We start from the raw sequence: 113809 nt of genomic DNA, 5'->3' as shown, positions 1-113809 counted from the left end.
CAGACGATCGTCTCCGACATCAAGAAGTTCGGCTCGGCTGGCAAGAAGACCGCCGTGGTTTCCACCATCAACGGTGACGCCAACGTCCCGTTCTACAAGGAACTCGGCAACCAGGGCATCAAGGCTGAAGACATCCCGGTCGTCGCCTTCTCCGTCGGTGAAGAAGAACTGGCCGGTCTCGACACCGCGCCGCTGGTCGGCCATCTGGCTGCCTGGAACTACTTCCAGTCCGTCGATGCTCCGGTCAACGCCGAGTTCATCGAGCAGTGGCATGCGTTCACCAAGAACGACAAGCGCGTGACGAACGACCCGATGGAAGCTGCCTATATCGGCTTCAACGCCTGGGTTAAGGCCGTCGAAGCTGCCGGCACCACCGACACGGACGCCGTTCTTGACAGCATCATCGGCGTTTCCGTCCCGAACCTGTCTGGCGGTACCTCGACCGTCATGCCGAACCACCACATCACCAAGCCGGTGTTGATCGGTGAAATCCAGGCCGACGGCCAGTTCGACATCGTCCAGCAGACGCCAGCCGTTGTCGGCGACGAATGGTCGGATTACCTGGCAGACTCGAAGGACCTGATCTCCGATTGGCGCAAGCCGATGGAATGCGGCAACTTCAACGTCGCCACCGGCAAGTGCGGCGGCAAGGGTAGCTGATCTCTTCCTCTATGAAACAGGAGGGGGTGTAACCGCCCCCAAACCTTCTCCCGCCGGGATGTATCTCTTCGAGGCGGGGGAAGGATTTACAGCATTGTCGTGCGTATCCTTCGTCCCGTGTGGCGGGAGAAGGTGCCGGCAGGCGGATGAGGGGGCGATCTCATGAATTTTAGAACTTTTCTCCAGGTCTTTATCGCGTGTTGCAGTCTGGCTTTCGCCGCGCCCTCCTTTGCGCAGAGCGATCCGAGAGAACTGATCAATGGCCTGGCCAAGGCCAATTTCAAGCAGGCCGAAGAATTGCTCGGCAAGATCGCTGCAACCGGCGATGCACGGGTCGTGCCGATGCTGGAAGCGTTTGCCGAAGGTGATCTCTACGTCCGCAAATCCGACGGCGCGGTCTTTATCGCCAAGGTCGCCGGCAGCAATTTCGCCGCCATCGATCCACTGACCGGCGAGGCCGCCGGCGAGGAGCCGAAGGGCGCCTTCACCAAGATCAAGGTCAACAACACGCTGCGCCGCGCGATCCGTTCCGCGCTTGGCGGCTTGACGCTTTTGAGCCCGGACCGCTCCGTACGCCTGCAGGCGGCACAGCAGGTTTTGCAATCCCCAAGCGCCGAGAATCTCGATCTCGTCGAGACAGCCCTGGCCAAGGAAACCGACACGGAAGTCAAATCCCGCATGGAAGAGGCGCGGGCGGTGTCGCTGCTGGCCTCCGACAGGTCGGCAGAGGAAAAGCGCGCCGCGATCGACACTGTGGCTTCGCTCGGCGGCCGCGAGGCAATCGGTATCCTGATGACTGTATCATCATCGATCGGTGATGACCTCAGGCCGGACCTCGATAAGGCAATCAAGAAACTCGAAGGTGGCCTGCTGTTCTGGGACATGGGCCAGAATGTCTGGTACGGCATTTCACTCGGCTCGGTGCTGCTTCTCGCCGCCATTGGCCTTGCCATCACCTTCGGCGTGATGGGCATCATCAACATGGCGCATGGCGAGATGGTGATGATCGGCGCCTATTCGACCTTCATGGTGCAGGAGGTCATCCGCTCCAATTATCCGGCGCTGTTCGACTGGTCGCTGGCGATCGCCCTGCCGGTCGCGTTCCTGGTCACCGGCGCGATCGGTCTGGTGATCGAGCGCGGCGTCATCCGCTTCCTCTATGGTCGGCCGCTGGAAACGCTGCTTGCCACCTGGGGCATTTCGCTGATCCTGCAACAGTCGATCCGCACGATCTTCGGACCGACCAACCAGGAAGTCGGCAATCCGTCGTGGATGTCCGGCTCGTTTGCGCTCGGCGGCCTGACGATTACCTGGAACCGGTTGTGGATCGTGCTGTTCTCGCTGACGATCTTCTTTGCCCTGCTCGCCCTGATGAAGCGGTCCGCCTTTGGCCTGCAGATGCGCGCGGTGACGCAGAACCGCCGGATGGCATCGTCGATGGGCATCCGTACGCCCTGGGTCGATGCGTTCACTTTTGCCCTGGGATCGGGCATTGCCGGCATTGCCGGCGTGGCGCTCAGCCAGATCGACAACGTCTCTCCGAACCTCGGCCAGTCCTATATCATCGACAGTTTCATGGTCGTGGTGTTCGGCGGGGTCGGCAATCTCTGGGGTACGTTTGTCGGCGCGCTGTCGCTCGGCATTCTCAACAAGTTCCTCGAGCCATCCGTCGGCGCCGTCCTGGGCAAGATCCTCGTGCTGGTGCTGATCATTCTCTTCATTCAGAAACGACCGCGCGGCCTGTTCGCGCTCAAGGGAAGGGCGGTGGAAGCATGATTACCGGCTTCATCCTGCGCGCACTCGAAGGCAAGATCATCATTGCCATCGCCATTCTGCTCGGCATTGCCGTGCTGGTTCCGGCGCTCAATCTGCTGACCTCGCCGGACAGTTTCTTCCACATCCCGACCTATGCCATGGCACTGATGGGCAAGTATCTTTGCTATGCGCTGCTGGCGCTGGCACTTGACCTGGTCTGGGGCTATTGCGGCATCCTCTCGCTCGGCCACGGCGCCTTCTTTGCGCTCGGCGGTTATGCGATGGGCATGTATCTGATGCGCCAGATCGGCTCGCGCGGCGTCTACGGCAATCCGCTGCTGCCGGACTTTATGGTCTTCCTCAACTGGAAGGAACTGCCGTGGTTCTGGCACGGGATGAATTATTTCCCGTTCGCCATGCTGATGGTGCTGGTCGTGCCCGGCCTGCTTGCCTTCGTCTTCGGCTGGTTCGCCTTCCGCTCCCGCGTCAACGGCGTTTATCTATCGATCATCACCCAGGCGATGACCTATGCGCTGTTGCTTGCCTTCTTCCGCAACGACATGGGCTTCGGCGGCAATAACGGCCTGACGGACTACAAGGAAATCCTCGGCTTCAACGTGCAGGCCGATGGCACCCGCGCGGTGCTGTTTGCCCTGTCTGCGATCATGCTGTCGCTGTGCCTGCTGTTTGCCTCGGCGATCACCCGGTCGAAATTCGGCAAGGTGCTGGTCGGTGTGCGCGATGCGGAAAGCCGGGTGCGCTTCCTTGGCTACCGGGTGGAGAATATAAAGCTGTTCACCTTCGTCGTCTCGGCGATGATGGCGGGCATCGCCGGCGCCCTATTCGTGCCGCAGGTCGGCATCATCAATCCCGGCGAGTTTGCGCCGGCCAACTCGATCGAAGTCGTGGTGTGGACGGCCGTTGGTGGTCGCGGCACGCTGATCGGCCCGATCATCGGCGCCATCCTCGTCAACGTCGGCAAGAGCTATTTCACCGGTGCCTTCCCCGAACTCTGGCTGTTTGCGCTGGGTGGCCTGTTCATCGGCGTGACGCTGTTCATGCCCAAGGGCATTGTCGGCTCGGTCCAGGCCTATCTGGCGCGGCGCAAGGACTTCCGTCAGGCGGCAGACCGGGACGCGGCGGCCAACGATACCAAACCCCAGGCAACCCCAGTGGCGGCGGAGTGAGGCCATGAGCGATCAGACGACAAACCAGACGCTGGGCCAGACGCTGGGCCAGACGCCGGGCCAGACGCCGGGCCAGACGCCGGGCAGGACAACCAGCAGCCTGCTCTATCTCAACGGTGTTTCCGTCTCCTTCGATGGCTTCAAGGCGCTGAACTCGCTGTCTTTCATCATAGAGCCGGGCGAACTGAGGGCAATCATCGGCCCGAACGGCGCCGGCAAGACGACGATGATGGATATCATCACCGGCAAGACGCGGCCCGATAGCGGCGATGTGTTTTTCGACGGTGGCAAGGTCGACCTGACCAAGAAGGACGAGGCGGAAATCGCCCAGCTCGGCATCGGCCGCAAGTTCCAGAAACCGACGGTCTTTGAAAGCCATACGGTCTGGGACAATCTGGAGCTGGCGCTGAACCGCAAGCGCGGCGTGTTTGCGACGCTGTTCTATACTCTGACGACAGCCGACAGGGCGCGCATCGAGGAGATCCTCGAAACGGTGCGCCTGACCGGTCGGCGCGACGATCTGGCGGCCAATCTTTCGCATGGGCAGAAGCAGTGGCTGGAGATCGGCATGCTGCTGGCGCAGGAGCCGAAGCTGTTGTTGGTCGACGAGCCGGTGGCCGGCATGACCGATGCGGAAACGGTGGAGACCGCGATCCTGCTGAAGGAAATAGCCAAGACCCGTTCCGTCGTCGTGGTCGAACACGACATGGGCTTCATCCGCGACCTCGGCGTCAAGGTGACCTGCCTTGCCGAAGGTTCTGTGCTGGCCGAAGGCTCTATCGATTTCGTCTCGAGTGACCAGAAGGTCATCGAAAACTATCTGGGGCGCTGATCATGCTGACAGTCGAAAACGTCAATCTCCATTACGGTGCGGCTCAGGCGCTGCGGGGCGTGTCGATCAATGCCGAGATGGGCAAGATCACCTGTGTGCTCGGACGCAATGGCGTCGGCAAGTCGTCGCTGCTCAGAGCCGTGACCGGCCAGCACGCCGTGTCAGCCGGTACGATCACCTTCAACGGCACCAAGCTGAACGGCATGGCGCCGTTCAACCGGGCGCGGACCGGGGTCGGTTATGTGCCGCAGGGCCGCGAAGTGTTTCCGCTGCTGACGGTGAAGGAAAACCTCGAGACCGGCTATGCGCCGCTCGACCGCAAGGAACGCTATATTCCCGACGAAATCTTCAGCCTGTTTCCGGTGCTCAATACGATGCTATCGCGTCGTGGCGGCGACCTATCGGGCGGCCAGCAGCAGCAGCTGGCCATCGGCCGGGCAATGGTGACGCGGCCGAAGATCCTGGTGTTGGATGAGCCGACCGAAGGCATCCAGCCGTCGATCATCAAGGATATCGGCCGGGCGATCCGCTATCTGCGGGATTCGACCGGCATGGCGATCCTGCTGGTCGAACAGTATCTCGACTTCTGCCGCGAGCTCGCCGACCATGTCTATATCATGGACCGTGGCGAGATCGTGCATCAGGGGGCGGCCGAAACGCTCGATACCCCCGAGGCACGCCGGCACCTGACGGTGTAGTGAAGATCGAAAAGCGATTGTGCGTTCGTGCATGGCTGTGTTGAGGTTTTGTTAAGGCTGATGGGTTGATGCTGAGGTCAGGCGTGGTAGGTTTCCCGCATCTGCGAACAGAAGGTATAGCCATGACAACCAGCACGGTTCATCACCGCGCGCGGGCGGGCAAGATTGTTGCCCGGGTCGCATCGGGGTTCTTTCTCCTTGGTCTGACTGCTGTCGGTGCAGAAGCTGCCGGTTGCGGGGCAACGTTCGAGCCCGGTCGTCATGATTTGACGATCCAGTCGGGCGGGATGGAACGCTCGGCGGTCTATGTCATCCCGTCCAATTACAGCGGCAAGCGCAAGGTTCCGCTGGTCTTTGATTTTCACGGCAGCAACAGCAATCCGCAGGTGCAACTGACCCGCAGCCATTGGGACGAAGTTGCCGAGCGCGAAGGTTTCATCGTCATGGCGCTGGCCGGCAGCGTTGATGGCGAATTGCCCCGCACCCATGCCTGGAACGTGCCGGGCGTGACCAAGGCCGAGGGCGCCGATGACATCGGTTTCATCCGTGATGCGGTGAAGCTTGCCAAGGAAACCTTTTGCGTCGACACGGCCAAGATCTATGCCTCCGGCTATTCGGGCGGCGGCCGCATGCTGTCGCAATATATCTGCGATGGCCTGGGCGATTTTTCCGCGGCGGGCTTCGTCATGGGCCTTCGTGCCGGCACGCCAGAGCAGGACAACGGCGTCTGGCGCCCGCGCCGCGAGAGCTGTCAGCCATCGCGGCCGGTGTCGATCATCGCCTTTTCCGGCATGAAGGATCACGTCAATCCGTTTGACGGCGGCGGCAAGGCCTATTGGCGCTATGGTGGCGAAGTCGCGCTGAACCGCTGGGCGGAACTCAATGGCTGCAACGGCCGTCCACGCGTCGATGACGGCGAAGCTGCCAAGGTTTCGACCTATCTCGGCTGCCGCGCCGGAACCAGCGTCATGTCCTACATGATCACCAATGCCGACCATGCGTGGCCAGCGCGCACGGTTCGCTTCAGGCTTGCCTCCAACAACGGGGAAGAGAAGATCCGGGAGGTTGATGCGACCGACAGAATGTGGGAGTTCTTCCGAGGTTCGGGTGGTGAACTTGTCGCGGGTGCCGCGTTGAAGCCAGCTTGCCCGGACGAACAAAACACCGCCTCGCTCAAGGAAGGCGGCCAGGGGACAAAGTGCAGCCAGCCACTCAAAGCAGACAGCAACGCGCCGTCGGCGTCGGGAGACTTGTAACCAAGTCGCTGGATGGCCGGACAAGGATCGCCGAGCTTTATCAGGAGGGCGCGGCGAAGATCCGCTTGCCGCGCACGTTCACCGATGAGCTTGAGGCGGTGACGATCAATACCGCCGGAGGCGTCACGGGCGGCGACCAGTTCGACTGGAATTTTACCGCCGGGCCGGGCTGTTTCGTGACGGCGACGACGCAGGCCTGCGAGAAGATCTACAAGGCTTCTGCCGGCACGGGCCGGATCACCACACGGATCGAGGTTGCGAGCGGCGCCCGTTTTCACTGGCTGCCGCAGGAAAGCATCCTGTTCGACAATGCGTCGCTGACCCGAACGCTCGAGGTCGATCTTGCCGCCGATGCCGAATTTGTCGCGGTCGAGGCGATCCTGCTTGGGCGCCGCGCCATGGGCGAGGCGATGAACGCAGGCCTGGTGCGTGACCGCTGGCGGATCCGCCGTGGCGGGCAGTTGCTGCATGCCGAAGATCTGAAACTCGAGGGCGATGTCGCCGGTCTGGTCGCTCAGGCGCCAGTGCTTGCAGGGCGGGTTGCTTTTGCTACGCTGATCTATGTCGGACCGATGGCGGAGACCTATCTTTGCCGCTTGCGTGACCTGATTGGTGATAAAATGGGCGGCGCAAGTCATTGGCAAGGCAAGCTTGTTGCCCGTGTGGCGGCCGAAGACGGATTCACCTTGAGAAAAACCCTGATCCCGATGATTTCGGCCTTGCGCGGTGGCGCGTCTGTGCCGAAAGTCTGGAATCTCTGACGATAGGCATAGTGGAGCGGTCATGAATCTGACGCCAAGGGAAAAAGACAAATTGCTGATTGCCATGGCGGCCATCGTCGCGCGTCGGCGGCTGGAGCGGGGCGTGAAGCTCAACTATCCGGAGGCGATCGCGTTGATCACCGATTTCGTCGTCGAGGGTGCACGCGACGGACGTCCTGTCGCCGAACTGATGGAATCGGGTGCGCATGTCATCACTCGTGACCAGGTGATGAGCGGTATCGCCGAGATGATTCACGACGTACAGGTCGAGGCGACCTTCCCGGACGGTACCAAGCTGGTGACCGTTCACGAACCGATACGATAGGATCCAACATGGCGCTGGAACTTCGGCCCAATTGCGAATGCTGCGACAAGGATCTGCCGCCGGAAAGCCTGAATGCTGTCATGTGCAGTTTCGAGTGCACGTTCTGCACCGATTGCGCGACGGGTACGCTCGGCGGATTCTGCCCCAATTGCGGCGGCGAACTGGTGCGGCGTCCGGTTCGTCCGGCGGCGAAGCTGGTGAACAATCCTGCATCGACGAAACGCGTTTTGAAGGCCGAGGGCTGTAAGTCCCTGTCGGCTGCCTGAGGACAAAGGGAGAGAGCTGATGATCCCCGGTGAAGTCATTGCCGCCAGCGGCGAGATCGAACTCAATGTGGGCCTTCCGACGCTGACGATCGAGGTGGCCAATAGCGGCGACCGGCCCGTTCAGGTCGGCAGCCACTATCATTTCTACGAAAGCAATGCCGGGCTGGTTTTCGACCGGGAGCCGACCCGCGGCATGCGGCTGGATATTCCGGCCGGCACTGCCGTGCGCTTCGAACCGGGCCAGAAACGTCAGGTGACGCTGATCCCTTACGGCGGCAATCGCGAAGTCTATGGCTTCCGCCAGCTTGTGATGGGGAAACTCTGAGATGGCTGTGGCGCACTATCATGGCAGCTGCCAGTGCGGCGCCGTTTCCTTCGAGGTCGATGCCGACCTCGACAAAACTGTGACCTGCAACTGCTCGCGCTGTCAGCGTCTGGGTATCGTGCTAGCCTTTGCTGCACGCGAAGTGTTTACGCTGAAATCGGGCGCGGACAATCTCACCGAATACCTGTTCAACAAGAAGACGATCGAGCATCAGTTCTGCAAGACCTGCGGCATCGAGAGCTTTGCCTATAGCGCCATGCCGGACGGTACGAAGATGGTGGCGGTCAATGTCAATTGCCTCGACGGTGTCGATCCGCGCGCACTGACCTCGCAACATTATGACGGAGCGTCGCATTAGGGCGACGCAGGGGAGGAAGTCGTGGTGAAGTCCCTGGCGGTGGCGATGTTGTGTGGTTGCGTGCTGCTGGTCGATGGACCGGCGGTCAGCGAAGATGCGCCCGACGTCGACTGCAGCAAGGCCGAAACCCAGATGGACATGAATTTTTGCGCCGCCAAGGATTACGAGGCCGCGGACAAGGCGCTGAATGCCCAGTGGCTGCTGACCAAGGCGATGATGGACAGTGTGGACACCGAGCGCGGGCAAAAAGACGGGGCCAAGAAGCTTGTCACCAGCCAGCGTGCCTGGTTCGCATACCGCGATGCGCAATGCGAACTGGACGGCCACGCGATGGATGGCGGCAGCGCGCAGCCGTTGCTGGTTTCTTCGTGCCTCGCGGATCTGACGCGTAAACGTACGGACGAATTGAAGAGCCTGAACGAAGTCTTCGGGAACTGAAGGGCGGATATGGCAGGGGCACGGAAGGTGATGATCGTCGGCAACGGGCCGGTCGCAGACAATGCGGCCGCGCTGATTGATGCCGCCGATCTTGTCATCCGCTTCAATGGCAGTCGCAATTTTGGCGTTGCCGGACAGCGCACGGATGTGGTGGCGTTGTGCAATACCGGGCGTCCGGCCGCCGCTATGCTGGCAGATCCGGTCTGGCGTGACAGCGAAGCGGTGCGGGCCGCATCTGAAATCTGGTCGGTGCGACATCCGCAAAAGTTTGCCGAATTGCAGGCGGCACTTGCCGTCAGCCATCCTGAACTGGATGACTTTTGTGATGACTATACGCAGGAGTTTGCGGCTTTCGCTGCAGCGCGCGGCAAAGGCTACCGGGTGATTTCGCCGGCGGTGCATGAAGCGGTCGATGCGGCGCTCGCCGAGCATCAGGCCGAAGCCTATGTCGTTCCATCCAGCGGCATGGTGGTGGTCGCTGCTGTCCTGTCCGACACGGCACATGCCAATGACAATGTCGTGCTTGCCGGTTTCAGCCATGTCGGGTGGGACGGCCATCCCTTCGAGGCCGAGAAGCGCTTGATCGAAAGTTATATTGCGGCCGGCCGCCTGACGCGGCTTCAGCCTGTTTCTGCATCCTCCCTCTCCCAAGGAGCCTAGTGCCATGTCCTTTAAAATGTCTCGCGCCGCCTATGCCTCGATGTTCGGACCGACGATCGGCGACAAGGTGCGGCTGGCCGATACCGAGCTCTTCATCGAGGTGGAGAAGGACTTCACCATCTATGGCGAGGAAGTGAAATTCGGCGGTGGCAAGGTGATCCGTGACGGCATGGGCCAGAGCCAGGCGACACGGGCAGAAGGGGCTGTCGACACTGTGATCACCAACGCCCTGATCGTCGACCATTCCGGCATCTACAAGGCCGATGTGGGCCTGAAGGACGGGCGGATCCATGCGATCGGCAAGGCCGGTAACCCGGATACCCAGCCGGGCGTCACCATCATCGTCGGTCCGTCGACCGAGGCGATTGCCGGCGAGGGCCGTATTCTAACGGCTGGCGGCATGGATGCGCATATCCACTTCATCTGCCCGCAGCAGATCGAAGAGGCCCTGATGAGCGGCATTACGACCATGCTCGGCGGCGGTTCGGGTCCTGCCCATGGGACGCTTGCCACGACATGTACCGGTGCCTGGCATATCGAGCGGATGATCGAGAGCTTCGACGCCTTTCCGATGAACCTGGCGCTGGCCGGCAAGGGCAATGCTTCGCTGCCGGCACCGCTGGAGGAGATGATCCTCGCTGGAGCCTCGTCGCTCAAGCTGCATGAGGACTGGGGCACGACGCCGGCCGCGATCGACAACTGCCTGACCGTTGCCGACCAGTATGACGTGCAGGTGATGATCCACACCGATACGCTCAACGAAAGCGGCTTCGTCGAAGACACAATCGGCGCCATCAAGGGCCGCACGATCCACGCCTTCCACACGGAAGGGGCGGGCGGTGGCCATGCACCCGATATCATCAAGATCTGCGGCCAGCAGAATGTCATCCCGTCATCGACCAATCCGACCCGACCCTATACGGTCAATACTGTCGCCGAGCATCTCGACATGCTGATGGTTTGCCACCACCTGTCGTCGTCGATCCCGGAAGACATCGCCTTTGCCGAAAGCCGTATCCGCAAGGAAACGATCGCGGCGGAAGACATTCTCCATGATATCGGCGCGTTTTCGATCATCTCGTCGGACAGCCAGGCGATGGGTCGGGTCGGCGAGGTCGCTATCCGCACCTGGCAGACGGCCGACAAGATGAAGCGCCAGCGTGGCCAGCTGTCACAGGAAACCGGCGACAATGACAATTTTCGGGTCAAGCGCTATATCGCAAAATATACGATCAACCCGGCAATCGCCCATGGTCTCAGCCATGAGATCGGTTCGGTCGAGGTCGGCAAACGCGCCGACCTGGTGCTGTGGTCGCCGGCCTTCTTTGGCGTGAAGCCGGAAATGGTCCTGCTCGGCGGCTCGATTGCAGCCGCGCCAATGGGCGATCCGAATGCCTCGATCCCGACACCGCAGCCGATGCATTACCGGCCGATGTTTGCCGCCTATGGCAAGCTCCGGACAAATTCCTCCGTCACCTTCGTCAGCCAGGCGTCGATTGATGCCGGCCTCGCGCGTCGTCTCGGAGTGGCGAAGAAACTGCTTGCCGTCAAGAACGTTCGTGGCGGGATTTCCAAGGCGTCGATGATCCACAATGACCTGACACCGCATATCGAGGTCGATCCGGAAACCTATGAGGTGCGCGCCGATGGTGAGTTGCTCACCTGCGAGCCGGCGACAGAGTTGCCGATGACGCAGCGCTATTTCCTGTTCTGATCGCCGGGATCTTGCACCGCATATTGAAATGGTTCGGTGGCGGGATTGTTGTGATCCTGATGCTGCTTGTTCTTGGGGTGTTCGTGCCGCGTCCTTTGCTGGGTCGGTCGGAAGCCGCCGGCGAGGCCGGTTCGCGGCAGTTCCTGCTGTTGGCCAATGCCATTCACACCGATATCGCACTTCCGCTCGATGACGATCTCCGGGCGGAGTTTGCCGAGCTTGCCGACCACGGTTTTGACATCGGCAATCCGCATGCGGCCTATCTGGTCGTCGGCTGGGGCGGCCGCGCCTTCTATATCGAAACTCCGACCTGGGGCGAACTGAAGCCGCTGCCGGTGCTGAAGGCGTTGACGGTCGATCGGTCCGTTCTGCATCTCGATCTGGCCGGGGCGATTGCGGACGACGCGCCCTTTGCCAGACGGCTGTCGATCACCGAGACCGGCTATCGGCGACTGCTCGATCATGTTCGGGCGAGCTTTGCCCGCAAGGATGGGCGGATGCGGGTGATCGATGGTGTGGGCTATGGAACCACGGATGCTTTCTTCGAGGCCAATGGTGCCTTCAATGCGTTGCTCGGCTGCAATACCTGGACAGCATCCAGCTTGCGTGCGGCGGGCATTCGCACAGGCTGGTGGACGCCGCTGCCGCAGATGCTGGGCTGGTCACTGAGCCTGCTGCAGTGAGGTTGAATTAGCGCATTCGCCCAACGCATGGCTGCTATGCGGGCATGTTGAAATCGCGATTGCATGCTGCATTGCACTGGTTCCTGGGCTAGGTCTGACCTGCTATTTCAATGGTGCGCCACTTGCTCCCAACACGTGCGCGCGCCGGCTCAGACAGGAGATCCGAACCATGCTTATTGGCCGCAAAGTGCCCGACGTAACTTTCCGTACCCGCGTTCGCGACGAAGCCGTCGGTGGCGCCAACCCGTTCCGTTGGCAGGACGTCAATTCCGCCGACTATTTTACCGGCAAACGCGTCATCCTGTTTTCGCTGCCGGGGGCGTTTACGCCGACATGCTCGACTTTCCAGCTGCCGGACTTCGAAAAGATGCATGCCGATTTCCAGGCTGAAGGCATCGACGAGATCTATTGCATCTCGGTCAACGACGCTTTCGTGATGAATGCCTGGGGCAAGAGCCAGGGTCTGGAAAACGTCAAGCTGATCCCGGATGGTTCCGGCGAGTTTACCCGCAAGATGGGCATGCTGGTGCGCAAGGACAATGTCGGCTTCGGTCTGCGCTCATGGCGCTATGCCGCGATCATCGCCAATGGCGTGGTCGAGCAGTGGTTTGAAGAGGAGGGCTACTGCGACAATTGCGATAGCGATCCCTATGGTGTTTCTTCGCCCCAGAACATCATGGAGAAGCTGAAGGCGAAGCAGGCTGCTTAACGGCGACAATTTCGCAGGTTGGAAAATCCAATGGCCCGGCATCGCCGGGCCTTTTTTTGTTGAAGTGCATACAACCTCTGGGTGGTTGTTTGGCCATGCCATGGGTTAATGAATTAGACACTTTCTGATTGTGCCCATCTGCAAATCTTCGTGTGCATGCATGCTGTGTGCCGGGTCGAGGCAAAACGCCACAGTGCCTGAAAAAACGCATTAAATCTCGGGTAAATCCAAAAAAAGTCACTGCTGTCGGTTGCGCCGCGCGCCGATAAAGCGCCCCTATAAGTTGGGTTCCGGACCATTTTCGGGTGTCTTGATTTCATTTGCGCGACTGGTTGTATTTTAACGATTTGGTTAGCGATTGGGGAAGATTAGCCCCCTATTCGATTATTGCAGAGCGGACGAGGAGCGACTCGTGAATTTCATCGGCAAATGGCTATCCCTACAGATCGATCTCGGCAGTTTCGACAGCCGGGCCGCGATTTGGAGTTTCGCCGCAAAGATGAGCTTCAGGGCAGTGATCCTGGCCTGCATCTTCAGTCTGGCGGGATTGCCGCTGCTTTATGCGTTCGGCATTCTGACGCTTTCCGTCGCGGAGGCGGTCAAGCTGTCGGTGACGTTTTCGTGGCTGTTTGGCGGCGCCGTTTCCGGTGCGCTTGCACTGGTCACCGGAGGCGTCATTCGCGATCTGGCTGTGTCGCGCGCCGAGTTCGAACGTCTGAGTCAGACGGATGCTTTGTCCGGCCTTGCGAACCGCCGCGCCTTCAACGATGCCGTTGATTCGGTGCAGGGCGAGGCATCGCTGGCGATCATCGATATCGATCGGTTCAAGGCGATCAATGACCGCTTCGGCCACCATGCCGGCGACATGGTCATTCGCGGTGTCTCCGACATTCTGCGTGAGGTTTTTCACGATTGCCACGTCGTGGCGCGGCTCGGTGGTGAGGAATTCGGTGTGATCATCTGCGGCGGCGGTCTTGCCCAGCGACTGGCTCTGGTCGAGCGTGCGCGCATGCTGGTCGGGTCGCGCGGCATTGATTGCGAGGGCCATATCGTCTCGGTGACCATTTCGGCCGGTATTGCCGAGTTTGTCGTCGATCGGCGTTCCGAATGCGTCTATGCGCGAGCCGACAATGCGCTTTATCTCGCCAAGGGCGAGGGCCGTGATCGCGTGTTGCACGAGCAGTCGATGCCCCTCGACGATCCGCGCGAAACGGCGGAAGAAACCGGCTACGCCCGCGCTGTTTTCGGTGCGGTTCCGATGCGTAGCTGAAGATCAATCTTGCCGACTGCCTTCGTCTTGTGCATGGTTCAAAAAACAGCCAATTCGGAGATTTCATGCAGCGAGCCACTTCCATCATACCAGCCGGATCGATGGCGGCCCAGCCGGAGGGAACGGTCGTGCTTGCCCATGACGAACGTCATCTCCGGCGCAAGCTTCTGCATCTCGACGATGGCGAAATGGTCATGCTCGACCTCAAGGAGCCGGTGTCTCTCGCCGACGGCGACCGGCTGATGCTTGAGGACGGCACGTCGATCGAGGTGAAGGCAGCCGAGGAGAGGCTTTTCGACATTCGGCCGCGTGATAGCCAGCATCTCATCGAACTTGCCTGGCATCTCGGCAATCGTCACCTGGCCGCCCAGATCGAGCGTGAGCGCATCCTGATCCAGCGCGACCATGTCATCCGGGACATGCTGATCGGCCTTGGCGCGACGGTCACCGAAGTGATCGAGCCATTCCAGCCGGTGCGCGGCGCCTATCATTCGCATGGTGGCCATAGTCAAGGCCATGGCTGAGCAGTCTCGCTCCGACGCATCGCCGAGGCGGGGATTGCTTCGGCTTCTGGCGTGGTTGTCGCCGGCCTTTCCGGTCGGCGGTTTTGCCTATTCCGGCGGACTGGAGAGCGCTATCGTCGAGGGACACATCGCCAACAGGGATGATCTGTCGCGCTGGCTGCGTCTGCTGCTTGCCGATGGCGGCTTGCGCAACGATGCGATCCTGCTGGTCGAAGGGCATCGGCACTCTGCCGACGACGCGGCGCTGCGTGAGGTGCTGGCGCTGGCGTCGGCATTGGCTGGGTCGGCCGAGCGCCATGCCGAAATCGTTCGCCAGGGCGAAGCATTCGTGATGGCCGCCCGCGCATGGCCGCATCCGGTTCTGGAAACGCTGACGGGTTCCGCGGTCTACAGTGTTGCGGTTGGCGCCGTGGCTGCGGCGCATGGAGTTTCTGCCGGAGACGCAGTTGCCGCTTTCCTGCAGGCGCAGGTCAGCCAGTTGATTTCCGTTGCGATCCGCCTGAGCGTGATCGGCCAAACGCAGGGCGTGGCGCTGATTGCCGAGATCGAGGCCGATATTCTTGGCAGCATCGATGCGATCGAGCGCATGGGGATCGATGATCTCGGCAGTGCTTCGATCATTGCCGAGACACTCAGCATGCGGCACGAGACACAATATTCGAGACTTTTCCAATCCTAGATAATCACTGCCCCGGGGAGCATCGCCCGGAAAGCAAAGCCCGATGAGGGCGGAATGACAGGAATGACATGATGAAATCGAACAATGGTCCTCTTCGGGTTGGTATCGGCGGACCGGTCGGCTCCGGCAAGACGGCGCTGACGGAGAAGCTGTGCAAGGCGATGCGCGACCAGTATTCCGTCGCGGTCGTCACCAATGACATCTATACGCGCGAAGATGCCGATGCGCTGATCCGCATGCAGGCACTTTCGTCGGATCGTGTCGTGGGCGTGGAAACGGGTGGCTGTCCGCATACGGCGATCCGCGAGGATGCCTCGATCAATCTGCGCGCGATTGCCGACCTGAACGCGCGGATCCCGGATCTGGACATCGTCTTCATCGAATCGGGCGGCGACAATCTTGCCGCAACTTTCTCGCCGGATCTCGCCGACATCACGCTCTATGTGATTTCCGTCTGTCAGGGCGAAGAAATCCCGCGCAAGGGCGGTCCGGGCATCACGCGGTCCGATCTGCTGATCATCAACAAGACCGACCTCGCGCCGCATGTCGGCGTCGATCTAGAGGTAATGGAGCGCGATGCCGACCGGATGCGTTCGCAGCGCCCATTCGTGTTCACCGACCTCAAGCGCGGCGCCGGTGTGGAGCGTGTCGTCCGGTTTCTGCAGGAGAGCGGCGGGCTCTGAGCGCCGTTGCTCTAACCCCGATCAGATCTGCTTCAATGCGGTCACGTCGGTAATCTGGATGGTACGGCCGCGGACGGTGACGCCAGCGCGCCGCAAGGTCGAGAAGGCGCGCGACAGGGCTTCGGGCGCAAGGCCGAGCTTTCCGGCCAGAAGGCTTTTCTGGAAAGGCAGGCGGATCGAGACCGGGCCACCCTCCTTTTCGCAGGTCGACAACAGATAGTGGGCAACCCGTTGCGGGGCTGTCTGCAGCCGGTCATTGGCGATGCAATCCATCGTGGTGCGCAGATGGTCGGACAGGCTGCGGATGATGGATTTGGCCACGTCCTTTTCCACCTCGGCCAGTTGGCGAACCTTTTGCAGGTCGAAACGACCCAATGTCGCAGTGTCGGCAGCCTGGGCGTTGTAAAGATAGCGATCGCCCATGGGCAGAAGGCATTCGGAGAAAACGTCGCCGGGGCCGCAGATGCGGATATCCGCCTCTCGGCCATCCTTGTTCAGCCGATACAGCCGGACATAGCCGCTGAGTACGCAGTAGAAGAACTCGGCCGGCTCACCCTCGCGGAACAGCACATCACGCGCTTCAACATTCGTGACATTGATGATCTCCAGCATGCCGGCCAAAGCAGAAGGGCCAAGCGTCGCCAGAAAAGACGTTCGCAGCAGTGTGTTCTTGTCTCTCGCGTTCAATCTCAGCATCTTGTTCACAGTCCCGCACTCCCATGGCTTCTGCCAGGCAAAACCTACCCCCGATCCGGCGGGTCGAAATGGCCCGGTTCCGGTTCAATGGCCAGCTTCGTCAATCCTCTCGTCCTTATCCACGGCATGCGTCCGACGGGCAAGTGACGAGAAACAAGCAGATCATTCTCTCAGCGCGTGCAATCTATGACACTTGGGTGGAACTCGATTTGATTTCGATCAAGCGACGTTCAAGGTTCTGCTAAAATTCAGCGGGACATGCATGAAAAAAGCCGGGCGGCGCCGGCTTCTCTCTCTCGTTTCTTTCCCGTTCGCTTATTCGGCGGCCAAAGGCGGCAGGGTGACGATATTGTTGCTCTCGCTGCGCCGGTTGGCAGGCGTGCTGCTGCGCTCCACCGCAGAAACCCGGTCATACAGTTCGGCAACGGCGATCGTCAGGTTCTCCGAGCTCAGCGGTTCGACCTCCTGTTCCTTCTTGCCGACAAGGCGGCTGAAGATCCGGCTCAGCAGACGCGACAGGTCGTCGAGGATCAGGAAGAAGGCCGGCACGACCACGAGGCTCAGCACCGTCGAAACGATGATGCCGCCGATGACGGCAATCGCCATCGGGGCACGGAAGGATCCGCCTTCACCGACGCCGAGCGCCGACGGCAGCATGCCCGCTGACATGGCGATGGAGGTCATGATGATCGGCCGGGCGCGCTTGCGGCCGGCTTCCACCATGGCTTCCAGGCGATCCATGCCGCGGTGGCGCATTTCGATGGCGAAATCGACCAGCAGGATGGCGTTCTTGGTCACGATCCCCATCAGCATCAGGATGCCGATCAAGACCGGCATGGACAGCGCATTGTTGGTGACGATCAGGCCGACCGCCACGCCGCCGATGGCCAGCGGCAGCGAGAAGAGGATGGTGAACGGCTGGATCACATCCTTGAACAGCAGGATGAGAACGGTCAGCACCAGCAGCACGCCGAGCAGCATGGCATTGAGGAAGCTCTGCTGCATCTCCGCCTGGATCTTGGCGTCGCCGCTCTCGGCGAGACGCACAGAGGCGGGCAGGTTGGCATTGTCCACCGCGTTGCGGAAGGCTGCTGTCGCCGTATCGAGGGCAACACCCTGCGGCAGACCGGCACCGATCGTGACGAACCGGTTGCGGTCATTGCGTTTGATCGAACTGACGCCTTCCGAATAATCGATATCGGCGACACTCGAAAGCGGTACGGCCTGGCCGGTCGACGTGCGGATTTTCAGTGCACGGATGGCGGCGAGATCTGTCCGGAGGTCGAGTGAGGCCTGGACCCGAATCGGGATCAGGCGGTTGTCGAGGGCGATTTTTGGCAGGGCCGCGTCGATGTCGCCGATGGTTGCGACCCGGACAGTCTGGGCAATCTGCTCGGCGGTGATGCCAAGCCGTGCCGCTTCATCCGAACGCGGTCGGATCTGCAGTTCAGGCCGGGGCAGGGCACCTTCGGCGCTGGCATTGGCCAGTTCCGGCAGGGTGCGCAGCTTGGCTTCGAGAATGGCGACGGCCTCGTTCAGTTCTTCCTCGTTCTTCGAGAGGAAGTTGAAGGCAATGTCGCGCTCGCCGCGGTCATTGAGCTTGAGGACCCGGATATCGGCGATCGGCGCAAGTCTTGCGAAAACCTCTTCCTCGATCTCCCACTGCGGACGGATACGGCCATGGACTTCCATCTTCGGCATGAATTGGCCGATCAGCGGCAAGCCGCCCAGGCCCTTGTTGACCAGCGTCTTGACGAGTGAGTGCTCGATGCGGTCGAGGTTCAAGGTAATGCTGGCGCGGCGGAGTTCCATATCGCCCTTGGGCGAGGCGCCGCCGAGGACGAAGATGCTGGAGATGTCGTCGATATCCGCCAGTGCTGCATGGATCTGGTCGGTCTTGCGCTCGGTTTCGGCGAGCGTCGCATTCGGCGGCAGTTCGACGGAGATGACGATACGGCCCGCGTCTTCCGGCGGCAGGAAACTCCCCGGAACCTGGGAGAGAAGTGCAAGCGAGCCGATCAGGAAGGCGATGGCTGCGGCCAGCGTGGCATAGCGGCTGTACCAATGGCTGGTGGTCAGGCGGACGACGCGCGTATAGCCCTTCAGGAAGGTGCTGTCGTTGTCGTGATGGTCGTCCATCGCGTCTTCGGCACGCATCAGATAGGCGGCCATCAGCGGGGTGATGAGGCGCGCAACCATCAGCGAGAAGAAGACCGAGAAGGCAACCGTCAGGCCGAACTGGATGAAATACTGGCCTGGAATGCCGGGCATGAAGGAGACCGGCACGAAGACGGCGATGATGGTGAATGTGGTGGCGATGACAGCGAGGCCGATTTCGTCCGCAGCCTCGATCGCCGCCCGGTAGGGTGTCTTGCCCATCTTGATATGCCGGGCGATGTTTTCCACCTCGACGATCGCGTCATCGACCAGAATGCCGGTTGCCAGCGTCAGGGCGAGGAAGCTGACGAGGTTCAGCGAGAAGCCCATCATGCCCATGATCCAGAAGGTCGGGATCGCGGATAGTGGCAGCGCGACAGCGGAAATCAGGGTGGCACGCCAGTTGCGCAGGAAGATGAACACGACGATGACGGCGAGGATCGCGCCTTCGATCAACGTGTGCATGGCGGCTTCGTAGTTGCCATAGGTGAAGTAGACGGAATCATCGATCATCTCGATCGCTACGTCGGGATTTTCTGCCCGAACCTTGGCGAGGCTTTCGGCGACGGTTTCCGCGACGGTCACTTCGCTGGCACCCTTTGCACGGAAAACGGCGAAGGTGACGACGGGTTTGCCGTCGAAGCGGGCGAAGGATTTCTGTTCCTCGTAGGTGTCCTTGATCGTACCCAGGTCGGACAGCTTGACGAAGCGGCCATTGCTGAGCGCGATCGTGGTGTTCTTCAGGCTTGCAACATCACGGCTGTCGCCAAGCGTGCGGATCGACTGTTCGGCGCCGGCGACCTGACCGCGGCCGGAGCCGAGATCGACATTGGTGCCGCGCAGCTGGCTGCTGATATCGGCGGCGGTCACGCCAAGCGCGTTGAGGCGGTTTGGATCGAGTTCGATACGGATTTCACGGTCGGCGCCACCATAGCGGTCGACGCGACCGATGCCGGGTTGGCCCTGAAGCGCGCGCTTGATCGTATCATCGACAAACCAGGAGATTTCCTCGATGTTCATGTTCGGGGCGGAGACCGCGAAGCTCTGGATCGCCTGGCCCTCGACATCGATCTTGGTGACGATCGGCTCGTCCACCGTTGCCGGAAGGTCGCCGCGGATCTGGTCGATCGCGTCCTTGACGTCCTGCACTGCCTGTTCGGTCGGTACTTCCATGCGGAACATGACAAGCGTCTGCGACTGGCCGTCGGTGACGGTCGAGGTGATTTCGTCGACGCCTGTGATCGATGCCACCGCGTCTTCGACTTCCTTGGTGACCTGTGTTTCCAGCTCGGACGGGGACGCGCCACTCTGGGTGACGGTGATAGCCACCAGCGGCACGTCGATATTGGGGAAGCGCGTGATCGGCAAGGCGATGAAGGACTGGATGCCCACCACCATCAGCAGGAAGAAGGCCAGAATCGGCGCGATCGGATTTCGTATGGACCAGGCGGAAAAATTCATAGCCTGCGTGCCTCTCAGTTGGAAACGGTGCTGTCATCGACCGGCTTGATGCGGTCACCGTCGCGCACGAACGCGCCGGCCTTGGCAACGACGCGGTCGCCTTCCTTCAATCCCTTGACCACCTGGATATAGGCGCCGTCCTGAATGCCGGTCTCGATCGTGACCAGTTTGACGACGCCATCCTCGACGATGCGTGTGGTGGTTTCACCCTTGGCGGTGGTGATTGCCGAGAGCGGAAGGGCGATGCCTGCGGCCTCGTTGATGACGATGTCGGCGGTGCCGTACATGCCGGCACGGGCTGCGCCGTCATTGTCGATGGCAATATGCACGGCGCCAAGGCGGGTCTGTGCATCGATGACAGGCGAAACGAGGCGGACCGAGCCGGTCAGCTTCTCAGCGCTGCCGCTGACAGTGATCAGGGCCTTCTGGCCCAGCTTCAGGCGGAGGATCTCGTTTTCGGACACGTCGGCGATCAGTTCGATCTGGCCGTCGCGGATCACGGTGAAGAGCGGCTCGCCTGCGCCGCTGGCAATGGCGCCGATGCGGGCATTACGGGCGGCAATGGTGCCGGCGACCGGTGACTTGACGTCCGTTCTCGCCAGTTTCAGATCGATATCGTTGATCTGACTTTCGACCACGGTGACGTCGGCCTGTGCGACAGTGATCGCCTGACGGGCCGTTTCAGCCTTTGCATTCGCACTCGCGAGCGTCGTTTCGGCCTGTTCGAGTTGTGACGTCGATACCGTGCCGGTCTTGCTCAGGCGGGTGGCGCGCTCGAACTGGCGCTGCGCATCCTTGGCACTGGCCTCGGCCTCGATCAACTGGGCGCGGTATTGCGCAAGCCCGGCTTCGGCCTTCGCCTTGTTGGCAATCAGCTGGCTTTTTTCGAGGAGTAGGCTGTCATCATTCAGCCGTGCAACCACGGCATCCTGGGCAACCGTGTCACCAACATCGGCTTCGAGCGTCTTGGTCAGCAGGCCTTCGACCTGGGGCTGGACATAGACTTCCTCTTCTGCCTTGACCGTACCTGTCGCGACAATCCGGTCCGTTAGGTCGCGACTTTTGGCTGTCGTCACCACGATGGCGGGCAAATTCGGCGTCGCTGCAGGCGCTGCCGGTTCTTGCGCAAAAGCAATCGTGCCGGACAAGGAGAGTGTGGCGGCCAACAGAATTGATGTGGCGCTCGTATTTCGCAGCATGGGTACCTTCCAAAAAATATGTCGCAGATCTAGCTCATAGTACGCAGCGCGATCACAATCGGCTCACTGCCGGTGCGATATGGCCATTTGGCGGCGCCGCGGCTCTGCTGAACTTTATCATGCCTCAAAATGCTGCGTGGCAACAGGTGGTGATGGAAAAACCACCTGCAAGGCTTGTCCAGCGATATTCGTCGCCGAATATGGACAAATGTTTGAGGAGGCGGCCTGGTGTTGCCGATTTGCCAGCTTTTGCAGCTGTGAAATGTATGTAATGCTTATGTTTTTTGGGTTGCACGGGGCCGAGGCCCCGTGCTTTGTCTATAAACTAGGCCCTACTTGAGAGCGGCATCGGTGATCTCGGTGGTGAAGGCGCCAGTCGGCTCCTTGGTGATCACCGGGTCCGAGCCGCCGCCGAGAAGGGTCTTGACTGTGCGTTCATAGGCGGCCTTGTCGAGCGCGCCATTCGAACCAGCCGTCAACTTGGCGATCTCACCCATCATGCGCTTCTGGTGGACTTCGGTCTGGGCGCCCGAGGCATCGTTTTCGAGCACGATTTCAGCCGCTTCATCCGGGTTGCTTTCGGCATATTTCCAGCCCTTCATCGAAGCGCGGACGAACTTGATCATCTTTTCCTTGAAGGCCGGGTCGGCGAGCTTGTCTTCGAGCACGTAGAGACCGTCTTCCAGCGTGGCCACGCCTTCGTCTTCGTACTTGAAGGTGACGAGGTCTTCCGCCTTGATACCGGCATCGATGACCTGCCAGTATTCGTTGTAGGTCATGGTGGAGATGCAGGCGGCCTGCTTCTGCAGCAGCGGATCAACGTTGAAGCCCTGCTTGAGGACGGTCACGCCGCCTTCGGAGCCATCGGTCTTGATGCCGAGCGTGCCCATCCAGGACAGGAACGGATATTCGTTGCCGAAGAACCAGACGCCGAGCGTCTTGCCCTTGAAGTCTTCCGGCTTGGTGATGCCGGTTTCCTTGAGGCAGGTCAGCATCATACCCGAGGACTTGAACGGCTGGGCGATGTTGACGAGCGGAACGCCTTTTTCGCGGGTGGCCAGAGCAGATGGCATCCAGTCGACGATGACGTCGGCGCCGCCACCGGCGAGAACCTGCGGCGGCGCGATGTCCGGACCACCCGGCTTGATTTCGACATCGAGGCCTTCCTCTTCGAAAAAGCCCTTGTCCTTGGCGACGTAGTAGCCGGCAAACTGGGCCTGGGTGACCCATTTCAGCTGCAGCGTGACCTTGTCGGCGGCGGCTGCCTGCATGGCCGTCAGCGAGACGGCTGCAGCCAGCAGCATGGATGCGAGTTTGATAGTCATTTCAGTTCCCTCTTTTTTTGTTAGGTCTTGTTTTACGCCCGGCCACCACGGACGGACGGATGCCAGAAGGTGACCGCGCGTTCTGCGAGTGCCACCAAGCCGTAGAAGATCGAGCCGGCGAGTGCTGCAACAGCAATCTCGGCCCAGACCATGTCGACATTGCTACGCCCCACTTCCGTGGAAATCCGGAACCCCATGCCGACGATCGGGGTGCCGAAAAACTCTGCCACGATGGCGCCGATCAGCGCCAGCGTCGAATTGATCTTCAAGGCGTTGAAGATGAAAGGCCATGCCGCGGGCAGGCGCAACCGGATCAGCGTCTGCCACCAGCTTGCGGCATAGGTGCGCATCAGGTCGCGCTCCATATGGCTGGCTGCCGCCAGTCCCTGCACGGTGTTCACCAGCATCGGGAAGAAGGTCATGATGACGACGACGGCGACCTTGGACGGCCAGTCGAAGCCGAACCACATGACCATGATCGGGGCGATGCCGACGACGGGCAGGGCGGAGACGAAATTGCCGATCGGCAGCAGCCCCTTCTGCAGGAAGGGCGAGCGATCGATCAAAAGGGCCACGACAAAGCCCAGGCCGCAGCCGGCAATGTAGCCGGTGATGACGGATTTGAGGAAGGTCTGACGGAAATCGGCCCAGAGGATCGGGGTCGAACTGATGATGCGGGCCCAGATCACCGAGGGGGCCGGCAGCAGGATCGAGGGAATGTTGAAGCCGCGGACGACGCATTCCCAGATGACCAGCAGCGTGATGCCAAAGATGACCGGCACGGCGATGCCGATTGCGCGGCGCGTTGCCAGTCTTTTCGGGTGCTGGCGGACCAGCCATTCGTTGAGCGCCCAGGCACCGAGCCAGAACAGGACGGCGAAGACGAGATAACCGGTCATGGTCATGGCTTGACCCCCATGCGCTTCAAGACCCGTGTATGGGCAAGTCCGACGATCGAGACCAGCAGCGCGGCAAGCCCCGCCGCCATGAACAGAGCCGCCCAGATCTGGATCGTCTGGCCATAGTAGGAGCCAGACAGCAGGCGGGCGCCGAGACCGGCCACTGCGCCGGTCGGCAATTCGCCGACGATGGCGCCGACCAGCGAGATGGCGATCGCGACCTTCAGCGAGGTGAAGAGATAGGGCATGGAGGCAGGCCAGCGCAGCTTCCAGAATGTCTGGCCCGGGCTGGCATGATAGGTGTGCATCAGGTCGAGCAGTTGGGTCTCCGGGCTGCGCAGGCCTTTCACCATGCCGACGACGATCGGGAAGAAGGACAGATAGGTCGAGATCAGTGCCTTCGGCATCAGGCCGGAAACGCCGATCGAATTGAGCACGACGATGATCATCGGCGCCACTGCGAGGATCGGGATGGTCTGGGAGGCAATCACCCACGGCATCAGAGAGCGGTCCATGGCGCGGTTGTGCACGATGGCGATGGCAAGCACGATGCCGAGCACAGTGCCCATGCCGAAGCCTGCCAGCGTCGCCGATAGCGTTATCCAGGCATGGTAGACGAGGCTACGCTTGGAGGTCACGGCCTTGTTGATGGTCGTGTCCCAAAGCTCGGCGATGATCTGGTGCGGTGCCGGGAGGACCGGGCGGTCCTGGGCAAACGTGCGCTCGACGATCTGGCCGAAGGTGATCGTCTCGCCGGCGCGGGCGGCCTGGTCGCGGACGAAGGGCGCATTGAGATAGATGACCATGACATGCCAGATCACCAGGATGACCAGCAGCACGGTGAGCACGGGCAGGATGCGGTCGCGGAAAAAGGAAGGCGCCTGCATGATCACACGCCTCCCTTGGCCGGATAGAGCATCAGCGCCATGGAGACGACGCCAAGGGCGACGCCGGCCATCTGGATGGTGCTGAGGCGTTCGCCGAACAGGAAGAAGGCAATGACGTTGATCAGTACCAGTTGTGCGATAGCCGAGGCCGAGATCGCCATGCCCAGGCCGCCTTCGCGCATCAGTTTCACCATCATCAGATTGCCGAGGCAATAGAGGACGAGAGAGGCGGCAAGCACCCAGAGATTGTTGTTCGAGACATAGGCGCGCGACACGGTGGCGGCTGCGAGGAATGTTGCCATGGCTGCGCCTAGCCAGATGAGGAAGGCAGGGTTCATGGGGAGGGTGCCTCCTTCAGTAGATGTGCGATGGAGGCTTCGATTGTCAGAAAAACATGATCTGGATTGTCGATCACCAAATCGTTGTCGAAGCGAAGAACCTTGAAACCTTGTGATGTCATGAACGCGTCCCGACGCAGATCATGTTTACGGCCCGCATCGGTTTCATGGCTGTCACCGTCGACCTCGACGACTATGCGCGCTGCAAGCCATGCGAAGTCTGCGATATAAGGGCCAATCGGCGTTTCCCGGCGGAAGCGTGCGCCGCGCGGGCGGAAGTCGCGCAGAATGTCCCACATTTCGCGCTCGGCTTTAGTCAATTCTGTGCGTAGCGTGCGTGCGCGTTTGCGGGTCTTTGGGTCGATGTTGGAATGCGGCATTGGATTGTGCCTTCCATCGATATGGGAGCAAGCGGTTTCCCCTCCCCAACCCCTCCCCACAAGGGGGAGGGGCTTTACCGCCGCCCTCGTGCTGAAGGAGAACCTCCGCTGCCGTTGCATCTGGTGCGTCAACAGGAAGGTTGAGGTAGTTTCCACGAGTGAAGCTGTATGAGCTACCAACTGTGGCATGGTTAGTGGCTGGGGAAACGAAATGCCGCGGGCGCCAAAGTCCCTCCCCCTTGTGGGGAGGGGTTGGGGAGGGGTCTTCTCCCTAGTCCGCACACTATTCTTCATAGCTATGCCCCGCCTTCAGGCCTTCGCGGACGCGCTGGGCTATTTCCAGAAACTCCGGGGTTTCGCGGATCTCGAGCGGGCGCTCCTTCGGCAGGGTCGACTCGATGATATCGGTGACGCGGCCCGGCCTCGGGCTCATGACGACGATCTTGGTCGAGAGATAGACGGCTTCCGGGATCGAATGGGTGACGAAGCAGATCGTCTTGTTGGTGCGCTCCCAGAGTTTCAGCAGTTCGGAATTCAGATGGTCGCGGACGATTTCGTCGAGTGCGCCGAAGGGTTCATCCATCAGCAGCAGGTCTGCATCGAAGGCGAGCGCGCGGGCGATCGAGGCGCGTTGCTGCATGCCGCCGGAGAGCTGCCAGGGGTATTTCTTGGCGAAGCCGCCAAGGTTGACGAGATCCAGCGTCTGCGCGATGCGCTTCTTCTTCTCCCCGGCGCTGTAGCCCATGATTTCGAGCGGCAGGGCGATGTTCTTCTCGATCGTGCGCCAGGGATAGAGGGCTGCGGCCTGGAAGACATAGCCGTAAGAACGCGCCTTGCGGGCCTCTTCCGGCGTCATGCCGTTGACGGTGATCGCGCCGCTCGTGTGTTTCTCGAGGTCGGCGATGACGCGCAGGAAAGTCGTCTTGCCGCAGCCGGACGGGCCGATGAAGGAGACGAAATCGCCCTTCTTCACCTCGAGATCGACATTCGACAGGGCGTGCACGGGTCCGTCATTGGTCTCGAAGGTGAGACTGAGGTCCCTGGCTGACACGACGGAGATGGGAGCATTCATGCGTTGGGACCATTCGGGTTTGTTGCAAAGCCTGGAAGGCTCTTGCATGCTGTCATGATGATGCCGCCCGGAGACGGCGAAAACGGGATCGCGACCCTGTCGCGCGATGGATGAGGAGCAGACCATGGACACGTCATCAAAGCCCACCTGTCGCCTTGTGAAGCCCGGCCATACCTATGAAGGCAAGCAGGGCTTGAGCTATTTCGAAGGCATTGCGGCCGAGACGGTCGGGGCCAAGGGGATCTGCATGCATATCCTCACCATGCCACCCGGCGCGCGCGCCAAGGCGCATCTGCACGAGAGCCACGAGACGGCGATCTACATGCTCTCCGGCCAGGCCCATACCTGGTATGGCGAGCGGCTGGAAAATCATGTCGTCGTGCATGCCGGCGAGCTGTTCTACATTCCCGCCGGCGTGCCGCATCTGCCGGCCAACCTGTCGAACGCACCGTGCACGGCGATCATCGCGCGTACCGATCCGAACGAGCAGGAGAGTGTTGTGCTTTTGCCGGAGCTGGAGGGATTGGTGGAGGTGTGAGTGTCGCCTTCTCCGCAGCGGGGAGACGGTGGAGCGTGGGTACTGATGAGGGTGCTGTTTTTCTGATTTTACGACAGTGCCCGAGGCACCCCCCTCTGTCCTGCCGGACATCTCCCCCACACGGGGGGAGATCGGACCCCGCAAATGTTCTGCCGCTTGGATAAGCTGCCTGACGCAGCATGATCCTCCGGTCTGTCGGTTGGAGCGACTGCCCAGCCGCACCCGATCTCCCCCCTTGTGGGGGAGATGCCCGGCAGGGCAGAGGGGGGGAACACCGCGCGCCAGCGACATCGGTTCTATCACACCCCCGTCGCCGGAATGCCTGATCGCTCGACCTTGCGCGGTGCCACAAGTTCCTTCCAGGTCGAAAGCGCCTTGTTGACCGCTGTGAACGGTTCGCGCCGGACGAACTGGCCGTGGCCTTCTTGCGTTTTCACCGTTCCTTCCTCGATCGCGACATGACCGCGGGTGAGCGTGTAGCGCGGTAGACCAGTGACCTGCTTTCCTTCGAAGACGTTGTAGTCGATCGACGACTGCTGGGTCTTGGCCGAAATCGTCTTCGAGCGCTTCGGATCCCAGACGACGAGGTCGGCATCGGCACCGACAAGAACGGCACCCTTTTTCGGGTAGATGTTGAGGATCTTGGCGATGTTGGTCGAGGTGACCGCGACGAATTCGTTCATCGTCAGGCGGCCGGTCGCGACACCGTAGGTCCACAGCATCGGCATGCGGTCTTCCAGGCCGCCGGTGCCGTTCGGGATCTTGGCGAAGCTTTCGAGGCCGAAGCGTTTCTGCTCGGTGGTGAAGGCGCAGTGGTCGGTGGCGACGACCGAGAGCGAGCCGGACTGCAGGCCGGCCCAGAGACTGTCCTGATGCTGCTTGTTGCGGAAGGGCGGCGACATGACACGGCGGGCGGCGTGGTCCCAGTCCTTGTCGAAATATTCGCTTTCGTCGAGCGTCAGGTGCTGGATCAGCGGCTCGCCATAGACGCGCATACCCTTCTGGCGCGCGCGGCGGATCGCTTCATGCGCCTGTTCGCAGGAGGTGTGCACAACATAGAGCGGTACGCCGGCCATGTCGGCCAGCATGATGGCGCGGTTGGTCGCTTCGCCCTCGACTTCTGGCGTGCGGGAATAGGCATGCGCCTCGGGGCCGGTATTGCCCTCGGCCATCAGCTTGGCGGTCATGGCGGCAACGACGTCGCCGTTTTCTGCGTGGACGAGCGGCAGGGCGCCAAGCTCTGCGCAGCGCGAAAACGAGGCGAACATCTCGTCGTCGTTGACCATCAGTGCACCCTTGTAGGCCATGAAGTGCTTGAAGGTGTTGATGCCTTTGTCCTGAACGACCGTTTTCATCTCGTCGAAGACGCGCTCGTTCCAGCCGGTGATCGCCATGTGGAAGGAATAGTCAGCATTGGCGCGCGACGTCTTGTTGTCCCACATCTGCAAGGCTTCCAGCAGAGACTGGTCCGGTGCCGGAAGACAGAAATCGACGACCATGGTGGTGCCGCCGGCAAGACCGGCACGGGTGCCGCTTTCGAAATCATCCGCCGAATAGGTGCCCATGAACGGCATTTCGAGATGCACATGCGGGTCGATGCCGCCCGGCATGACGTAACAGCCGGTGGCGTCGAGCACGGTGTCGCCAGTGAGGTTTGGGCCTATCTCGACGATCACGCCAGCGTCGATCTTGACGTCGGCCTTGTAGGTGAGATCGGCGGTGACGATGGTGCCGTTCTTGATGACTGTGGTCATTGCCTGCTCTCCCTCTCGTTTTTCAAGACGGCGGCACCGTTCACGGTGCTGTTGCGCCGCGTCGTGCCATCTAGTGGATGTTCAGCATGTGCTCGGGAGAAGCCCCGTGCGACGTCGATTTATACCTCGACCAGATCGAGCCGCTGTTCAATGCGGGAAAGGCGATCGTCCAACCGATCGAGCCGATTGGAGAAACCGGCATTCTGGGCTGTGAGGCCACCGACCTGGTATTCGAGGACGCCGAGGCGCGCTTTGACCTCCGACATGTCGTCGGAGAGGCGATCCATCTTGCCGCGGATTGCGCGCAGGTGTTCGAGGACCAGATTGTCGGCAGACGAGGACATGATCGATGCTCCATCGGACCTTGCACAACCCAATATAACGCCGAAGTGTTCACCCGACAATCTCCGCAGTCTCCAGCACCGCGCGCAGCAGCACGTCGGCTCCTGCCGTGGCCCAGTCCTTGGAGATCTCCTCGGCTTCGTTGTGCGACAAACCGCCGACGCAGGGGCACATGATCATGGTTGATGGTGCGACCTTGGCGGCCCAGCAGGCGTCGTGGCCGGCGCCGGAAATGATGTCCATGTGGCTGTAGCCGAGATCTTCCGCCGCCTTGCGGACGGAGGCGACGAGCTTCGGGTCGAAGGTGACGGGATCGAAATGGCCGACGGCCTCGACCGAACAGCCGACACCGAGCGTTTCGCAGATTGTCGCTGCCTCTGCCTCGATCTTGGCACGCATGCGATCGAGCTTTTCCTGGGAGGGCGTGCGGATGTCGACGGTGAAGACGACGGTGCCGGGCAGAACATTGCGCGAATTGGGCGAGAACTTCACCTGGCCAACGCCGCCGACGGCGCCGGGTTGTTCGCTCATGGCAACCGTCTGGACCATTTCCATGATGCGGGCCATGGCAAGACCGGCATTGACGCGCAGGTTCATCGGGGTCGAGCCGGTATGCGCCTCTCGGCCGGTCAGGGTGAATTCCAACCACCACAGCCCCTGGCAATGGGTGACGACGCCGATCTGCCTGTCTTCAGCCTCAAGGATCGGGCCCTGTTCGATATGATATTCGAAATAGGCATGCATCCGCCGCGCGCCGACTTCCTCCTCGCCCAGCCAGCCGATGCGCTTCAGCTCGTCGCCGTAAGTTTTGCCATCCGGATCCTTGCGGCCATAGGCATAGTCGAGTGTGTGCACGCCGGCAAAGACGCCGGAAGCCAGCATGGCCGGGGCAAAACGCGCGCCTTCTTCATTGGCCCAGTTGGTGACGACGATCGGGTGCTTTGTCTGGATGCCCAGATCGTTCATCGAGCGGACGACTTCAAGCGCTGCCAGCACGCCCAGTACGCCGTCATACTTGCCGCCAGTCGGCTGGGTGTCGAGATGGCTGCCGACATAAACAGGCAGGGCGTCGGGATCGGTACCCGCGCGCGTGGCGAACATGGTGCCCATCTTGTCGACGGCCATGGTCATGCCGGCCGCTTCGCACCACGTCTGAAACAATGACCGTCCGACAGCATCCTCATCCGTCAGCGTCTGGCGATTGTTGCCGCCGGCAATGCCCGGGCCGATCTTCGCCATGTCCATCAGCATGTCCCACAGCCGGTCGCCGTTTACGCGCAGGTTTACGCCGGGTTGAGCCGTCATGATCTAGATCCTCACCTGTTTATCGGAAGCCGGATCTTGCGTCTGGCCTCTTCTTTCCCCCGGTCAACGGCTGCGATTGTTATTTGTTTTTTACCGCTGTCGTATCGGTAGTTGCCTTTGTCCGGCATCTGTCCAATAATTTGACCGACTGGTAAAACATTACAGCTTCCATCGCGGCACTCAAGACGAAAATCGGAAAAATTTGCGACAAAAAACCGGGCAGTTGCACAGAAAATGTGCGCCAATATTGTCGAGTGACTTCAAGATGTTAGGCGGGAACACCTAAAAGATGGCGATACCGAGAGCGGCACAGACCCAGAGGCGAACGCGCATTCAGGAAGAGAAAGAGGAGCTTATCCTCGAGGCGGCGCTCGAAGTCTTTTCGCAGCGTGGCTTTCATGGCTCGACGATCGATCAGATCGCCGAGGTGGCAGGTATGTCGAAACCGAACCTGCTCTACTATTTCCGGACCAAGGACACGATGCACCGGGCGTTGATCGATCGGGTGCTGGAAAACTGGCTGGAGCCATTGCAGGCGTTCGATGCCGAGGGAGACCCCGAGGAGGAAATCCGCTCCTATATCCGCCGCAAGCTGGAAATGGCGCGCGACTTTCCGCGCGAGAGCCGGCTGTTCGCCAATGAGATCTTGCAGGGGGCGCCACATATTGAAGGCCTTCTCGAAGGGCAGCTGAAGGAGCTGGTCGACGAAAAGGCCGAGGTGATCCGGGCCTGGATCGCGGCCGGCAAGGTGCGCGACTGCGACCCCTATCACATGATTTTCTCGATCTGGTCGACCACGCAGCACTACGCCGATTTCGACGTTCAGGTGAGGGCGGTGCTTGGCAGCGGCCGTGACGGCGTCGATCGTTTCGAGGCCGCCGCGCAATTTCTGGAAAAGCTGTTCGTCAGTGGCCTGATCCTCGGCGACAGGAACGCCTGATCAGTCCTTCAGCAGTCCCATGACGAGCAGGCCGCCGGCCGTTACAAGTGCGCCGGCAAAGACGGCCGGGCTCGCCCAGCCGTGGCCGATCAACCCCTCAAGAATAATCACCGAGGTTGGTGTGAGATAGCCGTAGCCGAGCACTTTGGCAGCCGGAAGCCGTGTTGATGCATATTGCAGCAACATGAAGGTGATCGCAGTCGTGACGACCGCGAGATAGGCGACCGTCGCCCAGACGCTCAGCGGCAGCGTGGAAAAGTCTGTTTCGATCAGCGGTAGCGCGCCGGTCGGCAGGAGCCACGGCACGGTGAACACCGTCACCCAGAAGCCAAAGGCGACCGGATGTTCGCCGCGGCCGAACTTGCGGATCAGCGGCACATAGGCGGCATGCCCGATGACACCGACGAAATAGATCAGCTCGCCGCGACCGACGTCAAAGGCCAGCATGGCACCGACATCGGCGCGGAAAATGACCCAGATCGCACCCAGGGCCGCGATGATAAGCGCCGCCAGAACGCCCGGACGTGTCGGCTGGCGCAACAGGAAGAAAGCAAAGCCGGCGCTGATCAGCGGCATCAGCGTGAAGACGGCGCCGGTCTGGACAGGGCTGGTGAATTCCAGGGCGGTGAACATGGTCAGCATGTAGATAGCGATCAGGCCGCCGAGGATGACGAAGCGCCAGGGCTCTTTCGGAAACTGGAAAGGCGCCTTGAAGATGCCGAATGCCATGATGCCCATGACGATCACGGTGAGAAGGTAGCGCCAGAGGGTCAGGGGTCCGGCATCCATGGATTGAGCCGCTATGCCACCGAAGGAGAAGGAGCCGGCAATCAACGCCGCAAAGAGCATCATTCCGGCGTGGGCAAGCAGCTTTTCGCGACCTTTGGCATGAATGGAATGTTTGTTCGGGGAGGCGTTTTCGACTGTGTTTTCAGACATTTCCATTCCTGCGGGCATGCTCGGCGAAAGCGTGTTCGCCCTTTTCCGGCTGTTCTCCTCCACTGGGCGAAGGCTTGACCAGGCCGTCTTTCTCATTCATTTGCGACGGAGCGCCAATTGAAGCGTCGATTGGATCGACGCATTCCGCCCCATCCCGACACACACCTGCCAGTTAATCGAAAGTGGATGCCATGACAACGACGATCGGCTTCAGCGATACCACCCGCAAGACCAGCGACGTTCTGCAAGGCGTGATCAATTCCATTCGCGGCGAGCATGTGACCCTGCGCGAGATCCTTGCCGAAATGGGCGAGAGCGGTCTGTTGCTGCTGTGTGGCCTGCTGTCGCTGCCATTCCTGTTTCCTGTTTCGATTCCAGGTGTCTCGACGGTGTTCGGGGCCGGGATCGTGCTGATTGGTATCGCCATCACATTCAATCGCCTGCCGTGGCTGCCGGAAAAGCTGGTCGACCGCCGGCTGGAGAGCCGCAAGCTGGTGCCGGTGCTGGAGCGCGGCGTCAACGTTTTGCGACGGCTGGACCGTTTCATCCGACCACGCGTCTCGCTGTTGACAACCGGCGTCGTGATGAACCGTCTGAACGGCCTGACGCTAACGGGGGCCGGCGCGCTGCTGATGATGCCGCTTAGCTTCATTCCGTTTTCCAACACCCTGCCGGGTGTCGCGATCTTGCTGCTGTCGGCCGGTATTTCCCAGCGTGACGGTCTGGTGGTTGCCGGTGGTTATCTGCTGACGCTGCTGACGCTGGTTTATTTCGGCGGGCTCGCCTATGCGGCCTATGCTGCGGGCCAGAGCCTCAACCTGCTCGGCGGCTGATCAGGCGCGGCTGAGCAACAGGTCTTTGCGCTCCTGCGCGTGCTTGCGGGCAAAATCGATGAAAGCGTCGCCACTCATTGGTCGTGCGAGGGCGTAGCCTTGAAGCGTATGGCAACCGAGATCGCGCAAGATCGCGGCATGCTCCATGGTCTCGACGCCTTCGGCCACGATACCGATGCCCAGGGACCGGCCAATATCGACAATCGAGCTGATCAGGCGGCGCTGGGCCACATTGGTGACGATCGGCGCGGTCAGCTGCCGGTCTATCTTCAGTCGGCTCGGGGAAAGCTTGACCAGGCTGAGGATCGATGCGTAGCCGGTGCCGAAATCATCGATTTCGATATCGATGCCATAGGCTCGGATACGGTCGATGCTCTGGGCGATCGCATCGCCCTTGTCGTCGAATGAGATCGATTCCAGCAGTTCGAACGACAGGCTGCCGGGCTCGAGCGTGAGCGCGTCGAGCCGTTCGAGCAATGTTTCCTCAAACAGGCGCTGTGCCGAGATGTTGACGGAGACCCGTTCAACGCCAAGCTCGTTGGCGCGCCAGCGGGTGAGTTGGAATAAAGCCTGATCGAGGATGGTTGCGTCGATCTGCGAGACGACGTTGAGACTTTCGGCGATATCGAGGAAGGCGTGCGGTGCCAGGATGCCGCGTTGCGGATGCTGCCAGCGAGCCAACGCCTCGACACCGTTGATTTCCAGGGTGTGGGCATCGAACTGGGGCTGGAAGTAGGGAATGAATTCTTCTGCCGCCAGCGAGCGCAGGATGGCATCGGCGGTTTTCTTGGTGTTCACGGTGTGAGCGCGAAGCTGATCGCTGAAGCGTTCCACGCGATTGCGGCCGCGGCGCTTGGCCTCATACAGGGCGATGTCCGCATTGACCAGCAGTTGCGCGACCGCCGAGTGCCTGTCGGTCTTGGTGGCCACACCGATTGATGCTCCGACCCGGCACTCATGGCCCTCATAGGTGATCGGCGTATTGATCGCGCTGATCAGACGGCGCCCCATCTCCAGATACTGCTCCTCGCCAAGCCGGCTGAAGCAGACGATGACAAATTCGTCGCCGCCGATGCGTGCGACGAAATCGCCGTCGCGCACGTTGAGGCGCAAGCTTTCGGCGACATGGCGCAGCATGGCGTCGCCGGCCCCGTGACCCAGCGTATCGTTGATATCCTTGAAGCGATCGAGGTCCATGTGCAAGACGGTCAACCTGTTCTCGGCGTGTTCAAGCTTGTCGATTGCGGCAATATGCTGATCGAGATAGCGGCGGTTGGGCAATCCGGTCAGGGCATCATGAAGGGAGTTGTGCTCCATGTGCCGGCGGGCGCTCTCCAGCGCCTCGTTCTGCTGTTCGGTCTGGCGCTGTGCGTCGCGGAGATCCTGCTGCAGAAGGATGTCAGCGGTGACGTCCCAATTCACGCCCACCATCTTCCTGCGGTTTTCACTGTCTCGGTAATGCGTGCCGAAGGTGCGGATGTGGCGAATTTCGCCGTCCGGACGGATAATCCTGAATTCGGCAACATAATCTCGGTCGCGGAGCACGGCCTTCTTGAAGTTTCGCTCGGAAACTTCGAGATCGTCAGGATGGAGAAGGGTATGCCAGGTTTCCAGCGAACTGTCCGGCCCTTCGCCCAGCCCGTAGAGTTGGCGTACTCGATTGTCCCATGTCAGTTCGCCGGTATCCAGATCCACGTTCCAGATGCCGATGCCGGAGGCGGTCAGGGCGAGGTCGAGCCGGTGGGAGATTGCGTTCAGTTCGCTCTCGCGCTGGCGCAGGGCCGCGATATTGGCCTGCCGCTCCCGTAGCAGACGGACAACCCAGACGACGGGTCCGACAATCATCGCGCCGACAAGCGCCATGAGCGTACGGAAAGTCCATTCGTCTGAGGCTCGCTGTTGCCATCCACCCTTTGGGCGCGCCGCGATTTCCCAGCTCTCGTCACCGAAGTTGATGGGCATGAGAACGGGGGAATCCCGGAACACGTTGGCGCCACCGAAGAACGGCTTGTTGCTGGTGCCACCGCGCGTGCTGACGATCGAAACTTCGATGCCGAGGCTTTCCGAGTTCAAGCCGCCATACTCATAAAGCTTGTCGATATCGATGACAGCTGCCATCAGCCCCCAGAAACTGCGCGCACCTTTGCCATTCTGGACAACGACGGGATAGCGGACCATGAGGCCACGTCCGCCTTGAATAAGGTCAATCGGGCCTGTGACGGCCATACGTCCAGTGTCGCGCACCCTTAGGGCGACTTCCCTTTGCGCGTCACTTTGGCGGTAGTCGAAGCCGATGGCTTTTTCATTGCCGCTCAAGGGATAGGCAAATCGAACGACAAGATCGGGTGCCAGGGCAACGTGGCGCAATTGGTGCTCGGTGTCGAAGAGGCGGACAGCCAGCGCTGAGAAGCGTGCCTGGTCGATCTTCGGCTCCGTTTCCACAACTGCGATAAGCCCCTGAACCAGCTGTATATTTGCGTTAATTCCGCCTTCCAGCCGAGCCCTGATCAATCCCAGTTCCTCGGCCACGCGGCTGCGCATGTTTTCCTGATGCAGATGGTTCTTCTGATCGTCTGCGTAGACCATCGCGATTGCCACGGCGACAGTCAAAATGATGGCGGGGACATAGTATTGAAGAGCGGCATTGAGCGCCCCCCAACCTTTATCCCTGATTTTTTCCGCCATATGTGAGTGCCCCATTGTGACGCGGAAGTGCCACTTCAGCCTGTGGTGAAGCTTCCGCTAAATGAGCACATTTTCACGAAACCCTTGAAATTTGCTGAATCGATCGACCTTAAATATCCTAGGTCGCGCGTCGCATGAAATGCCCGTTTTGGGTGTGTTGTGCAATGACGGGGCAGGGACGGAGCGTTCCTTGCGACACGCTCCGTCAAGACTGTCCAGGTCTATTCTGCGGCCTGGACCGACATCGGGTTGTTCGGATGGGTCGTCCAGTTGGCGTAGTTCGGATCGACTGGTTTTCCGGTGCGCTGATCAAGGGCGCCTGCGTCAAGCCCGACCAGGGTGATGCAGTTCTCGACCGGACAGACGTTGACGCAGAGATTGCAGCCGACGCATTCGTCTTCCATGACCTCGAACTTGCGAACGCCATCGACGAACTGAGTGATCGCCTGGTGCGAGGTGTCCTCGCAGGCGATGTGACAGCGGCCGCATTTGATGCAGGCATCCTGGTCGATATGGGCTTTGGCGACGTAGTTGAGGTTCAGATACTGCCAGTCGGTGACATTCGGCACGGCGCGGCCGGTGATGTCGTCGAGGTTGCGGTGGCCCTTGGCATCCATCCAGTCCGAAAGGCCGGTGATCATCTCCTCGACGATCTTGAAGCCATAGGTCATGGCGGCGGTGCAGACCTGCACATTGCCGGCGCCCAATACCATGAACTCGGCGGCATCGCGCCAGGTAGTGACGCCACCGATGCCGGAAATCGGCAGGCCGTAGGTCTCGGGATCGCGGGCGATCTCGGCCACCATGTTCAGCGCGATCGGCTTGACGGCCGGGCCGCAATAGCCGCCATGGGTGCCCTTGCCGCCGACGGTCGGGTTGGGGGCGAAGTTGTCAAGATCGACCGAGACGATCGAGTTGATCGTGTTGATCAGCGACACGGCATCGGTGCCGCCGGATTTTGCGGCGCGGGCCGGCTTGCGGATATCGGCGATGTTGGGGGTCAGCTTGGTGATAACCGGCATGCGGCTATACTGCTTGCACCAGCGCACGACCATTTCGATATATTCTGGCACCTGGCCGACGGCCGCACCCATGCCGCGTTCGGACATGCCGTGCGGACAGCCGAAATTGAGCTCGATGCCGTCTGCGCCGGTTTCCTCGACCAGCGGCAGGATCGCCTTCCAGCTTGCCTCCTCGCAAGGCACCATGATCGAGGCGACCAGGGCGCGGTCCGGCCATTTCATCTTGACCTGTTTCATCTCCTGCAGGTTGATCTGCAGGGGACGGTCGGTGATCAGCTCGATATTGTTGAGGCCGAGAAGCCTTCGGTCGGCGCCCCAGATCGCGCCGTAGCGCGGACCATTGACGTTGACAACCGGGGGGCCTTCTTCACCCAGCGTCTTCCAGACGACGCCGCCCCAGCCGGCGCGAAAGGCACGCTCGACATTGTAGGCCTTGTCGGTGGGCGGCGCCGAGGCGAGCCAGAACGGGTTCGGTGATTTGATGCCGACGAAATTGTTGCGAAGATCAGCCATGGTTTTGTCCTCTCAAAACGGGATCAAGCGACAGCACTGGCCCCCGCCATCTGCATGGCGAGAGAACGGTTGATGCTTTCGGCCGCGTCGCGGCCCATGGCGACGGCTGAGACCGTCAGGTCCTGGCCACCGGTGGCGCAGTCGCCGCCAGCCCAGATACCGGCAATCGAGGTGCGGCCCTCTGCGTCGATGGCGATCTTGCCGCCGTCGACCCTGAGATCGTCGAGGCCGTAGCCGTCCAGCTTCTGGCCGATCGCGACCAGGATCTGGTCGGACTTGATCTCGGTCTTGTGACCGGTCCCTTTCATGATGCCATCTTCGATATGGGTATATTCGAAAGTGATGGCGGAGACGTGGCCATGGTGATGGGCGACTTCCTTCGGCTGCAGCCAGTGGCGGATATGGACGCCCTTCGAGGCTGCCAGATCCTGCTCGAATGTCGAGGCGTTCATATGCTCCTTGCCGCGGCGATAGCAGATCGTCACGTTTTCAGCGCCAAGCAGCTTGGCCTGGACCGCTGCGTCGATGGCGGTCATGCCGCCGCCGATGACGACAACGTCGCGACCGACCGGGACATCAGCCTTGCTGTCAGCCTGGCGAAGGTGGGAGATGAATTCGACCGCATCCATGACGCCGTTGATCTGCGCGCCGGGGATGTTGAGCATGTTGACATTGCCAAGACCTGCGCCAATGAAAACCGCGTCATGCTTCACTTGGAGTTCGGCCAGGGTGAAGTCGCGGCCGAGCATCTGGCCGTCGAGCACATCGATATTGCCGAGCGAGAGGATGTAGTCGACTTCCCGCTGGGCAAAATCATTCGGCGTCTTATAGGCGGCGATGCCGTATTCGTTAAGGCCGCCGGCCTTTTCGCGCGCTTCGTAGATGGTGACCAGATGGCCGTGCAGGGCGAGGCGGTGGGCGGCGGAGAGACCTGCCGGTCCGGCGCCGACGACAGCAACCGATCTGCCGGTAGATGGGGCAGGCGTGTAGAACTGGCGGCCCTGGTCAATGGCGATATCGGTTGCATAACGCTGCAGGCGGCCGATCTCGACGGGGCGCTCCTCGGCCGTGTTGCGCACGCAGGATTCTTCGCAGAGCTGCTCGGTCGGACAGACGCGGGCGCACATGCCGCCGAGGATGTTCTGATCGAAAATGGTCTTGGCCGAACCAATCGCATTGCCAGTCGATATCTGCCGGATGAACATCGGGATATCGATGGCGGTGGGACAGGCCGTCATGCACGGCGCGTCATGACAGAAGTAGCATCTGTCTGACGCAACCAGGGCTTCATGTTCGCCGAGGCGTGGATGCAGGTCGGTAAAATTTCTCTGATAATCGGCAGCGTCAAGCCGCCCGGCCTTCAGGCCCGGTTCCAGTCTTCGCATCGCAGTTCCCTCATTTTTTGTTCGAAGCGATGCAGGGAAGCGTAACTCAGGATTAAAGTTTTATCAAACGGTAAAAATTTGAAAAATCTGCTAAAATAGCCGGGAAAATATGGGGTATTTGACCATCGTCAAACGGTTCATCTAGCTGACGCGGTTGATGGTTTTGTCGATTTGCCGGAAACTCGACAAACATGAGTAAAACCTTCAACTATATACTTTACTCTTTTTGTCATGTTTTGTATGGCTATGCTCCCGGATGAGGACGGCGTCTTGCCGACTCGGGTCTGAAGAGCGGAGACGCGACGACATGGCGAAAAAGAAGAAGCATGCCGGCAAGAAGTCAGCCACCGAGGTGATCAGCAAACCGAAGGTGCGGGTGCAGCCCGAAGTGAAGAGCTTTCTCTATGTCGGCGGGCGGGATTGCCAGGTCGCGCACCTGCGGCAGATCGCCACAAATTTTGGCGCCGAACTGATCCATCACGATGGCGGATTGCGGGAAGCGGTTTCGCGGATCGATACCGTGCTGCCCTCGGTCGACTGCGTCTTCTGCCCGATCGACTGTATCAGCCATGACGCGTGCCTACGCGTCAAAAGCGGTTGCAAGAAGTTCGGCAAGACCTTCATTCCGCTGCGCAATGGCTCGAAATCAAGTCTTGAGCGGGCACTTCAGACGATGAGTGAAAGGAATGCCGAAGCATGAGCAATGACGGGATCAACGAGGGCAGCATCAACGCCCTTCATCGCATGGCCCAGCAGCGTGGCGATGGCCTGCTGCCGGAGCTCATCGAAGTGCTGAAAAACGCCTCGCAAAAAATTGAAGTGACGAAATGTGAAATCATCACTTTGCCGGGCTTGCATAATCGCAAGACAGCGCCCATCTACGCGAGGTCACCGGGGGCAACCGCCCTTGTTATCGAATTTCCCGCGCCCAAGTGGCAGCGAAACGCCTTACGTCAGGGGATGTAGGCTTTCGTCGATGGTGACGACGCGGGCCTAGAGGGAAAACCCCATATGAGCCGCACAGATCAAGCGATAACCAAAAGCTTTGATGTTGTCCCGATCTTACCTTCCTTGAATTTTTCAGAAACACGCGATTTTTACGTTACCCATCTCGGCTTTGAAGAGGTGGGTGCCGACTGCGAGGATTACCTCGTTATCCGCAAAGGTCCGATGGAGTTGCATTTCTGGCTGAGCGACGATCCGTTCCAGTGCCAGAACAGTTCGGTGTTCTTCCGATCGAACGCCATTTGCGAAATCTACACCGTCTTGCGGGACCGCGGTGTCGAGACAGTTCGTCCGTCCGATCAAATGCATGATGTCAGATTCCATGTCCGCGACCCGCATGGAAATCTGCTGATGTTTGCCGACGCGATGGTGCTGGCCAGTGCCGCCGCCGCCCCGATGGCAGAAGCCTGCCATTGATCCGGGAAACATGCTGATAGAACTTCTCCGCGCTGGCGCCTCAGTCAGCGCGGCGAGGCAGCATCGCTCCGACAGCCAGGAGCAGCCATGCGCTGATCAGCGTCAGCCCGCCAGTGGGCGCTGCCATCGGAAACAGACCTGAGCCTGCAAACTGGCGCGAAACCAGATCTCCGGCAAACAGCAGCGTTCCGACAGTCATCATTGCGCCCGAAAGGCTGCCCAGCCGCACTGACCGGCCGGCGACCGCGAGCGCCAGAAGCGCCGGTGCATGGGCAAGGCATATGGTCGAGGCGGGCCGGAGGAGGGCTTCTCCGCCGGCATGGCTGGCGGCTGCGGCCAGCGCCACGCCGGCTGCGCCGATCAGGCCGGCCGCCACGGGTAGCAATCGGGCCACATTGGAGAGAAATGACATGGCTATTCCTTGTTCTGCATATGATGGGCAAGCCGCACGACCGGCTCCCAGATGATGTCGCGAAGCTTTTCGTTGGCGATCGTCTCGTCCATGGCACGCCGGAAGCAGAGCAGCCATTCATCCCGCTCGACAGGACCGATTTCCGCGACGAAGTGACGGCGGCGCAGCATCGGATGCCCGCGCTTTTCCATGTAGATCGGCGGCCCGCCCAGATAGCCGGTCAGGTAGTCGTAGAACTTCTCCTCGCTGCCCGACAGATCCGGCGGATGCACCGCCCGGCAGCGAGCGGCTTCTGGCAATGTGTCCATCAGTTCGTAGAAGCGCCGGCACAGTGCCTTGACGGTCACATCACCGCCGATCGCCTCATAGAGGGTTATGGTTTCTTCGCTCACGCTCTTGTCCTGTCGTTCATCCCGCATTCCATAGCCGGTTGCCCGACCGGTCGGCAACGCCGAAGCGGTTGGTGCGTCAATATGCAGGCTCCGTTCCAGGCAGCCTGTTTTGGTCTCCGGTGTTCACCATGACGGTGGAAAGCGTCGCGTCTGCCGGGTGTGCACTGCAAAATAACTGCGACAGAGCCGGCTGGCCATGACATAAGGGCGCCGTAACTTTTCGGGCCCCAGATCATGATTCGTATTGAAAACATCAGCAGACAGCTCAGCCACCGGATCCTCTTCATCGAGACATCCGCCGCCTTGAACCGCGGCGAAAAGATCGGTCTCGTCGGGCCGAACGGTGCCGGCAAGACCTCGCTGTTTCGCATGATCACCGGCCAGGAAATGCCCGATGAAGGCCAGGTCGCGGTCGATAAGGGCATCACCATCGGCTATTTCAACCAGGATGTCGGCGAAATGTCGGGCCTGAGTGCTGTTGCCGAGGTCATGAACGGTGCCGGTCCGGTGAGCGAAGTCGCCGCCGAGTTGCGCGAGCTGGAATCTGCCATGGTCGATCCCGACCGCATGGACGAGATGGACCAGATCATCGAGCGCTATGGCGAAGTGCAGGCGCGCTACGAAGAACTGGACGGCTATGCGCTGGAGGGCCGGGCCCGCGAAGTGCTGGCAGGCCTGAGCTTCAGCGAAACGATGATGGACGGCGATGTCGGTGCGCTGTCGGGTGGCTGGAAGATGCGTGTGGCACTCGCCCGCATCCTGCTCATGCGCCCCGACGTGATGCTGCTCGACGAACCGTCGAACCATCTGGATCTCGAAAGCCTGATCTGGCTGGAACAGTTCCTGAAAGGCTATGAAGGCGCTCTGCTGATGACCTCGCATGACCGCGAGTTCATGAACCGCATCGTCACCAAGATCATCGAGATCGATGCCGGCCAGCTCAACAGCTATTCCGGCGACTACGAGTTCTACGAGGGCCAACGCGCCCAGAACGAAAAGCAGCAGCAGGCGCAGTTCGAGCGCCAGCAGGCGATGCTGGCCAAGGAAATCAAGTTCATCGAGCGCTTCAAGGCGCGTGCCAGCCATGCTTCGCAGGTGCAGAGCCGGGTGAAGAAACTGGAGAAGATCGACCGCGTCGAGCCGCCGAAGCGCCGCCAGGTGGTGGCATTCGAATTCCTGCCCGCACCACGCTCCGGCGAGGACGTGATCAACGTCAAGAATGTCTCGAAGAGGTATGGCGACAAGGTCATATATGACAGCTTCGACTTCATGGTCCGGCGCAAGGAACGCTGGTGCATCATGGGCATCAACGGCGCCGGAAAGTCGACGCTCTTGAAGCTGGTGGCGGGTGACAGCACACCGGATACCGGCACGGTATCGATCGGCGCCAGCGTCAAGATGGGCTATTTCGCCCAGCATGCGATGGATATTCTTGATGGCGAAATGACCATTTTCGAGACGCTGGAAAGCACGTTCCCGCGGGCAGGGCAGGCACCGCTGCGTGCGCTGGCCGGCTGTTTCGGCTTTTCCGGCGACGATATCGAAAAACGCTGCCGGGTTCTGTCGGGTGGCGAAAAGGCGCGTCTGGTCATGGCGATCATGCTGTTCGACCCACCGAATTTGCTGGTCCTCGACGAGCCGACCAACCACCTTGATCTCGACACCAAGGAAATGCTGATCAAGGCGCTGTCGCAATACGAGGGCACCATGCTGTTCGTAAGCCACGATCGCCACTTTCTGGCGGAATTGTCGAACCGGGTACTGGAAATTACGCAGGAAGGCATCTTCCAGTATGGCGGCGGCTATACGGAATATGTCGCCCGGACCGGTCATGAAGCGCCCGGGCTGAAAAGCTGACGCGTTACTCGCCGACCGGTGGACCTTCATCCTGTTGCGGCCTGAGATAACGTCTGGCAAAGAGCCAGACGAAGCCGGCCCATGCCGATCCGGCGCACCAGCCGGCCAGGACGTCGGTCGGGTAATGCACGCCGAGATAGACGCGACTCATGCCGATGATCACGATCAGGAAGACGGCGAGGGTTATGAAATAGACGCGGACCTGGCGGCTCTTTTCGACCCGTGTCAGTATCGCCGCCAAGGTGAGATAAGTCGCCGCCGACAGCATTGCGTGTCCGCTGGGAAAGCTGAAATCGTGCACTTCGACCAGATGCGCGACCACATCCGGTCGGGGTCTGGCCACGCCCAGCTTGAGCGCGCTGCTGATCGCCCAGCCACCCAGGACGGATGCGCCCAGAAAAATTGCGCTGGCCCATTCGCGGCGGATGCACAAGAAGACGGCCGTTGCCACAGTCACCAGGGCCAGAACAGTGGTTCCGCCCAGCACAGTGATATCGGAGAAGATCTTGCTCAGCCAGTAGGGGCCAAGCGGCAGGCTGGTATCTGTTGCATCGCGCAATGACAGAAGCACCGCTTCATCGACAAAACGTGTCTCGCCTTCGAGCATTTCGCTCATCAATCTTGAAAAGACGAAGGCGGCGCCTGTCGCAAGGCAGAAGACCAGCAGAACCACCGCTTCGACCCGGGCGATCCGCTCTCGTGCATGCGCGATCACCCTACGCATCGCAGGCTATTCCAACGGCATCCGGCATGACATACATCGGTGAAACGCTCCTCTTCGGCCTTTTACACATTTAGAGGAGCGGCGTGAAAGAACAATAGGTTGGCGGCACCAGCCTATTGTCGCGTGAACGCTCAAGAGGCTCTAGCCATTGAACCGCGAATGCCAATTCCAGGCGGACCGGATGATGTCGTTGATGTCGTGCTTCGGCTTCCAGCCGAGAACATTTTCCGCCTTGCCGTTGCCGGCAACCAGCATTGGCGGATCGCCGGCGCGGCGTTCCGTCTTGACCACAGGCATCGGTCGGCCGGAAACGGATTCGATGGCGCTGATCAGTTCCTTCACCGTGGTGCCTGTTCCTGTGCCGAGGTTGATGTCTACCGTCTCGCCGCCGTTCAGCAGGTATTCGACCGCGCGCACATGGGCGTCGGCCAGATCGTTGACGTGGATATAGTCGCGGATGCAGGTGCCGTCGCGCGTGTCGTAATCCTCGCCGAAGATCGAGAAATGCGGGCGACGGCCAAGCGCCACTTCGATGGCCAGCGGAATCGCATGGGTTTCCGGGGTGTGCCATTCGCCGATGCGGCCTTCGAAATCGGCGCCGGCGGCGTTGAAATAGCGCAGCATGACGGAGCGCATGCGATCACACAGGTCGAAGTCGCGCAGGGCCTGCTCGACGATGTGCTTGGTGCGGCCATACGGGTTGATCGGGTTCTGTGGATGGGTTTCGTCGAGCGGCAGACGCTCCGGCCTGCCATAGGTAGCGCAGGTCGAGGAAAAGACGAATGCGCGGATATCGGCTTCCATCAGCGCCTGCAGCAAAGTCAGCGAGCCGACGACATTGACGTCGTAGAAGGCTTCCGGTTCGACGAAGGACTGGCCGACTTCGATCAGGCCGGCGAAATGCAGGGCTGCTGCGGGCTTGTGTTTGGCAAGAACCTCGTGCAGGCGCGCACGGTCGCGGATGTCGCCCTGTTCGACCGGTCCCCATTTGACAAACTCCTCGTGACCGCCGGAAAAGTTGTCGTAGACCAGTGGCACATAGCCCTTGTTCGCTAGAGCAAGGCATGTGTGGGAGCCGATGTATCCGGCGCCGCCGACCACGAGGATTGTCTTCTCAGTCATGACGAACCTTTGGAACTGGTTTCGCGGAACATATCGCGATGTATTTTTCACTCAACGAGCGCAGCGGTCTTACCCAGTCCACTTGCTCAGACCACTTGCTCAGACCGGCGCATGCAGGAATGCCGGCATGGCGGCATTTTCTGCCGTTTTGGACAGGTAAAGCCTGGCGGTGTCGAGGGCTTCGCGAATAGTCACATCCATGTCGAGATAGCGGTAGGTGCCCAGGCGCCCGACAAAGGTGACCGATGCCTCCTGTTCAGCACGCGCGACATATTCCGCCAGTTGTTCCTTCTCCTTGACGAGCCGGATGGGGTAGTAGGGGATGTCGTCCGGACCGCAGACGCGGGCGAATTCGCGGTAGCAGACCGAACCTGCGTGTTCTTCCCAGGGTGAAAAATGCTTGTGCTCGGTGATCCGGGTATAGGGGACCGAGACGTCGCCGTAGTTCATCACCGCGCAGCCCTGGTAGTCGCCCTGATAGGTGAAACGCTCGAAATCGAGCGTACGATAGCCGAGGCGGCCGTGCTCGAAGTTGAAATAGCCATCGAGCGGGCCGGAGTAGAATACGTGTGCATACCCAGCAGCCTGCGCGCGATCGAACCGCGTCTCGAGCTTCACCGAAATGTTGTCATGATCGAGAATGGCGGCGATCATGTCGGTATAGCCGTTTTCCGGCATGCCCTGGAATTTGTGGAAGAAATAGTTGTCATCGTAGTTGAAGCGAACCGGCAGGCGCTTGAGGATCGAGGCGGGCAGGTCGGTTGGCGAGCAGCCCCACTGCTTTTCCGTGTAGCCCTTGAAGAAGGCCTCATACAGATCCTTGCCGACAAAGCGCATGGCCTGTTCCTCGAAGGTCTGCGGATCCTCGATGGTCTTGTCGGCCTGCTCCTCGATAAAGGCGCGGGCTTCATCCGGCCGGAAGGTCTTGCCGAAGAACTGGTTGATGGTGTGCAGGTTGACGGGGAGGGAGTAGACCCGATCCTGGCTCGTCGTCTTGACCCGGTTCTTGTAGGGCAGGAAGGTCTCGAAGCCGTTTACATAGTCCCAGACTTCGGCGTCATCGGTGTGGAAGATATGCGGGCCGTAGAGGTGGACCATGACGCCGGTATCGGCATCGCGCTCGGTATGGCAGTTTCCGGCGATATGGCTGCGGGCGTCGAAGATCTCGACCTGAAGGCCGGCCAGCGCGAGTTCGCGCCCGATCACGGCTCCCGAAAGACCGGCGCCGACGATTGCAATTTTTCCGTTTGCGGGCATTCCAAACTCGTCCTGTTTCGTCTCTTCGCCCGCGGGTGTGTCCGTGCCGGGCGGGTGGTGGCCAGAAGTGGTGTCGCAAGTCTTGTGACGTTCAGCCGATTCTGTATAGGGCAAAGCCTCCATACTGTGCGGTTGTGGCCGAGGGCAGGGCTGGGCGGAACTCGGTCGACTCGTGTCGACCAAGTTCCACTTCTTGTCCTCAGGCCTTGGCGTCGGGCCACAGGCGAGCATCCGGACGCAGCGGTTCATAGCTGTTCCATTGCACGAGTTTGTCGAGATAGCGCTGCCGGTATGCCTTGTCGTCCTCGAACTCGACGTGTTCGGCGACGATCTCCGCACCAACCTCGTAGTAGACGTCGAGATTGCGCATGTCCGGGGTCGGTGTTTCGCCACGCTCGCATTCACCCTGCATTTGCCAGCAAAGTTCTTCCAGACGCCGAACCATGGCCGGCATGTCGCGCAGGGCGCTGGTTTCTCGCTGGCTCTGCAATGATGCGCGTACTTCTGCAAGGCTTGCAGGATCACGGGCATAGGCGACGGCCTTGGTGACGTAGTCGTCGGGAGTCGAGCAGATCAGTTCCGGAATGCCGGCAGCCGAGACGATGCTGGCGCAGAAGCGCGAGGCAAAGCTCTTGCCGGGCAATGTCAGCACCGGCAGGCCCATGGTAATAGAATCGGACGCCGTCGAATGGGCGCCGTAGGGGAAGGTGTCGAGGAACAGATCGGCCACGCCGATGCGGGCGAGATGCTGGGCGTTGGGTGCCTTCGGCGCAAAGATGATGCGATCGGCCGAGACCCCGCAGGTGGTGGCGGACTGGCGAAGCCGCTGGTTGACGGCGTCGGATCCGGTCAAGAGCCAGAGCACGCTTCCCGGGGTGGCCGCGAGGATCTTCATCCAGCGGGCAAAGCTGCTTGCCGTGATCTTCTGCATGCCGTTGAAGCAGGCAAAGACGAAGGCGTCTTCCGGCAGGCCAGCTTGGGCGCGGGTCGGCTTCTCGGCGATGAGGCGTTTGCGGTCGACCGGCTGATTGCACGGAATGCGCAGGACCTTTTCGGTGTAATAGAGTTCGTTTTCCGGCGGGACGATATAGTCGTCGGCGATCAGATACTGGTGGAAGGGGCTCGCCATCGAACCGGGATAGCCGCAGAAGGCCGCGATGACCGGTGCCGGGCGGTAGGCGAAGATCCTCGTGCGGGCATGCTTGGTGAAGCCGTTGACGTCGAGCAGGATGTCGATCTCGTCGGAAGCGATCAGGCGGGCCGCCTGCGCGTCGTCGATGGTCGAGATATCGCGCCAAGTATCGACGACCTTCTTCATGCGCTCCTGGGTGCCGTCATTGGTGCGTGCCTCGCCGCAATAGTAGGCGAAAATCTCGACGCTGCTCTTGTCGTGCAGTTCGAGAACCTCGCTGAGCGCAAAGCCGACGGCATGATCGCGCAGGTCTGATGAGACATAGCCGATGCGCAGGCGCTGGCCGCTGCCGGTTTTCTGCTTCGGCTGCTTTGGCGTGAAGCCGGTCAGGTCGGGACGGCCGACCAGGGTCTTGAGGTAACGATACGCCTTGGCGAGCTGAAACAGCGGGTCGTCGGCATAGCAGCCCAGCGGCAGGGGCGACATCGCATCCAGCAGCTGCCGCTTCGTCACGTGTTCAGAGGGAACGACGATCGGCCATTTGCACTGGTGCTGGCGCAAGGACAGCCAATGCTGACCGGCCTCCGGCTTGTCGGGCCGCATTTCGATGGCTTGCCACAGGGCGGTTTCAGCCTCCTCCTGCAAGCCGGCACCTTCCATGACGCGGCCGATATGCTGAAGGGTCATCAGCCGATGGCTCATCCGTTCAGGCGTCAGTTCCGCCGTCGCTTCGATAAACGAGCGCCATTGCTGGATCGCCTGGGCGTTCAGGCCGGCGTCTTCATAGGCGCGACCGAGATTGATGTTCGCATGGCCGAAGCGCGGCTCGAGCTTGAGGCAGGCGCTGAGGGCATTGATCGAGCCGGGTATGTCGCCCAGTTGCCTGAGCGTGACGGAGTAGTTGAAATACGCAAGATGAAGAAGGGGATTGCTGTCATTGTAGGCAATCCACGCCTTGTACAGTTCAGCGGTCTGCGCGCTCTGCCCCGCGGCATTCAAATTCTCTGCTAGCTGAAACAGCTCGTTCAGGGGCAGCTTCTGATTACGCGCCCGTTCAACGAAAACAGCGAGTTGCAAATTGCGGTCCGAGGCTAATGCGTTGTCCATGCCATGTATATCCCAAGAACTGAAGGCCTGACGGCTCGAGTTGAAACCACGCGCTGAAGCGTCGGAATGCTTTAGCTGCGCTAGCTTGCTTTGGGCTTGTGGCTTTCGCCTGGCTTTGGTGTTCTTGCTGGTCGATCGCTGTGACGACACTCGTTCAGTAGTGTCTCCACCCGGCGATCCATAAAAATGAGTTGGTGGCGATCGTTCGGCACCTGTTCGCGCAACGATATGTCTATTCAGTCGTCCACGTCAGAAGGAAATGTACGTTTTGCCAGAAATACATAGGTTTTCTGTCGGTTTGTGGGTGAGTGTATTATAAATAAGCGATTAGTCGTTTGTGGCGCCGCAACGTGCATGTTGTATATATTGACCTTATTGATAGCAATTTGTGCGGCTTGACGCATCATGCTTGCTCGCGCCCAGGACCTCGATTGTACTTTTTCTGGATGTACTGTTTGGGGCCTGTTTAGGGTGTGTTTACAGGGGTGTTTCAGGGGCTGGCTCTACAGCGCGTTAACACAAAATTAGAGTCTGACCGGTAGATCTTTGCCAAGAATTTTGTCTAAGAGTGCGACTCACGGGTCCGTTCGAAACAGATTCGAAGGAATAGTCTTACTGCGGCAAGACCAATTGCGCCCGCAGGCGTGGGGAAATCAGAGCGGCTTTACGCTCTGGATGCATGATGCCCTTCCAACGCACTGGCTCCCGAGAGCCATGTCCCACTTCCACATATATCCGTCCGAAAGGATACCGAAGGTCGAGGCCAATCATGGCGTCCACCTTGAGGGCAATCGGTCAACACCACAGGGGCGCGTCCATGACTTCGATCGTTTCTTCACTGACAACCAGCCAGATTAGATCTCTTTCCACCGCGACAATCGCATCGCTGAGCACTGACGATGTGGCTGCACTGTCCACAGCGCAGGTCAAGGCACTTTCCTCCTCCCAGATCCATGCACTTGAAACCGACGACATCGCCGTCTTCAGCACGGCTCAGCTTGGCGCCGTCTCCGCTGCCGCCATGGTCGGCCTGAGCCTGGACCAGATTGCCGTTCTCGAGTCATCTACGATTACCGGCCTTGCAACGACCCAGATCGCAGCACTGAGCACCGCACAGGTTGACGGCCTGACCTCCGACCAGGTTGCTGCCCTCACATCCACGCAGATCGGCGCCTTCGGTTCGGCAGCGATCGCTGTCCTGTCCACAGACGATATCGCGTCGTTCACAACGGCTGAAGTTGCCGCCATCAGCGTCAAGGGCATGGCCGGTCTCTCGACCGACAACGTTGCCATCCTCACCACCGACCAGGTTGCAGCCCTCAAGACAACCCAGATCGCAGCCCTGAAGTCTGCCCAGATCACTGCCCTGACGACCGATCAGGTCGCAACGCTCTCTTCCGGTCAGATCGGTGCGATGAGCACGAGCCAGATCGCTGGCCTTTCCACCACTCAGGTTGCAGCCCTGACCACGGATCAGGTTGCCGCTTTGAGCACGAAGGCCGCAAGCGCGCTGACCTCGGCACAGGTTACGGCTCTGACCACCGACCAGACAAATGCACTGACGTCTGCACAGATCGGCGCGCTCGGCTCGGCTGCTGTCGGCGCTCTTGGCACTGACGACATCGAACTGTTCAGCACGGCTGAAGTGGCTGCCATCAGCGTCAAGGCGCTGTCGGGTCTGTCGACCGAGAATGTTGCGATCCTGTCCACGGATCAGGTCGCAGCCCTGAAGTCCACCCAGGTTGCCGCGCTGAAGTCCACCCAGATCCAGGCACTGTCGACCGACCAGGTCGTGGTCCTGACCTCCGGCCAGATCGCCGCCCTGAGCACCACTCAGGTTGCCGGCCTTTCGACGGATCAGGTCGCAGCCTTCAGCACGGATCAGGTTGTTGCCCTGACGTCGAAGACGGTCGCAGCCCTGACCTCGACGCAGGTTGATGCACTCAGCACCGACCAGGTCGCTGCGCTGACGTCGACCCAGATCGCCGCTTTCGGTTCCGCAGCCATCGGCGCACTGAGCACGGACGACGTCGCTCTGTTCGAAACCAACGAAATCGCTGCGATCAGCGTCAAGGCCCTGGCCGGACTGTCCACGGACGCCGTTGCCATTCTCGAAACCGACCAGGTCGCTGCATTGACGACCACCCAGGTCGCTGCCCTGAAGAGCGCCCAGATCGGTGCCCTGACCACCGACCAGACCGTCGTCCTGACCTCGGCACAGGTCGCGGCCCTGAGCTCCACACAGGTGGCCAGCCTTTCGACCGACAATGTTGCAGTTCTGACTACGGATCAGGTAACGCAGCTGACGTCCAAGGCTGTCGGCGCCCTGACGTCTGCCCAGCTTCAGGCAATGAGCTCCGAACAGGTAGAAGCCCTGTCTTCAGCCCAGATCGCGGCCTTTGGCTCAGAAGACCTCGCGGCCCTGTCGACGGATGACATTGTCACCTTCTCGACCGGCGAAATCGCAGCCATCAGCGTCAAGGCACTGTCCGGTCTCTCGACTGATGCCGTCGCAATCCTCGAAACCGATCAGGTTGCAGCGCTGACCACTGCACAGGTTGCCGGGCTTAAGTCGACCCAGATCCAGGCCCTGACCACCGATCAGGTTGTCGTTTTGACCTCGGGTCAGATCGCTGCCCTTAGCTCGACACAGGTTGCAGGTCTCTCGACCGACCAGGTTGCCGCTCTCTCGACCGACCAGGTTGTCGCCCTGACATCCAAGACCGCTGCGGCTCTGACCTCGGGCCAGGTCGATGCTCTGACGTCCGATCAGATTACCGCCCTGACCTCCACGCAGATCGGTGCCCTTGGCTCGGCAGCAATCGGTGCCCTGAGCTCCGACGACATCGTCCTCTTCGAGGCTGCTGAAGTCGCTGCCATCAGCGTCAAGGCTCTGGCGGGTCTGACCACCGATGCGGTTGCAGTGCTCGAAACCGACCAGGTTGCTGCGCTGACGACGGGCCAGGTTGCTGCACTTAAGTCGACACAGATCGGTGCGCTGACGACCGACCAGGTTGTCGTCCTGACCTCGGGTCAGATCGCGGCCCTGAGCTCGACCCAGGTTGCCGGTCTCACGACCGACAATGTTGCGGTGCTGACGACGGACCAGATCAGCCAACTGACGTCGAAGACGGTTGCTGCCTTGTCCACCGACCAGATCGCAGCCCTCAGCTCCGAACAGGTCGAAGCCCTGTCGTCGGCCCAGATTGCTGCCCTCGGCTCTGAAGATCTTGCAGTCCTGGCGACCGACGAGATTGCCACCTTCACGACCGACGAGATTGCCGCGATCAGCGTCAAGGCCCTTGCAGGTCTCACCACCGACGCCGTTGCCATCCTCGAAACCGATCAGGTTGCAGCCCTGACCACCGCCCAGGTCGCCGTGCTGAAGTCCAGCCAGATTTCGGCCCTGACGACTGACCAGGTTGTCGTCCTGACCTCGGGTCAGATCGCAGCCCTCAGCTCGACCCAGGTGGCGGGTCTCTCGACCGACCAGGTTGCTGCTCTCACCACCGACCAGGTTGTCGCCCTGACCTCCAAGACGGCTGCTGCCCTGACCTCGGACCAGGTCGATGCCCTGTCCTCCGACCAGATCACCGCTCTGACCTCCACACAGATCGGCGCACTCGGTTCGTCTGCCATCTCGGTGCTGAGCTCCGACGACATCGTCCTCTTCGAGGCTGCTGAAGTCGCCGCCATCAGCGTAAAGGCCCTTGCCGGTCTCACCACCGACGCAGTCGCCGTGCTCGAAACCGACCAGGTTGCGGCGCTGACCACAGCCCAGGTCGTTGCCCTGAAGTCGACCCAGATCCAGGCCCTGACCACCGACCAGGTCGTCGTCCTGACCTCGGCCCAGATCGCAGCCCTCAGCTCGACGCAGGTGGCCGGGCTCTCGACCGACCAGGTTGCCGCCTTCACCACCGACCAGGTTGTCGCCCTGACCTCGAAGACGGCTGCGGCCCTGACCTCCTCGCAGGTCGATGCCCTGACCTCCGACCAGATCCAGGCCCTGACCTCGTCGCAGATCGGCGCACTCGGTTCGTCTGCCATCTCGGTGCTGAGCTCCGACGACATCGTCCTCTTCGAGGCTGCTGAAGTCGCCGCCATCAGCGTCAAGGCGCTTGCCGGCCTCTCCACCGACGCAGTCGCTGCGATGGAAACCGACCAGGTTGCAGCCCTGACCACGGCCCAGGTCGTTGCCCTGAGCACCGGCCAGATCGGTGCCCTGACCACCGATCAGGTTGTCGTCCTGACGTCGGCCCAGATCGGTGCCCTCACCTCGACCCAGGCGGCCGGACTGTCGACCGACAATGTCGCGGCTCTGACCACCGACCAGGTGACCCAGCTGACCTCCAAGGCGGTCGGTGCCCTGACCTCTGACCAGCTCGAGGCGATGAGCTCTGAACAGGTCGAAGCCCTGTCGGCGACACAGATCGCAGCCTTCGGCTCGGAAGACTTGGCGGCGCTGTCGACCGACGACATCGTCACCTTCTCGACTGGTGAGATCGCGGCGATCAACGTCAAGGCCCTGTCCGGTCTCTCGACCGATGCGGTGGCGATCCTCGAAACCGATCAGGTCGCGGCCCTGACCACGGCACAGGTAATCGGACTGAGCTCCACTCAGCTCGGCGCCCTGACCACCGACCAGGTCGTCGTCCTGACCTCCGGCCAGATCGCAGCCCTCAGCACCGCCCAGGTTGCCGGTCTGTCGACCGACCAGGTTGCCGCCCTGAGCACAGACCAGGTCGTGTCGCTGACCTCGAAGACCGCCGGCGCCCTGACCTCGACCCAGGTCGATGCACTCAGCACCGACCAGGTTGCGGCACTGACCTCGACCCAGATCGCGGCACTCGGCTCGGTTGCCATCGGCGCGCTCAGCACGGACGACATCGCCCTGTTTGCCACCGACGAGATCGCAGCGATCAACGTCAAGGCTCTGGCAGGCCTGACAACCGACCAGGTTGCCGCCCTCGACACCGACCAGGTCGTCTCCCTGACAACGACCCAGGTCGTTGCCCTGAGCTCCAGCCAGATCAGCGCGCTTTCCACTGATCAGGTTGCAGTACTGACCTCCGGCCAGATCGGCGCCCTGAGCACGACGCAGATCGCTGGCCTGACCACGGATACGGTTGCTGCCCTGACCACGGACCAGATCGGTTCGCTGGGAACCAAGACGGTCGGCGCCCTGTCCTCGGCACAGATCGAAGCGCTCGGTTCGGATCAGGTCTCGGCCTTGACCTCGACCCAGATCGCCGCCCTCGGCTCGGCCGCCATCTCGGCCCTGTCGACCGACGAGATCGCAACGTTTACCACCGACGAGATCGCGGCGATCAACGTCAAGGCACTGCCCGGCCTGTCGACCGACGACATCGACAGCCTGGCAAGCGACCAGCTGCAGGCCTTCACGACCACGCAGATCCAGGCTTTCGACGAGGATCAGATCGCAGCGATCATCTCGGCCTACCAGGATCTCTGATCATAACCGGCGCGGCGAAAGCCGCGCCGAAATACACAGCCGACGCTGACAAGAACAACTCCAAAGCCTACAGGAAATGCCGCCCTTTCAACCGAAAGTGCGGCATTTTCCGTATGTGGCTGAAGGTCGAGCCCGGGGGAGGCAGGGACCGAGGGGGACCGAAGGGGGATCGCGCACTGCGCCGATTGGCAATGCCTGTCGAAACTAGTCCGCCCTGACGATTTTGAGCCGCAGCACAGTTCATCTTGTCTGCCGCTTTCGCTTATAGGTTCAGAAATGTCACCGGGATCAGGATCGATAGGCTATCATTGATCGGTTGGTATCCATCGGCGCAGATCCCGGCCGAACAGCGTCACGGTAAAGTGCCGCTGATCAGCATGTGACGGTCGCTGGTTTGGCGTATCTGCAACGGCAGGCCGACCTGTTGCAATTGTGCGTTCACTTCATCGATCGTGAATGCGGCGCATAGCGAATTGTAAAAATCCTGGCGCAGAATCGTATGCGCGTCGGGCGCCACCTTCGCGACGATATCGTACGCGTCTTGTGGCGTATCGGGTCTGATCAGGTCCATCACATGGACAGCAGCGCCGGTCCGGCCCAATCGCTGTATTTCACTCCACAGCACCATTGGGTCGGGCAAGTGGTGCAGCAGGTCTTTCGAGAGGACCGCATCGAAACCGTGCTCAGGCAGAGCAAGGCCCGGGATGTATCCCTGTATGACCGCTATCCGGGATTCGTGGCCCGAGGCTCGCACGGTCTTCCCGGCCAGATCGATCATCGCAGCCGATCCGTCGATCGCGGTGATGTGGATATCCGGGCAGGCATCTGCCAGCCTCACCATGACATTGCAGGGGCCGCAGCCAATGTCGATCACATGACGCAGGGGACCCGTGTCGTATGTCAGGACATGATCGACAAACGATTGATTGGAAATCGAAAAGTCCGCATTGGCATAGGCGAGCGACTGTTCCGCATCTGCCATGATCTCAGGTTCGAGAATTCTATGCATGAAGACGCTTCCTGAATGAATGACCGCTGGAGCGCAAACGCTGTGGCATCGCAGAGATGCCCGGTCCGGGCGCTGGACGACAGTGGGATCGATCGATGATACCGATTATGGTCCACTGTGCCAATATCTCCGGCGTCAGCCAGAAATGGTACCTATGTCTTCGGAATGGAAATTAGGATTTGTGGCGCACCCGACAGGATTCGAACCTGTGACCTTTGGAATCGGAATCCAACACTCTATCCAGCTGAGCTACGGGTGCCTTCAAGGCGGTCGTTGAGTGACTCGCCTGTTGCTGTGTTGCGGTCATAGCGTAGTCGGTGGCTGGCTTCAATCGCAAAAAGCAAGGCTTGCCGTCTTCGCGGCCGTCGTCGTGCCGGAATGGTCTGGGCGTTTTGTGATCAGTGGTGCTGACCATGTCACAATGCCCGCGGTTTTGCGTGTGGAGATGACCTAAAATAGGTCAAAAGCCGGCAAAAGGGGAACGAGCGGCTTGCCGGAGACTTGTGGCTTAAGCCCAAACCGTTAAGATCGCGCGACTTCTGAAAAAAGGCGCGATCAACGCGCCTATCTGAAGTACAGGGGGAATTGTATACCATGGCGTCAAAATGCCGGAAATGATGACTGATGACATTGTGCCCGATGAGAACGGGCTCGATCTTTCGATGATGGAGGATGCTGTCGGTTACAGCCTGAGGCGGGCTCAGCTTGCGGTGTTCCAGCATTTCAACGAAGCTTTTTCATCCAAGGGCCTGCGACCGACGGATTTTGCCGTCCTGCTGCTTCTGAAGCGCAACCAGGGCTCCAAGCAAAGCGAAGTGGCCGAAGCGCTGGGTATCCAGCGGGCGAATTTTGTCGCCATTGTCGATGGCCTGGAAAACAAGGGCTTCGTCGAGCGCCGGAAGTCGGAAACCGATCGCCGCGTGCAGTCGCTCTATATGACGCCGGCCGGCGAAGCCTATCTGAATGAGCTGATGCCGATCTGGCAGGGTCATGAGGAGTGGGTATTGGCGCAGCTTGGCGGTGCGATACAGCGCGATGCGGTGATCAGCCTGCTGAAGCGCCTCTACGACTGACTGCGGTCTGTGGCTGCGAATCAGACGGCGGCGTCGAGCCGTCGCATGGCTTCGTCGATCAGCAGGTTGGCGATCTTCATCCGTGTATTGGCCGGTTCACGGAAGTCGGGATGCACGGTGTCGGGATGGTTGCTCTTGGCGAAAAGCCGGCGTCTTTCCTGGAGGATGTCGCGGCTGTCATTGTCCTGAAGTTGCAGATCTTCGGCAATCTGTTCCACCGTCAGGCGTTGAAGATGAGGCGGCTTGACGGGCGCTTTGATTGCGGCCGGTTGGTCCTGCGACATGAGGAAAAGGTAGGCGTCCTGGCGCAGGCCGGCGTTGACGGGAGACGCCGCGATCCTTTCCGTGGCAAAACTGGTCGACAGACCGGTCACACGGAAGCTTGGCTCGGGTGCTTCAACCTCGTCCTCCGCTTCATCCGCCAGGCGGTCGACCACCGACTGGAACAGCGATTTACCAAACAGCATGCGTGCAACCTGTTCCTGCGGACGTCCGCATTGCAGCTCCGTGCGGTCCCATACAACCATGGCTGAATGGAGCAGGGCTTACGGTGTCGGCAAACTTCTGCAGCAAGCCCCTGCTTTGAATCACTTTAGCTCTGAGGCATCCCAACTCTGAGACACCCCAACTCTGGGACACCTCAACTCTGGGACTGGCTCTGGCTCTGTTCCCTTGTTTCGACGACCACCTTGACGTTGAGATCCTCGCCGGCGAGCCCGATGCGCATGCCGGATACCGGGGCGGCGTCGGCGTAGCAGAGCCCTGTTGCAATCCGCACATAGCTGGCGTCCGGGCAGACATTGTTGGCGGCATCGAAGCCGACCCAGCCGAGCCCCTGGAGATGGACCTCGGCCCAGGCATGGGTTGCCGTCTGGTCGGTGATCCCTTCCATCATCAGGTAGCCCGAAACATAGCGTGCCGGCAGGTTCATCAGGCGGGCGGCGGTGATGAAGACATGTGCGTGGTCCTGGCAGACGCCGTGTCCGGCTTCCAGCGCCTGTTCGGCGGTGGTTTCCGTGCCGGTCGAGCCGGTCTCATAGGCCACGGCTTCGCTCAGCCTGGCCATCAGGTCATGCATCTTGGCAAGCTCGGTGTCGCCGACGAGGCTTTTGACCAGTTCGCGCGTCAACTTGCCGGGTTTGGTCCGCGGTGATTCACGCAGATAGAGCCAGAGGGGGCAATAGCCCTGATGCGGGCCGTAGACGCCGGCACGGTCTTCGGTCTCCACCTCGCCGCAGGCGATGATATTCACCGTCTTGCTGTCGCCTTCGGTGGAGACAAGATGGGTGTGGTTGCCGAACTGGTCGTTGAATCCTGCCTCGACCGTTGCGCCGTCGACCTTGATGTTCCACGACAGAACGGTCTGGCCGGGGCCGTTGATCGGCGACAGCCGCAACCTTTGCAGTGAATACTGCACCGGATCGTCGTAGCGGTATACTGTTGTGTGGGTGATCCGCAAACGCATGCTTCTTGTCCTGATCCGTCAGCTGTAAAAGCGATAACCCTCGGTAATTTCCTGACCCAGCTGGTTGTTGTGGGAAATGAAGTTATCGAGGAATTCGTGCAGGCCCTGATCCATGATCGTCCCGATTGACGTCTTTTGCAATGTCGAGCGCACCCGCTCTGCCGTCTCGTGAGCCGCCAGCCGCTCGCCATAGTCCTGGCCGATATAGCCGAGATTACTGACGATCTTATCGTAACAATAGGCGAGGGAGCGGGGCATCTGGCCGTTGAGGATGAGGAAATCTGCGATGTTGGTCGCCTTGTATTCGCCGTCATAGACCCAGCGATAGGAGCGATGGGCGGAGACCGAGCGCAGGATCGATTCCCACTGCATGTTGTCGAGTGACGAGCCGACCTGGGTGATGGCCGGAAGCAGGACGTAATATTTAACGTCGAGAATGCGGCTGGTGTTGTCGGCCCGTTCGATGAAGGTGCCGATGCGGGCGAAGTTGTAGATCTCGTTGCGCAGCATCGAGCCATGGAAGGCGCCGCGGATCAGGCCGGCGCGGCGCTTCACCGTTTCGATCACTTCCGGCAGATCGGCCGATTTGAGCTTGCGGGCGAGCATCTGCTTCATCTCGATCCAGCACTCATTCATCGCCTCCCAGGTCTCGCGGGTCAGCGCCGTGCGGACCATGCGGGCATTGTTGCGGGCGGCATCGATCGAGGACATGACGCTGGAAGGGTTGGACAGATCGCGCAACAGGAAATCGATCGCGTCCGAGGCCGTCACCTTGTCATGATGCTTGTCGAAGATGTCGCGGACATCGGCGCTGAGCAACACCGCGCTCCAGTCGTCATCGCTGGCGCCGGAGCGTGTCAGAGACATCCTCAGGCCGGCGTCGACAATACGGGCGATGTTTTCGGCCCGCTCGATGTAACGGAACATCCAGAAGAGTCCGTTGGCAGTTCTTCCGAGCATGACCATGTCAGTCCTCCAATACCCAGGTGTCCTTGGTGCCGCCGCCCTGGCTGGAATTGACCACGAGCGACCCCTGTTTCAGGGCCACGCGGGTCAAGCCGCCGGGGATGATCTGCACCTTGTCTGACACGAGAACATAGGGACGAAGGTCGACATGGCGCGGTGCAATCCCCTTGTTGACGAGGATCGGCACGGTCGACAGCGACAATGTCGGTTGGGCGATGTAGTTGTTCGGGCGCGCTTTGAGCTTTTCGGCGAAGACCGCGCGCTCCCGCTTCGATGCGGTCGGGCCGACCAGCATGCCGTAGCCGCCGGAGCCGTGCACTTCCTTGACCACCAGTTCTTCCAGATGCTCCAGCACGTATTTCAGGCTGTCGGCCTCGGAACAGCGCCATGTCGGCACGTTTTCGAGCAGTGCCTTGCGGCCGGTATAGAACTCGACGATTTCCGGCATGTAGGAGTAGATCGCCTTGTCGTCGCAAATGCCGGTACCGGGCGCATTGGCAATTGTAATGTTGCCGGCGCGGTAGACGTCCATGATGCCGGGAATGCCGAGCGCCGAATCCGGGCGGAAAGTGAGGGGATCGAGGTAGTCGTCATCGACGCGGCGGTAGAGCACGTCGATGGCCTCGTAGCCGCGTGTCGTGCGCATCTTGACCTTGCCGTCGATGACGCGCAGGTCCGAGCCTTCGACCAGCTCCACGCCCATCATGTCGGCAAGGAAGGAATGCTCGTAATAGGCGGAATTGTAGATGCCCGGGGTCAGCACCGCGACGCGCGGCTTGCCCTTGCATCCCGGAGGGGCAAGCGAGGCAAGCGACTGGCGCAGCAGATGCGGATAGTCCTCGACGCGCTGGACCTTGTTGAGCTGGAAGAGCTCGGGGAACATCTGCATCATCGTTTCCCGGTTTTCCAGCATGTAGCTGACACCGGAGGGCGTGCGGGCATTGTCCTCGAGCACGAAGAACTGGTCTTCGCCGGTGCGGACGATGTCGGTGCCGACAATGTGGGTGTAGACGCCGCCGGGCGGACGAAAGCCGATCATTTCCGGCAGGAAGGTGACGTTCTTCTCGATCAGTTCGCGTGGAATGCGGCCGGCGCGGATGATTTCCTGCTTGTGGTAGATATCGTCGAGAAAGGCATTGAGCGCAATGACGCGTTGCTCGATGCCCTGGGCCAGCTTGCGCCATTCGCGGCCGGAAATGATGCGGGGAATGATGTCGAAGGGAATGAGCTTTTCCGAGGAGTCCTCGTGGCCGTAAACGGCAAAGGTGATGCCGGTCTTGCGGAAGATGTTTTCGGCGTCTCTGGACTTCGCCAACAGTCTTGCCGGATCCTGACTGGAATACCAGTCGTGGTAATTCTGATAGGGAACCCGCGGACCGCTATCCGCTTTAATCATTTCGTCAAATGCCAATGGTGCATCCCCTTTTTTTGCCATTTGAATACAGACCATTTACCAATGCAAGCAGCGCGCAGGCTTCTGACGAAAGAATTTCCACTTACGGCTTCAGCCTTAAAAAGCGGCATAAGCTCAGTATTTCGGCGTGATTTGCCGGTGATGGCGATGAGACTGGCGGACGGCCTCCGGTGGTCTTGACGAAGTCAGGCTTCCCGGACGCAGGTCGCTGGCCTGGTTGCTTAAATTTTAGCCAAAGACAGGCGAGAAATATTTTCTCCTGCGGGGCATCAGCGGAATTCATCGCAGCGTGCATCAAAAGTCTTTTGACCGGCTGATGGCGAAGGGCTAACCAGCCGGGACCGGGGGCTGGCCGCACCCGATCTCCCCTGACCTTTGGATGCCCGCTGCATGACACTTCACCGCCTTGCGCCCGTTCTCTTTGTTTTGCTCTGGTCGACCGGCTGGGTGGCTGCCAAATATGCGAGCCTGTTTGCCGATCCGCTGACATTCCTGGTGCTGCGCTACGCCGTGGCAGCGGTCCTGTTCTACCTGGTCTGTCGGGTGAGCGGTGTCCGCTGGCCGGCCGGCCGTTTGGCACAGATGCATGCGGTGGTGTCCGGCATGTTCCTGCACGGTTTTTATCTTGGCATGGTGTGGTGGGCGATCGGCCAGGGCGTGCCGGCATCGCTGTCGGGCATCATTGCCGGACTGCAGCCGCTGATGACGGGGATTGCCGCCGCCTATCTGATCGGCGAGGCTCTGTCCGGCAGCCAGAAACTTGGCCTGCTTCTCGGATTTGCCGGCATTGCGATTGCCGTTCTGCCGAATATGCTGACGCTGGACGCCGTGGCCATTCCTGTCGGTGCAGTCGTCGTCAATGTGCTGGCGATGGCCTGCGTGACCGCCGGCACGATCTACCAGAAGCGCTACCTGCACGAAGGCGATCTGCGCGCGGTTGCCACGCTTCAATATGTCGGCGCCCTGATCGTCACGGTGCCTGCCGCGATTTTGCTCGAAGACCTGCATGTGGAATGGGGGCTGGGGCTGTTTGCCGTGCTCGGCTGGTCGGTGCTTGGCATTTCCATGGGCGCGATCGCGTTGCTGCTCTATCTGATCCGTCGCGGCGACGTGTCGAAGGCTGCTTCGCTGATTTACCTGGTCCCGCCGCTTGCGGCCGTTGAAGCAGCACTCATTTTTGGCGAGAGGCTGACGATGCCGATGATCATCGGCACCGTGATCGTCGTGCTCGGTGTCTACCTGACCAACCGCAAGAGTGCAGCCGTTTCGGCGGGGTAAGCTGCCAAAAGAAAATGGCGCGACCGAAGCCGCGCCATGTCTATTCTACACTGAGATCGCGCGAGGCTTAGGCTTCGCGGCGACGTCCGCCCGGAGCTGTGCCCGAACGGGCCGGGGGCTTGCCCTGGCCGTAGCTCTTGCCGCTGCCGCTGCCGTTGCGATTGCCACCATTGCCGCTCTTGCGCTTGGCGCCCGGACGGCCGTCGGCCTTGGGGCCGCCACGGTTCTCGCCGTCGGACTTGCCACGGCCCTGGGCCTGGTGATTGCGGTTGCCGCCGGGAGCGCCGCCGCCGCCAGCGCGACGCTGCGGACGCGCAGGACGGCTGAGGTTTGTCGGCGCTTCGCCGCTTGCCACCGGAATGTCGATGCCCATCAGGCGCTCGACGTCGCGCAGCAGGCGGCCTTCATCCGGACCGCAGAATGCGATCGCGATACCGTCGCGACCAGCGCGGGCGGTACGGCCGATGCGGTGGACGTAAGCGTCCGGCACTTCCGGCAGATCGTAGTTGAAGACGTGGCTGACGGCCGGAATGTCGATGCCGCGAGCAGCAACGTCGGTGGCGATCAGCGTGCGGATTTCGCCGTCACGGAAGCCCTTCAATGCGCGTTCGCGCTGGCCCTGGCTCTTGTTGCCATGGATCGAGGCAACGGAGAAGCCGGTGACTTCTAGATGCTTCATCAGCTTCTCGGCGCCGTGCTTGGTGCGCAGGAAGACGATCGAGCGGCCATCCGGGTTATCCGCCAGGATCTTCTTCAGCATTTCGGTCTTGGCATTCTGGCCGGCGACGAAGTGCACGTGCTGTTCAACCTTGTCGGCAGCCTTGCCCGGGGCGGTGACGGCAACCTTGACGGGGTTGTTGAGGAAGGTTGCAGCGAGATCGGCGATGGAGCTCGGCATGGTGGCCGAAAACAGCAGGGTCTGGCGCTTGGCCGGAACCATCTTCGAGATCTTGCGCAGGTCGTGGATGAAGCCGAGGTCAAGCATCTGGTCGGCTTCGTCGAGGACCAGGAACGTGACCGCGCGCAGCGAGATGGCATTGCGGGCGATCAGGTCGAGCAGGCGGCCCGGGGTGGCGACGAGAATGTCGGTGCCCTTTTCCAGCTGCAGTTGCTGCTTGCCGATCGATGCGCCACCGACGACCTGGTTGATTTTCAGCGGCAGGCGACGCAGGTAGCTGCGCAGGTTGTCGCCGATCTGGTTTACCAGTTCGCGGGTCGGAGCGAGAATGAGGGTGCGGGTGGTGCGGTTGTCAGGACGCTTTTCGTCCTTCAGCAGCATTTCGATGAGCGGCAGGCCAAAAGCGGCCGTCTTGCCGGTACCGGTCTGTGCAAGGCCGACGAGATCGCGGCCTTCGAGGACGAGCGGGATTGCCTTTTCCTGGATCGGAGTGGGCGTTTCAAAACCGAGATGCGAAAGAGTCGCGACGATATTCTTGGACAGGCCAAGATCGTTGAAATTGGTCAAAGTCATACCTTTCGGGGCGCCAAAAGCACACTGACCGGGCCGCATCGTGCGAACCGGTTGGCATTGGCGTCAAGAACCCCGCGTGATTTGGGAACTTGCAAGTTGGAAAAAAGCTTTCCAGCGCATCGGCGGTCGTGCCGCCATTCGTTCTGTGCGCTTTTATCCTTCGTCGCGTCTCTATTGTCGCTGGGCACGCTCACGCGGCGGCCGGAAGGTGAAAGCTGAGGTGCAAATGAGCCTGTTTGCGTGAAAAGTCAAGGGAATGTTTTGCGCTGCAGCGAAAGGTTCAGAGCCGGATACTGATGCGCAGGCCGCCAAGCGGCCGATTGATAATCTCCACCGACAGGTCATAAACCGCCGCGATGTCGCGCACGATTGCAAGGCCGATGCCGGTGCCGGGGGTCTGGAGATCGAGGCGCGTGCCCCGCTCCATAATCGTGCGCAGTCCTGCCGGATCAGCTCCGGGGCCATCATCCTCGATGATCAGTACCGTGCGCTGCTCTTGCCTGATGGCCTGGATGGAGATCTCAGTTCTGCTCCACTTGACCGCATTGTCGAGAACATTGCCCAGCAGTTCCTGAAGGTCGTGGGGATCGACACCGACAACAAGGTCGGTGGGGACCGCGATGTGCCACTTGAGACCTTCACCACGTGGGGTTCGTCTCAACGTCTTGACGATCAGGTCCACGGCTTCGGCGATATTGGCATCGGACCTGCGCAGGCTGGCATTGGCGGCAATTCGGCTCAGGGTCAGCTCGTGCTCGACATGAGCCTGCATGACGCCTGCGAGATGAGCGAGCTCATCGGCGATCGCGACCTCGCCGCGTTCGCGAAGCGTTGCTGCGTCATTGGACAGGACGGTCAATGGGGTTTTCAGGCCATGCGCGAGATCTGCCGCGCGGCTCTTCGCCTTTTCGATCAGTTGCGCTTGTGCATCGAGCAACTGGTTGACCGCGCCGACCACACCTTTCAATTCCTGCGGAAAACGGCCGTCGAGCCGTTCCACCCTGCGTTCCCTGATCCGGTCGAGACCGGTGGCGACGGACGAGATGGGCTTCAGGCCGAATGTCAACTGGGCGAGCGAGGCCGCGATCAGGAAGGCAGCCAGAGCCAGCATGTAGGGAATGATATCGAAGGCAAAGGCGCGGCTTGCATCGGAGACGACGCTGGCATCGATGGCCGCGGCGATGCGGATTGCCCGTTCCCCGGCGGGTGCGGCAAAGATGATCTTGCGCTCCTGCACGATCAGGTCCTTCCCATCCGGACCGGGAAGTTGGTATCGATGGATGGTCCCGGTTTCCTGTGCGTCATCCGGCAAGGGCAGGGTGAAATCCCACAGTGAGGCCGAGCGCAGTTCGCTGGCGCGGTCGTCGTCTTCCACTTGCCAGTAGAGGCCACCATAAGGCTCCTCGAATCGGCGGTCGACCGGCCTGTCAGGAAGATCCAGCCCGCCGTCCTCGGCAAAGCGGAGCGTACCGGCAATATTGTTGATGTGGCCGGACAGTTCCGCGTCGATCCTCGCCTCGAGATTGCGGGTGAAGAGCAGGACCAGAACCAAGCTTGCCATGGCGAGCGCGACCAGCACGCTGATCAGCGATACGAGCAGAAACCGGCCGCGGATCGATTGCATCATGCCGGGTCACCGCCCATGCGATAGCCATAGCCGCGGCGCGTGGTGATGACTTCGCGGCCGAGCTTGCGGCGCAGGCGGCCGACCAGGACCTCGACGGAGTTGCTGTCGCGGTCGAAGTCCTGGCTGTAGAGTTGCTCGGTCAGTTCCGCCTGCGAGACGTTGCGCTCCCGGTTGTGCGCGAGAAAAGTCAGGCAGCGATATTCGAGCGGCGTCAGGTCGACCGGCAGGCCGTCGCACGTGACCGCCTTGGTTCGGGTGTCGATGGAAATGCTGCCCAGGCTAAGGACCGGACTGGCCTGGCCGACGCTGCGGCGGATGATGGCGCGCAGTCTTGCCAGAAGTTCGGCCATTTGGAACGGCTTGGTCAGATAGTCGTCGGCACCTGCATCTATGCCCTCGACACGCTCCTGCCAATTGCCACGGGCGGTCAAGATGAGGACGGGTGTCGTTCTTGCCGCACTTCGCCAGCGTTTGAGTACCGTCAGTCCGTCCATGCCAGGAAGTCCCAGGTCGAGGATCACGGCGGCAAAATCCTCTGCATCGCCGGTGAACCAACCGGCTTCACCGTCCTTCTCGTGAACGACGACGAAGCCGGCCCGATCCAGATGCGCAATTACATCCCGTGCAATCAGTGCGTCGTCTTCGATCAGCAGGATCCGCATTATTCGTTCTCGATTTCCAGAATGTCACCGGAGGCCGCATCCACCTCCACTTCGATCAGACGGTTGTCGTCGCGCAGGATGCGAAATTCATAGATCAGCCGGTCATCGTCACGGTCGGGTTTGGTCGAGACGATCTGCCCGGCGACGCGGGCAAGGACGATCTGGCGCAGGGTTGCGAGGGACTTTGTGACGCCACGCTCGACATCATCCCGGATGCGCTGGCGCTCCATGTCCTGCTCGTGCCGGGGGCGGTTGTCGGCATTGGCATCGGCATCGGCGCTGGCTGGCGAATGCGCGGCGACCATCAGCAACAGCGTCAAGGTCGACCCTGCGATCATCATTGCCACTCTCTTAGGCCTTTGTACGCGTGCGTGCTCCATGTCTGTGTCATAACACCGGCAAGCTGAAATTTCGCTGACATTTGTCGTCAGCCATCGCTCAGCACAGGTCACCTATGGTCCTTGCCAACGGTTCGTAGCGCGGTGCTCGACCGGAATAACGAAGGACCATATCGATGAAAAAGATTATTGTTGCCACCCTGCTGATCTCAGCTTCGTTTGCCGGCATCGCCCGTGCAGAAAGCAGTGCTTCCTGTGATGTCGCCAAGGATAAATGGATGACCGAGGATGCGATGAAGGCCAAGGCCACCGAGCTTGGTTTCGACGTGCGCCAGATCAAGGTCGAGAACGGCTGCTATGAAGTCTACGGCATCAAGGACGGCAACAAGATTGAAGTGCTGTTCAACCCGGAAACCGGCATTCAGGTCGGCGAAGACTGATGAGCGGCGTGGAGCACAATGCTTCCGCCGCCATGGCTGGCCGCTCCGAGCGGCCGGCCATGGTCAAGGTCTGGGACCCGATCGTACGGCTATTCCACTGGGCTCTGGTGGGGTTGTTCGCCTTTTCCTTCCTGACCGGCGACGAGTGGAAGGATGCGCATGTCGTTTCAGGCTACCTGATCGGCGGTCTGATTGCCATTCGGCTGGTCTGGGGGCTGATCGGCAGCGAACATGCACGGTTCACCAGCTTTCTCTATCGTCCGTCAACGATCGCGCGTTTCATCAGGGACTCGGTCTATATGCGCGCCAAGCGCTTTATCGGCCATAATCCGGCCGGTGGCGCGATGGTTATCGCACTGCTGCTGATGACCTCCGGGATCGTGACAACCGGTTATCTGATGACGACGGACGCTTACTGGGGTGTCGAATGGGTAGAGGACATGCACAAGGTGCTGGTCTATGCGACCTTGGGCCTGATCCTGCTGCATGTCACCGGCGTTGTTCTGGCCAGTCTTGAACATCGCGAAAACCTTGTGCGGGCGATGCTCACCGGCCGAAAAAGAGCCGAATAAAGTTACCTCGCACGTCATACCTTCAAGCCAAGGGTAGTCATCAGCTGGTTATCCTTGGCATTATCGTGTCGGTGTCGGTGTAGGTGCCAGAACTCGGTCCGAGATGCCCGCATAAAGAATTTCTCCGCGTCCGACTGCCTGCATCATACGCCGTTGGTGTCGACGGAGCTGTCGGATGCTGCGAGGGTGAAGGTTTCCAGCGCAAGGCTCGTACCATTGACCAGGATTTCGAGCCGGTGTTCGCCGGGATGGTAGACGCGGGTGGTGATGGGGCGGAAGGCGTGGCGGCGGTCCAGTGTCAACGACTGTCCGGCAGCCAGCGTCAGGTTCTTGCCCTTGAAGACCTTGGGGCTCAGCGTGCCGTCCTTCTTCTGATGGTGGATGGCGTAGTCGAGCATCAGCGACTGTGCCGTTCCGGTTTCATTGGCGAGCGAGACGGAGAAATCCAGAACGCCTGGGAAGGCAACTTGTGAACTGGCAAGCCGGAGGTTCGCCTTGATGCCATCGATCCGAGCGAAACCGAAATTTGCCAGGGCGGTTGCATGGCCTTTCTTGAGCAGCGTGCGCGAGGCATGTCTGAGCAGCCAGAGCCGTTCGGGAGAGGCATTCTTGTGGTGGCGGCCGACAAAGTCGGCGACGAGATCGGGATGGTCCTTGGCGATGTCGTTGAGGCTGTTGGCCACCGAGCGGCGCACATAGTCTTCGGGATCGTCGATCAGCGCGGTCAGGACCGGCAGGAGGGGAGCGGGATCGCTGACCAGCGCCGGCAGGCGCATGGCCCAGGGCAGGCGCGGGCGGGTGCCTTCGCTGGCGAGGCGGCGAACATGGTGGTTCGGGTCGCTCACCCATTGGCCGATGATAGCGAGCGCCTTCGCCTGCTCGCGGTGGATGAACGGCCTTATGCCGAATTCGGCGGTGAAATGCGGAGTCAGGGCCTTCAGAAGAGCCAAAGATGTCTCCAGGTGGTCCAGCCCATGGGCGGCAATATACTGGTTGAAGGCAAGCAGCGACCAACCGGTCAGGCCGGGCTTCTGGTCAGCCGGGAATGTCTTTTTCAGGATCGTGGCCGTCACGGCGAAATCCTCGGGCAGATGCAGACGCATGGCGTCGGCGATCAACTGGCCGCGCTGCATGAGTTCCAGGCTTTCGATTCCAGGCAGGATGTCGGCGAGAAATGCATCGCGCGGGAAATTGGACCAGGCGCTCGACAGGGCGTCTGCGGTGTCGCTTGCGTTTCGCGCGCCGATCAGGTGTTTGAGTGCTTCAGCCATGGTGTTTTCAGATCGCTTGCGATGTCGTCTGGCGCGCCAGTCCCGCGACAGGCCTGGATGCGAGAATGCAGACGACGATTTCAAATGCTGTATTACCGGTCAAGCTTGCGCTCCTGTTTGTGTGGGAGCCTTGGCCTAACATACGACTACTGACACCCTTCTGGCCACAGACTTCACACGGAGCGTTCGCATGCGTCCAGCAGACCGTCTTTTTCGGATCATCCAGCTGATGCGGTCCACCGGGCGGGCGATGACGGCTGCCGAAATCGCCGAGAAGATGGAGGTCTCCCAGCGGACCATCTATCGCGACATGGATCATCTGATTGCATCCGGCGCGCCGATCGAGGGCGAGCGCGGCGTCGGCTACATGCTGCGCGAGGCTTTCGATGCGCCGCCGCTGACCTTCACCTTCGAGCAGCTGGAAGCGCTCGCATTCGGTTTGCGGGCCGTCGAAATGCTCGGTGATCCGCGGCTGGGGCAGGCGGCACGTGAGGCCAAGGACAAGATGGTGGCACTTTTGCCGAAGGAGCATGCCGAGCGGCTGGTCGGTGCGCCGATCCATGCGTTTCGCGCCTCTGCGCAACCGGAGCCGCCGGATTGCCTTGGCGATGTACGCAATGCCCTGTCGGCCAAGCGCAAGGTGTGGATCGCCTATCATTCGCTGGCTGGCGAACGCACCCAGCGCACGGTCTGGCCGCTGGCGCTGAGCGCCTTCGGGGCGATCTGGGTGATGACGACCTGGTGCGAGACGCGCCAGGATTTCCGCGACTTCCGGCTCGACCGGGTCGAGGGCTGGAAGGTGCTGACGGACAGGTTCGAGCCGGGACAAGGGCAGACCTACGAGGCCTATCTCGCCGGGCTTGATGCCGGATGAGGCCGGTGTGACTGAGATGGCCCCCGATCAGAAATCCGTCGCCACGCCGCCTTCTTCCTTGCGCCTTGCGACGAAGGCGTCGAGTTCTTCTTCGACGGCCGGATCGATCGGCGGACGTTCGTAGCGCGCCAGCGTTTCCTTGAAGATCCGGTTGGCGTGATCGTAGGTGGTCGGCCGGCCGGCGTCGGTCCAGGTCTCGAAATTGCGCCAGTCCGACAGGATGGGGGAGTAAAATGCCGTTTCGTAACGGGCGAGCGTGTGGGCGGTGCCGAAATAATGACCGCCGGGGCCGACGTCGCGCACGGCATCGAGCGCCAGCGCGTCCTTGCTGACATCGAGCGGTGTGAGGAATTCGGCGACCATCTGCAGCATGTCGACGTCGAGGATGAACTTTTCGAAGGATGCCGTCAGGCCGCCTTCGCTCCAGCCGGCAGAATGCATGATGAAATTGCCGCCGCCCTGGGTGAGCGCCCAGAGCGAAAGTGCCGATTCGTAGGCTGCCTGGGCGTCGAGCGTATTCGAGGCATTGGTGTTGGATGTGCGGTAGGGCACGCCGTAGCGCCGTGCAAGCTGGCCGCCGGCAATGACGGCCTTCATGTATTCCGGCGTGCCGAAGGCGGGTGCGCCGCTCTTCATGTCGACATTCGAGGTGAAGCCGCCATACATCACCGGCGCGCCGCGGCGCACCATCTGGGTGAAGGCGATGCCGCACAGGGCTTCGGCGTTCTGCTGGACCAAGGCGCCGGCAATGGTCACGGGCGCCATGGCGCCGGCCAGCGTGAACGGTGTGACGACGACGACCTGGTTGCGCGACGACATTTCGATGATGCCCTGCAGCATCGGGCCGTCGAGACGCAGCGGCGAGGACGAGTTGATGATGGTGAACAGTGACGGCTCTCGCTCGAGCTGTTCCATCGACACGCCACGGCCGATGCGGGCGATCTCGATGCCGTCGATATTGCGCTGCTGGCCGAGCGAGTAGCAGTGGAAGACCTTGTCGGTCAGCTTCACCATGTCCGACAGGCAGTCGAGATGACGGACGGAGGCGTGGATGTCGACCGGCTCGACCGGATAACCGCCGGTGGTGTGGATGATGTCGTAGGACTGGGCGAGCTTGACCAGCTTGCGGAAGTCTTCCTGGTTGCCGGCACGCCTCCCGCCCTCGCGGTCGGCCACGAAAGGCGCCGATGCGATCTGGGCGAAAACCAGGTTGTTGCCGCCGATCTGGACGTTGCGGGCCGGATTGCGGGCATGCATGGTGAATTGTGACGGGGCCGAGGCGATCATGTCCATGATCAGCCCGCGATCGAAGCGGACGCGCTCCGTGCCTTCGGTGACTGTCGCGCCAGCCGCTTTCATCATGGCGCGGGCTTCCGGAAGCATGATGTCCATCCCGATTTCCTCGAGAATGGTCAGCGATGCCTCGTGGATGTCGTCCAGCGTCTGCGGGTCCAGCAGTTCGGTCTTGGCGAGCCGGTTGACGAGATTGCGGTACTTCGATGCACTTGACGAACGCACGCGTTCGCCGCCGCGTCCACCGCTGCGCCGGCGCCGTTCGGAACCGCCGGAAGAGGTTTCAGTCTCGGGCAAGGCAGAGGGGGTAATGTCGCTCATGGCCAATCCATTGTGTTGATTTCGACATCATTTTTGACAGTTTCCGATCGCGATGCGCGTTGCCATTTGCGACCAATCGCTGGCTCTTCTGGAACATCGCCTGTTGAGACCTGGGCGCGGGACCGGATGTTCGTATTTTCGAAGCGTTTCATGTATGCCGGTTACTTGGCGTTTACCATTCCGCGTCATTGATCGAGGAGTACAAAAAGTTGAATCGGGGAGCCGCGTTGCTCAACCTAGTCCGCGAAAAAATCGTCGCGATCGAGCAGCCTTCCTTTGTCAAGGATAGCGAGCTTCGCTACGTTGCGGTCAACGCTGCCTATGCCCGTCTCTACGATCTTGCGGAAAGCCGTTTCATCGGTCGTACCGATCGTGAGGTTTTCGGCGCATTTGCCGATGATATGCGCGACGATCGCGAGCGTCGCGTCGTGGTGTTCGGCGAGGATGAAAGCCTGTCCTTCATGCCTCCGCCGGGCGAACCGCATCGGGTGCTCCGGGTCGAGCGCTTTCTTGATGACGACGATTCCATCTTTGTCTTCGGCTTTGTCGAACCTGCCGAAGAGGGTTCGACGCCGATGCCGGAAAACAATCTGCCCACCGTTGCCATGTCGTCGCCGCATGTCGGCCTTTCAGCGGGACAGAATACGGCAACCGACGGGCGCGCCATGGCTGCTGGTGCCGATCGGCTGAACCATCAGCTCGAAAACCTGATGATGGCCATGCCGGTGGGCATCCTCATCCTCGATGAGACGATGCAGATCGAATATGTGAATGCTGCCGTCTACCGGATGGTTGCGCTGGACGATCTTCTCGACGTCGTCGGCATGTCCTACCGCGATTACATGATGATCGTGCACACCCGTCACAAGCGGGCAGACGGGCCGGACGAAATTGCACGGCTCGTCGATGCACGCGTTGCCGCGCTCAGCAGTCCCGACGATGCGCCGCCGACCTATGCCAGGACGCCGGAAGGATTGAGCGTCGTCGTCAGCAACCGCAAGCTGGCCGACGGCAAGATATTGGTGACTTATACCGACATCACCGAACTTGCCGATCGCGAGGAAGAGACGGCGCTTTACCGGGCAACGCTGGAACAGATGCCGGTGCCGGTGTTCATTCGCGATGCCGAACGCAGGCTGATTTATGTCAATGCCGCCTATGAGGCCCTTCAGGATCAGCGACGCGAAGACGTCTACGGCCTGAAAGAGGACGACATGTTCCCGTTGAGTGGTGCCATGCTCCGCGAGGAGCATCAGCGCATTCTCGATCACGGCGATTTTGCCGAGCGGGCGCGTGACATCGTCATCCCCGGAGGGCGGGAAATTTCCGTGATCACGCGGCTTAGCCGCATCACGACAACGTCGAGGAAGCACTATCTCGTCGGCTCGGTGATGGATGTTTCCGTGCTCAAGGAGCGCGAGCAGGCGCTGCTGCTTGCACGCAAACGTTCCGAGGCACTGTATGCCGATATCATCAGCATGCTTCGGATCATGCCGGTCGGTGTGGTGATCCTGAACGACGACCTGATCGTCGAATTTGCCAATGAAAAATGCCGGGAGATCTGGTGTTGGCCGGAGGATCTTGCCATCGACGGCCTGTCGTTCCGCGACTATTGCGAGATCAACATCAGCCGTGGCTGGAATTGGCCGGGTCACTCCTTCGAGGAGGGCTATCAGAAACGCGTTGCCCAGTTCAAGGCGCTGCAGGGATCGCAGACGACCGAGCTTGCCTATGAGGACGGGAAATATGTGCTGGCGAGCATCACCCGGCTCAACGACCAGAAAATCCTGCTGACCTATTCCGACTTGACCGAGATGCGCAGCCGCGAGCGGGAGATCGGCGAGGCGCGCGAACAGCTTGAACGGCTTGGGCTGTTCATGCAGGACGCCATGGCGCTGATGTCGCAAGGGCTTATCGTCATCGAAAACGACGTTATCACCGATGCCAACCAGTCGTTCTCCCGCATTCTCGACCTCCCGGCCGGTTTGGCCGATCAGGGCCAGGAATGGTACAAATGTTTCCAGTTCTGCGCGCAGCGTGGTGATTTCGGCGATGACCCGGCGACGTTGTTGCAGCAGTGGCAGGAGAAGCTGCGCCTGACGACGGGCTTCAGCACCACATTCCTTGCCAACGGTAAGACATGGGTGCAGATGGAAGTTACCTTCGGTGGCAGCGGCCACTGGGTCGTGGTGCTCACTGATGTGAGCGAGATCAAGGAGCGCGAAGCCGAGCTTGAAGTTCTGCTGGCGAAAAGCGAAGCGGCAGACAGGGCGAAGTCAGAGTTTCTCGCCAATATGAGCCACGAGATCCGCACGCCGATGAACGGCGTTCTCGGGATGGCCGAGCTCCTGTCGAAATCGATCCTGGATACGCGACAAAAGACCTTTGTCGATATCATCGTCAAATCCGGCAATGCGCTGCTGACGATCATCAACGACATCCTTGATTTCTCGAAAATCGATGCCGGCCAGCTTCGATTGCGCAAGGCGCCCTTCGATCCGGTCGAAGCGATCGAGGATGTGGCAACGCTGCTCTCGGCAGCGGCCTCGGAGAAGGATATCGAGCTGCTGGTCTCAGGTGACCAGGCAGTGCGTCATACGGTTCTGGGTGATCCCGGCCGGTTCCGGCAGATCGTCACCAATCTCGTCGGCAATGCGATCAAGTTTACCGAAAAGGGCCATGTCCTGATCGATGTTTCAACCCGGCCGCTGGGCGGAGGGGAGAGCCTGTTGCGGCTTCGCATCGAGGACACTGGCATCGGCATTGCACCAGAAATGCAAATGCAGATCTTCGACAAGTTCTCGCAGGTCGATACGTCCTCGACGCGTCGCCACGAGGGCACGGGTCTTGGCCTTGCGATCACGTCCGGGCTGGTCAATCTGTTCGGCGGTTCGCTCGAACTTGAATCCGAACCCGGTCATGGATCGATCTTCACCGTCGAAATCCCGATGCAGATCGCGGCGGACCGTAACCGGCAGAAGACCATCCCGGCGAGTGTCAAGGATGCGCGGGTGCTGGTAATCGACGACAATGCCGTCAATCGGCGGATCGTCACCGAGCAACTGTCGATCTGGGGCTTCGATGGCCTGGCCGTCGAAGACGGGGAAACCGCACTGAAGATCCTGGCCGAGGCATACAATACCGGCCTGCATATCGACGTGGTGATCATCGACTACCACATGCCGGTGATGAACGGCATCGATGTCGCGCGGGCAATCCGCAGCGACGGCCGTTTCGATGACCTGGCTCTGATCTTCCTGACATCGATGGACATGGTCGGTGACGACCAGATCTTCCAGAGCCTGAAGGTTCAGGCGCATCTGATGAAGCCGGCTCGCGCCAATCTTTTGAAGGGCGCGATCATCGATGTTGTGCGGGCCGCGCAGATCCACGGCGGCCTGCCGTTGCTGGCGCCGGCAATACGGCCAGTGCTTCCTGCTTCAAGTCAGCCCAGTGCAGGCCTGGGGGCTGGCGAGGTCGGATACCAGCCGGTGTGTGAGCGGTTGAAGGTTCTGATCGCGGAAGACAATCAGGTCAATCAGATCGTCTTTCGCCAGATTCTCAGCAGCAGCGACATCGACTATCGTATCGTCAGCAATGGCGAGGAGGTGCTGAGTGCGCTGCATGATGCGGGGGCGGATCTGATCCTGATGGATGTCTCGATGCCGGTGATGAACGGGCACCAGGCGACCGTGATCATTCGTGCGCAAGAAAGCCGGCGCGGCAAGGGCGAACATGTGCCGATCATCGGCGTCACGGCGCATGCGCTCGACAGCGATCGCGAAGCTTGCCTTGCGTCGGGCATGGACGACTATCTATCCAAGCCGATCAGCCCGGAACTGCTGATGCGCAAGATCGAGCAGTGGAGCACAGCCTCCAGCCGGTCTGCTGCCCGGCGCTAACGTCAGGCAGGGCGCGTTCCACACAGCATTTCACGTTTTCCGGCAAAGCCCGGACGACGCTCGAGCGCATAGCCTGCGGCAATCAGGTTGCGACGGACGAAGCCGGCCGCCGCATAGGTCGCAAAACTTCCGCCGGGCACAGTATGGTCAAACACGCGCTGCATCAGTTCGGTCGACCACATGGCGCTGTTTTTCGACGGTGCGAAGCCATCGAGGAACCAGGCATCGAAGGTGAGTGGGCTGGCGCTCAGGTTTGCAAAGGCATCGCCACAGATGACGCTGAGCGTTGTTTGCTCGTCCAGTTCGACCGTCACAGTGCCGGCCGGTGCCTGCGGCCATTTCGCCACGAGCACCTGCCGTTCCGTATTGATTTCAGGCCAGCGCGACATTGCCCGGTCGATTTCGTCCGCCTGCATCGGATAGAGTTCGAACGACACGAAATGCAGATGGCTGCCGGGCCGGCGATGTTCCTTCCATCGGCGCCAGGTCTCGCAGGCATTGAGGCCGGTGCCGAAGCCAAGTTCGCCGATCGAGAAGCGCTCCGCGGTCTGCCAGCGGGCGGGCAAGCCATTGCCGGCGTGGAAGACATGGCCGCATTCGAGCCGCCCGTCGGTCTGGCAATAAAAATGATCGCCAAAGGCGGTCGAATAAGGCATATCGCCGTCGTGCCAGGTCAGCGGCTGCGGGGTCTCGCCGGGTTCCGGCGTCATATTTGAATGGGTCATGCAATGTCCGATAAATCGGCTTCGATCTCCGGTCAATTGCAGACTGACCTGCTGATCATCGGCGGCGGCATCATGGGCCTATGGGCGGCGGTGCAGGCCGGGCGACGTGGCATCCGGACATTGCTGGTCGACGGTGGACCTATCGGCGGCGGCGCAAGCGGCGGGCTGCTCGGTGCACTGATGCCGCATATGCCGGATAAATGGAACGACAAGAAGCAGTTGCAGTTCGATGCCTTGCTGTCGCTGGAAGGCGAAATAGCAGCGCTTGAATCCGACACCGGGCTTTCTGCCGGCTACCGGCGCTCCGGCCGTCTGATCCCGCTGCCGAAGCCGCATCTGCGGGCGATTGCCGAGCGGCATTCAAGCGAAGCACTGAGCAACTGGCATCAAGATGAAGATCAGTTCTTCTGGAATGTCCTTGAAACCTCTCCCTGTGCCGCGGGATGGCCAGCAGCTGAGTTTTCGACTGGCGGCCTGGTGCTGGATACATTTGCGGCCCGCGTTTCGCCGCGTGGCTTGACGCGGATGATCGGAGAGCGCCTGCGCAACGTACAGCGTGTGCGGACTGTCGAAGGCTGTCGTGTCGAGCGCATCGATGCCGCATCGGGGACTGCAATGCTTGGCGATGGTTCGGCCATCACTTTCGGCCATGTGGTGATTGCTGCCGGGCATCAGTCCTTTCCGTTGCTGTCATCGTTCGGTCCGAAGCTGGAAAAACCGCTCGGCCAGCCGGTCAAGGGACAGGCGGCACTGCTGAGGGCGGATGTTTCGCCGGACCTGCCACTGCTCTATCTGGACGGGCTCTACGTCGTGCCGCATGAGGGCGGGCAGGTGGCAATCGGCAGCACCAGCGAGAACCGCTTCGACGAGCCGTTTTCCACGGATGGTTTGCTCGACGATCTGCTCGCTCGGGCATGCCGGCTCGCGCCGGCGCTGGAGGGCGCAGAGGTGATAGAGCGCTGGGCCGGACTGCGACCGAAGGCGGTGGATCGCGACCCGATGGTCGGTGTGCATCCGGATGCCGACAGGGTGGTGGCGCTGACCGGCGGTTTCAAGGTCAGCTTCGGGCTCGCGCATGTGCTGGCGGATGCAGCGATCAATGCTGTGGAAGGCAAGGCGATGTCCCTGCCGCAGAGTTTTTCGCTCGCCCATCATCTGCGCGTGGCCGCTGGCTGAGCCGGTCTCTGGTCAATGTCGAAGCCGCATGGATGCATGGGGCCGATCCAGCTTTGCATGGATTGATATTGATATGCCCAATGCTTGAGTTCTTCGTCATACTGTCACGCAAATCACCTAACCACTGGGTTGTAACGGCACATGCTAATGTGCCTTCAGCGCGCCAGGATGAGGTGATCGCATGCGCTATGCCATATGTTTCACACCGCCTTCCGGGGATCCCTTGACGCTGGCTGCGGCCAGCTGGCTCGGGCGTAACGTCTATTCCGGCTACCCTGCTGACCATCCGGGCCTGAAAGGGCTCGGCATTCACGAAATCGCCTTTCACACTGCGATGCCCCGGCGTGTCGGTTTTCATGCGACGTTCAAGGCGCCGTTCAGGTTAGCCGAAGGCAGCAGCGAAAGCGCTCTACTGCGTGAACTGATGCATTTTGCCGGTACCATGGAGCCGGTGGTTCTGCACGGGTTGAGTGTCGGTCGGATCGGCGACGTCTATGGTCTGGTGCTGGACCGGCCCTGCGCGGAGATCGACTATCTTGCCGCTTCCGTCGTCCAGGCCTTCGATGGTTTCCGGGCACCGCTGACAGAGATGGAAATCGAACGCCGAAACCCGGAACGCCTCTCTGCGCCGCAGTTTTCCAACCTGCACCGCTGGGGCCATGCCTATGTGATGGATGAATTCCGCTTTCACATGACGTTGACGGGGCCGCTGCTGGCGCGTGACTTTCCACGTATCGAACAGGCGATGCGGGTGCATTTCGATCAGGCACTCGGCGAACCGACCGTGGTTTCCAACCTGGCGCTGTTCATTGAACCAGAACAGGGCGCGCCGTTCGTCGTGCATTCGCTGCATCCGGTGGGTCGGGTCTCCAATCGCAAGATCGCCTGATCCAAAATGCTGCTGCGCTGCAGCGAGAAACGGTCTTTTGCGTCTCGACAGAAGACCTCCGGCTGCTTAGCCTCGGAGCGAGAAGCAGCAGAGGTGATTTGATGACGTCCGAGACTTATCCCCGCGATCTGGTCGGTTATGGCCGCAACATTCCCGATCCGAAATGGCCGGGCGGGGCGAAGATTGCGGTGCAGTTCGTGCTGAACTACGAGGAAGGCGGCGAAAGCTGCATTCTCGATGGCGACCCGGCCTCGGAGAATCTGCTGTCTGAAATTGTCGGGGCTGCTGCCTGGCCGGGGCAGCGCAATCTCAACATGGAATCGATTTACGAATACGGTTCGCGTGCCGGCTTCTGGCGCCTGCACCGGCTGTTCACCGGGCTCAAGGTTCCCGTCACGGTCTACGGCGTGACGCTGGCCATGGCGCGCAATCCCGATGCTGTCACCGCGATGAACGAGGCTGGCTGGGAAATCGCCTCGCACGGCTATCGCTGGCACGAATACAAGGACTATCCGGAAGACAAGGAGCGCCAGCACATTCTCGACGCCGTGCGCGTGCACACGGAAGTGGCCGGCGAGCGGCCCTACGGCATGTATCAGGGCAAGCCGTCGGACAATACGCTGAAGCTGGTGATGGAGGAGGGTGGCTTTCTTTACTCCTCCGACAATTATTCGGACGACCTGCCGTTCTGGGTGCCGGACCAGAATGGCAAGCCGTTCCTGATCATCCCCTATACGCTCGACACCAACGACATGCGTTTTGCCACGCCACAGGGTTTTAATTCCGGCGACCAGTTCTTCACCTATCTGAAGGACGCCTTCGACGAACTTTATCGCGAAGGCCAGGAAGGGCAGGCGAAGATGATGTCGGTCGGCCTGCATTGCCGTCTCGTCGGACGCCCGGGCCGCATTGCCGCGCTGCGTCGTTTCGTCGACTATGTGCTGTCCCACGAGGACGTCTGGGTGCCGACGCGGCTGGAGATCGCCAGGCACTGGCATGCGCATCACAAACCGGATTGGTGAGGCGCGGTCAACGCACCTTGGGGCAATATGTCAGGCTGTCTGGCGCAGCAGAAATGCCTGCAGCACTCTTCCAGCTTCGCTGAGGCGCTCGGCCTCCAGCAGCCAGTAGGACTTGTCCTCGTCGATCGCCTGATCGAACAGAACGACCAGATCGCCTTGTTCGATCTGCCTTGCCACCAGTGCCGTCGGGCATAGACCGATGCCAAGGCCAGCCAGGACCGAGCTGACCTGCAGATTGAAATCGGCGAAGATCGGACCGGTATGCGCCGGCGGCTTCAGGCCTTGCCTGGTCAGCCATGTGCTCCATGCCGCTTCGGTCTCATCATGCAGCAGGTCCATGGCAAGGAGATCCGACGGTCTGCTGATCGGGCCGACGCGTTGCAGATAATCCGTTGAGCATGTCGGCCGGGTTGCTGCGCCAAGGATGGCGGTTGCCGGACGGTCTGGTTTCAGGCCGTGGCGGATCAGCAGGTCGGCTCCTGCCTCTTCCGGGGTTCTGGCGCCAAGCGGATAGACTATGGAGACCTGGATGTCAGGATGCGCTGCGCGGAACGCCGGGAGGCGCGGGGCCAGCCAGTGGGTGACTATCGACGGCTGGCAGGCCAGGCTGACGCGCTTCTCGCTTGAACGACCCAGAAGGCGCTCGACGGTGATGGCGATATGGCTGAGGCCCTCGCTGCACGCTTCGCCAAGCTCACGACCCTGCGCCGTCAGTTGCACGCCGCGCGGCCGGCGATCAAAGAGCGCAAAACCCAGCCAGTCCTCGAGGCTTTTGACATGCTGACTGACGGCGGCTGCCGTCATGCCGAGTTCGGCGGACGCGTGCAGAAAGCTTTGCCGGCGGGCGGCGGCTTCAAAGGCGCGGAGGGCGGCGAGCGGCGGTAGCTTCATCGCGGTAAGACTAAGCTGTACTTTCCCATAAGGCAAGAAGATGCACCGTTGTCAGTAACCCTGGTTTGCGACAGTTTCAGGCCTTGTCACAATCTTGCAATCCCGGCGGCCGTTCTCGCCGCCAACACCGGAGTTTCCGCATGTCCTTTCCATCAGCCCCTGTGCCGCCTGCTGACGCTGCTGCGCGGCGTGCAGTCAAGCCGGTCGTCGTCTATCCGAACGGTTCGCTGAAGGCGCCGAATCTGGATGTGCTGGCTGCGGCACGGGCAACGATGGTCAAGGTCGACGAAGTTATCGTTCCTCCGCGCGAGGGCAGGGCCTTTTCGGCGCCGAAGGGGCATTTCATCCGCATCGTCAGCGTCGATGGACCGCAGGTCGGCGATCTCAACCTGTGGAATGCCGATGATTTGTCCGAACGCTTTTTCAGCGGCAAGACGCGGGCGCTGCATGCAACGCATGTGACAACCGGCAACCGGCTGTGGAGCACGATGCCGTCGCTTCGGCCGATGGCGACGATCAGCCATGATACGCTCGGCTGGTACGGCTTCGACGAGGATGGCGGCGGCGTGCATGACGTGATCGGTACGCGCTGCGATCCCTATACCAACCGCCTGCTCAGCGGCACTGATTATCATCAATGCTGCCATTCCAACCTCTGCCATGCGCTGGCCGAAGCGAAGGGCATCACGACCCGCGAGGCGGAGCCGCATGTGCATGATGTGCTCAACGTCTTCATGTGCACGGGTTTTACCCGCGACACCCAGCAGTATTTCATGAAGGCGAGCCCGGTCAGGCCCGGCGATTATCTGGAACTGTTTGCCGAGATCGATCTGCTCGGTGCGCTGTCGGCTTGCCCGGGTGGCGATTGCAGCGCCACCCATTCCAGCGATACGTCCGCCTGCTATCCGCTGAAGGTCGAGATTTTCCGGCCGGACATGGCGCTTCTGCAGGACTGGCCATTCCCGAAGCGCAGCGACTATCAATTGCAGCCTTGACGGGCTGTGATCACTGACTGTTCGCTTTGTCTGTTCCCAGTCGGCGGGAGAAGAACTGGCTGATGGCAAGCGCTGCGATCGGCAGCGTGGCAGCCATCAGGAAGGTGGTGGTGAAAGCATTGCCGATCAGGGCGGCTGGTGCATCCGTGATTGGACGATCGCCGAGGGCCATCGAAAACAGCGACGCCATGGCAGATGCTCCGGTGACGAAACCAAGATTGCGCGACAGGCCGAGCAAGCCTGACACGAGACCGCGTCTTTCGTCAGCGACGGTGGCCATCACCATGGTGTTGTTGGCCGCGAGGAACAGCTGGAAGCCGGGTGTCAAAAATACAAGCGCCACGATGTAGCCCGGCACACCGATCAGGCCAGGCAAGAGGGCAAGGCAGACCAGGCCGATCACGATCTGCAGCAATGCGGCTGACAGCATGTGTGGCGCACCGAATCTGTCGGTCAGGCGTCCGGCAGGAATGCCGGCGAAGGCGGCCGTCAGCGGCCCGATTGCCATGACCAGCCCGACCATGGCGTCGTTGAGACCGAGCCCGAAGGCAAGGAAGAATGGCCCGACGACAAGGGTCGACATCATCACGGTTGCGACCAGGAAATTGGTCGCCAGCGATGGGCCGATGATCGGATCATGCAGCAGCGGAATTGGCACGAGGGGCGAGGCGCAGCGCCGTTCGAACAGGACAAAGGCGAGCATGGCGGCAAGCGCGATCGGCAGCAACAGACGCTGGTCGACGGCAAGGCCTGCCTTCGATCCGCTCATCGCCAGAGAGTAGGTCGTAAGAGACAGGGCAAGCAGGGCCATGCCGATGAGGTCGAGGCCTTTCACGGCTCTGCCGGCGGGATTGATACTTCGCGGAACCGAGAATGTCGCGACGATCAGCAGTAAGGCGGCGACGCCGGCGAGCGCGAGGAAGGCTGCGCGCCAGCCGAATGTCACCATCAGAATGCCGCCGAGCGACGGACCGAGGGCTGTGCCGACCGCCGACATTGTTCCGAGCAGGCCCATGGCCGACCCGATGCGTTCCTTGCTAATTGTGTCCCGGATGATCGAGACCGGCATCGCCATCAGAACCGCACCGCCGAGGCCCTGCACCAAACGCGCCGCGATGAGGACGGGAAGAGTCGGAGCGAAGGTGCAGGCGAGTGAGGCTAGCGTAAAGACTACAAGTCCCGCAATCAGCGTACGACCATGGCCGAACAGGTCACCCAGCCGGCCGGCGACGACGATGCTCGCCGTTACCGCCAGGAGATAGGCGAGAACCACCCACTGAACATCGGCGATCGGTGCGGCGAAGCTGCGCGACAGCGGCGGCAGGGCGACGGTTGCAATGCTGATGCCGAGTGATCCGAGCAGCATGGAGCCGGCGACGCTTACCAGCGCAAATGAGCCGGACCTGGGCGTGGATGGGAAATGTGTCATGGCAGTTCCTGTTGTCGATGAGCGGGATGACTGGTAGTCTGCCACTTCAAGTCAACTTGAGGTCAAGGATGAAATTGCTGGATATCGGAATCCTTGCGGAAAAAAGCGGCGTGTCGGCCTCGGCGTTGCGCTACTACGAGGAGGTCGGCTTGATCCGCTCGGTGGGACGGCATGGCCTCCGGCGCCAGTTCGAACCGCAGGCGCTTGTGCAGCTGGCGCTCATCTCGCTTGGAAAGACGGCCGGTTTTTCACTAGAAGACATGAAGGGCATGTTCGGCAAGGATGGTGCGCCGGATCTTCCGCGCGCGGCCCTGCATCTTCGGGCGGACAAGCTCGATGCGCAGATCCGGCAACTGACCACCCTGCGCAACGCGCTGCGTCATGTCGCCGAATGCAGGGCGGAATCCCATATGGATTGCCCGAAGTTCCGCCGCTTGTTGCGGGTGTCGTCCCGGACGACAACGGAGCGTTCGAAAGAGGCAAAGGGCTTGCTCTGAGCTGGCCCGTGTTTGTCAGCCTCGAAGTTCCCCGCCGCGAAAACGGCGGGGAACGGTGTTGCGGCTCAGTCCTTCGACAGGCTGGCAATGTCGATGACGAAGCGGTAGCGCACATCGCTCTTGATGACGCGTTCATAGGCTTCGTTGATCTGCTGGATGTCGATCATCTCGATTTCCGGCAGGATGTCGTGCTTGCCGCAGAAGTCGAGCATTTCCTGGGTTTCCTTGATCGAGCCGATCGAGGAGCCGGCGAGCGAGCGACGCCCCATGACAAGTGAGAAGGCGTGGACCGGCACCGGGTTTTCCGGCAGGCCGACCAGAACCATGGCGCCGTCGATCTTCAGCAGGCCGAGATAGGCGTTCCAGTCGATCTCGGTGCCGACGGTGCAGACGATCAGGTCAAACGTGCCGGCGAGCTTCTTGAAGGTCTCCTTGTCGGCGGTGGCGTAATAGTCCTTGGCGCCGAAGGCGATGCCGTCGTCCTTTTTGGACAGGCTCTGGCTGAGCACGGTGACATCCGCGCCCATGGCGGCGGCGAGCTTGACGCCCATATGGCCGAGACCGCCCATGCCGACGATGGCGACCTTCTTGCCGGGACCAGCCTTCCAGTGGACCAGCGGCGAATAGAGCGTGATGCCGGCGCAGAGCAGCGGTGCTGCCTTGTCGAGCGGCAGATTTTCCGGGATCGACAGGACATAGCCTTCCTTGACCGTGATACTGTCCGCATAACCGCCATAGGTCGGCGTCGTGCCGTCGGCTTCGAAGCCGTTATAGGTCGGAACCACGCCCGGCATATACTGTTCGAGATCGAGGTCGCGGGTCTCGCAATGCACGCAGCTGTCGACGAAGCAGCCGACGCCGACGTGGTCGCCGATCTTGAACTGGGTGACCTTGGAGCCGATGGCCGTGACAACGCCGGCGATTTCATGGCCGGGCACCATCGGGAAGGTGGAGTTGCCCCATTCGTTGCGCGCCTGGTGGATGTCGGAATGGCAGACGCCGGAATACTTGATCGCAATCACCACGTCGTCATCGTTCGGTTCGCGACGTTCGAAGGTGAAGGGAACCAAGGGCTTGGAGGCATCGGTTGCGGCATAGCCTTTGGCGATGGGCATGGAATTTCCTTTCGGGGGAATGATATTGAGCAAGCGTAACATAGGACCGTGCGGAAGAGGCGCAAGGCGTCGGCCCTTATGATTTCGATGAAAGTGCTTGTCTTTTTGCAAAGCTCGACAAGCTGTCGGGGCTTCGCTAATCCTTGTCGCCAAATGTGATGCGGCGGTTCAGTCGTGATCGCAGACCTCTCGACGCTTCGGGCATGATTCCGGGCATCAGCATCAGGAAACGGGGTTACATATGGACAGAGCGGAATTCGTTGTGCGCTTCGGTGGCGTGTTCGAGCATTCGCCATTCATTGCCGAGCGCGCCTTCGACGCCGGTTTTATCGCCGAGCCGCTGTCGGCCGTCGATGTGCATGACGGAATGGCGGCGATGTTCCGCACCGCGAGCGCGGACGAACGGCTCGGCGTACTGCGCGCCCATCCAGATCTCGCCGGCAAGCTGGCGATTGCCGGCGACCTGACCGAAGACAGCCGCAATGAGCAGGCGGGGGCAGGGCTGGACCGGTTGAGCCCGGATGAGTATCAGCACTTTGTCACGCTCAATGCGGCCTACACGGAGAAATTCGGCTTTCCCTTCATCGTTGCGGTGAAGGGACTGAGCAAGGACGATATCCTCGCCGCGTTCGAAAAGCGGATCGACAACAGCCGCGAACAGGAACTCGACACGGCCTGCCTGCAGGTCGAGAAGATTGCCCGACTTCGCCTTGAAAGCCTTCTACCGGAGAATAGCTGACATGCCCGAAATCTCTTCCATCGCCTTGCCCGATTTTGCAGCCGGTGCCGTGAACCTCGCATCGGCGCGGCTCGGCGCCAAGGGTGTTGCCGTTTCCGACGAATTTTTCGCGCCGCTGGAGCGCATGCTGAACGATGTGCCGGCGGAGTTCGATCCGAACCTCTATGACGACAACGGCAAATACATGGACGGCTGGGAAAGCCGGCGCAAGCGCGTGCCCGGCCATGACTGGGCGATCGTGCGTCTTGCGATGCCGGGGCGTGTCTTCGGCTTCGATGTCGATACACGCTTCTTCACCGGCAATTATCCGCCGTTTGCCTCAATCGAGGTGGCCCATGTCGAGGCTGGCGATCCGACGGATGCCACGGTCTGGACCGAGGTTCTGGCAAAATCGCCGCTTGGCCCGTCCGCGCAGCACTTCTTCACCAATGCCGATACGTCCAAGGTCTGGACGCATCTTCGCCTGCATATCTATCCCGATGGCGGTGTGGCGCGCCTGCGCGTCTATGGCGCTGCCCATTTCGACTGGTCCAAGGTGGCGGCCGATCAGGAGATCGATCTCGCCTATGTCTTCCACGGCGCCAAGTCGCTGGCTTGGTCGGATGCGCATTACGGCCATCCGGACAAGACGCTGGAGCCCGGTCGCGGCAACAATATGGGCGATGGCTGGGAAACCAAGCGCCGCCGTGGTCCCGGCCATGACTGGGCGATCATCCGGCTTGGCCATGCCGGCGAGATCAATCGCGTGCTGATCGACACGCATTTCTATAAGGGTAATTATCCGGACACCTGTGAGCTGCTCGGTGCTTACTTGCCCGAAGCAGGCGATGTTTTCAGCGACGCTGAAATCGCGGCGTCGGAAAGCTGGAAGCCGATTGTTGCGCGGCAGAAGATGCAAATGGATGCCGAACATTTCTATGAGGGCGAGCAGGTTGCCAGGATCGGCCCGGTAACCCATGTGCGCATCGCCATGCATCCGGACGGCGGCATCATGCGGCTGCGGCTGTTGGGCAAGAAGGCCTGAACTCCGGCTTTGAAACGACAAAGCGGGCCAAGGGCCCGCTTTCAAGTACACACACACAGAAGGGCCGCTCGTCTGACGCGCGGCCTTCGGCGCTTTTACGCCATGCCTATTGCTTGCGTGCCTCTTCAGCCTCGCGGATCGCTTCTTCGTGGTACCAGCTTGCCGCACCGCTCTCATAGATCACGGGCTTTGCAGCGGCACGCAGACGCATTTCCTCAAGCCTTTGCAGGTTCCGCACCGGGAATTCGTAGATCTTCGCCGATTCCCGAACCATGTTCGTTGTCATGCTACTGCCTCTCGTTTCCACCGAGTGTTGGTCTCGATAAACCCCTGCTATCACAGTTCAAACTGATATGCACATGAAAAGTGCAATTTGCATAATTTATAGGCATTAATTGCGCATTTTTTTGAGTGGCCGACAAATCATCATTTGCTGTCATCGCAACCACGTCTCGTCGGAACTCTGTGTGAGCCCGTCAGGTTCCGATAGATTGAGGGTTAACTGTTAAAGAATGATCTGTTTTGGTTGCCGATTTGACGCGCATCTGCGGCAAAATGCATCAGCTGGGTGGCGTGCGAGGCAAGTTGGCACGCTTCCTGCTTTTATCTTACCGACTCGCCGGCCAGCCGGAGAATCACCCCCTCTGTATGCGCTCTTTGGCGAGCGCTTGACTGAAGAGAGACGATCAATGACGAAGTTCAAGCTCGAGTATATCTGGCTCGATGGCTACAAGCCGGTGCCGAACCTGCGTGGCAAAACGCAGATCAAGGAATTCAACGAATTTCCGACCCTGGAACAGCTGCCGCTGTGGGGCTTCGATGGCTCGTCGACGATGCAGGCCGAAGGCCATAGCTCCGACTGCGTTCTGAAGCCGGTCGCAATCTACCCCGATCCGGCCCGCACCAACGGTGCGCTGGTCATGTGCGAAGTCATGATGCCGGATGGCGTTACCCCGCACTCGACCAACAGCCGTGCGACGATTCTCGACGACGAAGGCACTTGGTTCGGCTTCGAACAGGAATATTTCCTCTACCAGGACGGCCGCCCGCTCGGCTTCCCGGAAAACGGCTTCCCGGCTCCGCAGGGCCCGTACTACACCGGCGTCGGCTACAAGAATGTTGGCGAAATCGCCCGCGAAATCGTCGAAGAACATCTCGACCTTTGCCTCGAAGCCGGCATCAACCACGAAGGCATCAATGCCGAAGTGGCTAAGGGCCAGTGGGAATTCCAGGTTTTCGGCAAGGGCTCCAAGCGCGCCGCCGACGAAATCTGGATCGCTCGCTACCTGCTGCTTCGTTTGTGCGAAAAGTACGGCGTCGATGTCGAGTTCCATTGCAAGCCGCTCGGCGACACCGACTGGAACGGCTCGGGCATGCACTGCAACTTCTCGACCAAGTTCATGCGCGAAGTGGGCGGCAAGGAATATTTCGAAGCCCTCATGGCTGCTTTCGCCAAGAACTGGAAAGAGCATATCGACGTCTACGGCCCGGACAACCACCTGCGTCTGACCGGCAAGCACGAGACCGCTCCGTGGAACAAGTTCTCCTACGGTATCGCCGACCGTGGCGCTTCGATCCGCGTTCCGCACTCTTTCGCCAACAACGGCTACAAGGGCTACCTCGAAGACCGTCGTCCGAACAGCCAGGGTTGCCCGTACCAGATCGCGTCGCGCGTTCTGGCAACGATCGCTGAAGTTCCGCTGGCTGCTTCGGCTGCTGCCTGATTCGTTTCGGTTCGTGAATGAGACAGCGCCGGCGATCTTCGCCGGCGCTGTTTTCGTTTCCGGCAGGGGTGCAAGGTGACGCTTTCTAGGCCGGGACGTTTCACCTATACTGTGGGCTTGGAGGCATGAACTATGCGACCGTCCGAAATGCTGGAGAAGAACAGGGTAGCGATCCGCGAGGCGACGAAGCGTAACAACGCAGCGAACCCGCGCGTTTTTGGCTCGGTTGCTCGCGGCGAAGACCAGCCGGGCAGCGACATTGATATTTTGGTCGATCCACTTCCGGGTACGACCCTTTTCGATCTTGGGGGGCTTTTAGAGGAACTGCAGGTTCTTTTGGGCTGCAAGGTGGATGTCGTTACACCCGCAGCCATTCCTTTGCGCATGAAGGAACGCATTTTCGCCGAAGCAATAGCCATATGAGCGAGATCGACCGACTTCTTGACTATCTTAATCGAATGCAAAGCGCTGCCACGCAGGCGATCGATTTTACCAAGGATCTCCAACCTGCCGCTTTTGAACGAGATACGAAGACCCAAATGGCTGTTGCGATGGCGTTCGTGCTGATCGGTGAAGCCGCGACCCGAATAAGCTCCAGATTTCCGGAATTTGTCGCAGATCATCCCGAGATCGCTTGGGCAAAAATCCGGGGCATGCGAAACCTTATTGCTCATGACTACAATGAACTCGATATGCCGGTGGTTTGGCGCACACTGAAAAACGAGCTACCTGTTCTGGTTGATCTGATCAGTCAGTTGCGCTCACGGCATATGCAAGGAGAATGAGTTCTTGCCCAATATCCTTACCATCCAGCCGCTGACGCCCGACGCATTCGGGCCATTCGGCGACGTGATCGAAGCCAGTCCTTCCAGCATGCGCCTTATCAATGGCGGCACGACCGAGCGTTTTCATGCGCTGTCTGCCCCCGAGGTCAGCGGCGAGGGCGCGCGGGTGATCCTCAACATTTTTCGCGGCCAGCCGCGCGCCTTTCCCTATGCACTCGGCATGATGGAGCGGCATCCGCTGGGCAGCCAGAGTTTCATGCCGCTGTCGGGCCGGCCATTCCTGGTGGCGGTGTCGCCGGATGAAGGCGGTGTTCCCGGGCGGCCGCTGCTTTTTCATGCGCAAGCCCATCAGGGCGTGAACTATCACCGCAATGTCTGGCACCATCCGTTGATGGCAATCGGTGAAAGCAGCGATTTTCTGGTTGCCGATCGAGACGGGCCGGGAAACAATCTCGAAGAGTATTTCTTCGCCCATCCGTTTGTGATTCTGGAGCCCCGCCCATGACCGGCCTTACCACCCATGTGCTCGACACTGCGCTTGGCAAACCTGCCCAGGGAATGAAAATCCACCTGATGCGCATGGGCGGCGATGAGGCAGAACTGGTGAAAACCGTGTTCACCAATGATGACGGGCGGGTGGATGGCGGGCCTATTCTGACGGGAGACGAGTTCCAGGTGGGGCAATATGAGCTGTTGTTTCATGCCGGCGATTATTTGAAAGCCAGAGGCTTTGCCCTGGCCGATCCGCTGTTTCTGGATGTGATACCGATCCGTTTCGGCATATCCGATACGACCGCGCATTATCATGTGCCGCTGCTGCTTTCGCCATATGGTTATTCGACTTATCGGGGAAGCTGATGCGTTTTGCAGCAATCGCCGACGTGCACGGCAACTGTCTCGCCCTTGAAGCCGTTCTTGCCGATATTGCGTCGCAAGGCATCGAAACGGGCGATATCGTCAATCTCGGCGACAGCCTGTCTGGACCGCTTGATGCAGGGGGCACGGCCGACCTTCTGGTCGGGCTAGGGCTGGCTACAGTTCGAGGCAACCACGACAGGTATCTTATCGAGCATGCGGCCGGCGACATGCATAGCTGGGAAGCGGATGCCTATGCGCAGCTCTCTCCTGAGCACCTCGAATGGTTGCGAGAGCTGCCGTTCTCGCGCGTCTTTCGCGACGAGATCTTTCTTTGTCATGCGACGCCGACGAGTGACAATGTCTACTGGCTTGAAGCGGTGAGCGAGCAAGGCCTTGTGCATCTGCGACCGAAAGCCGAGATCGAGGCTTTTGCCGAGGGTGTGCGTCAGCCGCTTATTCTCTGCGGCCATTCTCATATTCCCCGGGCGGTGCGGTTGACGGATGGGCGGTTGATTATCAATCCCGGTAGCGTCGGCGGCCCGGGATATGACGACGACACGCCGTATTTTCACAAGGTCGAGACGGGCACGCCGCTGGCGTCCTACGCTATTTTGGAGAAGGCGGCGGGAGGCTGGTCGGTCAGTTTCCGACTGGTACCCTACGACAACATGGCGATGTCGCGACTTTCAGCCGAAAAAGGGCGTGCCGATTGGTCGGCGGCCCTGGCGGGCGGTTGGCTGGATTGATCCGTCAAGGCGCCAGGCCAACCGGCGCCTTTTTCAGTTCAGGTAGCGCGGGACATTCAGAACGGATTTTCCGCGATAATGCTGCCGTCGATGTCGGCGAGTTGACGCTTGCCGCAGAGTGCCATGGTGACATCCATTTCCTTCTGGATGATTTCCAGGGCCTTGGTGACACCCTGCTTGCCCATGGCGCCCAGGCCGTAGAGAAACGGCCGGCCGATATAGGTACCCTTGGCGCCGAGCGCGATCGCCTTCAGCACGTCCTGGCCCGAGCGGATGCCGCCATCGAGATGCACTTCGATCTGATCGCCGACCGCATCGACGATCCGCGGCAGCATGGCGATCGAGGAATGGGCACCGTCGAGCTGGCGTCCACCGTGATTGGAGACGATGATGGCATCCGCACCGGTCTTTGCCGCCATCTGTGCGTCTTCGACATCCAGTATGCCCTTGATGATCAACTTACCGCCCCAACGCTCCTTGATCCAGGCGACATCGTCCCAGGAAAGCTTGGGGTCGAACTGCTCGTTCGTCCAGGCGCCGAGCGATGCCAGGTCGGAGACGTTCTTGGCATGGCCATGGATGTTGCGGAAAGTGCGGCGTTGGGTGTGCAGCATGTCCCAGCACCAGCGTGGCCGCATGGCCATCTGGAACAGATGTTTCGGCGTCAGCTTCGGCGGCGCCGACAGGCTGTTGCGGATATCCTTGTGACGCTGGCCGAGAAGCTGCAGATCGGCGGTCAGGACGAGTGCGGAGCATCTGGCGGCGCGGGCGCGCTCGATCAGGTTCAGGACGAAATCGCGGTCGCGCATGACATAAAGCTGGAACCAGAAGGGACGCCTGGTAACCGAGGCAACGTCCTCGATCGAGCAGATGCTCATGGTCGACAGCGTGAACGGCACGCCGAATTCTTCCGCTGCCTGGGCCGCCAGCATTTCGCCGTCGGCATGCTGCATGCCGGTCAGACCCGTCGGCGAGAGGGCTACCGGCATCGTCACCTTTTCGCCGATCATCGTCGTTTCAAGCGAGCGATTGCTCATGTCGACCAGCACGCGCTGGCGCAGCTTGATGCGCTGATAGTCGCTCTCGTTCGCCCGATAGGTCGATTCTGTATAGGAGCCGCTGTCGGCATAATCGAAGAAGAGTTTTGGCACGCGTTTGCGCGCCAGCTTCTTCAGGTCGGCAATTTCGAGGATCGGTGCCATGCTCTGGTTCTCCGGAATGTTCCCGGTTCCGCCATATCATGGCAAAGGGGCGGCTGTGAACAGGGCTCCACGCAGACAGGTAAAATAATTTTACCTGTCTGCGTGGAGCCCTGCTTTCAGTGGCCGGTGAACTCAGACGGGTCGTGAACGCTCGCGGCGCAAGCAAATCATCTGAACGGTCAGTCCGACGACCAAGAGCACGGCTAGGGCCGCCTGGGCGCCCAGCAGGATGGGCGAATTCAGGTCCGTGACGATGGGGTGGCCGTCGGGGACGCGACGCAGGGTTTCGCTGACGGCGGGGACCATCAGCAGGAATGCCGTCAGGCTCAGGAATATCGTTTCCAGATAACGCGCCGCTCTTCCCAAGGCCGTCACATGGCCGACCGCATAGCCGGCAACCAGGAGACACAGCGTGACCGCACCAATGATCGGGCTGGCCGCCTGATGCGCAACGACGAACACGGTCAGGGAGCCGATCAGCATGAAGATGAAATATAGCTTACCCGCTGTGGTGCGGGGAGCGATGCGTCCATGGCGGGCGAACATGTAGATGGCCAGGGGAATGGCCGGCAAGCTGCCGAGCGTATGCAGCCATCCGAGGGGCGAGATTCCGAACATGTGCATTTCCTTTGTGTGTGTCGCTTCTCCACAAGGGAGCATCAGCGGCTTCCGATTTAATCTATCTACTGATTGGTAGGTTCTTGGCGAGAAGAATGCTTGCCTCGAGCACGTTCAGGCTTTGCCTGAAAGGCGTTGTAGGAGTGCCCCCTTTACAGTGCTGAAAACCTCCGGACTGCCATAGGCGCGTGCGGACAGCATGGCCCCATGAACGGTGGCAAGAAAGGCTTCCGCCTCGGCCTCAGGCGAAGCACTCAGGACGAGAACGTTTTGCGCTGCGCCGCGCTGCATGGCGCGCGTCAACCAGGCCGCCAGGGTGCGGAAATGCGCCTTCACCTCATGGTGAACCTCGTCCGGCAAAAGCGGTGCTTCGCCTGCCAGCAGTGCGCAGACGCAGAAGGGGGCTGTATTGTCCAGAATGCAGGCTTCCCAATAGCCGAGATAGGCCCGCAATTGCTCCAGCGGATCCGCGACACTGTTTTCCAGCTTCACCAGGCCTGCCTCGGCGTCCTGCCGATAGCGTTCCACAAGCGAACGCACCAGGTCGGCCTTGCTCGGGAAATGATGATGGATGCTGGCATTGCGAATGCCGACGACCTTGGCGATGTCGGCATAGCTGAACCCGTTATAGCCGCCAGCGATGATCAGCGTGCGGGCACACTGCAGAATTTGGTCCGAGGTGCTTGCAAGATTGCTCATGACACTTGCCTACCAACTAGTAGGTAAATTGTCAAGCTGCGGCGCCCGCGACTTGGCGAGGCCTGAAGTCTGGCGGTTTTCTCAGAAATGTTCGCCCGAACGGAACGGCCCGACGCGGATGCCGGCGGCGATCAGGTAGGCGGTCGACCAGCCGATCAGCAGGAAGCCGTTGACGCCTTCAAGTGCTGCCAGCATGCGCCATTCCGGATGCGGCACCACATCGCCAAAGCCGACGGTGGAGAATGTGGTGGTGGAGAAATAAAGCGCCGTCTCGAAATCATCGACGACGCCGATCAGAGTGAAGCTTGCGGCCCAGAGCCAGACCTCGGCGGTCAGGACACAGAAGACGCCAATAACCACGGTGTTCATGGCAAGTATGCGGTTGCGATGGCCATGCAGGCGGATGCGATCGGTGACAAAGCTCATCGCGTGGGTCACCGCGATCAGCCCGATCGTGTGGATCACCACCGTCAGCGAGATCATCAGCGTTCCAAGCGCGAGGTTGATGGCCAGCATGCAGGGTCCTCCGGCTGTTTGCGGTTTTCAGCGCAGTTCCTTGCGTAGCACGAATTTCAGTCCGGACCAGATCTCGGTCAGCGCGCAGACCTTCACATCGACCAGGCCGATCGGCAGGAAGATGGTGCGTAGCACGTCCTCGGTGATGGTGGTCGGGACTTTCGAGGCCTTTTTCGGCCAGGAGATCCACAGCATGCCGGTCGGCTTCAGCATCGCCTTCAGTTGCCCGGCATGGCCTTCGAGCCTCGCCCGGTCCGTCTCGAAGACGTGCAGATAGTCGAGGCCTGTGCCTGCTGCCTGATCGAGACCGACGACATAGCGGGCGTCGGACAACTCGGCTGTAAGATAGGCGAGGTTGTCGGGCAGGCTGACGAAGAGGGTGGCCAAGTCCGGCTTCAATCCGAGCTTCTTCGGAAGAGGGGTGCCAGAATAGCCGCTTTCGCTCATCTGATCCTCACGCCGCCGCCCCGGGCTTCGACGGCTTGCCGGCCACATAGGTTTCGACCACCGAACGGTCATCGCCCAGCGTCTGCAACAGGAACAGTTCCTCGCTGAGCGAGGTGATCGTTTCCATGCGCAGCCGCATGGCGGGCGTTGCGGCTGCGTTAAGAATGACGAGGTCGGCGTCGGTGCCCGGATCCAGCGTGCCGATGCGGCCGGCTAGGTCGAGGGCGACGGCGTTGCCGAGCGTCATGTGATAGAAACTTTCGAGCGGGTTCAGCCGTTCGCCGAGCAATTGCTGGATCTTGTAGGCCTCATCCATGGTCTTCAGCATGGAATAGCTCGAGCCGCCGCCGATATCGGTGGCAACCGCGACGGTCACCGGCTTTTCACGGCGCTGGATCGCCTTAAGCGGAAACAGGCCCGACCCGAGGAAGAGGTTGGAGGTCGGGCAATGGACCGCGACCGCGCCGCTGTCGGCCATGGCGTCGGCCTCGCGCTCGGAGAGATGAATGGCGTGGCCGAACAGTGCCTTTTTGCGCAGCAGGCCGTAGCGGGCATAGATGTCGGTATAGTCGGTCGCATCCGGATAAAGCGAGCAGGTGAAGTCGATTTCCTCGCGGTTTTCCGACAGATGCGTCTGGATATGCAGGTCGGGGAATTCCTCCGCCAGCTTCTGTGTCATAGCCATCTGCTGCGGCGTCGAGGTGATGGCGAAGCGGGGGGTGATGGCGACATGGTTGCGGCCGCGGCCATGCCAGTCTTCGATCACGGCGCGGGTCTCGTCGTATCCGAGCTGCGGCGTGTCGAGCAGGCCCTGCGGGGCGTTGCGGTCCATCATCACCTTGCCGCCGATCATCAGCGTGCCGCGGCGCAGGCTTTCTGCGAAGAAGGCGTCGGCGGATGCCTTGTGCACCGAGCAATAGGCAACGGCAGTCGTCGTGCCGTTGCGCAGAAACTCGTCGAAGAAATGGGTGGCGATGCGCTGAGCATGGGCGCTTTCGACAAACCGGCATTCCTCGGGGAAGGTGTAGGTGTTCAGCCACTCCAGCAGGTTGGCGGCATAGGAGGCGATGACCTGCATCTGAGGGAAATGCACGTGGCAGTCGATCAGTCCGGGCAGGATGAGATGCGGGCGGTGGTCGATCTCTGTTGCGTCCACTGCAGACTTTTCCCGGACATCCGCATAGTTGCCGATGGCGGTAATCAGGCCGTCTCTGACCAGTACCGCGCCGTCGCCTTCATAGAGATAACTCTCGCTATCGGCGGCATGCGCAGGGGCACGGCGAAAGGAGAGGAGGCGGCCGCGGATCAGTGTTTCAGTCATTTCGTCTTGCCTTCGACCGCAGTCTCGAACCAGGCGACCAGCAGGGCGCGCTCCTCGTTCGAAAGGTCGGTGATGTTGCCAGGCGGCATGGCATGGCTGCGGCCGGCCTGGATGTAAATTTCGCGCGCATGGGCCGCGATCTCGCCGTCCGTCTCGAGTTTGACGCTCTTGGGTGCCCGCACGACGCCTTCCCAGACGGGCTCAGTCGCGTGGCACATGGAGCAGCGGCTCTGTACGACATCGCGGACCGCGGTGAAATGCACGTTTTCGACAAAACTCTCTTCGCGCGCCGATAACGAAACCTCGGTTTCGCCGGTCAGCACCTTCGGTACGGTCGACAGCCAGATGATGACGATGAAGATCAGCACAGTGACCAGCCAGGTCCAGGTCGGCTGGCCTTTACGGGCATGGGTGGTGTTGAACCAGTGGCGGATGGTGACGCCCATCAGGAAGACCAGGGCGGCGATGATCCAGTTGAACTGGGTGGCGAAGGCCAGCGGATAGTGGTTCGACAGCATGAAGAAGATGACCGGCAGGGTCAGGTAGTTGTTGTGCAGCGAGCGCTGCTTGGCAATCATGCCGTATTTGGCATTCGGGGTGCGGCCGGCGAGCAGGTCGGCGACGACGATCTTCTGGTTCGGGATGATGATCATGAAGACATTGGCCGACATGATCGTCGCGGTGAAGGCGCCGAGATGCAGGAAGGCGGCGCGGCCGGTAAAGATCTGGGTATAGCCCCAGGCCATGGCGATCAGCACGATATAGAGCAAGACCATCAGGCCCCAGGTGTTCTTGCCGAGCGGTGACTTGCAGAGCAGGTCGTAGCAGACCCAGCCGACGCCGAGCGAGGCGAGCGACAGACAGATCGCCTGCCATGGTTCGATGTCGAGCACGGTGCGGTCGATGAGGAAGAGGTCTGCGCCGCCATAGTAGACAACGCAGAGCAGCGCGAAACCCGACAACCAGGTGGCGTAGCTTTCCCATTTGAACCAGGTCAGATGCTCCGGCATCGAGGCCGGTGCGACCAGGTATTTCTGCACATGGTAAAAGCCGCCGCCATGTACCTGCCATTCCTCGCCGCTGACGCCGGGCGGAAAGCCGGCGCGCTTCACCAGGCCGAGATCGAGCGCGATGAAATAGAAGGACGAGCCGATCCAGGCGATGGCGGTGATCACATGCAGCCAGCGCACCGCAAACGACAGCCATTCCCAGGCGATGGCGAATTCATACATGCGAAGTCCCTTTCTTCCCCGAACGAGATACCTTGCAAAAACTTTGGGATGAAGGAAAGGGCGCAGGAGAGCCCGAAGGTATTTTGTGCAGGGCTTTTGTGCGGCGCACCAAATGCCACCTGTTATTTCCTGCATTGGTCCTAATATGACGATTCTGTTACGTTCTGTTCGTGATGCCGCCGGAACGGGTGGTTCGCGTCGAACCGGCGGCTTTTCCCCAACTGGAGATCAGCTGATGCGCAGTATCCTGACAGGTATTCTGGTTGCGTATGCGTCTTGCGTTCATGCCCATGATTCAAAGAGCGGTTGGAGCTACGACGCCTTCTGCTGCAATGGCAACGAGCATACTGGCGATTGCCAGATGATCCCCTCGCAAAGCGTCAAGGTGATCAAGGACGGCTATCAGCTGACGCTGACGCCGGGAGACCACAGGCTGGTCACGCGCCAGCATGTGTTCAACTTTCCGCAAACCACGACACGACGCTCGGAGGACAGCGAATATCACCTGTGCCTGTTTCCCGACGAAAATACGCCGCGCTGCTTTTACGCGCCGGACATGTCGTTCTGAAGCTCTGGTATAGGCAGCGGCGGCGCCAGCGTTGCGGCCATCTCGTCACTGGCCAGAGCTTTGTCGATCCAGGCCTGAAAAGCGCGGATCTTGGGTGCGTTGCGCCGAGCGTGCGGATAGACCATCCAGATGGGAGCGTGTGCCGCGCAGGCGAGCGGAAAAGGTTGAAGCAGGCGGCCCGAGGCCAGTTCCTCACGGAAGAAGAAGGGGCTGATAATGGCCACGCCCTGTCCGGCGATCGCAGCGCTCGCTTCCAGATCCTGCGCCTCGAACGTGTTCATGCTGTTGCCCTTGAGTGCAAGGTTCTGGACGCCCGCTGCGCTGAACCATTCTTTCCACCAATGATCATCCGGGCTGATGATCGGCAATTTCATCAGGTCTGACGGCTGGTGGACGCCGCCGATGCTGTCGGCCAGCTTCGGGCTGAGCATGGGCGTGAACGTCGCGCGGATCAGCTGGTGACTGACAAGGCCCGGCCATGGCCCGTCACCCCAACGGATCGCGATATCGGCGCCATCGCGAGCGAAATCGGTGATCTTGTTGACCCGCAGCAGGCGAACGGCAATGTTCGAATGGTCGAGTTGAAACGATCCCAGATGTTTTGCCAGCCATTGGGTGGCGAAGGTCGGGATCGAGTGGATCTCCAGCGTTTCGCCCGAGGCGTGGCGGGCCGATGCGACCGCGTCGACCATCAAGCCGAATGCCTCGCTGACCTTGGGCAGCAGTCTGGCGCCGGTGTCGGTCAATTCGATCTGCCGCGGTTTGCGCAGGAACAGCATCTCGCCGATATTGTCCTCCAGCAGTTTGATCTGGTAGCTGACTGCCGTCTGGGTCATGCCGAGTTCTTCCCCGGCACGGGTAAAGCTGCCCAGCCGGCCAACCGCCTCGAAGACGCGCAGGGCATTGAGCGGGAACTGCTTCGACAGTTTCATGGATAAGCTTTCTTTATGGGAAGGCGCCGGAATTGAATTGGATCTGCGCTGTAATCGCCACCATTCTGCACCCAATGCAGCCGTGAATGCAACGGTGTGTGGAGGCAAGGATGACATCGATAATCAGGTCCCAATGGCTGTTCGTCAGCCCATCTTTTTCCGGCTTGCGGCGGGTGCTGCGCCGAATTCTGGCAACCGATCATATGGCGGTCGACAGCCTGCCGGAGGCCCTGCGGCAAGATATCGGCCTGGAGGAGGGGCGGCCGTCAAGGAACCGTTCAAAGGCCTTCTGGTCGGGAAATCGTCGCCTGGTCGATACGATCAGGACCGGACCGTTGTGATGTAATGTCAGTATATTCAGTGGTTTGACGGGAAACGTTCTGATTGTGATTCGAGCGCTTGATGTGATGATTCAGCCAAGCAGGGTCGACAGCAATTCGGCGGCCACCATGGCTGCAATCACCTGCGGTCGCTTGTCCCTGACGGAGGTGCCGCCGATCGGCAGGATCAGGCGCCCGATGTCTGCGCCGGCTGCATCCTCGCGGGCCAGCCAGCGGGAGAAGGTGGCGCGCTTGGTCGCCGAACCGATCATGCCGATATAGCGCAGATCGGGACGGGCAAGCGCTTCTTTTGCGATCAGAAAATCGAGGGCATGGTCATGGGTCAGGATGATCACTGCTCCGCCATCGGCAAGGGTGGCGATTTCGGCCTCGGGCATCGCGACACGGCGAAAGGCGATGCCGTCGGGCACCTGTCCGTCGATGTCGGCGCGGGTATCGATCAGCGTCACATTGAAAGGCAGCGGCGCGAGAGCGGCCGCAAGCGCCAGGCCGACATGGCCGGCGCCATAGAGATGGATCTGGGTGAGGCGATGGTGGGCGGCGGCTTGTTCGGCGACAAAGGCGGCTCTGCTTTCGTCGGTCAGGCAGTTCAGCGCCAGCTTGACGCGACCACCGCAGCATTGGCCGATCTCCGGGCCGAGCGGCACATCGAGCTCGGCCTGCCGTTCGCCGGTGCCGAGCATGGTCCGGGCCTTTTCGATCGCCAGAAATTCCAGATGGCCGCCGCCGATCGTGCCGAAGACCACTGCCTCCGCCACCAGCATGAAGGCGCCTGCATCGCGCGGGGTCGAGCCTTTGGCATCGATCACGTCAACGAGGACCACGGCGGCATGGCGGGCGAGGAAACTGGCGGGGGTGACTGTGTATGTCACTGTGAGATACCCCCCTCTGTCCTGCCGGACATCTCCCCCTCAAGGGGGGAGATCCAGTTGAACTCCGGCACATGCTGGTGCGGCATCACATTCCCTTCAACCGTTCCACAGCCATCAGCACGCGCTCCGGCGTGGCCGGGGCATCCAGCCTCGGGCAGAGCTTGTAATCGGCGACGGAGGCGACGGCCATCGACAGGGCTTCCAGCACAGAAATTGCCAGCATGAACGGTGGTTCGCCGACCGCCTTGGAGCGGCCGATGGTGGGTTCTGCATTGACTGACCAGTCGGCCAGCCGGGTATTGAAGATCTTCGGCCGGTCGGAGGCCAGCGGGATCTTGTAGGTCGAAGGGGCATGGGTGCGCAGGCGCCCCTTGCCATCCCACCACAGTTCTTCCGTCGTCAACCATCCCATGCCCTGGATGAAGCCGCCCTCGATCTGGCCGATGTCGATCGCAGGATTGAGCGATTTTCCGACATCGTGGAGGATGTCAGTGCGGTCCATCAGGTATTCGCCTGTCAGCGTGTCGATCGAGACTTCCGAGCAGGAAGCGCCATAGGCATAATAGTAGAACGGCGTGCCGCGTCCGGCGGCGCGGTCCCAATGGATCTTCGGGGTCTTGTAGAAGCCGGCGGCCGAGAGCTGGACGCGGGCAAAGTAGGCCTGCTTGATGAAGTCGCCGAAGGCAAATTCCTGTGTGCCGACGCGTACGCGGTTCGGCAGAAATTCCACCTCGGACGCGGCGACCTGATATTTCTCGGCGGCGAAGGCGACCAGGCGATCCTTGATCTGCCGCGCGGCATCGAAGGCTGCCATGCCGTTGAGGTCAGAGCCGGAGGAGGCCGCCGTCGCCGAGGTGTTCGGCACCTTGCCCGTTGTGGTCGCGGTGATTTTCACGGTGTCGATATCGACCTGGAAGGCGTCGGCGACGACCTGGGCTACCTTGGTGTAGAGGCCCTGGCCCATCTCGGTGCCGCCGTGGTTCAGGTGGATCGAGCCATCCTGGTAGACATGCACCAGCGCGCCGGCCTGGTTGAAGGCGGTCATGGTGAAGGAGATGCCGAATTTCACCGGGGTGAGCGCAATGCCGCGCTTGATCACCGGGCTTGTGCTGTTGAATTCGATGATCGCTTGACGTCTGGCGCGGTAGTCGACCGAGGTTTCCAGTTCCTCGACGATGCGGCCGATGATGTTGTCCTCGACGACCTGATGATAGGGCGTGACATCACGGCCAGAGCCATTCTCGCCGTAGAAATTGGCCTTGCGCACATCGAGCGGATCCTTGCCCAGCGCATAGGCGATTTCCTCGATCACTCGTTCCGCACCGAGCATGCCCTGAGGGCCGCCGAAGCCGCGATAGGCGGTGTTGGAGACCGTATGGGTCTTCAGCGGCTGCGACGTCAGTTTCACATGCGGGTAGAAATAGCTGCTGTCGGCATGAAACAGCGCGCGGTCGGTGACCGGGCCGGAGAGGTCCGAGGAATAGCCGCAGCGGGCGGCGAAATTGGCCTCGATTGCATGGATCTGGCCCTGGCCGTCGAAGCCGACGTCGAAATCCATCTTGAAATCGTGGCGCTTGCCGGTGACGCCCATGTCCTCGTCGCGGTCGGGACGGAATTTCACCGCGCGATTAAGCTTCTTGGCCGCGAGTGCGGCTAGCGCTGCAAACTGGTTGCCCTGGGTTTCCTTGCCGCCGAAGCCGCCACCCATGCGCCGCGTGTTGACGGTGATGGCGTTGGATGGAATGTCGAGCACATGGCCGACGATATGCTGGATCTCGGACGGATGCTGGGTCGAGGACCAGACGGTGACCTCGTCGTCTTCGCCGGGAATGGCGAGCGCGATGTGGCTTTCGAGATAAAAATGCTCCTGGCCACCGATGCGCATCGTGCTCTTGATGCGGTGTTCGGCCTTGTCCAGTTCCGTCTCCGGCGTACCGCGCTTCAGAGTCATGCCGGGCGTGACGAGGGCGGCGCCGTTATCCAGCGCGCCGTCGATATCAGTCCAGAAGGGCAGGTCGGCATATTCGACCTTGGCGAGACGGGCTGCCTTGCGGGCCGCGTCGCGGGTTTCGGCAATCACGGCAAAGATCGTCTGGCCGTGGAACTCAATCCGGTCGGTTGCGATCAGCGGCTCGTCATGGCGACCGCCGGACGAGACGTCGTTGACGCCGGTGATGTCGTCTGCAGTCAGCACGCAGACGACGCCGGGATGGGCCTTCACCGCCGAGAGATCGATCGAAAGAATGTCTGCATGGGCGCGGTCCGCCATGCCAAGCGCACCATGCAAAAGGCCGGCGGGTTCGGGAATATCGTCGATATATTCGGCACTTCCGGCGACATGCTTATGCGCAGAATCATGGCGCAGCGACTGGTGCATCGGACCCTTGATGTATTTGGTGGTTTCGTAGGTCGGCTTATCCATCGTCACGCCTCCTCCGCTGCAAATCGCTGCAGTTCCTGCGGCGTGCCCGACACCTCCAGGAAAAACCGCGTCAGCAGGTTCTTTGCCGTCAACTGGCGGTATTCCGCCGTGGCGCGCCAGTCGGTGAGCGGCTGGTAGTCGCGGTCGAAGGCGTTGCGGGCGGCGTCTACTGCGGCCTGGGTGAAGGGCTTGCCATAGAGCGCCGCCTCGACAGACCTTGCCCGCTTCGGGGTTGCCGCCATGCCGCCGAAGGCGATGCGGATATGGGTGACGATGCCGGTGGCGTCGCGCTCCATATGGAAGGCGCCGCACAGCGCCGAAATGTCCTCGTCACGGCGCTTGGAGATCTTGTAGATGGCAAGGGCGCTCTCGGCCTTGGGACGCGGCACGAAGAGGCGTTCGACGAATTCACCCGGCTGGCGGTCCTGCTTGCCGTAGTCGATGAAGAAATCCTCGAGCGGCAGGGTGCGGATGCCCGTTGCCGAGCGCAGGGTGACGGTCGCACCAAGGGCGATCAGCACGGGCGGCGTGTCGCCGATCGGCGAGCCGTTGGCGACATTGCCGCCGATGGTGCCCATGTTGCGCACCTGCTGGCCGCCGATGCGGGTAATAAGCCTGGCGAATGCCGGGATTTCCTGGCGCAGCGTTTCGAAGGCGGTGCTGTAGCTGACACCGGCGCCGAGCGTGATGCCGCTGTTGTCGACGCTCACATCCTGCAGTTCGTGGAGATGGTTGATGAAGACGACGGGGTCGAGCACGCGCATCTGCTTGGTAACCCAGAGGCCGACATCAGTCGCGCCGGCGACGATGGTGGCCTTGGGATGGGCCGCGAGCGTTTCTGCCAGTGCTTCGACGCTGCCCGGAACGATCAGCTGACGGCCGTCACCTTCAATCAGGATCGTCTCGCGGGTCGTCAGTCCCTCAAGTCGGGCGACGATATTGGCGCGCTCGCGCTCCAGCGGGTCGAACAGCGCGGAAGGGCGCATGCGGGCAACCAGTTCTGCCGCCTTGACGATCGGCTCGTAGCCGGTGCAGCGACAGAGATTGCCTTGCAGGGCGCGCTCGATCTCGGCCCGGCCGGGGTTTTCCGATGCCAGCCACAGACCGTAGAGCGACATGACGAAACCCGGCGTGCAGAAGCCGCATTGCGAGCCATGACAGTCGACCATGGCTTGCTGTACCGGATGCAGCGTCCCGTCCTTCGCTGCCAGGTGTTCGACGGTGACGACATGGGTGGCGTTGAGCGAGCCGACGAAGCGGATGCAGGCATTGACCGTTTCATAAGTGAGCCTGCCTGCCACCAGCCGACCGACCAGCACAGTGCAGGCACCGCAATCGCCTTCGGCGCAACCTTCCTTCGATCCGGTCAGCCGGCGCTTCAGGCGCAGGAAGTCAAGCAGCGTCTCTGTCGGATCGACGGAGGAAAGGGCGATGTCCTCGCCATTCAGAATGAAACGGATGCTATCTGCCATAAACGACCACTGTCCCCTTAGATGTGCGCGCGCGAACCGCGCTGCGCCCCTTCCGGATGGTGGGCGGCGCAGCGCGATCTTTCAAGTCTATTGTGCTGTCCATCCGCCATCGATCGAGATTGAAGTACCGGTGACCTGGGCTGCTGCGTCGCTGGCAAGGTAGAGCGCGAGTGCTGCGACCTGGTCCACTTCGACAAATTCCTTGGTCGCCTGGAGATGCAGCATGACGTCGTTCTTCACCTGGTCCTCGGAGATGCCACGCGCCTTGGCGGTGTCGGGTATCTGCTTTTCGACCAGCGGCGTCAGCACATAGCCGGGGCAAATCGCATTCACCGTGATGCCGTCACGGGCGGTTTCCAGCGCCACCGTCTTGGTCAAGCCGAGGACGCCGTGTTTGGCGGTGACATAGGCGGACTTGAAGGGCGAGGCGACGAGACCGTGGGCCGAGGCGATGTTGATGATACGGCCCTTCTTGCGGGCCTTCATGCCGGGGATGGCGGCGCGAATCGTGTGGAAGGCGCTCGACATGTTGATGGCGATGATCAGGTCCCATTTCTCGATCGGGAATTCCTCGACCGGGGCGACATGCTGAATTCCGGCATTGTTGACGAGTACGTCCACCGAGCCGAATTCGCGCTCCGCCGTGGCGATCAGGTCGGCGATCTCGGCGGCTTTCGACATGTCTGCGCCATGATAGAGCGCCTTGCCGCCGGCTATTTCCAGCGATTGGCGGATCTTCTCGATTTCGGCTGCATCACCGAAGCCATTGATCACCACATTGGCGCCATTGGCGGCGAAGGCACGGGCGATGCCCAGGCCGATACCGCTGGTGGAGCCGGTTACGACGACTGTTCTTTTCATCAGATTGATCCCTTTTCGACGAATGCCGATGGATGACGGGCGTTTGTTGCGCCCGCGAAGACAAAGGTTAGTCCCAAAGGAAGTTCCCGCGCAACGACGTTTTGCCGCAGGCCGGCAAGGTCCGGGTCGCCGCACACCGGAAATGCGACACAGTGTTCGATGCGGGCCTCTTTGCCGCCGCATCGAAAAACCCTATGTCAGTCACATACAAACGTCATCGGAGCATCATCGTGGAACTTGGCCTTTATACATTTGCAGACGTCGATCCGAATGCGGCCAACAAGGGTGCCGAGGCCAAGCGCCGCGTGGATGAATTGCTCGAGGAGATCAAGCTGGCCGATGACGTCGGCCTCGATGTCTTCGGTCTTGGCGAGCATCACCGGCCGGACTATATGGCGTCGTCTCCGGCCACGATCCTGGCGGCGGCGGCCGTGCAGACGAAGAACATTCGCCTCTCCAGCGCCGTGACTGTGCTGAGTTCGGACGATCCGGTGCGCGTGTTCCAGCAGTTTGCCACTGTCGATCTGCTGTCGAACGGTCGCGTCGAGATGATGGCGGGCCGTGGATCCTTCATCGAAAGCTTTCCGCTGTTCGGTTATGAACTCGAAGACTACGACCTGTTGTTTGCCGAAAAGCTGCAGTTGCTGATGGAAATCCGCGAGAACGAGGTGGTGACGTGGGAAGGCGAGACGCGCAAGCCGATCAAGGGGCGCGGCGTCTATCCGCGTCCGCTGCAGGATCCGCTGCCACTTTGGATCGCGATCGGCGGTACGCCGCAGTCGGCGGCGCGCGCCGGCTATCTCGGCCTGCCGCTGGCGCTCGCCATCATCGGCGGCGAACCGCATCGTTTCGCGCCGCTCTTCGACCTCTATCGGCAGAGTGCCGCCAAGGCCGGTGTCGATGCCGCCACGCTGAAAACCAGCATCAATGTGCATGGCTTCGTCCATGACACGACCGAATCGGCCGCCGATATCTTCTACGCGCCGCAGGCCGAGGTGATGAATCGCATCGGCCGCGAGCGCGGCTGGGGACCGACGAGCCGGGCGCAGTTCGATGCGTCGCGCGGACCGCGCGGTGCGCTTTTCGTCGGCGATCCGGAAACCATGGCGGAAAAGATTGTCGCCCAGCACGCGATCTTCAAGAACGACCGCTTCCTGCTGCAGATGGCGATCGGCCCGATGCCGCACAAGGATATCATGCATGGCATCGAGCTTTACGGCACAAAAGTCGCGCCGCTGGTGCGTCAGGCGTTGACGTCGAAGGCTTCGGCTGCGTAATCAGCCGGACTTCGACAATTGTGCGCCGCTTGCGGCTGAGAGACCAAGATGATCGTTCAAAACGATGACGAACTGACCCATCTGAAAGACATCGGGCGCCTGTGCGCCGTTGCCGTGAAAACCATGGCGGCGGCGCTTGAGCCGGGGATCACGACACGCGAGCTGGACCTGATCGGACGAAAGGTCCTTGAAGACAATGGCGCGCGGTCGGCGCCGGAACTCTGCTACGAGTTTCCCGGTGCGACCTGCATCAGTGTCAATGAAGAGGTCGCCCACGGCATTCCCGGCGATCGAATCATCAAGGCCGGTGACCTCGTCAATATCGACGTGTCGGCGGAAAAGAACGGCTTCTTTGGCGATACCGGCTCGTCCTTCATCGTGCCGCCGGGTGTGGCGAAGATCGAACGTCTGCTGCGCGATGGCAGGCGGGCGCTGTGGGTCGGGCTCAATCAGGTCAAGACCGGCCAGCCGATGGCCAATATCGGCAATGCGATCGGGGCGTTTGCCAAGAAGAACCGCTACACGCTGATCCAGAACCTGGCCAGCCACGGCGTCGGCCGCTCGCTGCACGAAGAGCCGAAGGAGCTATCGACCTGGCCGGATCCGGACGAGACGCGGATCATGGAGGAGGGGCTGGTGTTTACCATCGAGCCTTTCCTGTCGCTCGGTGGCATCTGGGCCGAGGACGGCGACAAGGACAACTGGACCTTGTTCAGCGAACCCAGTGCTCCGACAGTGCAGTTCGAGCATACGATCGTGGTGACCCGCAATGGTCCGCTGGTGCTGACGCTGGCCGATTGATCAACGACCGCTGCGTGTTTGCGCAGCTCATCTGTTGGCGTTATTGACAACGGTCTTATTGTTGGCGACAATGCCAACATGAGGGCCGAGAAGCTGTTTCACGAAAAGCGGGTTTTGCGGGACGGCTCCATTGTCGAGATGATCGTCTGGAAAATTCCCCAGCCGGTTCCCGGAAGCCTGCATTCCTTCAAGTATCGACTTTTCTTCGGCCACAAAGGCAAGCGGATCGTCGGCTTCGACAATGAGCGTGGAAAGGGTGATCATTGCCATCTGGACGGCGTCGAAAAGCCCTATGCTTTTACCGATGTCGATCAATTGATCGCTGATTTTCTGATGGAAGTGACAAGGAGGATGCCGTGATGAAACGCGCCGTTATCCAAATTCGCCAGAACGATGACGAGATCACAGCGCTTCGGGCGATGGGACAGGGTTTTGCCGCAGCATGGAATTCCGGCGAGGTTCAGAACCCCGCGGCTGTCCTGACATTCAGCTCTCCCGCACAACTCTTTTCCGTGATCTCACCCAGACGCTGGGAACTGATCGAACGCTTACAGGCGATTGGCCCGGTCAGTATCCGCGGCCTTGCACGCGCACTGGAACGTGACGTCAAGCGCGTGCATGAGGATGTTGTCGCGCTGGAGGAATGGGGACTTGTCAGCCGCGACGCTGCCGGCAAGATTCTCGTGCCTTTCGAGGAAATAGAGGCTGACTTCGTCCTGAAGGCTGCTGCTGCCTGACCGCTGTGAGCAGGTGCTCGCGGGCGTTCGCCGACGGTTTGCCCGCCGGCGTCATTTGTCTGCCTCAGGCTGAGAAACTGATCGATATGCCCTTCTTGCGGAAGAAGGATTGCATGATCTTGCGGCCCTGGCGGTTGGACTGGGCAAGCTTTGCCGGTTCGAAGACGGCTTCCTTGACGCCCTCCTTTGCCATGGCGGCCTTGAGGGCGGCGACGTGGAGATCCAGGTCTTCATTGTCTTTGTTGATCGACACGTAGATGTTGTCGATCGCCTGTTGCAGGGTCAGGTCGCTCATGGTGGTGCTCCTTGGATATTTGCCTCTCCACTAGCGATTTCTGCCACAAGAGCAAGCCGGTGTTTGCGAAACTGCTGTTGCGAACACCGGCCGCCTGTCGGTTGCCGCATTCAAGTCTGTGAAGCATGGCATCAGCAATACTTGTTTGTCGCTGACTTTGTGCAATGCGATAAGCGGCGCCATGCATGATAAAAGTCCAAAAGACGTCAATCTCGCCAAGACAGCCGTCGCCGGGGCACTGGCCATGGCAGCCGCCATGGGCTTCGGACGCTTCGTCTTCACGCCGATCCTGCCGGGCATGATCAGCGGCCTGCCGCTGTCTTCTTCGGATGCAGGATTGATCGCCGCGGGCAATTTTGTCGGTTATCTCGTCGGAGCGGTGCTCGCTGCCTATGGTTGGGCCTCCGGGCGTGAGCGGGCAATCGGCCTTGTCGCACTCGTTGCGAGCTCTTTGCTGCTGGTGGCCATGGGCCTGACCAGCGATGTTCTGGTTTTTATCCTCATCCGCTTCGCCGCCGGCGTAGCCAGTGCCTTTTCGATGATCTTCATTTCGTCGATCGTGCTGGCGCATGCCGCGGCGCGGGGCAGCGAACCTGCCCAGGCCCTGCATTTCGGCGGTGTGGGACTTGGCATCGCACTCTCCTCACTCGTCGTCTTTATCGCCTCGAAGCTTAGCCATTCGGGTTCGGCGCCCTGGCGGCTTGATTGGCTTTATAGCGCCGGCGTGACGCTGCTGCTTGTCGCGATTGTCTGGTGGCTGCTTCCGCATGCGCCGTCGCGAGCAGGCGGGCCTGCCGCAGAGCCACGGCTTGTCTGGCGTCGGCCGCTGGTCTTGTTGACCCTGTCCTATGGGCTGTTCGGCTTCGGATATGTGGTCACGGCTACCTTCATCGTCGCCATGGCGCGCATGTCCAATGCCGGGCCTTTCGTCGAGTTTCTCACCTGGTTCGTGACCGGGCTTGCCGCTGCCGCCTCTCTCTTTCTCTGGCGACCGGTAATGGTGCGGATCGGTCTGTTTGCTGCCTATGGCGCGGCGCTGCTGATCCAGTCGCTGGGAGTGGCGGCAACAGTTGCCTTGCCGGTATCGGTGGCGCCACTGGTTGGAGGCTTGCTGCTCGGTCTGACATTCATGATCGTCACCGCTTATGGTCTGCGGCTAGGCCGGGTGCTGGCACCCGGCAGTCCGCGCCGGGCGCTGGCGATGATGACCGCTGCCTTCGGCATCGGCCAGATCATTGGTCCGATCGTTGCCGGCACATTGGCAGAGCGTAGTGGCAGCTTTGCCGCGCCGACGCTGGTGGCGGCGGCCGTGCTGGCTGTGTCCTTGCTGCTGGTGCTGCCGCTGGTTCTCCGGCGTGCTGAAAAATGAAGGTTTGGTAACTGTGAATAGCTGCGGGTAATTCCGCCACATTTAGGCGATGGCATTGCTGGCGTTGAGGTTCTGCCCTAGGTTCGGCCGACCTCCAAGACTGTCCCGACACCTCACGAAAGCAGCCTTCCGTGTTTCAATCCTTCTTCCCGAAGCCCAAACTGTTCTTTTCATCCTTCGTTGTCTGGACCCTTCTTTCTGTTCTCGTCTGGTATTTCTTCGGCGAGCAGATGGGCACAGCCATTGGCCTGCCGCCGCCGCCGGCCGACGCCGAGCCGATCATCAACCTCAGCTTCTTCCTGACGAACTCATACTTGTGGTTCTATATATACGCTGCGGTCTGGTCGCTCGCCTTCGGCCTGTTCTGGCAGTTCTACGCCAAGGATCACCCGTGGCGGTTCTGGTCGATCTGGGGCACGATGTTCATCATCTTCACCACCTATTTCGACGTGCAGGTCTCGGTTCTGCTGAACAACTGGCGCCGGCCCTTCGGTGACTTGCTGCAGAATGCGCTGCAGGGCAAGCCGGGGATCACGACGGGGGACTTCTACAGCCTGATGATCACGTTCTGGAGCATCGCATTCCTGAACGTCTTCGTGTTTGTCATCGTCCGCTTCTTCGTCAGCCACTACATCTTCCGCTGGCGCACCGCGATGAACGAATATTACATGTCGAAGTGGCAGAAGCTGCGGCATATCGAAGGTGCGTCTCAGCGTATCCAGGAAGATACGATGCGCTTTGCCTCGACCTTCGAGGGGCTCGGCGTCAGCCTGATCGATGCGGTGATGAACCTCATCGCCTTCCTGCCGATCCTCTTCGTCCTGTCCAGCTACGTCACCGAGTTGCCGATCATCGGAGCCGTGCCGCACAGCCTGTTCTGGCTTGCCTTGATCTGGTCGGTGTTCGGAACAGCACTTCTGGCACTTGTCGGCATCAAGCTTCCGGGCCTGGAATTCCGCAACCAGCGGGTCGAGGCAGCCTACCGCAAGGAACTCGTCTATGGCGAGGACAATGCCAACCGGGCCCAGCCGCTGACCATCGCGGAACTGTTCTCCAATGTCCGGAAAAACTATTTCCGGCTGTATTTCCACTACACGTATTTCAACCTGGCACGTTCCTTCTACGGTCAGGCCGACGCGCTGTTCCTGATTTTCATGCTGGTGCCGACCATCGTCGCCGTGAAGATCACCTATGGTATCTATCAGCAGATCGCCACGGCCTTCGGGCAGGTGTCGAACTCGTTCCAGTATCTGGTCAATGTCTGGCCGACGATCGTCGAGCTTCTATCGATTCACAAGCGTCTGCGCGCTTTCGAAGCGGCAATCGACAACGAGCCGTTGCCGGAGATCGATCAGCGCTATCTGGAGCGTGAAGCCGATGAGGGCGAGATGGGGGCGAACCGTCCCTGATCCGGGGGCGGTCGACCATTGCGCAATCTGCGTTTCAAAATGACGAAGTGGCCGGTTCCCGGCCACTTTGCTTTTTCAGCAAGTCGAGCGCTTCGGCGTAGGTGACGCAGGCGACGTCCGGCATGTTGCAGACCTCACCGACTATCCTTTCCATCGCAGCCCAATAGGCGCCGCCGTTCATCTCGACGAAATGCAGGCCAATCTGCAGGGGGACGCGATCGCCGTTATACTGTCTGTCGAAGGCTGCGCGGAAGGCGTCATAGCTACGCGCCTCGAATTCGGCCGCCTTGCTCGGATGGTCGATGCCGGCGGAATGGCGGATGAAGAGATTGTAGTCCATCGCGACGATGCGGCGCTGTCTGGGGCCTTCCGGGATCAGCGGCAAGCCAAAGCGTGTCACGGATCCTTCGAGAGTGGGCAGGAGCGGATCGCGGGTGACGGGGCTGGCATCATAGCGGAAGCCATGTTCCCGCTCGGCTTCATAAAGGCTTTTGGGCGCCGACAGATAGGGTGCGCGGAAGCCGACGATACCCTTTGCGACAAATTCCGCCCAGGCAGCCGGTTCGCGATCGGACAGGCCGTTGTCTTTCCAGGCGTTAGTGAGCACACGGTCGAATGTTGCCATCTCGGTGAGCCAGTCCTGCTTGGACCAGTCCTTGCCGTCGAAATGACCGCATGTATGGCTGGCGATCTCATGGCCTTCCAGATGGGCGCTCCAGACATTATCGAGCCGCGCCGTCACATCGGCGACAGTGGGTGCAAAGCCGATATTGGAGCGGCCGGCCTTCTTGCCGGGAGCCTTGTAAGTGCTGGCGCGCGCGCGCGGGATCAGGGTCGTGCAGGAGAGGAAATAGGTGAACCGGGCATTGGAGCGCTTTGCAATGGCGCGGCTGCGTTCCCAGAGCCGGTTGTCATGGGCGCCGTCGAAGGAGATGAGCAGCAATTGCTTCGGCTTTTGCGCGCCCCCTGAGACAGTTGGCGCGACACCTGGTTTGACGCCCGATACTGGGCCGATTGTCGCAGGGCCATGCGGCTCGGCAACGGCGATGGATGCTGAGAGCGCAAGGGAAAGGGCGAAAATCGAACGCAACATGCTTTGGCCTGACGAAAATCAAAGCAGGCGTCCTCTCATTCAAATGCGGCGAAGCTTTGAACGGACTGGAATTTCACCGTCCGGACCAGTATGGCTTTGCCATTATCAATCGAAAGGTTTTCGCAGATGACGCTCCTGATTCTCGGTATCATCCTGTTCATCGGCGTGCACATGATCCGCGTCGTCGTTCCGGGCTTTCGCCAGGCGATGATTGCGAAACTGGGCCGCGGCGGATGGGGCGGGCTGCATTCAGTCCTGAGCATCGGGTCGCTTGCCGTGCTGGTCTGGGGCTATGCGGCTGCACCGATCGTCAATCTGTGGTTCCCGCCGATGGGCATGAACCATCTCACCGTCACGCTGATGCTGTTTGCCACGATCTGTCTGGTTGCCGGCCTGCTGCCGGCCGGTCACATCGCCATGAAGACCAAGCATCCGATGGTGCTGACGGTGAAAATCTGGGCGCTGGCGCATCTGCTGTCGAACGGTGATCTGCGTTCAGTCCTGCTGTTTGTCGCGTTTCTCGCCTGGGGCGTCGTGTTGCGGATCAACTACAAGCGCCGCCTGCGCGCCGGCGAGATCACGCCGCAGGCCTTCGTCTCGACCCGGTTCGACGCCTATGCCGTGGTCGGCGGCGTTGCGCTCTGGGCGCTGATCACCTTCTGGCTGCACGAGATCTTGATCGGTGTTGCACCGCTTGCCATGTGAGCCTTAAGCCTTTTGACGGTTTTCCCCTTACAAGCGGGCAAAAATCGGTTAGAAGGCCGCTCACGCAGTGAAATGCATGGAAAGGCCGGCAGCGTCCGGGAATGAGTATGGTTGACAACAACGACAGCTTTATCCGCGAAGTGAACGAGGAGCTGCGCTCCGACCAGGTGCGCAATGCCTGGAAGCGCTACAGCCGGTTCATCATCGCCGCCGCGGTGCTGATCGTTGTCGGCACGGCCGGTCATCGGGTTTGGAACCATTGGCACTCGACCCAGGCTTCGGATGCCGGCGACAAGTTCCTGGCAGCACTCAGCCTTGCGGATCAGGGCAAGAACGATGAGGCGGAAGCTGCATTGAAGGCGCTCGAGCAGGACGGCTACGGCGCTTACGGCGTGCTCGCCCGTTTCCGGGCAGCAACGGTTCTCGGCCAGAAGGGCGACCAGGCTGCAGCCGTGGCTTCCTTCCAGGCGATCAGCAAGGACACATCGGTTCCGGAGATCATCCGCAATACGGCGAAGATCCGTGCCGCCTGGCTGCTGGTCGATGCCGGTACCTATGAACAGGTTTCGGCCGAGGTTGAAGCCATGGCAACGCCGACCAATGCCCTGCGCCATGGCGCACGCGAAGCACTTGGTCTGTCTGCCTACAAGGCTGGCGACATGACCCGGGCCCGCGAATGGTTCGAACAGATCACCGAGGATTCCGAGGCGCCGCGCAATGTTGCGAACCGCGCCCAGATGCTTCTCGACAACATCACGGCTTCCGGCAAGGCGCCGTAAGCCAGCTTGGGCGTACGCGCCCGGAAGGACGAAGTTTCATGAGTTTCACCGTCGCCATCGTCGGGCGCCCGAATGTCGGCAAGTCGACGCTGTTCAACCGTCTGGTTGGCAAGAAGCTGGCGCTTGTCGATGACACGCCAGGGGTCACCCGCGACCGGCGTCCGGGCGATGCCAAGCTCGTGGACCTGCGTTTCACCATCATCGATACCGCAGGTCTCGAAGAGACCGGTCCCGATACGCTCGAGGGCCGCATGCGCGCCCAGACCGAACTGGCGATCGACGACGCGGACCTGACGCTGTTCGTGGTCGACGCCAAATTCGGCCTGACGCCGCTCGACAAGACGTTTGGCGAACTGCTGCGTCGCCGTGGCAAGCCGGTGGTGCTGGTGGCGAACAAGTCGGAAGCCAAGGGCTCCGATGGCGGTTTCTACGACGCCTATACGCTCGGGCTTGGCGAACCTGTTCCGATTTCGGCCGAACATGGCCAGGGCATGATCGATCTGCGCGATGCCATCGTCGAGGCGATCGGCGAAGACGTTGCCTTCCCGGAAGAAATCGACGAGCCGGAAACCGATGTCGACCTGCGTGGCGAAGAGGACTTCGACGACGACTATGAGCCGGAATACGACGACAGCAAGCCGCTGCGCGTGGCCATTATCGGCCGCCCGAATGCCGGCAAGTCGACGCTGATCAACCGTTTTCTCGGCGAAGACCGTCTGCTGACGGGACCGGAAGCCGGCATCACCCGCGACAGCATCTCGGTCGAGTGGGACTGGCGCGGACGGATGATCAAGATGTTCGACACCGCCGGCATGCGCAAGAAGGCGCGCGTCCAGGAGAAGCTTGAAAAGCTCTCGGTTGCCGATGCGTTGCGCTCGATCCGCTTTGCCGAAACCGTGGTGATCGTCTTCGATTCGACCATTCCGTTCGAAAAGCAGGATCTGCAACTGGTGGATCTGGTAATCCGCGAAGGCCGCGCTGCGGTTCTCGCATTCAATAAATGGGATCTGGTCGAGGATCCGCAGGCCGTTCTGGCCGAATTGCGCGAGAAGACCGATCGTCTTCTGGCGCAGGCGCGCGGCATTCGTGCCGTGCCGATGTCCGGCCAGACGGGCTATGGCCTCGACAAGCTGATGCAGGCCGTCATCGATACGGACCGCGTCTGGAACCGCCGCATCTCGACCGCCAAACTGAACCGCTGGCTGGACACGCAGCAGATCCAGCATCCGCCACCGGCAGTCTCCGGCCGTCGCCTGAAGCTGAAATACATGACGCAGATCAAGGCTCGTCCGCCGGCGTTCATGATTTCCTGCACGCGGCCGGAAGCGGTACCGGAAAGCTATATCCGCTACCTGACGAATGGTCTGCGCAATGATTTCGAGATGCCGGGCGTTCCGATCCGCATCCATTTCAAGGCGAGCGACAACCCGTTCGAGAACCGCAAGCGCAAACGCTGACAAGGTCTCGGCTAGATAGCGTCGGCATCCACTGATCGGGTGCTGAGCCGCTGGCGCAGGCCGCGTTTGCGCCTTTGTGTCTTGGCCTCCACGACATTGTCGAAGAACTGTTCGGTAGCGGCTTGCCAGGAATAGGTTTCCGCCAGCGTGCGAGCCGCCTCGGGTGAACCCTGCAAGGCGCTGAGGCAGGCGACCTGCAGGTCCTTGTCCAGCGCTCCAGCGGTCGAGCCTTGCGGAATGATGTCGACAGGACCGGTCACGGGATAGGCTGCGACCGGAACACCGGAGGCCAGCGCTTCGAGGATCGTATTGCCGAAGGTGTCGGTTTTGGACGGGAAGACGAAGACATCGGCTTCGGCATAGGCCCTGGCCAGATCTTCGCCATGCTTGACGCCGGTGAAATGCACATCCGGATAGCGGGCTTGCAGGTCGGCGCGAGCAGGGCCGTCGCCGACCACGACTTTCGAACCCGGCAGATCGAGATCGAGGAAGGCCGCGAGGTTCTTTTCCACCGCGACACGGCCGACCGTCATGAAGATCGGGCGCGGCAGGCCGAATGGCTTTTCGCTTTTCGGGCGCGGGTGGAAGTTTAGGGTATCGATGCCACGGCTCCACAGGCATAGGTTTTTAACGCCAAGCGCCGAGAGTTCGTTGCGCAGGCTCTCTGTCGCCACCATGCAGGCGCCGCTGCGATTGTGGAACCAGCGCACATAGGCATAGAGCCACGATGCGCGAACCGGGAGGCGGGCCGCGACATATTCGGGAAAGCGGGTGTGGTAGCTGGTGGAAAACGGTTGCTTGTTGCGGATGCACCAATGTCGGGCCATCAAGCCGAGCGGGCCCTCGGTTGCGATATGCACATAGTCGGGCTGCTGGCTCTTGATTATCCTGCCCACCTGTCCGGGCGTGGCAAGCGATAGACGGATTTCCGGATAGGTCGGCATGGGTATGCTCGAGAACGGCTCGGGCGTGACCATGGAGACGGTGACGCCCATCTTGCTGAGTTCGCGATTGGTGTTTTCGATCGAGCGCACCACACCATTGACTTGCGGGTGCCAGGCATCGGTGACGATGGTCAGTCTCGGCATGGCGGATCGCGTTTTCCGGAATCGCATCACGGGCTTGGAGCGATTCCTGCAAGTTTTTCCTGCAAACGATATGGCGGTGGAACATTACAGCTTGATGTCAGTCTTAACCTGACAGCTGACTTGCCACTCGCGCCGGCGCTGTGCTCACCTATAGTACGTGGACCGTGTCCCGCCGCTGATTCCCGCCAAAAGGATTTCTCGATGACCAAGAGCACCACCAAGACTGCCGCCACCGCAAAGACGACAGACTGGTGGCGCGGGGCGGTGATCTATCAGGTCTATCCGCGCTCCTTCCAGGATACCAATGGCGACGGCATCGGCGACATCAAGGGTATTACCGAACGGCTGCCCTATATCGCCTCGCTCGGTGTCGATGCGATCTGGTTGTCGCCCTTTTTCACCTCGCCGATGGCCGACATGGGCTACGACGTGTCCGACTACTGCGATGTCGATCCGATGTTCGGGACGCTGGCCGATTTCGATGCGATGATGAACGAGGCGCATCGTCTCGGACTGAAGGTGATGATCGACCAGGTGATCTCGCACACGTCTGACCAGCATCCGTGGTTCAAGGAAAGCCGTGCCAGCCGCGATAATCCGAAAGCGGACTGGTATGTCTGGGCTGCGGCAAAGCCGGATGGGACAGCGCCGAACAACTGGCTTTCCGTTTTCGGTGGGCCGGCCTGGGAATGGGATGGCGTGCGCAAGCAGTATTTCATGCACAACTTCCTCGGCTCGCAGCCGGACCTCAACTTCCACAACAAGGAGGTGCAGAAGGCGCTGCTGGAAACCGTCAGGTTCTGGCTCGATCGTGGCGTCGACGGCTTTCGCCTGGATACGGTGAACTACTATTTCCACGACAAGGAGCTGCGGGACAATCCACCGCATGCGCCGGACAGCGAGGAGGCCGGCCTCGACGCGCCGGACGTCAATCCTTACGGTATGCAGAGCCACTTGTACGACAAGACGCAGCCGGAGAATATCGAATTTCTCAAGCGTTTCCGGGCGCTTCTCGACGAGTATGAAGGTCGCACGACCGTTGGTGAAGTCGGGGACGGCGCGCGTTCGCTGAAGACCGTGGCCGCCTATACGGCCGGCGGCGACAAGCTGCACATGTGTTACACGTTCGACCTGCTCGGTCCGGATTTTACCCCGTCGCATATCCGTCATTGCGTCCAGTCGTTCCAAAACCAGGTGGCCGATGGCTGGGTGTGCTGGGCGTTTTCAAACCATGACGTGAACCGGCATGTCAGCCGCTTCATGCAAAATGCCGACGAGCGGGCTGCGGTTGCCAAGCTTGCGATCAGCGTGCTGTCGACACTGCGCGGTTCAGTCTGCCTGTACCAGGGGGAAG

The 113809-nt window shown here is 60.7% G+C and carries 112 protein-coding genes and 1 tRNA gene (2 of these 113 running past the window's edge); 59 read left to right on the top strand and 54 right to left on the bottom strand.

What is annotated here, in order from left to right:
• The 20 genes from urtA to ureG all read left to right on the top strand — a co-directional run.
• Positions 1–660 carry the 3' portion of an urea ABC transporter substrate-binding protein gene (gene urtA, locus GVK95_RS14200; protein WP_159950700.1) on the top strand. It extends 630 nt beyond the left edge of the window, so the window shows 660 of its 1290 coding nt (coding positions 631–1290); its start codon lies beyond the left edge, outside the window; its stop codon occupies positions 658–660.
• A 162-nt stretch (positions 661–822) separates the two neighbouring features.
• Positions 823–2436 carry an urea ABC transporter permease subunit UrtB gene (gene urtB, locus GVK95_RS14195; RefSeq protein WP_159950698.1) on the top strand — a complete coding sequence of 538 codons (1614 nt, stop codon included), beginning with the start codon at positions 823–825 and terminating at the stop codon, positions 2434–2436.
• On the top strand, positions 2433–3602 hold the full coding sequence (gene urtC, locus GVK95_RS14190) for an urea ABC transporter permease subunit UrtC (protein ID WP_159950696.1): 1170 nt from the start codon (positions 2433–2435) through the stop codon (positions 3600–3602). Before urtB ends, urtC begins: the two co-directional genes overlap by 4 nt.
• Positions 3603–3606: 4 nt before the next feature.
• Positions 3607–4434 carry an urea ABC transporter ATP-binding protein UrtD gene (gene urtD, locus GVK95_RS14185; protein ID WP_244618771.1) on the top strand — a complete coding sequence of 276 codons (828 nt, stop codon included), beginning with the start codon at positions 3607–3609 and terminating at the stop codon, positions 4432–4434.
• 2 nt (positions 4435–4436) lie between these two features.
• Positions 4437–5132 carry an urea ABC transporter ATP-binding subunit UrtE gene (gene urtE / locus GVK95_RS14180; RefSeq protein WP_159950694.1) on the top strand — a complete coding sequence of 232 codons (696 nt, stop codon included), beginning with the start codon at positions 4437–4439 and terminating at the stop codon, positions 5130–5132.
• A gap of 122 nt (positions 5133–5254) precedes the next feature.
• Positions 5255–6388 carry a polyhydroxybutyrate depolymerase gene (locus GVK95_RS14175; protein ID WP_159950692.1) on the top strand — a complete coding sequence of 378 codons (1134 nt, stop codon included), beginning with the start codon at positions 5255–5257 and terminating at the stop codon, positions 6386–6388.
• Positions 6331–7149 carry an urease accessory protein UreD gene (locus tag GVK95_RS14170; protein ID WP_159950690.1) on the top strand — a complete coding sequence of 273 codons (819 nt, stop codon included), beginning with the start codon at positions 6331–6333 and terminating at the stop codon, positions 7147–7149. Before GVK95_RS14175 ends, GVK95_RS14170 begins: the two co-directional genes overlap by 58 nt.
• Before the next feature lie 22 nt (positions 7150–7171).
• Complete coding sequence (locus GVK95_RS14165; RefSeq protein ID WP_159950688.1) at positions 7172–7474, top strand: urease subunit gamma; 303 nt, start codon at positions 7172–7174, stop codon at positions 7472–7474.
• An 8-nt stretch (positions 7475–7482) separates the two neighbouring features.
• Positions 7483–7740 (top strand): DUF1272 domain-containing protein, encoded by a 258-nt coding sequence (locus GVK95_RS14160; protein ID WP_159950686.1) that lies wholly within the window; start codon positions 7483–7485, stop codon positions 7738–7740.
• A 19-nt stretch (positions 7741–7759) separates the two neighbouring features.
• Positions 7760–8065, top strand: coding sequence for an urease subunit beta (locus GVK95_RS14155; protein ID WP_159950684.1), 306 nt, complete (start codon positions 7760–7762; stop codon positions 8063–8065).
• A 1-nt stretch (position 8066) separates the two neighbouring features.
• Positions 8067–8423 carry a GFA family protein gene (locus GVK95_RS14150; protein WP_159950673.1) on the top strand — a complete coding sequence of 119 codons (357 nt, stop codon included), beginning with the start codon at positions 8067–8069 and terminating at the stop codon, positions 8421–8423.
• Between the two features lie 21 nt (positions 8424–8444).
• The gene (locus GVK95_RS14145; protein ID WP_159950671.1) at positions 8445–8861 is read left to right on the top strand and encodes a lysozyme inhibitor LprI family protein; all 417 of its coding nucleotides are present in this window, start codon (positions 8445–8447) and stop codon (positions 8859–8861) included.
• A 30-nt stretch (positions 8862–8891) separates the two neighbouring features.
• Positions 8892–9521: a glycosyltransferase family 29 protein gene (locus GVK95_RS14140; protein ID WP_159951006.1), complete on the top strand. Its 630-nt coding sequence runs from the start codon at positions 8892–8894 to the stop codon at positions 9519–9521.
• 4 nt (positions 9522–9525) lie between these two features.
• Positions 9526–11235, top strand: coding sequence for an urease subunit alpha (ureC, locus tag GVK95_RS14135; RefSeq protein ID WP_159950669.1), 1710 nt, complete (start codon positions 9526–9528; stop codon positions 11233–11235).
• A gap of 8 nt (positions 11236–11243) precedes the next feature.
• Complete coding sequence (locus GVK95_RS14130) at positions 11244–11918, top strand: TIGR02117 family protein (RefSeq protein WP_280178075.1); 675 nt, start codon at positions 11244–11246, stop codon at positions 11916–11918.
• 169 nt (positions 11919–12087) lie between these two features.
• Positions 12088–12627: a peroxiredoxin gene (locus GVK95_RS14125; RefSeq protein ID WP_159950667.1), complete on the top strand. Its 540-nt coding sequence runs from the start codon at positions 12088–12090 to the stop codon at positions 12625–12627.
• 412 nt (positions 12628–13039) lie between these two features.
• A complete protein-coding gene (locus GVK95_RS14120; RefSeq protein ID WP_159950665.1) occupies positions 13040–13897 on the top strand; it encodes a GGDEF domain-containing protein in 858 nt (285 codons plus the stop codon).
• 65 nt (positions 13898–13962) lie between these two features.
• Positions 13963–14421, top strand: coding sequence for an urease accessory protein UreE (gene ureE, locus GVK95_RS14115; protein ID WP_159950663.1), 459 nt, complete (start codon positions 13963–13965; stop codon positions 14419–14421).
• Entirely contained in the window at positions 14414–15100 is a 687-nt protein-coding gene (locus GVK95_RS14110) for an urease accessory UreF family protein (protein WP_200844288.1), read from the top strand. Before ureE ends, GVK95_RS14110 begins: the two co-directional genes overlap by 8 nt.
• 71 nt (positions 15101–15171) lie before the next feature.
• Positions 15172–15783 (top strand): urease accessory protein UreG, encoded by a 612-nt coding sequence (gene ureG, locus GVK95_RS14105; RefSeq protein ID WP_159950661.1) that lies wholly within the window; start codon positions 15172–15174, stop codon positions 15781–15783.
• A 21-nt stretch (positions 15784–15804) separates the two neighbouring features.
• Here the strand turns inward: ureG and GVK95_RS14100 are convergent, their stop codons facing one another.
• The 9 genes from GVK95_RS14100 to GVK95_RS14060 all read right to left on the bottom strand — a co-directional run bounded on the left by GVK95_RS14100 (position 15805) and on the right by GVK95_RS14060 (position 26197).
• Positions 15805–16479: a Crp/Fnr family transcriptional regulator gene (locus GVK95_RS14100; RefSeq protein ID WP_200844287.1), complete on the bottom strand. Its 675-nt coding sequence runs from the start codon at positions 16477–16479 to the stop codon at positions 15805–15807.
• Between the two features lie 315 nt (positions 16480–16794).
• Entirely contained in the window at positions 16795–20097 is a 3303-nt protein-coding gene (locus tag GVK95_RS14095; protein WP_159950657.1) for an efflux RND transporter permease subunit, read from the bottom strand.
• Positions 20098–20111: 14 nt separating this feature from the next.
• Positions 20112–21296 (bottom strand): efflux RND transporter periplasmic adaptor subunit, encoded by a 1185-nt coding sequence (locus tag GVK95_RS14090; protein WP_159950655.1) that lies wholly within the window; start codon positions 21294–21296, stop codon positions 20112–20114.
• Positions 21297–21628: 332 nt separating this feature from the next.
• Positions 21629–22621 (bottom strand): ABC transporter substrate-binding protein, encoded by a 993-nt coding sequence (locus GVK95_RS14085; RefSeq protein ID WP_159950653.1) that lies wholly within the window; start codon positions 22619–22621, stop codon positions 21629–21631.
• A 32-nt stretch (positions 22622–22653) separates the two neighbouring features.
• Entirely contained in the window at positions 22654–23526 is an 873-nt protein-coding gene (locus GVK95_RS14080) for an ABC transporter permease (protein WP_159950651.1), read from the bottom strand.
• A complete protein-coding gene (locus GVK95_RS14075) occupies positions 23523–24407 on the bottom strand; it encodes an ABC transporter permease (protein WP_159950649.1) in 885 nt (294 codons plus the stop codon). Before GVK95_RS14075 ends, GVK95_RS14080 begins: the two co-directional genes overlap by 4 nt.
• A 2-nt stretch (positions 24408–24409) precedes the next feature.
• Positions 24410–24745: a hypothetical protein gene (locus tag GVK95_RS14070; protein ID WP_159950647.1), complete on the bottom strand. Its 336-nt coding sequence runs from the start codon at positions 24743–24745 to the stop codon at positions 24410–24412.
• Positions 24742–25125, bottom strand: a complete 384-nt coding sequence (locus GVK95_RS14065) for a DUF559 domain-containing protein (protein WP_159950645.1) — start codon at positions 25123–25125, stop codon at positions 24742–24744. The genes GVK95_RS14070 and GVK95_RS14065 overlap by 4 nt, the downstream gene beginning before the upstream one ends.
• 283 nt (positions 25126–25408) lie before the next feature.
• Complete coding sequence (locus GVK95_RS14060) at positions 25409–26197, bottom strand: ABC transporter ATP-binding protein (protein WP_159950643.1); 789 nt, start codon at positions 26195–26197, stop codon at positions 25409–25411.
• A gap of 124 nt (positions 26198–26321) precedes the next feature.
• On the opposite strand from GVK95_RS14060, the gene GVK95_RS14055 reads away from it, so the two are divergent.
• Positions 26322–26735 (top strand): cupin domain-containing protein, encoded by a 414-nt coding sequence (locus GVK95_RS14055; RefSeq protein ID WP_159950641.1) that lies wholly within the window; start codon positions 26322–26324, stop codon positions 26733–26735.
• A 299-nt stretch (positions 26736–27034) separates the two neighbouring features.
• On the opposite strand, the gene hydA is transcribed toward GVK95_RS14055, so the two are convergent.
• The 3 genes from hydA to GVK95_RS14040 form a co-directional block, all read right to left on the bottom strand.
• Positions 27035–28489 (bottom strand): dihydropyrimidinase, encoded by a 1455-nt coding sequence (hydA, locus tag GVK95_RS14050; protein ID WP_159950639.1) that lies wholly within the window; start codon positions 28487–28489, stop codon positions 27035–27037.
• A gap of 119 nt (positions 28490–28608) precedes the next feature.
• Entirely contained in the window at positions 28609–28833 is a 225-nt protein-coding gene (locus GVK95_RS14045) for a hypothetical protein (protein WP_007606194.1), read from the bottom strand.
• Positions 28834–28882: 49 nt separating this feature from the next.
• Complete coding sequence (locus tag GVK95_RS14040) at positions 28883–30136, bottom strand: Zn-dependent hydrolase (RefSeq protein ID WP_159950637.1); 1254 nt, start codon at positions 30134–30136, stop codon at positions 28883–28885.
• 289 nt (positions 30137–30425) lie between these two features.
• On the opposite strand from GVK95_RS14040, the gene GVK95_RS14035 reads away from it, so the two are divergent.
• Positions 30426–31076 carry a TetR family transcriptional regulator C-terminal domain-containing protein gene (locus GVK95_RS14035; protein WP_159950635.1) on the top strand — a complete coding sequence of 217 codons (651 nt, stop codon included), beginning with the start codon at positions 30426–30428 and terminating at the stop codon, positions 31074–31076.
• Here the strand turns inward: GVK95_RS14035 and GVK95_RS14030 are convergent, their stop codons facing one another.
• Positions 31077–32015, bottom strand: coding sequence for a DMT family transporter (locus tag GVK95_RS14030; RefSeq protein WP_159950633.1), 939 nt, complete (start codon positions 32013–32015; stop codon positions 31077–31079).
• 191 nt (positions 32016–32206) lie between these two features.
• On the opposite strand from GVK95_RS14030, the gene GVK95_RS14025 reads away from it, so the two are divergent.
• Positions 32207–32848, top strand: a complete 642-nt coding sequence (locus GVK95_RS14025) for an exopolysaccharide biosynthesis protein (protein WP_007606208.1) — start codon at positions 32207–32209, stop codon at positions 32846–32848.
• On the opposite strand, the gene GVK95_RS14020 is transcribed toward GVK95_RS14025, so the two are convergent.
• The 3 genes from GVK95_RS14020 to GVK95_RS14010 form a co-directional block, all read right to left on the bottom strand.
• The gene (locus tag GVK95_RS14020) at positions 32849–35533 is read right to left on the bottom strand and encodes an EAL domain-containing protein (protein ID WP_159950631.1); all 2685 of its coding nucleotides are present in this window, start codon (positions 35531–35533) and stop codon (positions 32849–32851) included. It abuts the gene before it with no gap.
• Positions 35534–35754: 221 nt separating this feature from the next.
• Positions 35755–37068, bottom strand: a complete 1314-nt coding sequence (gene preA / locus GVK95_RS14015) for an NAD-dependent dihydropyrimidine dehydrogenase subunit PreA (protein WP_159950629.1) — start codon at positions 37066–37068, stop codon at positions 35755–35757.
• Between the two features lie 23 nt (positions 37069–37091).
• A complete protein-coding gene (locus GVK95_RS14010; protein ID WP_159950627.1) occupies positions 37092–38453 on the bottom strand; it encodes an NAD(P)-dependent oxidoreductase in 1362 nt (453 codons plus the stop codon).
• 307 nt (positions 38454–38760) lie between these two features.
• Between GVK95_RS14010 and GVK95_RS14005 the strand changes: the two genes are divergently transcribed.
• The 3 genes from GVK95_RS14005 to GVK95_RS13995 are packed head-to-tail and all read left to right on the top strand — an operon-like array spanning position 38761 to position 39875.
• Positions 38761–39153, top strand: coding sequence for a DUF2325 domain-containing protein (locus GVK95_RS14005; protein ID WP_159950625.1), 393 nt, complete (start codon positions 38761–38763; stop codon positions 39151–39153).
• A complete protein-coding gene (locus GVK95_RS14000) occupies positions 39150–39419 on the top strand; it encodes a hypothetical protein (protein WP_159950623.1) in 270 nt (89 codons plus the stop codon). Before GVK95_RS14005 ends, GVK95_RS14000 begins: the two co-directional genes overlap by 4 nt.
• Before the next feature lie 45 nt (positions 39420–39464).
• The gene (locus tag GVK95_RS13995; RefSeq protein WP_159950621.1) at positions 39465–39875 is read left to right on the top strand and encodes a glyoxalase; all 411 of its coding nucleotides are present in this window, start codon (positions 39465–39467) and stop codon (positions 39873–39875) included.
• Positions 39876–39915: 40 nt separating this feature from the next.
• Here the strand turns inward: GVK95_RS13995 and GVK95_RS13990 are convergent, their stop codons facing one another.
• Both GVK95_RS13990 and GVK95_RS13985 read right to left on the bottom strand, forming a co-directional pair.
• Positions 39916–40287 carry a DUF423 domain-containing protein gene (locus GVK95_RS13990; protein ID WP_159950619.1) on the bottom strand — a complete coding sequence of 124 codons (372 nt, stop codon included), beginning with the start codon at positions 40285–40287 and terminating at the stop codon, positions 39916–39918.
• A 2-nt stretch (positions 40288–40289) separates the two neighbouring features.
• Positions 40290–40706, bottom strand: a complete 417-nt coding sequence (locus GVK95_RS13985; RefSeq protein ID WP_200844286.1) for a globin — start codon at positions 40704–40706, stop codon at positions 40290–40292.
• A 207-nt stretch (positions 40707–40913) separates the two neighbouring features.
• On the opposite strand from GVK95_RS13985, the gene GVK95_RS13980 reads away from it, so the two are divergent.
• Complete coding sequence (locus GVK95_RS13980; RefSeq protein ID WP_159950617.1) at positions 40914–42536, top strand: ABC-F family ATP-binding cassette domain-containing protein; 1623 nt, start codon at positions 40914–40916, stop codon at positions 42534–42536.
• Between the two features lie 4 nt (positions 42537–42540).
• Here GVK95_RS13980 and GVK95_RS13975 read toward each other — a convergent pair whose 3' ends face one another.
• From GVK95_RS13975 to GVK95_RS13960, 4 genes are all read right to left on the bottom strand, one after another.
• Complete coding sequence (locus tag GVK95_RS13975) at positions 42541–43260, bottom strand: phosphatase PAP2 family protein (RefSeq protein WP_159950615.1); 720 nt, start codon at positions 43258–43260, stop codon at positions 42541–42543.
• Positions 43261–43401: 141 nt separating this feature from the next.
• Positions 43402–44382 carry a UDP-glucose 4-epimerase GalE gene (galE, locus tag GVK95_RS13970; protein WP_159950613.1) on the bottom strand — a complete coding sequence of 327 codons (981 nt, stop codon included), beginning with the start codon at positions 44380–44382 and terminating at the stop codon, positions 43402–43404.
• A gap of 99 nt (positions 44383–44481) precedes the next feature.
• On the bottom strand, positions 44482–45639 hold the full coding sequence (locus tag GVK95_RS13965) for a UDP-galactopyranose mutase (protein WP_159950611.1): 1158 nt from the start codon (positions 45637–45639) through the stop codon (positions 44482–44484).
• 199 nt (positions 45640–45838) lie between these two features.
• Positions 45839–47878 (bottom strand): glycosyl transferase, encoded by a 2040-nt coding sequence (locus GVK95_RS13960; RefSeq protein WP_159950609.1) that lies wholly within the window; start codon positions 47876–47878, stop codon positions 45839–45841.
• Positions 47879–48695: 817 nt separating this feature from the next.
• Here GVK95_RS13960 and GVK95_RS13955 point away from each other — a divergent pair.
• A complete protein-coding gene (locus GVK95_RS13955) occupies positions 48696–53351 on the top strand; it encodes a hypothetical protein (protein WP_244618770.1) in 4656 nt (1551 codons plus the stop codon).
• A 352-nt stretch (positions 53352–53703) separates the two neighbouring features.
• On the opposite strand, the gene GVK95_RS13950 is transcribed toward GVK95_RS13955, so the two are convergent.
• Positions 53704–54333, bottom strand: a complete 630-nt coding sequence (locus tag GVK95_RS13950; RefSeq protein ID WP_244618769.1) for a class I SAM-dependent methyltransferase — start codon at positions 54331–54333, stop codon at positions 53704–53706.
• Between the two features lie 209 nt (positions 54334–54542).
• A tRNA-Arg gene (locus tag GVK95_RS13945) sits at positions 54543–54619 on the bottom strand.
• A gap of 358 nt (positions 54620–54977) precedes the next feature.
• On the opposite strand from GVK95_RS13945, the gene GVK95_RS13940 reads away from it, so the two are divergent.
• Positions 54978–55433, top strand: coding sequence for a MarR family transcriptional regulator (locus GVK95_RS13940; protein ID WP_159950603.1), 456 nt, complete (start codon positions 54978–54980; stop codon positions 55431–55433).
• A 20-nt stretch (positions 55434–55453) separates the two neighbouring features.
• Here the strand turns inward: GVK95_RS13940 and GVK95_RS13935 are convergent, their stop codons facing one another.
• The 4 genes from GVK95_RS13935 to GVK95_RS13920 all read right to left on the bottom strand — a co-directional run bounded on the left by GVK95_RS13935 (position 55454) and on the right by GVK95_RS13920 (position 59275).
• Positions 55454–55900 carry a hypothetical protein gene (locus tag GVK95_RS13935; RefSeq protein ID WP_159950601.1) on the bottom strand — a complete coding sequence of 149 codons (447 nt, stop codon included), beginning with the start codon at positions 55898–55900 and terminating at the stop codon, positions 55454–55456.
• Positions 55901–56073: 173 nt separating this feature from the next.
• The gene (locus GVK95_RS13930; protein ID WP_159950599.1) at positions 56074–56898 is read right to left on the bottom strand and encodes a transglutaminase family protein; all 825 of its coding nucleotides are present in this window, start codon (positions 56896–56898) and stop codon (positions 56074–56076) included.
• Between the two features lie 18 nt (positions 56899–56916).
• On the bottom strand, positions 56917–57858 hold the full coding sequence (locus tag GVK95_RS13925) for an alpha-E domain-containing protein (RefSeq protein ID WP_159951000.1): 942 nt from the start codon (positions 57856–57858) through the stop codon (positions 56917–56919).
• Between the two features lie 7 nt (positions 57859–57865).
• Positions 57866–59275: a circularly permuted type 2 ATP-grasp protein gene (locus tag GVK95_RS13920; protein WP_037073662.1), complete on the bottom strand. Its 1410-nt coding sequence runs from the start codon at positions 59273–59275 to the stop codon at positions 57866–57868.
• Between the two features lie 393 nt (positions 59276–59668).
• Between GVK95_RS13920 and GVK95_RS13915 the strand changes: the two genes are divergently transcribed.
• Entirely contained in the window at positions 59669–60556 is an 888-nt protein-coding gene (locus GVK95_RS13915; protein WP_159950597.1) for a DMT family transporter, read from the top strand.
• A gap of 67 nt (positions 60557–60623) precedes the next feature.
• On the opposite strand, the gene GVK95_RS13910 is transcribed toward GVK95_RS13915, so the two are convergent.
• From GVK95_RS13910 to GVK95_RS13895, 4 genes are all read right to left on the bottom strand, one after another.
• On the bottom strand, positions 60624–62027 hold the full coding sequence (locus tag GVK95_RS13910) for a DEAD/DEAH box helicase (protein ID WP_244618768.1): 1404 nt from the start codon (positions 62025–62027) through the stop codon (positions 60624–60626).
• Positions 62028–62307: 280 nt separating this feature from the next.
• The gene (locus GVK95_RS13905) at positions 62308–63654 is read right to left on the bottom strand and encodes a HAMP domain-containing sensor histidine kinase (RefSeq protein WP_159950593.1); all 1347 of its coding nucleotides are present in this window, start codon (positions 63652–63654) and stop codon (positions 62308–62310) included.
• Positions 63651–64316 carry a response regulator transcription factor gene (locus tag GVK95_RS13900; RefSeq protein WP_159950591.1) on the bottom strand — a complete coding sequence of 222 codons (666 nt, stop codon included), beginning with the start codon at positions 64314–64316 and terminating at the stop codon, positions 63651–63653. Before GVK95_RS13900 ends, GVK95_RS13905 begins: the two co-directional genes overlap by 4 nt.
• On the bottom strand, positions 64316–64657 hold the full coding sequence (locus tag GVK95_RS13895; protein ID WP_159950589.1) for a PepSY domain-containing protein: 342 nt from the start codon (positions 64655–64657) through the stop codon (positions 64316–64318). The genes GVK95_RS13900 and GVK95_RS13895 overlap by 1 nt, the downstream gene beginning before the upstream one ends.
• A 173-nt stretch (positions 64658–64830) precedes the next feature.
• Between GVK95_RS13895 and GVK95_RS13890 the strand changes: the two genes are divergently transcribed.
• A complete protein-coding gene (locus tag GVK95_RS13890; RefSeq protein WP_159950587.1) occupies positions 64831–65094 on the top strand; it encodes a PepSY domain-containing protein in 264 nt (87 codons plus the stop codon).
• The gene (locus GVK95_RS13885) at positions 65094–65666 is read left to right on the top strand and encodes a cytochrome b/b6 domain-containing protein (protein WP_244618767.1); all 573 of its coding nucleotides are present in this window, start codon (positions 65094–65096) and stop codon (positions 65664–65666) included. The genes GVK95_RS13890 and GVK95_RS13885 overlap by 1 nt, the downstream gene beginning before the upstream one ends.
• Positions 65667–65809: 143 nt before the next feature.
• On the opposite strand, the gene GVK95_RS13880 is transcribed toward GVK95_RS13885, so the two are convergent.
• Positions 65810–66937 (bottom strand): DNA alkylation repair protein, encoded by a 1128-nt coding sequence (locus tag GVK95_RS13880; protein ID WP_159950585.1) that lies wholly within the window; start codon positions 66935–66937, stop codon positions 65810–65812.
• 190 nt (positions 66938–67127) lie between these two features.
• Here GVK95_RS13880 and GVK95_RS13875 point away from each other — a divergent pair, with 190 nt between their 5' ends.
• Positions 67128–67811, top strand: a complete 684-nt coding sequence (locus tag GVK95_RS13875; protein ID WP_159950583.1) for a YafY family protein — start codon at positions 67128–67130, stop codon at positions 67809–67811.
• 27 nt (positions 67812–67838) lie between these two features.
• Here the strand turns inward: GVK95_RS13875 and GVK95_RS13870 are convergent, their stop codons facing one another.
• On the bottom strand, positions 67839–69425 hold the full coding sequence (locus GVK95_RS13870) for a trimethylamine methyltransferase family protein (RefSeq protein WP_159950581.1): 1587 nt from the start codon (positions 69423–69425) through the stop codon (positions 67839–67841).
• A 227-nt stretch (positions 69426–69652) separates the two neighbouring features.
• Here GVK95_RS13870 and GVK95_RS13865 point away from each other — a divergent pair, with 227 nt between their 5' ends.
• Positions 69653–73327: a PAS-domain containing protein gene (locus tag GVK95_RS13865; RefSeq protein WP_159950579.1), complete on the top strand. Its 3675-nt coding sequence runs from the start codon at positions 69653–69655 to the stop codon at positions 73325–73327.
• Positions 73328–73329: 2 nt separating this feature from the next.
• On the opposite strand, the gene mnmD is transcribed toward GVK95_RS13865, so the two are convergent.
• The gene (gene mnmD, locus GVK95_RS13860) at positions 73330–74052 is read right to left on the bottom strand and encodes a tRNA (5-methylaminomethyl-2-thiouridine)(34)-methyltransferase MnmD (RefSeq protein WP_159950577.1); all 723 of its coding nucleotides are present in this window, start codon (positions 74050–74052) and stop codon (positions 73330–73332) included.
• Between the two features lie 3 nt (positions 74053–74055).
• Here mnmD and GVK95_RS13855 point away from each other — a divergent pair, with 3 nt between their 5' ends.
• The 3 genes from GVK95_RS13855 to puuE all read left to right on the top strand — a co-directional run bounded on the left by GVK95_RS13855 (position 74056) and on the right by puuE (position 77139).
• Positions 74056–75228 carry an FAD-binding oxidoreductase gene (locus GVK95_RS13855; protein ID WP_159950575.1) on the top strand — a complete coding sequence of 391 codons (1173 nt, stop codon included), beginning with the start codon at positions 74056–74058 and terminating at the stop codon, positions 75226–75228.
• 181 nt (positions 75229–75409) lie between these two features.
• Positions 75410–76117 (top strand): DUF1045 domain-containing protein, encoded by a 708-nt coding sequence (locus GVK95_RS13850; protein ID WP_159950573.1) that lies wholly within the window; start codon positions 75410–75412, stop codon positions 76115–76117.
• A gap of 101 nt (positions 76118–76218) precedes the next feature.
• Complete coding sequence (gene puuE / locus GVK95_RS13845; protein WP_159950571.1) at positions 76219–77139, top strand: allantoinase PuuE; 921 nt, start codon at positions 76219–76221, stop codon at positions 77137–77139.
• Between the two features lie 30 nt (positions 77140–77169).
• On the opposite strand, the gene GVK95_RS13840 is transcribed toward puuE, so the two are convergent.
• Complete coding sequence (locus GVK95_RS13840; protein ID WP_159950569.1) at positions 77170–78030, bottom strand: LysR substrate-binding domain-containing protein; 861 nt, start codon at positions 78028–78030, stop codon at positions 77170–77172.
• Positions 78031–78170: 140 nt separating this feature from the next.
• Here GVK95_RS13840 and GVK95_RS13835 point away from each other — a divergent pair, with 140 nt between their 5' ends.
• Positions 78171–79025, top strand: a complete 855-nt coding sequence (locus GVK95_RS13835) for a DUF1989 domain-containing protein (RefSeq protein WP_159950567.1) — start codon at positions 78171–78173, stop codon at positions 79023–79025.
• A 10-nt stretch (positions 79026–79035) separates the two neighbouring features.
• On the opposite strand, the gene GVK95_RS13830 is transcribed toward GVK95_RS13835, so the two are convergent.
• Positions 79036–80454: an MFS transporter gene (locus GVK95_RS13830; RefSeq protein WP_159950565.1), complete on the bottom strand. Its 1419-nt coding sequence runs from the start codon at positions 80452–80454 to the stop codon at positions 79036–79038.
• 68 nt (positions 80455–80522) lie between these two features.
• Here GVK95_RS13830 and GVK95_RS13825 point away from each other — a divergent pair, with 68 nt between their 5' ends.
• The gene (locus GVK95_RS13825) at positions 80523–80951 is read left to right on the top strand and encodes a helix-turn-helix domain-containing protein (protein ID WP_159950563.1); all 429 of its coding nucleotides are present in this window, start codon (positions 80523–80525) and stop codon (positions 80949–80951) included.
• Between the two features lie 65 nt (positions 80952–81016).
• Here the strand turns inward: GVK95_RS13825 and GVK95_RS13820 are convergent, their stop codons facing one another.
• Positions 81017–82066 carry an NAD(P)-dependent alcohol dehydrogenase gene (locus GVK95_RS13820; protein WP_159950561.1) on the bottom strand — a complete coding sequence of 350 codons (1050 nt, stop codon included), beginning with the start codon at positions 82064–82066 and terminating at the stop codon, positions 81017–81019.
• 241 nt (positions 82067–82307) lie between these two features.
• Between GVK95_RS13820 and uraD the strand changes: the two genes are divergently transcribed.
• On the top strand, positions 82308–82805 hold the full coding sequence (gene uraD, locus GVK95_RS13815) for a 2-oxo-4-hydroxy-4-carboxy-5-ureidoimidazoline decarboxylase (RefSeq protein WP_159950560.1): 498 nt from the start codon (positions 82308–82310) through the stop codon (positions 82803–82805).
• A 1-nt stretch (position 82806) separates the two neighbouring features.
• The gene (alc, locus tag GVK95_RS13810; protein WP_159950559.1) at positions 82807–83829 is read left to right on the top strand and encodes an allantoicase; all 1023 of its coding nucleotides are present in this window, start codon (positions 82807–82809) and stop codon (positions 83827–83829) included.
• Positions 83830–83935: 106 nt separating this feature from the next.
• Here alc and GVK95_RS13805 read toward each other — a convergent pair whose 3' ends face one another.
• Positions 83936–84115, bottom strand: a complete 180-nt coding sequence (locus GVK95_RS13805) for a DUF2735 domain-containing protein (RefSeq protein WP_159950558.1) — start codon at positions 84113–84115, stop codon at positions 83936–83938.
• A 403-nt stretch (positions 84116–84518) separates the two neighbouring features.
• Here GVK95_RS13805 and GVK95_RS13800 point away from each other — a divergent pair, with 403 nt between their 5' ends.
• From GVK95_RS13800 to GVK95_RS13775, 6 genes are all read left to right on the top strand, one after another.
• The gene (locus GVK95_RS13800) at positions 84519–85553 is read left to right on the top strand and encodes a glutamine synthetase beta-grasp domain-containing protein (RefSeq protein ID WP_159950557.1); all 1035 of its coding nucleotides are present in this window, start codon (positions 84519–84521) and stop codon (positions 85551–85553) included.
• A gap of 132 nt (positions 85554–85685) precedes the next feature.
• Positions 85686–85976: a nucleotidyltransferase family protein gene (locus tag GVK95_RS13795; RefSeq protein ID WP_159950556.1), complete on the top strand. Its 291-nt coding sequence runs from the start codon at positions 85686–85688 to the stop codon at positions 85974–85976.
• Entirely contained in the window at positions 85973–86338 is a 366-nt protein-coding gene (locus tag GVK95_RS13790) for a HepT-like ribonuclease domain-containing protein (protein ID WP_159950555.1), read from the top strand. The genes GVK95_RS13795 and GVK95_RS13790 overlap by 4 nt, the downstream gene beginning before the upstream one ends.
• The gene (locus GVK95_RS13785; RefSeq protein ID WP_159950996.1) at positions 86322–86843 is read left to right on the top strand and encodes an ureidoglycolate lyase; all 522 of its coding nucleotides are present in this window, start codon (positions 86322–86324) and stop codon (positions 86841–86843) included. The genes GVK95_RS13790 and GVK95_RS13785 overlap by 17 nt, the downstream gene beginning before the upstream one ends.
• Complete coding sequence (uraH, locus tag GVK95_RS13780) at positions 86840–87196, top strand: hydroxyisourate hydrolase (protein WP_159950554.1); 357 nt, start codon at positions 86840–86842, stop codon at positions 87194–87196. Before GVK95_RS13785 ends, uraH begins: the two co-directional genes overlap by 4 nt.
• The gene (locus GVK95_RS13775; RefSeq protein WP_159950553.1) at positions 87196–87942 is read left to right on the top strand and encodes a metallophosphoesterase family protein; all 747 of its coding nucleotides are present in this window, start codon (positions 87196–87198) and stop codon (positions 87940–87942) included. Before uraH ends, GVK95_RS13775 begins: the two co-directional genes overlap by 1 nt.
• A 56-nt stretch (positions 87943–87998) precedes the next feature.
• Here GVK95_RS13775 and GVK95_RS13770 read toward each other — a convergent pair whose 3' ends face one another.
• From GVK95_RS13770 to puuD, 7 genes are all read right to left on the bottom strand, one after another.
• On the bottom strand, positions 87999–89144 hold the full coding sequence (locus GVK95_RS13770) for an alpha-hydroxy acid oxidase (protein WP_159950551.1): 1146 nt from the start codon (positions 89142–89144) through the stop codon (positions 87999–88001).
• 132 nt (positions 89145–89276) lie between these two features.
• Positions 89277–89762 carry a hypothetical protein gene (locus GVK95_RS13765; RefSeq protein ID WP_159950549.1) on the bottom strand — a complete coding sequence of 162 codons (486 nt, stop codon included), beginning with the start codon at positions 89760–89762 and terminating at the stop codon, positions 89277–89279.
• A gap of 114 nt (positions 89763–89876) precedes the next feature.
• Positions 89877–90461: a TetR/AcrR family transcriptional regulator gene (locus GVK95_RS13760; RefSeq protein ID WP_159950547.1), complete on the bottom strand. Its 585-nt coding sequence runs from the start codon at positions 90459–90461 to the stop codon at positions 89877–89879.
• A gap of 81 nt (positions 90462–90542) precedes the next feature.
• The gene (locus GVK95_RS13755; protein WP_159950545.1) at positions 90543–90977 is read right to left on the bottom strand and encodes a potassium channel family protein; all 435 of its coding nucleotides are present in this window, start codon (positions 90975–90977) and stop codon (positions 90543–90545) included.
• 27 nt (positions 90978–91004) lie between these two features.
• Positions 91005–91424: a hypothetical protein gene (locus GVK95_RS13750; protein WP_159950543.1), complete on the bottom strand. Its 420-nt coding sequence runs from the start codon at positions 91422–91424 to the stop codon at positions 91005–91007.
• Between the two features lie 7 nt (positions 91425–91431).
• Positions 91432–92745: a guanine deaminase gene (gene guaD, locus GVK95_RS13745; RefSeq protein WP_159950541.1), complete on the bottom strand. Its 1314-nt coding sequence runs from the start codon at positions 92743–92745 to the stop codon at positions 91432–91434.
• Positions 92742–93977 carry a urate hydroxylase PuuD gene (gene puuD / locus GVK95_RS13740; RefSeq protein WP_159950539.1) on the bottom strand — a complete coding sequence of 412 codons (1236 nt, stop codon included), beginning with the start codon at positions 93975–93977 and terminating at the stop codon, positions 92742–92744. The genes guaD and puuD overlap by 4 nt, the downstream gene beginning before the upstream one ends.
• A gap of 235 nt (positions 93978–94212) precedes the next feature.
• On the opposite strand from puuD, the gene GVK95_RS13735 reads away from it, so the two are divergent.
• Positions 94213–94545 (top strand): hypothetical protein, encoded by a 333-nt coding sequence (locus GVK95_RS13735; protein WP_009109769.1) that lies wholly within the window; start codon positions 94213–94215, stop codon positions 94543–94545.
• On the opposite strand, the gene GVK95_RS13730 is transcribed toward GVK95_RS13735, so the two are convergent.
• Positions 94521–95477, bottom strand: a complete 957-nt coding sequence (locus GVK95_RS13730) for a LysR substrate-binding domain-containing protein (RefSeq protein ID WP_159950537.1) — start codon at positions 95475–95477, stop codon at positions 94521–94523. The two genes, GVK95_RS13735 and GVK95_RS13730, sit on opposite strands and share 25 nt — an antisense overlap.
• A gap of 110 nt (positions 95478–95587) precedes the next feature.
• Here GVK95_RS13730 and GVK95_RS13725 point away from each other — a divergent pair, with 110 nt between their 5' ends.
• A complete protein-coding gene (locus GVK95_RS13725; protein ID WP_159950535.1) occupies positions 95588–95818 on the top strand; it encodes a hypothetical protein in 231 nt (76 codons plus the stop codon).
• Positions 95819–95889: 71 nt separating this feature from the next.
• Here GVK95_RS13725 and xdhC read toward each other — a convergent pair whose 3' ends face one another.
• The 4 genes from xdhC to GVK95_RS13705 form a co-directional block, all read right to left on the bottom strand.
• Positions 95890–96690, bottom strand: coding sequence for a xanthine dehydrogenase accessory protein XdhC (gene xdhC, locus GVK95_RS13720; protein ID WP_159950533.1), 801 nt, complete (start codon positions 96688–96690; stop codon positions 95890–95892).
• A gap of 85 nt (positions 96691–96775) precedes the next feature.
• On the bottom strand, positions 96776–99112 hold the full coding sequence (gene xdhB, locus GVK95_RS13715) for a xanthine dehydrogenase molybdopterin binding subunit (RefSeq protein WP_159950531.1): 2337 nt from the start codon (positions 99110–99112) through the stop codon (positions 96776–96778).
• Positions 99113–99114: 2 nt separating this feature from the next.
• Positions 99115–100584 (bottom strand): xanthine dehydrogenase small subunit, encoded by a 1470-nt coding sequence (gene xdhA / locus GVK95_RS13710; protein ID WP_159950529.1) that lies wholly within the window; start codon positions 100582–100584, stop codon positions 99115–99117.
• Between the two features lie 87 nt (positions 100585–100671).
• Entirely contained in the window at positions 100672–101445 is a 774-nt protein-coding gene (locus tag GVK95_RS13705; RefSeq protein WP_159950527.1) for a 3-hydroxybutyrate dehydrogenase, read from the bottom strand.
• Positions 101446–101675: 230 nt separating this feature from the next.
• Here GVK95_RS13705 and GVK95_RS13700 point away from each other — a divergent pair, with 230 nt between their 5' ends.
• The 4 genes from GVK95_RS13700 (at position 101676) to GVK95_RS13685 (ending at position 104260) form a co-directional block, all read left to right on the top strand.
• The gene (locus GVK95_RS13700) at positions 101676–102722 is read left to right on the top strand and encodes an LLM class flavin-dependent oxidoreductase (RefSeq protein ID WP_159950525.1); all 1047 of its coding nucleotides are present in this window, start codon (positions 101676–101678) and stop codon (positions 102720–102722) included.
• A 48-nt stretch (positions 102723–102770) separates the two neighbouring features.
• Positions 102771–103523, top strand: a complete 753-nt coding sequence (gene map / locus GVK95_RS13695) for a type I methionyl aminopeptidase (protein ID WP_159950523.1) — start codon at positions 102771–102773, stop codon at positions 103521–103523.
• A gap of 78 nt (positions 103524–103601) precedes the next feature.
• Entirely contained in the window at positions 103602–103883 is a 282-nt protein-coding gene (locus GVK95_RS25285; protein WP_244618766.1) for a DUF6516 family protein, read from the top strand.
• Positions 103883–104260: a transcriptional regulator gene (locus GVK95_RS13685; RefSeq protein ID WP_159950519.1), complete on the top strand. Its 378-nt coding sequence runs from the start codon at positions 103883–103885 to the stop codon at positions 104258–104260. Before GVK95_RS25285 ends, GVK95_RS13685 begins: the two co-directional genes overlap by 1 nt.
• A gap of 64 nt (positions 104261–104324) precedes the next feature.
• Here the strand turns inward: GVK95_RS13685 and GVK95_RS13680 are convergent, their stop codons facing one another.
• Positions 104325–104555 carry a hypothetical protein gene (locus tag GVK95_RS13680; protein ID WP_113141939.1) on the bottom strand — a complete coding sequence of 77 codons (231 nt, stop codon included), beginning with the start codon at positions 104553–104555 and terminating at the stop codon, positions 104325–104327.
• A gap of 181 nt (positions 104556–104736) precedes the next feature.
• Here GVK95_RS13680 and GVK95_RS13675 point away from each other — a divergent pair, with 181 nt between their 5' ends.
• Both GVK95_RS13675 and sbmA read left to right on the top strand, forming a co-directional pair.
• Positions 104737–105924, top strand: a complete 1188-nt coding sequence (locus GVK95_RS13675; protein ID WP_159950517.1) for a YbfB/YjiJ family MFS transporter — start codon at positions 104737–104739, stop codon at positions 105922–105924.
• 131 nt (positions 105925–106055) lie between these two features.
• On the top strand, positions 106056–107333 hold the full coding sequence (sbmA, locus tag GVK95_RS13670; protein WP_159950515.1) for a peptide antibiotic transporter SbmA: 1278 nt from the start codon (positions 106056–106058) through the stop codon (positions 107331–107333).
• Between the two features lie 34 nt (positions 107334–107367).
• Here the strand turns inward: sbmA and GVK95_RS13665 are convergent, their stop codons facing one another.
• Positions 107368–108426 carry a polysaccharide deacetylase family protein gene (locus tag GVK95_RS13665; protein ID WP_159950513.1) on the bottom strand — a complete coding sequence of 353 codons (1059 nt, stop codon included), beginning with the start codon at positions 108424–108426 and terminating at the stop codon, positions 107368–107370.
• Positions 108427–108552: 126 nt separating this feature from the next.
• Here GVK95_RS13665 and GVK95_RS13660 point away from each other — a divergent pair, with 126 nt between their 5' ends.
• The 3 genes from GVK95_RS13660 to der all read left to right on the top strand — a co-directional run bounded on the left by GVK95_RS13660 (position 108553) and on the right by der (position 111367).
• Positions 108553–109131 carry an NnrU family protein gene (locus GVK95_RS13660; RefSeq protein WP_159950511.1) on the top strand — a complete coding sequence of 193 codons (579 nt, stop codon included), beginning with the start codon at positions 108553–108555 and terminating at the stop codon, positions 109129–109131.
• Positions 109132–109238: 107 nt separating this feature from the next.
• Positions 109239–109910: a tetratricopeptide repeat protein gene (locus GVK95_RS13655; RefSeq protein ID WP_159950509.1), complete on the top strand. Its 672-nt coding sequence runs from the start codon at positions 109239–109241 to the stop codon at positions 109908–109910.
• A gap of 38 nt (positions 109911–109948) precedes the next feature.
• Positions 109949–111367 (top strand): ribosome biogenesis GTPase Der, encoded by a 1419-nt coding sequence (der, locus tag GVK95_RS13650; RefSeq protein ID WP_159950507.1) that lies wholly within the window; start codon positions 109949–109951, stop codon positions 111365–111367.
• An 11-nt stretch (positions 111368–111378) separates the two neighbouring features.
• Here the strand turns inward: der and GVK95_RS13645 are convergent, their stop codons facing one another.
• On the bottom strand, positions 111379–112455 hold the full coding sequence (locus GVK95_RS13645; RefSeq protein ID WP_159950505.1) for a glycosyltransferase family 1 protein: 1077 nt from the start codon (positions 112453–112455) through the stop codon (positions 111379–111381).
• A 201-nt stretch (positions 112456–112656) separates the two neighbouring features.
• On the opposite strand from GVK95_RS13645, the gene GVK95_RS13640 reads away from it, so the two are divergent.
• A protein-coding gene (locus GVK95_RS13640) for an alpha-glucosidase family protein (RefSeq protein WP_159950503.1) crosses the window boundary here: on the top strand, positions 112657–113809 show its 5' portion. It continues 509 nt past the right edge of the window; the window shows 1153 of its 1662 coding nt (coding positions 1–1153); it begins with the start codon at positions 112657–112659; its stop codon lies beyond the right edge, outside the window.

The organism is Rhizobium sp. 18065 (genome assembly GCF_902706095.1).
In the GTDB taxonomy this organism is placed as follows: domain Bacteria; phylum Pseudomonadota; class Alphaproteobacteria; order Rhizobiales; family Rhizobiaceae; genus Allorhizobium.
This window is presented reverse-complemented; position numbering and strand designations above follow the sequence as displayed.

Coding starts and splice junctions, on each gene's coding strand:
- GVK95_RS13880 (WP_159950585.1), bottom strand. CDS start 66,937: ATGGCTGAAGCACTCAAACACCTGATCGGCGCGCGAAACGCAAGCGAC.
- urtE (WP_159950694.1), top strand. CDS start 4,437: ATGCTGACAGTCGAAAACGTCAATCTCCATTACGGTGCGGCTCAGGCG.
- GVK95_RS13770 (WP_159950551.1), bottom strand. CDS start 89,144: ATGGCACCGATCCTCGAAATTGCCGACCTGAAGAAGCTGGCGCGCAAA.
- GVK95_RS13985 (WP_200844286.1), bottom strand. CDS start 40,706: ATGCGGGATGAACGACAGGACAAGAGCGTGAGCGAAGAAACCATAACC.
- urtD (WP_244618771.1), top strand. CDS start 3,607: ATGAGCGATCAGACGACAAACCAGACGCTGGGCCAGACGCTGGGCCAG.
- urtC (WP_159950696.1), top strand. CDS start 2,433: ATGATTACCGGCTTCATCCTGCGCGCACTCGAAGGCAAGATCATCATT.
- uraH (WP_159950554.1), top strand. CDS start 86,840: ATGACCGGCCTTACCACCCATGTGCTCGACACTGCGCTTGGCAAACCT.
- GVK95_RS13895 (WP_159950589.1), bottom strand. CDS start 64,657: ATGATGATCGCAGGGTCGACCTTGACGCTGTTGCTGATGGTCGCCGCG.
- map (WP_159950523.1), top strand. CDS start 102,771: ATGATCGTTCAAAACGATGACGAACTGACCCATCTGAAAGACATCGGG.
- GVK95_RS14055 (WP_159950641.1), top strand. CDS start 26,322: ATGGACACGTCATCAAAGCCCACCTGTCGCCTTGTGAAGCCCGGCCAT.
- GVK95_RS13685 (WP_159950519.1), top strand. CDS start 103,883: ATGAAACGCGCCGTTATCCAAATTCGCCAGAACGATGACGAGATCACA.
- GVK95_RS13830 (WP_159950565.1), bottom strand. CDS start 80,454: ATGACACATTTCCCATCCACGCCCAGGTCCGGCTCATTTGCGCTGGTA.
- ureC (WP_159950669.1), top strand. CDS start 9,526: ATGTCCTTTAAAATGTCTCGCGCCGCCTATGCCTCGATGTTCGGACCG.
- GVK95_RS13850 (WP_159950573.1), top strand. CDS start 75,410: ATGCGCTATGCCATATGTTTCACACCGCCTTCCGGGGATCCCTTGACG.
- GVK95_RS13735 (WP_009109769.1), top strand. CDS start 94,213: ATGCGCAGTATCCTGACAGGTATTCTGGTTGCGTATGCGTCTTGCGTT.
- galE (WP_159950613.1), bottom strand. CDS start 44,382: ATGACTGAGAAGACAATCCTCGTGGTCGGCGGCGCCGGATACATCGGC.
- GVK95_RS14070 (WP_159950647.1), bottom strand. CDS start 24,745: ATGAACCCTGCCTTCCTCATCTGGCTAGGCGCAGCCATGGCAACATTC.
- GVK95_RS13930 (WP_159950599.1), bottom strand. CDS start 56,898: ATGCGTTTGCGGATCACCCACACAACAGTATACCGCTACGACGATCCG.
- GVK95_RS13915 (WP_159950597.1), top strand. CDS start 59,669: ATGACACTTCACCGCCTTGCGCCCGTTCTCTTTGTTTTGCTCTGGTCG.
- GVK95_RS14020 (WP_159950631.1), bottom strand. CDS start 35,533: ATGGCGGAAAAAATCAGGGATAAAGGTTGGGGGGCGCTCAATGCCGCT.
- urtB (WP_159950698.1), top strand. CDS start 823: ATGAATTTTAGAACTTTTCTCCAGGTCTTTATCGCGTGTTGCAGTCTG.
- xdhB (WP_159950531.1), bottom strand. CDS start 99,112: ATGGATAAGCCGACCTACGAAACCACCAAATACATCAAGGGTCCGATG.
- GVK95_RS13675 (WP_159950517.1), top strand. CDS start 104,737: ATGCATGATAAAAGTCCAAAAGACGTCAATCTCGCCAAGACAGCCGTC.
- GVK95_RS14150 (WP_159950673.1), top strand. CDS start 8,067: ATGGCTGTGGCGCACTATCATGGCAGCTGCCAGTGCGGCGCCGTTTCC.
- GVK95_RS13955 (WP_244618770.1), top strand. CDS start 48,696: ATGACTTCGATCGTTTCTTCACTGACAACCAGCCAGATTAGATCTCTT.
- GVK95_RS14060 (WP_159950643.1), bottom strand. CDS start 26,197: ATGAATGCTCCCATCTCCGTCGTGTCAGCCAGGGACCTCAGTCTCACC.
- GVK95_RS13935 (WP_159950601.1), bottom strand. CDS start 55,900: ATGCTGTTTGGTAAATCGCTGTTCCAGTCGGTGGTCGACCGCCTGGCG.
- GVK95_RS13655 (WP_159950509.1), top strand. CDS start 109,239: ATGGTTGACAACAACGACAGCTTTATCCGCGAAGTGAACGAGGAGCTG.
- GVK95_RS13875 (WP_159950583.1), top strand. CDS start 67,128: ATGCGTCCAGCAGACCGTCTTTTTCGGATCATCCAGCTGATGCGGTCC.
- GVK95_RS13730 (WP_159950537.1), bottom strand. CDS start 95,477: ATGAAACTGTCGAAGCAGTTCCCGCTCAATGCCCTGCGCGTCTTCGAG.
- GVK95_RS13870 (WP_159950581.1), bottom strand. CDS start 69,425: ATGAGCGACATTACCCCCTCTGCCTTGCCCGAGACTGAAACCTCTTCC.
- hydA (WP_159950639.1), bottom strand. CDS start 28,489: ATGACCACAGTCATCAAGAACGGCACCATCGTCACCGCCGATCTCACC.
- GVK95_RS14095 (WP_159950657.1), bottom strand. CDS start 20,097: ATGAATTTTTCCGCCTGGTCCATACGAAATCCGATCGCGCCGATTCTG.
- GVK95_RS13765 (WP_159950549.1), bottom strand. CDS start 89,762: ATGTTCGGAATCTCGCCCCTCGGATGGCTGCATACGCTCGGCAGCTTG.
- GVK95_RS14175 (WP_159950692.1), top strand. CDS start 5,255: ATGACAACCAGCACGGTTCATCACCGCGCGCGGGCGGGCAAGATTGTT.
- GVK95_RS14005 (WP_159950625.1), top strand. CDS start 38,761: ATGGCGAAAAAGAAGAAGCATGCCGGCAAGAAGTCAGCCACCGAGGTG.
- mnmD (WP_159950577.1), bottom strand. CDS start 74,052: ATGACCCATTCAAATATGACGCCGGAACCCGGCGAGACCCCGCAGCCG.
- GVK95_RS25285 (WP_244618766.1), top strand. CDS start 103,602: ATGAGGGCCGAGAAGCTGTTTCACGAAAAGCGGGTTTTGCGGGACGGC.
- GVK95_RS14155 (WP_159950684.1), top strand. CDS start 7,760: ATGATCCCCGGTGAAGTCATTGCCGCCAGCGGCGAGATCGAACTCAAT.
- GVK95_RS14110 (WP_200844288.1), top strand. CDS start 14,414: ATGGCTGAGCAGTCTCGCTCCGACGCATCGCCGAGGCGGGGATTGCTT.
- GVK95_RS13660 (WP_159950511.1), top strand. CDS start 108,553: ATGACGCTCCTGATTCTCGGTATCATCCTGTTCATCGGCGTGCACATG.
- GVK95_RS13790 (WP_159950555.1), top strand. CDS start 85,973: ATGAGCGAGATCGACCGACTTCTTGACTATCTTAATCGAATGCAAAGC.
- GVK95_RS13680 (WP_113141939.1), bottom strand. CDS start 104,555: ATGAGCGACCTGACCCTGCAACAGGCGATCGACAACATCTACGTGTCG.
- GVK95_RS14085 (WP_159950653.1), bottom strand. CDS start 22,621: ATGACTATCAAACTCGCATCCATGCTGCTGGCTGCAGCCGTCTCGCTG.
- der (WP_159950507.1), top strand. CDS start 109,949: ATGAGTTTCACCGTCGCCATCGTCGGGCGCCCGAATGTCGGCAAGTCG.
- GVK95_RS14140 (WP_159951006.1), top strand. CDS start 8,892: ATGATCGTCGGCAACGGGCCGGTCGCAGACAATGCGGCCGCGCTGATT.
- GVK95_RS14080 (WP_159950651.1), bottom strand. CDS start 23,526: ATGACCATGACCGGTTATCTCGTCTTCGCCGTCCTGTTCTGGCTCGGT.
- GVK95_RS14010 (WP_159950627.1), bottom strand. CDS start 38,453: ATGCGAAGACTGGAACCGGGCCTGAAGGCCGGGCGGCTTGACGCTGCC.
- GVK95_RS13980 (WP_159950617.1), top strand. CDS start 40,914: ATGATTCGTATTGAAAACATCAGCAGACAGCTCAGCCACCGGATCCTC.
- GVK95_RS13795 (WP_159950556.1), top strand. CDS start 85,686: ATGCGACCGTCCGAAATGCTGGAGAAGAACAGGGTAGCGATCCGCGAG.
- GVK95_RS14075 (WP_159950649.1), bottom strand. CDS start 24,407: ATGCAGGCGCCTTCCTTTTTCCGCGACCGCATCCTGCCCGTGCTCACC.
- GVK95_RS13905 (WP_159950593.1), bottom strand. CDS start 63,654: ATGATGCAATCGATCCGCGGCCGGTTTCTGCTCGTATCGCTGATCAGC.
- GVK95_RS13760 (WP_159950547.1), bottom strand. CDS start 90,461: ATGAGCAATCTTGCAAGCACCTCGGACCAAATTCTGCAGTGTGCCCGC.
- GVK95_RS13965 (WP_159950611.1), bottom strand. CDS start 45,639: ATGCCCGCAAACGGAAAAATTGCAATCGTCGGCGCCGGTCTTTCGGGA.
- GVK95_RS14000 (WP_159950623.1), top strand. CDS start 39,150: ATGAGCAATGACGGGATCAACGAGGGCAGCATCAACGCCCTTCATCGC.
- GVK95_RS14025 (WP_007606208.1), top strand. CDS start 32,207: ATGACAACGACGATCGGCTTCAGCGATACCACCCGCAAGACCAGCGAC.
- GVK95_RS13840 (WP_159950569.1), bottom strand. CDS start 78,030: ATGAAGCTACCGCCGCTCGCCGCCCTCCGCGCCTTTGAAGCCGCCGCC.
- GVK95_RS14030 (WP_159950633.1), bottom strand. CDS start 32,015: ATGTCTGAAAACACAGTCGAAAACGCCTCCCCGAACAAACATTCCATT.
- alc (WP_159950559.1), top strand. CDS start 82,807: ATGCCCGAAATCTCTTCCATCGCCTTGCCCGATTTTGCAGCCGGTGCC.
- xdhA (WP_159950529.1), bottom strand. CDS start 100,584: ATGGCAGATAGCATCCGTTTCATTCTGAATGGCGAGGACATCGCCCTT.
- GVK95_RS13990 (WP_159950619.1), bottom strand. CDS start 40,287: ATGTCATTTCTCTCCAATGTGGCCCGATTGCTACCCGTGGCGGCCGGC.
- GVK95_RS13825 (WP_159950563.1), top strand. CDS start 80,523: ATGAAATTGCTGGATATCGGAATCCTTGCGGAAAAAAGCGGCGTGTCG.
- GVK95_RS13950 (WP_244618769.1), bottom strand. CDS start 54,333: ATGGCAGATGCGGAACAGTCGCTCGCCTATGCCAATGCGGACTTTTCG.
- puuE (WP_159950571.1), top strand. CDS start 76,219: ATGACGTCCGAGACTTATCCCCGCGATCTGGTCGGTTATGGCCGCAAC.
- GVK95_RS14045 (WP_007606194.1), bottom strand. CDS start 28,833: ATGTCCTCGTCTGCCGACAATCTGGTCCTCGAACACCTGCGCGCAATC.
- GVK95_RS14040 (WP_159950637.1), bottom strand. CDS start 30,136: ATGACGGCTCAACCCGGCGTAAACCTGCGCGTAAACGGCGACCGGCTG.
- GVK95_RS13645 (WP_159950505.1), bottom strand. CDS start 112,455: ATGCCGAGACTGACCATCGTCACCGATGCCTGGCACCCGCAAGTCAAT.
- GVK95_RS14100 (WP_200844287.1), bottom strand. CDS start 16,479: ATGCTGAGATTGAACGCGAGAGACAAGAACACACTGCTGCGAACGTCT.
- GVK95_RS13805 (WP_159950558.1), bottom strand. CDS start 84,115: ATGACAACGAACATGGTTCGGGAATCGGCGAAGATCTACGAATTCCCG.
- GVK95_RS13890 (WP_159950587.1), top strand. CDS start 64,831: ATGAAAAAGATTATTGTTGCCACCCTGCTGATCTCAGCTTCGTTTGCC.
- GVK95_RS13975 (WP_159950615.1), bottom strand. CDS start 43,260: ATGCGTAGGGTGATCGCGCATGCACGAGAGCGGATCGCCCGGGTCGAA.
- GVK95_RS13960 (WP_159950609.1), bottom strand. CDS start 47,878: ATGGACAACGCATTAGCCTCGGACCGCAATTTGCAACTCGCTGTTTTC.
- GVK95_RS13900 (WP_159950591.1), bottom strand. CDS start 64,316: ATGCGGATCCTGCTGATCGAAGACGACGCACTGATTGCACGGGATGTA.
- GVK95_RS13725 (WP_159950535.1), top strand. CDS start 95,588: ATGACATCGATAATCAGGTCCCAATGGCTGTTCGTCAGCCCATCTTTT.
- GVK95_RS14065 (WP_159950645.1), bottom strand. CDS start 25,125: ATGCCGCATTCCAACATCGACCCAAAGACCCGCAAACGCGCACGCACG.
- GVK95_RS13855 (WP_159950575.1), top strand. CDS start 74,056: ATGTCCGATAAATCGGCTTCGATCTCCGGTCAATTGCAGACTGACCTG.
- uraD (WP_159950560.1), top strand. CDS start 82,308: ATGGACAGAGCGGAATTCGTTGTGCGCTTCGGTGGCGTGTTCGAGCAT.
- GVK95_RS13820 (WP_159950561.1), bottom strand. CDS start 82,066: ATGCCCATCGCCAAAGGCTATGCCGCAACCGATGCCTCCAAGCCCTTG.
- GVK95_RS13885 (WP_244618767.1), top strand. CDS start 65,094: ATGAGCGGCGTGGAGCACAATGCTTCCGCCGCCATGGCTGGCCGCTCC.
- ureE (WP_159950663.1), top strand. CDS start 13,963: ATGCAGCGAGCCACTTCCATCATACCAGCCGGATCGATGGCGGCCCAG.
- GVK95_RS13775 (WP_159950553.1), top strand. CDS start 87,196: ATGCGTTTTGCAGCAATCGCCGACGTGCACGGCAACTGTCTCGCCCTT.
- GVK95_RS14090 (WP_159950655.1), bottom strand. CDS start 21,296: ATGCTGCGAAATACGAGCGCCACATCAATTCTGTTGGCCGCCACACTC.
- GVK95_RS13705 (WP_159950527.1), bottom strand. CDS start 101,445: ATGAAAAGAACAGTCGTCGTAACCGGCTCCACCAGCGGTATCGGCCTG.
- GVK95_RS13800 (WP_159950557.1), top strand. CDS start 84,519: ATGACGAAGTTCAAGCTCGAGTATATCTGGCTCGATGGCTACAAGCCG.
- GVK95_RS13835 (WP_159950567.1), top strand. CDS start 78,171: ATGTCCTTTCCATCAGCCCCTGTGCCGCCTGCTGACGCTGCTGCGCGG.
- guaD (WP_159950541.1), bottom strand. CDS start 92,745: ATGACTGAAACACTGATCCGCGGCCGCCTCCTCTCCTTTCGCCGTGCC.
- GVK95_RS13925 (WP_159951000.1), bottom strand. CDS start 57,858: ATGCTCGGAAGAACTGCCAACGGACTCTTCTGGATGTTCCGTTACATC.
- GVK95_RS14160 (WP_159950686.1), top strand. CDS start 7,483: ATGGCGCTGGAACTTCGGCCCAATTGCGAATGCTGCGACAAGGATCTG.
- GVK95_RS13750 (WP_159950543.1), bottom strand. CDS start 91,424: ATGAGCGAAAGCGGCTATTCTGGCACCCCTCTTCCGAAGAAGCTCGGA.
- GVK95_RS14125 (WP_159950667.1), top strand. CDS start 12,088: ATGCTTATTGGCCGCAAAGTGCCCGACGTAACTTTCCGTACCCGCGTT.
- ureG (WP_159950661.1), top strand. CDS start 15,172: ATGAAATCGAACAATGGTCCTCTTCGGGTTGGTATCGGCGGACCGGTC.
- GVK95_RS13665 (WP_159950513.1), bottom strand. CDS start 108,426: ATGTTGCGTTCGATTTTCGCCCTTTCCCTTGCGCTCTCAGCATCCATC.
- GVK95_RS14165 (WP_159950688.1), top strand. CDS start 7,172: ATGAATCTGACGCCAAGGGAAAAAGACAAATTGCTGATTGCCATGGCG.
- preA (WP_159950629.1), bottom strand. CDS start 37,068: ATGGCTGATCTTCGCAACAATTTCGTCGGCATCAAATCACCGAACCCG.
- GVK95_RS13910 (WP_244618768.1), bottom strand. CDS start 62,027: ATGACTTTGACCAATTTCAACGATCTTGGCCTGTCCAAGAATATCGTC.
- GVK95_RS13755 (WP_159950545.1), bottom strand. CDS start 90,977: ATGCTGGCCATCAACCTCGCGCTTGGAACGCTGATGATCTCGCTGACG.
- puuD (WP_159950539.1), bottom strand. CDS start 93,977: ATGTATGAATTCGCCATCGCCTGGGAATGGCTGTCGTTTGCGGTGCGC.
- GVK95_RS14035 (WP_159950635.1), top strand. CDS start 30,426: ATGGCGATACCGAGAGCGGCACAGACCCAGAGGCGAACGCGCATTCAG.
- GVK95_RS13995 (WP_159950621.1), top strand. CDS start 39,465: ATGAGCCGCACAGATCAAGCGATAACCAAAAGCTTTGATGTTGTCCCG.
- GVK95_RS13940 (WP_159950603.1), top strand. CDS start 54,978: ATGACTGATGACATTGTGCCCGATGAGAACGGGCTCGATCTTTCGATG.